At 62.8% G+C, this 111933-nt stretch carries 108 protein-coding genes, 2 tRNA genes and 5 pseudogenes (2 of these 115 only partly in view); 46 read left to right on the top strand and 69 right to left on the bottom strand.

The features are described 5' to 3' along the window. Positions 1-467, bottom strand: partial view of a GDYXXLXY domain-containing protein gene (locus tag NKJ13_RS06665; protein ID WP_352689953.1) — the 5' portion only. 118 nt of this gene lie to the left of the window's left edge; only the first 467 of its 585 coding nucleotides appear in the window; it begins with the start codon at positions 465-467; its stop codon lies beyond the left edge, outside the window. Continuing rightward, positions 464-1582, bottom strand: a complete 1119-nt coding sequence (locus tag NKJ13_RS06670) for a DUF2157 domain-containing protein (protein WP_352689952.1) — start codon at positions 1580-1582, stop codon at positions 464-466. Before NKJ13_RS06670 ends, NKJ13_RS06665 begins: the two co-directional genes overlap by 4 nt. A gap of 222 nt (positions 1583-1804) precedes the next feature. On the opposite strand from NKJ13_RS06670, the gene NKJ13_RS06675 reads away from it, so the two are divergent. From NKJ13_RS06675 to NKJ13_RS06695, 5 genes are all read left to right on the top strand, one after another. Beyond that, entirely contained in the window at positions 1805-1945 is a 141-nt protein-coding gene (locus NKJ13_RS06675) for a DUF1127 domain-containing protein (RefSeq protein ID WP_254818335.1), read from the top strand. Between the two features lie 48 nt (positions 1946-1993). After that, positions 1994-2134: a DUF1127 domain-containing protein gene (locus tag NKJ13_RS06680; protein ID WP_023678914.1), complete on the top strand. Its 141-nt coding sequence runs from the start codon at positions 1994-1996 to the stop codon at positions 2132-2134. Positions 2135-2496: 362 nt separating this feature from the next. Then, entirely contained in the window at positions 2497-3906 is a 1410-nt protein-coding gene (trmFO, locus tag NKJ13_RS06685; protein ID WP_352689951.1) for a methylenetetrahydrofolate--tRNA-(uracil(54)-C(5))-methyltransferase (FADH(2)-oxidizing) TrmFO, read from the top strand. A 71-nt stretch (positions 3907-3977) separates the two neighbouring features. Further along, on the top strand, positions 3978-4268 hold the full coding sequence (locus NKJ13_RS06690) for a type II toxin-antitoxin system ParD family antitoxin (RefSeq protein ID WP_352505857.1): 291 nt from the start codon (positions 3978-3980) through the stop codon (positions 4266-4268). Next, the gene (locus NKJ13_RS06695; protein WP_352505856.1) at positions 4252-4584 is read left to right on the top strand and encodes a type II toxin-antitoxin system RelE/ParE family toxin; all 333 of its coding nucleotides are present in this window, start codon (positions 4252-4254) and stop codon (positions 4582-4584) included. Before NKJ13_RS06690 ends, NKJ13_RS06695 begins: the two co-directional genes overlap by 17 nt. A gap of 63 nt (positions 4585-4647) precedes the next feature. Here NKJ13_RS06695 and NKJ13_RS06700 read toward each other — a convergent pair whose 3' ends face one another. The 5 genes from NKJ13_RS06700 to yajC all read right to left on the bottom strand — a co-directional run bounded on the left by NKJ13_RS06700 (position 4648) and on the right by yajC (position 10011). Next, positions 4648-5475 (bottom strand): phytoene/squalene synthase family protein, encoded by an 828-nt coding sequence (locus tag NKJ13_RS06700; protein WP_502896052.1) that lies wholly within the window; start codon positions 5473-5475, stop codon positions 4648-4650. Positions 5476-5500: 25 nt separating this feature from the next. Beyond that, positions 5501-5890 (bottom strand): Mth938-like domain-containing protein, encoded by a 390-nt coding sequence (locus NKJ13_RS06705; RefSeq protein ID WP_352505854.1) that lies wholly within the window; start codon positions 5888-5890, stop codon positions 5501-5503. Positions 5891-5905: 15 nt separating this feature from the next. Further along, complete coding sequence (secDF, locus tag NKJ13_RS06710) at positions 5906-8458, bottom strand: protein translocase subunit SecDF (protein WP_352505853.1); 2553 nt, start codon at positions 8456-8458, stop codon at positions 5906-5908. A gap of 88 nt (positions 8459-8546) precedes the next feature. Next, positions 8547-9593 (bottom strand): SecDF P1 head subdomain-containing protein, encoded by a 1047-nt coding sequence (locus tag NKJ13_RS06715; protein ID WP_352777449.1) that lies wholly within the window; start codon positions 9591-9593, stop codon positions 8547-8549. Between the two features lie 76 nt (positions 9594-9669). Continuing rightward, positions 9670-10011: a preprotein translocase subunit YajC gene (gene yajC, locus NKJ13_RS06720; RefSeq protein WP_254818328.1), complete on the bottom strand. Its 342-nt coding sequence runs from the start codon at positions 10009-10011 to the stop codon at positions 9670-9672. Between yajC and NKJ13_RS06725 the strand changes: the two genes are divergently transcribed. Together NKJ13_RS06725 and NKJ13_RS06730 are read left to right on the top strand one after the other, a co-directional pair. Further along, positions 9917-10153: a hypothetical protein gene (locus NKJ13_RS06725; RefSeq protein ID WP_254818400.1), complete on the top strand. Its 237-nt coding sequence runs from the start codon at positions 9917-9919 to the stop codon at positions 10151-10153. The genes yajC and NKJ13_RS06725 overlap by 95 nt on opposite strands. 147 nt (positions 10154-10300) lie before the next feature. Beyond that, positions 10301-11176 (top strand): ATP-binding protein, encoded by an 876-nt coding sequence (locus NKJ13_RS06730; RefSeq protein WP_254818327.1) that lies wholly within the window; start codon positions 10301-10303, stop codon positions 11174-11176. A gap of 97 nt (positions 11177-11273) precedes the next feature. Here NKJ13_RS06730 and NKJ13_RS06735 read toward each other — a convergent pair whose 3' ends face one another. The 13 genes from NKJ13_RS06735 to NKJ13_RS06795 form a co-directional block, all read right to left on the bottom strand. After that, a complete protein-coding gene (locus NKJ13_RS06735; RefSeq protein WP_352505852.1) occupies positions 11274-12806 on the bottom strand; it encodes a peptidoglycan DD-metalloendopeptidase family protein in 1533 nt (510 codons plus the stop codon). 263 nt (positions 12807-13069) lie between these two features. Then, complete coding sequence (locus tag NKJ13_RS06740) at positions 13070-13735, bottom strand: protein-L-isoaspartate(D-aspartate) O-methyltransferase (RefSeq protein WP_352479785.1); 666 nt, start codon at positions 13733-13735, stop codon at positions 13070-13072. Further along, positions 13732-14490 carry a 5'/3'-nucleotidase SurE gene (surE, locus tag NKJ13_RS06745; RefSeq protein WP_352505850.1) on the bottom strand — a complete coding sequence of 253 codons (759 nt, stop codon included), beginning with the start codon at positions 14488-14490 and terminating at the stop codon, positions 13732-13734. The genes NKJ13_RS06740 and surE overlap by 4 nt, the downstream gene beginning before the upstream one ends. Next, complete coding sequence (serS, locus tag NKJ13_RS06750; protein ID WP_352505849.1) at positions 14490-15794, bottom strand: serine--tRNA ligase; 1305 nt, start codon at positions 15792-15794, stop codon at positions 14490-14492. The genes surE and serS overlap by 1 nt, the downstream gene beginning before the upstream one ends. A gap of 414 nt (positions 15795-16208) precedes the next feature. Further along, positions 16209-17072 carry a twin-arginine translocase subunit TatC gene (gene tatC, locus NKJ13_RS06755; protein WP_254818322.1) on the bottom strand — a complete coding sequence of 288 codons (864 nt, stop codon included), beginning with the start codon at positions 17070-17072 and terminating at the stop codon, positions 16209-16211. Next, positions 17069-17755, bottom strand: coding sequence for a Sec-independent protein translocase protein TatB (tatB, locus tag NKJ13_RS06760; protein ID WP_352777451.1), 687 nt, complete (start codon positions 17753-17755; stop codon positions 17069-17071). Before tatB ends, tatC begins: the two co-directional genes overlap by 4 nt. Positions 17756-17783: 28 nt before the next feature. After that, positions 17784-18005 (bottom strand): twin-arginine translocase TatA/TatE family subunit, encoded by a 222-nt coding sequence (locus NKJ13_RS06765; RefSeq protein ID WP_292664900.1) that lies wholly within the window; start codon positions 18003-18005, stop codon positions 17784-17786. 178 nt (positions 18006-18183) lie between these two features. Next, complete coding sequence (gene scpB / locus NKJ13_RS06770) at positions 18184-18963, bottom strand: SMC-Scp complex subunit ScpB (RefSeq protein WP_352737146.1); 780 nt, start codon at positions 18961-18963, stop codon at positions 18184-18186. Then, a complete protein-coding gene (locus NKJ13_RS06775; protein ID WP_352689972.1) occupies positions 18960-19760 on the bottom strand; it encodes a segregation and condensation protein A in 801 nt (266 codons plus the stop codon). Before NKJ13_RS06775 ends, scpB begins: the two co-directional genes overlap by 4 nt. Positions 19761-19818: 58 nt before the next feature. Then, positions 19819-20838, bottom strand: coding sequence for a beta-N-acetylhexosaminidase (gene nagZ / locus NKJ13_RS06780; RefSeq protein WP_352737147.1), 1020 nt, complete (start codon positions 20836-20838; stop codon positions 19819-19821). A gap of 118 nt (positions 20839-20956) precedes the next feature. Then, positions 20957-24616, bottom strand: a complete 3660-nt coding sequence (locus tag NKJ13_RS06785) for an SPOR domain-containing protein (protein WP_352777453.1) — start codon at positions 24614-24616, stop codon at positions 20957-20959. Positions 24617-24719: 103 nt separating this feature from the next. After that, on the bottom strand, positions 24720-26477 hold the full coding sequence (gene argS / locus NKJ13_RS06790) for an arginine--tRNA ligase (protein ID WP_352737149.1): 1758 nt from the start codon (positions 26475-26477) through the stop codon (positions 24720-24722). A 61-nt stretch (positions 26478-26538) separates the two neighbouring features. Then, a complete protein-coding gene (locus NKJ13_RS06795) occupies positions 26539-27753 on the bottom strand; it encodes a deoxyguanosinetriphosphate triphosphohydrolase (RefSeq protein ID WP_352689945.1) in 1215 nt (404 codons plus the stop codon). 73 nt (positions 27754-27826) lie between these two features. On the opposite strand from NKJ13_RS06795, the gene erpA reads away from it, so the two are divergent. The 4 genes from erpA to NKJ13_RS06815 all read left to right on the top strand — a co-directional run bounded on the left by erpA (position 27827) and on the right by NKJ13_RS06815 (position 29786). Continuing rightward, positions 27827-28174 (top strand): iron-sulfur cluster insertion protein ErpA, encoded by a 348-nt coding sequence (gene erpA, locus NKJ13_RS06800; RefSeq protein WP_352737150.1) that lies wholly within the window; start codon positions 27827-27829, stop codon positions 28172-28174. Positions 28175-28176: 2 nt separating this feature from the next. Further along, the gene (locus NKJ13_RS06805) at positions 28177-28566 is read left to right on the top strand and encodes a VOC family protein (RefSeq protein WP_352479794.1); all 390 of its coding nucleotides are present in this window, start codon (positions 28177-28179) and stop codon (positions 28564-28566) included. Between the two features lie 30 nt (positions 28567-28596). Then, the gene (gene xth / locus NKJ13_RS06810) at positions 28597-29391 is read left to right on the top strand and encodes an exodeoxyribonuclease III (protein WP_352737151.1); all 795 of its coding nucleotides are present in this window, start codon (positions 28597-28599) and stop codon (positions 29389-29391) included. A 77-nt stretch (positions 29392-29468) separates the two neighbouring features. Further along, positions 29469-29786, top strand: coding sequence for a hypothetical protein (locus NKJ13_RS06815; protein ID WP_254818311.1), 318 nt, complete (start codon positions 29469-29471; stop codon positions 29784-29786). A gap of 24 nt (positions 29787-29810) precedes the next feature. On the opposite strand, the gene NKJ13_RS06820 is transcribed toward NKJ13_RS06815, so the two are convergent. The 8 genes from NKJ13_RS06820 to NKJ13_RS06855 form a co-directional block, all read right to left on the bottom strand. After that, positions 29811-30647 (bottom strand): tetratricopeptide repeat protein, encoded by an 837-nt coding sequence (locus tag NKJ13_RS06820; protein ID WP_352505838.1) that lies wholly within the window; start codon positions 30645-30647, stop codon positions 29811-29813. After that, on the bottom strand, positions 30634-32358 hold the full coding sequence (gene ilvD / locus NKJ13_RS06825) for a dihydroxy-acid dehydratase (RefSeq protein ID WP_352505837.1): 1725 nt from the start codon (positions 32356-32358) through the stop codon (positions 30634-30636). Before ilvD ends, NKJ13_RS06820 begins: the two co-directional genes overlap by 14 nt. A 276-nt stretch (positions 32359-32634) precedes the next feature. After that, positions 32635-33855, bottom strand: a complete 1221-nt coding sequence (locus NKJ13_RS06830; protein ID WP_352737152.1) for an OmpP1/FadL family transporter — start codon at positions 33853-33855, stop codon at positions 32635-32637. A 381-nt stretch (positions 33856-34236) separates the two neighbouring features. Next, entirely contained in the window at positions 34237-37020 is a 2784-nt protein-coding gene (locus NKJ13_RS06835) for a valine--tRNA ligase (RefSeq protein ID WP_352737153.1), read from the bottom strand. Positions 37021-37408: 388 nt separating this feature from the next. Beyond that, positions 37409-38269 carry a PopZ family protein gene (locus tag NKJ13_RS06840; protein ID WP_352777454.1) on the bottom strand — a complete coding sequence of 287 codons (861 nt, stop codon included), beginning with the start codon at positions 38267-38269 and terminating at the stop codon, positions 37409-37411. Positions 38270-38468: 199 nt separating this feature from the next. Beyond that, positions 38469-39860, bottom strand: coding sequence for a TolC family outer membrane protein (locus NKJ13_RS06845; RefSeq protein WP_352737155.1), 1392 nt, complete (start codon positions 39858-39860; stop codon positions 38469-38471). Positions 39861-40047: 187 nt separating this feature from the next. Then, positions 40048-40716 carry a protein-L-isoaspartate O-methyltransferase family protein gene (locus NKJ13_RS06850; protein WP_352689942.1) on the bottom strand — a complete coding sequence of 223 codons (669 nt, stop codon included), beginning with the start codon at positions 40714-40716 and terminating at the stop codon, positions 40048-40050. 89 nt (positions 40717-40805) lie between these two features. Beyond that, a tRNA-Cys gene (locus NKJ13_RS06855) sits at positions 40806-40879 on the bottom strand. Between the two features lie 216 nt (positions 40880-41095). On the opposite strand from NKJ13_RS06855, the gene NKJ13_RS06860 reads away from it, so the two are divergent. Next, on the top strand, positions 41096-41296 hold the full coding sequence (locus NKJ13_RS06860) for a hypothetical protein (protein WP_352505831.1): 201 nt from the start codon (positions 41096-41098) through the stop codon (positions 41294-41296). Positions 41297-41351: 55 nt separating this feature from the next. Here the strand turns inward: NKJ13_RS06860 and NKJ13_RS06865 are convergent, their stop codons facing one another. Beyond that, on the bottom strand, positions 41352-41612 hold the full coding sequence (locus NKJ13_RS06865) for a hypothetical protein (RefSeq protein ID WP_254818304.1): 261 nt from the start codon (positions 41610-41612) through the stop codon (positions 41352-41354). A 220-nt stretch (positions 41613-41832) separates the two neighbouring features. On the opposite strand from NKJ13_RS06865, the gene NKJ13_RS06870 reads away from it, so the two are divergent. After that, positions 41833-41907: transfer RNA gene (locus NKJ13_RS06870), tRNA-Asn, on the top strand. A gap of 92 nt (positions 41908-41999) precedes the next feature. Further along, positions 42000-43385: a tyrosine-type recombinase/integrase gene (locus NKJ13_RS06875; RefSeq protein ID WP_352777455.1), complete on the top strand. Its 1386-nt coding sequence runs from the start codon at positions 42000-42002 to the stop codon at positions 43383-43385. A gap of 151 nt (positions 43386-43536) precedes the next feature. On the opposite strand, the gene NKJ13_RS06880 is transcribed toward NKJ13_RS06875, so the two are convergent. The 3 genes and pseudogenes from NKJ13_RS06880 to NKJ13_RS06890 all read right to left on the bottom strand — a co-directional run. After that, positions 43537-45144 (bottom strand): AAA family ATPase, encoded by a 1608-nt coding sequence (locus tag NKJ13_RS06880; protein ID WP_352737157.1) that lies wholly within the window; start codon positions 45142-45144, stop codon positions 43537-43539. A 529-nt stretch (positions 45145-45673) separates the two neighbouring features. Then, positions 45674-45805, bottom strand: coding sequence for a hypothetical protein (locus NKJ13_RS06885; protein WP_352777691.1), 132 nt, complete (start codon positions 45803-45805; stop codon positions 45674-45676). 88 nt (positions 45806-45893) lie between these two features. Then, positions 45894-46211, bottom strand: a pseudogene (locus NKJ13_RS06890) (DUF2127 domain-containing protein); the annotation flags it as partial. On the opposite strand from NKJ13_RS06890, the gene NKJ13_RS06895 reads away from it, so the two are divergent. After that, the gene (locus NKJ13_RS06895; protein ID WP_352737159.1) at positions 46191-46733 is read left to right on the top strand and encodes a phosphatase PAP2 family protein; all 543 of its coding nucleotides are present in this window, start codon (positions 46191-46193) and stop codon (positions 46731-46733) included. The pseudogene NKJ13_RS06890 and the gene NKJ13_RS06895 overlap by 21 nt on opposite strands. 51 nt (positions 46734-46784) lie before the next feature. On the opposite strand, the pseudogene NKJ13_RS06900 reads toward NKJ13_RS06895, so the two are convergent. The 5 genes and pseudogenes from NKJ13_RS06900 to NKJ13_RS06920 all read right to left on the bottom strand — a co-directional run. Continuing rightward, positions 46785-46964, bottom strand: a pseudogene (locus tag NKJ13_RS06900) (DUF982 domain-containing protein); the annotation flags it as partial. Between the two features lie 189 nt (positions 46965-47153). After that, positions 47154-47699, bottom strand: a complete 546-nt coding sequence (locus tag NKJ13_RS06905) for a hypothetical protein (RefSeq protein ID WP_352737160.1) — start codon at positions 47697-47699, stop codon at positions 47154-47156. A gap of 144 nt (positions 47700-47843) precedes the next feature. Then, positions 47844-48137 carry a DUF982 domain-containing protein gene (locus tag NKJ13_RS06910; RefSeq protein ID WP_352704558.1) on the bottom strand — a complete coding sequence of 98 codons (294 nt, stop codon included), beginning with the start codon at positions 48135-48137 and terminating at the stop codon, positions 47844-47846. Between the two features lie 418 nt (positions 48138-48555). Further along, positions 48556-48660 (bottom strand): annotated as a pseudogene (locus tag NKJ13_RS06915) (AtaL-like protein); the annotation flags it as partial. Positions 48661-48695: 35 nt separating this feature from the next. Beyond that, positions 48696-49559 (bottom strand): SDR family oxidoreductase, encoded by an 864-nt coding sequence (locus NKJ13_RS06920; RefSeq protein ID WP_352737161.1) that lies wholly within the window; start codon positions 49557-49559, stop codon positions 48696-48698. Between the two features lie 104 nt (positions 49560-49663). Between NKJ13_RS06920 and NKJ13_RS06925 the strand changes: the two genes are divergently transcribed. The 4 genes from NKJ13_RS06925 to NKJ13_RS06940 all read left to right on the top strand — a co-directional run bounded on the left by NKJ13_RS06925 (position 49664) and on the right by NKJ13_RS06940 (position 54511). Beyond that, on the top strand, positions 49664-50551 hold the full coding sequence (locus NKJ13_RS06925; RefSeq protein WP_352646766.1) for a LysR family transcriptional regulator: 888 nt from the start codon (positions 49664-49666) through the stop codon (positions 50549-50551). Positions 50552-50820: 269 nt separating this feature from the next. Continuing rightward, positions 50821-51306, top strand: a complete 486-nt coding sequence (locus NKJ13_RS06930) for a (2Fe-2S)-binding protein (RefSeq protein WP_352737162.1) — start codon at positions 50821-50823, stop codon at positions 51304-51306. After that, a complete protein-coding gene (locus tag NKJ13_RS06935; protein ID WP_352737163.1) occupies positions 51303-52292 on the top strand; it encodes an FAD binding domain-containing protein in 990 nt (329 codons plus the stop codon). The genes NKJ13_RS06930 and NKJ13_RS06935 overlap by 4 nt, the downstream gene beginning before the upstream one ends. Continuing rightward, positions 52289-54511: a xanthine dehydrogenase family protein molybdopterin-binding subunit gene (locus NKJ13_RS06940; protein WP_352704567.1), complete on the top strand. Its 2223-nt coding sequence runs from the start codon at positions 52289-52291 to the stop codon at positions 54509-54511. The genes NKJ13_RS06935 and NKJ13_RS06940 overlap by 4 nt, the downstream gene beginning before the upstream one ends. Here NKJ13_RS06940 and NKJ13_RS06945 read toward each other — a convergent pair. Further along, on the bottom strand, positions 54489-55688 hold the full coding sequence (locus tag NKJ13_RS06945) for an amidohydrolase (RefSeq protein WP_352777457.1): 1200 nt from the start codon (positions 55686-55688) through the stop codon (positions 54489-54491). The genes NKJ13_RS06940 and NKJ13_RS06945 overlap by 23 nt on opposite strands. A gap of 91 nt (positions 55689-55779) precedes the next feature. On the opposite strand from NKJ13_RS06945, the gene NKJ13_RS06950 reads away from it, so the two are divergent. Together NKJ13_RS06950 and NKJ13_RS06955 are read left to right on the top strand one after the other, a co-directional pair. Beyond that, positions 55780-56610, top strand: coding sequence for a helix-turn-helix transcriptional regulator (locus NKJ13_RS06950; RefSeq protein WP_352688221.1), 831 nt, complete (start codon positions 55780-55782; stop codon positions 56608-56610). A 70-nt stretch (positions 56611-56680) separates the two neighbouring features. After that, on the top strand, positions 56681-57112 hold the full coding sequence (locus NKJ13_RS06955) for a cupin domain-containing protein (protein ID WP_352688219.1): 432 nt from the start codon (positions 56681-56683) through the stop codon (positions 57110-57112). Between the two features lie 55 nt (positions 57113-57167). Here NKJ13_RS06955 and NKJ13_RS06960 read toward each other — a convergent pair whose 3' ends face one another. From NKJ13_RS06960 to NKJ13_RS06970, 3 genes and pseudogenes are all read right to left on the bottom strand, one after another. After that, complete coding sequence (locus NKJ13_RS06960) at positions 57168-57614, bottom strand: nuclear transport factor 2 family protein (protein WP_352505818.1); 447 nt, start codon at positions 57612-57614, stop codon at positions 57168-57170. Positions 57615-57761: 147 nt separating this feature from the next. Beyond that, entirely contained in the window at positions 57762-58103 is a 342-nt protein-coding gene (locus NKJ13_RS06965) for a nuclear transport factor 2 family protein (protein WP_352688217.1), read from the bottom strand. Positions 58104-58241: 138 nt separating this feature from the next. Then, positions 58242-59149 (bottom strand): annotated as a pseudogene (locus tag NKJ13_RS06970) (LysR family transcriptional regulator). A 168-nt stretch (positions 59150-59317) separates the two neighbouring features. Between NKJ13_RS06970 and NKJ13_RS06975 the strand changes: the two are divergent. After that, positions 59318-60016 carry a type 1 glutamine amidotransferase domain-containing protein gene (locus tag NKJ13_RS06975; protein ID WP_254818257.1) on the top strand — a complete coding sequence of 233 codons (699 nt, stop codon included), beginning with the start codon at positions 59318-59320 and terminating at the stop codon, positions 60014-60016. Between the two features lie 237 nt (positions 60017-60253). On the opposite strand, the gene NKJ13_RS06980 is transcribed toward NKJ13_RS06975, so the two are convergent. The 3 genes from NKJ13_RS06980 to NKJ13_RS06990 are packed head-to-tail and all read right to left on the bottom strand — an operon-like array spanning position 60254 to position 62349. Continuing rightward, positions 60254-60808, bottom strand: a complete 555-nt coding sequence (locus tag NKJ13_RS06980; protein WP_352505815.1) for a nuclear transport factor 2 family protein — start codon at positions 60806-60808, stop codon at positions 60254-60256. Next, complete coding sequence (locus tag NKJ13_RS06985) at positions 60805-61788, bottom strand: alpha/beta hydrolase (RefSeq protein ID WP_352777459.1); 984 nt, start codon at positions 61786-61788, stop codon at positions 60805-60807. The genes NKJ13_RS06980 and NKJ13_RS06985 overlap by 4 nt, the downstream gene beginning before the upstream one ends. Before the next feature lie 57 nt (positions 61789-61845). After that, positions 61846-62349, bottom strand: coding sequence for a nuclear transport factor 2 family protein (locus tag NKJ13_RS06990; protein WP_352777461.1), 504 nt, complete (start codon positions 62347-62349; stop codon positions 61846-61848). A 128-nt stretch (positions 62350-62477) separates the two neighbouring features. Here NKJ13_RS06990 and NKJ13_RS06995 point away from each other — a divergent pair, with 128 nt between their 5' ends. Next, positions 62478-63380, top strand: a complete 903-nt coding sequence (locus NKJ13_RS06995) for a LysR family transcriptional regulator (RefSeq protein ID WP_352777463.1) — start codon at positions 62478-62480, stop codon at positions 63378-63380. A 27-nt stretch (positions 63381-63407) separates the two neighbouring features. On the opposite strand, the pseudogene NKJ13_RS07000 reads toward NKJ13_RS06995, so the two are convergent. Together NKJ13_RS07000 and NKJ13_RS07005 are read right to left on the bottom strand one after the other, a co-directional pair. Further along, a pseudogene (locus NKJ13_RS07000) lies at positions 63408-63799 on the bottom strand (carboxymuconolactone decarboxylase family protein). A gap of 72 nt (positions 63800-63871) precedes the next feature. Further along, positions 63872-64315 (bottom strand): SRPBCC family protein, encoded by a 444-nt coding sequence (locus NKJ13_RS07005; protein ID WP_352477683.1) that lies wholly within the window; start codon positions 64313-64315, stop codon positions 63872-63874. 224 nt (positions 64316-64539) lie between these two features. On the opposite strand from NKJ13_RS07005, the gene NKJ13_RS07010 reads away from it, so the two are divergent. Both NKJ13_RS07010 and NKJ13_RS07015 read left to right on the top strand, forming a co-directional pair. Then, the gene (locus tag NKJ13_RS07010; protein ID WP_352737168.1) at positions 64540-65304 is read left to right on the top strand and encodes a copper homeostasis protein CutC; all 765 of its coding nucleotides are present in this window, start codon (positions 64540-64542) and stop codon (positions 65302-65304) included. Between the two features lie 21 nt (positions 65305-65325). Continuing rightward, positions 65326-65823 carry a GNAT family N-acetyltransferase gene (locus NKJ13_RS07015; protein ID WP_352737169.1) on the top strand — a complete coding sequence of 166 codons (498 nt, stop codon included), beginning with the start codon at positions 65326-65328 and terminating at the stop codon, positions 65821-65823. A 20-nt stretch (positions 65824-65843) separates the two neighbouring features. On the opposite strand, the gene NKJ13_RS07020 is transcribed toward NKJ13_RS07015, so the two are convergent. Continuing rightward, positions 65844-66866, bottom strand: a complete 1023-nt coding sequence (locus NKJ13_RS07020; RefSeq protein ID WP_352737170.1) for an acyltransferase family protein — start codon at positions 66864-66866, stop codon at positions 65844-65846. Positions 66867-67178: 312 nt separating this feature from the next. On the opposite strand from NKJ13_RS07020, the gene NKJ13_RS07025 reads away from it, so the two are divergent. The 3 genes from NKJ13_RS07025 (at position 67179) to NKJ13_RS07035 (ending at position 70285) form a co-directional block, all read left to right on the top strand. Continuing rightward, positions 67179-68318, top strand: coding sequence for an FIST N-terminal domain-containing protein (locus NKJ13_RS07025; RefSeq protein ID WP_352477679.1), 1140 nt, complete (start codon positions 67179-67181; stop codon positions 68316-68318). A gap of 10 nt (positions 68319-68328) precedes the next feature. Then, entirely contained in the window at positions 68329-69669 is a 1341-nt protein-coding gene (locus NKJ13_RS07030) for an ATP-binding response regulator (RefSeq protein WP_254818247.1), read from the top strand. 70 nt (positions 69670-69739) lie between these two features. Next, the gene (locus NKJ13_RS07035) at positions 69740-70285 is read left to right on the top strand and encodes a hypothetical protein (protein WP_352737171.1); all 546 of its coding nucleotides are present in this window, start codon (positions 69740-69742) and stop codon (positions 70283-70285) included. 98 nt (positions 70286-70383) lie between these two features. Here NKJ13_RS07035 and NKJ13_RS07040 read toward each other — a convergent pair whose 3' ends face one another. After that, positions 70384-71067 (bottom strand): response regulator, encoded by a 684-nt coding sequence (locus NKJ13_RS07040; protein WP_254818245.1) that lies wholly within the window; start codon positions 71065-71067, stop codon positions 70384-70386. A 233-nt stretch (positions 71068-71300) separates the two neighbouring features. On the opposite strand from NKJ13_RS07040, the gene NKJ13_RS07045 reads away from it, so the two are divergent. The 4 genes from NKJ13_RS07045 to NKJ13_RS07060 all read left to right on the top strand — a co-directional run bounded on the left by NKJ13_RS07045 (position 71301) and on the right by NKJ13_RS07060 (position 74230). Beyond that, on the top strand, positions 71301-72011 hold the full coding sequence (locus NKJ13_RS07045) for a fumarylacetoacetate hydrolase family protein (protein ID WP_352704598.1): 711 nt from the start codon (positions 71301-71303) through the stop codon (positions 72009-72011). A 3-nt stretch (positions 72012-72014) separates the two neighbouring features. Further along, a complete protein-coding gene (gene maiA / locus NKJ13_RS07050) occupies positions 72015-72665 on the top strand; it encodes a maleylacetoacetate isomerase (RefSeq protein ID WP_352704600.1) in 651 nt (216 codons plus the stop codon). After that, positions 72655-73068, top strand: coding sequence for a DUF4262 domain-containing protein (locus tag NKJ13_RS07055; RefSeq protein WP_352737172.1), 414 nt, complete (start codon positions 72655-72657; stop codon positions 73066-73068). The genes maiA and NKJ13_RS07055 overlap by 11 nt, the downstream gene beginning before the upstream one ends. Positions 73069-73189: 121 nt before the next feature. After that, on the top strand, positions 73190-74230 hold the full coding sequence (locus tag NKJ13_RS07060) for a zinc-dependent alcohol dehydrogenase family protein (RefSeq protein ID WP_352737173.1): 1041 nt from the start codon (positions 73190-73192) through the stop codon (positions 74228-74230). 19 nt (positions 74231-74249) lie between these two features. Here NKJ13_RS07060 and NKJ13_RS07065 read toward each other — a convergent pair whose 3' ends face one another. Continuing rightward, positions 74250-75143 carry a LysR family transcriptional regulator gene (locus NKJ13_RS07065; protein ID WP_352737174.1) on the bottom strand — a complete coding sequence of 298 codons (894 nt, stop codon included), beginning with the start codon at positions 75141-75143 and terminating at the stop codon, positions 74250-74252. 139 nt (positions 75144-75282) lie between these two features. Between NKJ13_RS07065 and NKJ13_RS07070 the strand changes: the two genes are divergently transcribed. Further along, positions 75283-76713, top strand: coding sequence for an MFS transporter (locus NKJ13_RS07070; RefSeq protein ID WP_502901889.1), 1431 nt, complete (start codon positions 75283-75285; stop codon positions 76711-76713). Here the strand turns inward: NKJ13_RS07070 and NKJ13_RS07075 are convergent. Next, positions 76682-77539, bottom strand: coding sequence for an alpha/beta fold hydrolase (locus NKJ13_RS07075; protein ID WP_352777464.1), 858 nt, complete (start codon positions 77537-77539; stop codon positions 76682-76684). The genes NKJ13_RS07070 and NKJ13_RS07075 overlap by 32 nt on opposite strands. 181 nt (positions 77540-77720) lie before the next feature. Beyond that, positions 77721-78644, bottom strand: a complete 924-nt coding sequence (locus NKJ13_RS07080) for a DMT family transporter (RefSeq protein WP_352737176.1) — start codon at positions 78642-78644, stop codon at positions 77721-77723. Between the two features lie 104 nt (positions 78645-78748). Between NKJ13_RS07080 and NKJ13_RS07085 the strand changes: the two genes are divergently transcribed. Further along, positions 78749-80152 (top strand): aminotransferase-like domain-containing protein, encoded by a 1404-nt coding sequence (locus NKJ13_RS07085; protein WP_352737177.1) that lies wholly within the window; start codon positions 78749-78751, stop codon positions 80150-80152. 38 nt (positions 80153-80190) lie between these two features. Here NKJ13_RS07085 and NKJ13_RS07090 read toward each other — a convergent pair whose 3' ends face one another. The 3 genes from NKJ13_RS07090 to NKJ13_RS07100 all read right to left on the bottom strand — a co-directional run bounded on the left by NKJ13_RS07090 (position 80191) and on the right by NKJ13_RS07100 (position 82637). After that, on the bottom strand, positions 80191-80688 hold the full coding sequence (locus NKJ13_RS07090) for a MaoC family dehydratase (protein ID WP_254818237.1): 498 nt from the start codon (positions 80686-80688) through the stop codon (positions 80191-80193). Positions 80689-80826: 138 nt separating this feature from the next. Next, positions 80827-81255 (bottom strand): phasin family protein, encoded by a 429-nt coding sequence (locus NKJ13_RS07095; RefSeq protein WP_352737178.1) that lies wholly within the window; start codon positions 81253-81255, stop codon positions 80827-80829. Positions 81256-81338: 83 nt separating this feature from the next. Next, positions 81339-82637 (bottom strand): DUF445 domain-containing protein, encoded by a 1299-nt coding sequence (locus NKJ13_RS07100; protein ID WP_352477666.1) that lies wholly within the window; start codon positions 82635-82637, stop codon positions 81339-81341. A gap of 191 nt (positions 82638-82828) precedes the next feature. On the opposite strand from NKJ13_RS07100, the gene rirA reads away from it, so the two are divergent. Further along, positions 82829-83290, top strand: a complete 462-nt coding sequence (gene rirA / locus NKJ13_RS07105; protein ID WP_352477664.1) for an iron-responsive transcriptional regulator RirA — start codon at positions 82829-82831, stop codon at positions 83288-83290. A 13-nt stretch (positions 83291-83303) separates the two neighbouring features. On the opposite strand, the gene NKJ13_RS07110 is transcribed toward rirA, so the two are convergent. The 5 genes from NKJ13_RS07110 to hemP all read right to left on the bottom strand — a co-directional run bounded on the left by NKJ13_RS07110 (position 83304) and on the right by hemP (position 87548). Further along, the gene (locus NKJ13_RS07110; RefSeq protein WP_352505796.1) at positions 83304-84092 is read right to left on the bottom strand and encodes a heme ABC transporter ATP-binding protein; all 789 of its coding nucleotides are present in this window, start codon (positions 84090-84092) and stop codon (positions 83304-83306) included. A 157-nt stretch (positions 84093-84249) separates the two neighbouring features. Further along, complete coding sequence (locus NKJ13_RS07115; protein WP_352505795.1) at positions 84250-85347, bottom strand: FecCD family ABC transporter permease; 1098 nt, start codon at positions 85345-85347, stop codon at positions 84250-84252. Positions 85348-85352: 5 nt separating this feature from the next. After that, positions 85353-86261 carry a heme/hemin ABC transporter substrate-binding protein gene (locus tag NKJ13_RS07120; protein ID WP_352505794.1) on the bottom strand — a complete coding sequence of 303 codons (909 nt, stop codon included), beginning with the start codon at positions 86259-86261 and terminating at the stop codon, positions 85353-85355. A gap of 12 nt (positions 86262-86273) precedes the next feature. Next, the gene (locus tag NKJ13_RS07125; RefSeq protein WP_352688203.1) at positions 86274-87332 is read right to left on the bottom strand and encodes a hemin-degrading factor; all 1059 of its coding nucleotides are present in this window, start codon (positions 87330-87332) and stop codon (positions 86274-86276) included. Between the two features lie 9 nt (positions 87333-87341). After that, positions 87342-87548, bottom strand: coding sequence for a hemin uptake protein HemP (gene hemP / locus NKJ13_RS07130; protein ID WP_352477658.1), 207 nt, complete (start codon positions 87546-87548; stop codon positions 87342-87344). Positions 87549-87833: 285 nt separating this feature from the next. On the opposite strand from hemP, the gene NKJ13_RS07135 reads away from it, so the two are divergent. Genes NKJ13_RS07135 through NKJ13_RS07145 form a run of 3 tightly spaced genes read left to right on the top strand, consistent with a single transcriptional unit; the run spans position 87834 to position 91762 of the window. Then, on the top strand, positions 87834-89981 hold the full coding sequence (locus NKJ13_RS07135) for a TonB-dependent hemoglobin/transferrin/lactoferrin family receptor (protein ID WP_352737179.1): 2148 nt from the start codon (positions 87834-87836) through the stop codon (positions 89979-89981). Positions 89982-89986: 5 nt separating this feature from the next. Further along, positions 89987-90418: a hypothetical protein gene (locus NKJ13_RS07140; RefSeq protein WP_352505792.1), complete on the top strand. Its 432-nt coding sequence runs from the start codon at positions 89987-89989 to the stop codon at positions 90416-90418. Positions 90419-90454: 36 nt separating this feature from the next. Then, complete coding sequence (locus NKJ13_RS07145) at positions 90455-91762, top strand: energy transducer TonB family protein (protein WP_352777466.1); 1308 nt, start codon at positions 90455-90457, stop codon at positions 91760-91762. A 195-nt stretch (positions 91763-91957) separates the two neighbouring features. Here the strand turns inward: NKJ13_RS07145 and putA are convergent, their stop codons facing one another. Next, positions 91958-95569 carry a bifunctional proline dehydrogenase/L-glutamate gamma-semialdehyde dehydrogenase PutA gene (gene putA / locus NKJ13_RS07150; RefSeq protein WP_352505790.1) on the bottom strand — a complete coding sequence of 1204 codons (3612 nt, stop codon included), beginning with the start codon at positions 95567-95569 and terminating at the stop codon, positions 91958-91960. A 163-nt stretch (positions 95570-95732) separates the two neighbouring features. On the opposite strand from putA, the gene NKJ13_RS07155 reads away from it, so the two are divergent. After that, positions 95733-96185 (top strand): Lrp/AsnC family transcriptional regulator, encoded by a 453-nt coding sequence (locus NKJ13_RS07155; RefSeq protein WP_023676441.1) that lies wholly within the window; start codon positions 95733-95735, stop codon positions 96183-96185. Between the two features lie 76 nt (positions 96186-96261). On the opposite strand, the gene NKJ13_RS07160 is transcribed toward NKJ13_RS07155, so the two are convergent. Further along, positions 96262-97461, bottom strand: a complete 1200-nt coding sequence (locus tag NKJ13_RS07160; RefSeq protein WP_352505789.1) for a cytochrome-c peroxidase — start codon at positions 97459-97461, stop codon at positions 96262-96264. A 7-nt stretch (positions 97462-97468) separates the two neighbouring features. Then, positions 97469-97915 (bottom strand): FixH family protein, encoded by a 447-nt coding sequence (locus tag NKJ13_RS07165; RefSeq protein ID WP_352451991.1) that lies wholly within the window; start codon positions 97913-97915, stop codon positions 97469-97471. 157 nt (positions 97916-98072) lie between these two features. Here NKJ13_RS07165 and NKJ13_RS07170 point away from each other — a divergent pair, with 157 nt between their 5' ends. Beyond that, a complete protein-coding gene (locus NKJ13_RS07170) occupies positions 98073-99002 on the top strand; it encodes a sugar kinase (RefSeq protein WP_352737182.1) in 930 nt (309 codons plus the stop codon). Here the strand turns inward: NKJ13_RS07170 and NKJ13_RS07175 are convergent. The 3 genes from NKJ13_RS07175 to NKJ13_RS07185 form a co-directional block, all read right to left on the bottom strand. Then, positions 98995-99996 (bottom strand): NADP-dependent oxidoreductase, encoded by a 1002-nt coding sequence (locus tag NKJ13_RS07175; protein ID WP_352737183.1) that lies wholly within the window; start codon positions 99994-99996, stop codon positions 98995-98997. The two genes, NKJ13_RS07170 and NKJ13_RS07175, sit on opposite strands and share 8 nt — an antisense overlap. 5 nt (positions 99997-100001) lie before the next feature. Beyond that, positions 100002-100949: an alpha/beta fold hydrolase gene (locus NKJ13_RS07180; protein WP_352737184.1), complete on the bottom strand. Its 948-nt coding sequence runs from the start codon at positions 100947-100949 to the stop codon at positions 100002-100004. Between the two features lie 86 nt (positions 100950-101035). Beyond that, positions 101036-101851, bottom strand: coding sequence for an oxidoreductase (locus NKJ13_RS07185; protein ID WP_352470337.1), 816 nt, complete (start codon positions 101849-101851; stop codon positions 101036-101038). Positions 101852-101957: 106 nt separating this feature from the next. Between NKJ13_RS07185 and NKJ13_RS07190 the strand changes: the two genes are divergently transcribed. Next, a complete protein-coding gene (locus NKJ13_RS07190; protein ID WP_352737185.1) occupies positions 101958-102542 on the top strand; it encodes a TetR/AcrR family transcriptional regulator in 585 nt (194 codons plus the stop codon). Positions 102543-102554: 12 nt separating this feature from the next. On the opposite strand, the gene NKJ13_RS07195 is transcribed toward NKJ13_RS07190, so the two are convergent. After that, on the bottom strand, positions 102555-103604 hold the full coding sequence (locus NKJ13_RS07195; protein ID WP_352737186.1) for a LacI family DNA-binding transcriptional regulator: 1050 nt from the start codon (positions 103602-103604) through the stop codon (positions 102555-102557). A 147-nt stretch (positions 103605-103751) separates the two neighbouring features. On the opposite strand from NKJ13_RS07195, the gene NKJ13_RS07200 reads away from it, so the two are divergent. The 5 genes from NKJ13_RS07200 to NKJ13_RS07220 all read left to right on the top strand — a co-directional run bounded on the left by NKJ13_RS07200 (position 103752) and on the right by NKJ13_RS07220 (position 108560). Next, a complete protein-coding gene (locus NKJ13_RS07200; protein ID WP_352737187.1) occupies positions 103752-104792 on the top strand; it encodes an ABC transporter substrate-binding protein in 1041 nt (346 codons plus the stop codon). 127 nt (positions 104793-104919) lie between these two features. Then, the gene (locus NKJ13_RS07205; protein WP_352737217.1) at positions 104920-105957 is read left to right on the top strand and encodes an ABC transporter ATP-binding protein; all 1038 of its coding nucleotides are present in this window, start codon (positions 104920-104922) and stop codon (positions 105955-105957) included. Further along, complete coding sequence (locus tag NKJ13_RS07210) at positions 105954-106841, top strand: ABC transporter permease (RefSeq protein WP_254818216.1); 888 nt, start codon at positions 105954-105956, stop codon at positions 106839-106841. Before NKJ13_RS07205 ends, NKJ13_RS07210 begins: the two co-directional genes overlap by 4 nt. Next, positions 106834-107625 (top strand): ABC transporter permease, encoded by a 792-nt coding sequence (locus NKJ13_RS07215; RefSeq protein WP_352737188.1) that lies wholly within the window; start codon positions 106834-106836, stop codon positions 107623-107625. Before NKJ13_RS07210 ends, NKJ13_RS07215 begins: the two co-directional genes overlap by 8 nt. Before the next feature lie 14 nt (positions 107626-107639). Continuing rightward, positions 107640-108560, top strand: coding sequence for a phosphorylase family protein (locus tag NKJ13_RS07220; RefSeq protein WP_352737189.1), 921 nt, complete (start codon positions 107640-107642; stop codon positions 108558-108560). A 109-nt stretch (positions 108561-108669) separates the two neighbouring features. Here the strand turns inward: NKJ13_RS07220 and NKJ13_RS07225 are convergent, their stop codons facing one another. From NKJ13_RS07225 to NKJ13_RS07235, 3 genes are all read right to left on the bottom strand, one after another. After that, on the bottom strand, positions 108670-109695 hold the full coding sequence (locus tag NKJ13_RS07225) for an aldose epimerase family protein (RefSeq protein WP_352737190.1): 1026 nt from the start codon (positions 109693-109695) through the stop codon (positions 108670-108672). Positions 109696-109774: 79 nt separating this feature from the next. Beyond that, on the bottom strand, positions 109775-111232 hold the full coding sequence (locus tag NKJ13_RS07230) for an NAD-dependent succinate-semialdehyde dehydrogenase (RefSeq protein ID WP_352737191.1): 1458 nt from the start codon (positions 111230-111232) through the stop codon (positions 109775-109777). A 315-nt stretch (positions 111233-111547) separates the two neighbouring features. After that, positions 111548-111933 carry the end of an AEC family transporter gene (locus tag NKJ13_RS07235; RefSeq protein WP_352737192.1) on the bottom strand. The gene runs 565 nt beyond the window's last position, so the window shows 386 of its 951 coding nt (coding positions 566-951); its start codon lies off the right edge, out of view; it ends in the stop codon at positions 111548-111550.

Here is a 111933-nt window from a genome sequence, read left to right on the forward strand (position 1 = left end):
TGGATCGCTATCCCCTCGCCTTTCGGCAGATAGAAGCGCTCGATGCCGTACTCCGGCGCGATCGTCGTTGCTCCCTGGCTGATATCCCAGCCCTCGGAGACGTGTCCGACGATATCGGCTTCACCGGATGCTGCCGGCGCCGGCGCTTGCCCGAACCAAGCCGCGGTCGGCCCCCAATAGCCATCGGCGCCCTGCTTCAGCCTGACCACGATCGACGTTTCCTCGCTGGAAAGCTTGCCGGCCGGAATGTTGCCGATCAGTTTCACCGGTATGCGCGAAATATCGTAGCCGAGCAGAATGTAGTCACCGCGCAAGAGATCGCGCGGATCGATCGGCTCGACCCTGAGCAGGACCTGCTTGCCATCGCGCAGGATCGCCGCGCGTCCGGCGATGATCCAGCTCAGAAAGCCGATCTGGACGAGCGCCAGGACCAGCGCCGAGATGATCAGTCTTTTGCCGGTCATCATGCCGCCGCTCCTGTCATGTTCGAGGCGTTCATGCGCTTTTCTATGCGGATGATAATGAAAGCAAGAACGGCGAGAAGTACCGCCGCCGCAAGCAAGAAGCCTGCCGTGTCGAGCATTGATTGCAGCATCACCACATAAATGATGGCGAGTTCGAAGGCGAAGCCCGCATAAGCAACCCAGCGCAGTCCCCGGCTCTCGCGGCCGCCCAGCACGATCGCCGCGACGATGCCGGCCAGCGCAACAGCCGAGGCAATGGCGAAGCCGCCATTGTAGCTGCTTTCATCCGCCAGTTCGAATTGAATCATCGCCAGGCCGGTGAGAAAGCCGATCAGCGCGTGCAAGGGTAACCTGCCGCCGAGTTGCAAAACCCTCTCGACCGGCCCGGCAGCAAAGATCGCAGCGGTAAAAAGCAGCACCGACGCGGCAACGAGCGGGATGGCGACGTGCAGCGTGTCATATTCCATGGCCAACAGCACGAGGTAGAAAAGGACCGACAGGATGATCAGGTGGCGCGCCGCCTGGCTGCGCGTCCAGAACGAAACGGCGAACAGAATTAGCGCCATGACCACGAAGAGATGCGGAAATTCCGTGCGCCGGAAGTAGTCGAACCCTCTCAGGAACAGCCAGGCATCGGCGATGCCGACGGCAGCGACGGTCAGCGGGTTTGAACGCAGCGCCACCGCCGCCAGCGCCGTACCGGCGCCCCAGGTGATCAAGGCCGAGGCCTCGTCGCCCGACAAATGATACATCTGGCCGATCAGCGCGATCGATCCGCCGAACGCTGCTGCCGCGACGATCCACAGCGCCTCGCCGATCGCCGCATGGTCGCGCATCTTCAGCACCGCCCCGCCGACATAGCCGGCAAGGATAACGGCAAAAAGTGCCGCGACCCGCACCAACCGCGGGATGACTTCCCAGTTGGCGGCGATGAAGATGAGGATAGCGGCGCCGAACAGCAGCGCCGCCATCATCGCCAGGATCGAGCCGAAACTCAGCGATTTGCGTTCGTTTGCCTCGACGTCGCGCGTCAGCGCAACGGCTGTCGGCGCATCGATCAGGCCGGCCTGTTGCCATCGTGCGATATCCGACCTGACCCGTGACGAATAGCCCGCCATGCCCCTCCCCTCTGCTTGGTCCTTTTAGCTTGTCCGGCCAAGCGTTTGACCTAACGGCATTTTTCCGATCTGGGCGGAAAACCGGACGCGCGTTAATGTTGCATTGCACAAATTGCATTGCTGCCATGCACCAATAGCGCTTTTAAATCGATATGACCCCACCTATTTTCACGGTGCACACAAAGACGGAATGATCCGAAAGAAAGACGAAACGAGACTACCATGAACCTGATCCGCAACTATCGCAACTGGCGCCGCTATAGGGACACCGTGTCCGAGCTGAGCCGCCTGAGCACCCGTGAACTGACCGATCTCGGCATCAGCCGCAGCGACATTCACTACGTCGCCCGCAAGTCGGTCTAATCCTTCGGGCCGCAAATGGTCCGAACCAGTTTTGAAAAGAGAACGACAATGAACCTGATCCGCAACTATCGTAACTGGCGCGTCTACCGCGAGACGGTTACCGAGCTGGGTCGCCTGTCGAACCGCCAGCTCAACGATCTCGGCATCGTCCGCGACGAGATCAAGATGGTCGCCCGCAGGGCGATCTAACCACAAGAATTTCGCCAGGGTCGACCTCCTCCCCGACCCTGACGGATACGGTCAGCCTTCACCTCCTCCCGAGGGTTGACCACAAAAACGGCGCCCGCCGGACCTCCTCCCCCGGCGGGCGCTGTTTCCAGGTTGTTTCTAAAAGGGTTTCGCGCCCTTCAAATGGCGAAAAGAATTTCGTCAAAGCCGACCTCCTCCCCGGCAATGACGAATACGGTCGATCTTCACCTCCTCCCGAGGATCGACCAACAAAACGACACCCGCCGGACCTCCTCCCCCGGCGGGTGTTGTTGTTTTTGGGGCGGCTTCCCCCGTCAGCCATGCAATTGCAATCCTTGCGCCAAGCGACTATTTCGGCGCTCATGAGCAAAAATCCCATTCACGTCATCGGCGGCGGTCTCGCCGGCTCCGAAGCCGCCTGGCAGGCGGCCGAAGCCGGCGTTCCCGTTGTCCTGCATGAAATGCGTCCCGTCCGCGGTACCGACGCGCACAAGACCGACGGGCTGGCCGAGCTCGTCTGTTCCAATTCCTTCCGCTCCGACGATGCGCAAACCAATGCCGTCGGCCTGCTGCATGCCGAAATGCGGCTCGCCGGTTCGCTGATCATGAGCGCCGGCGACGCGCATCAGGTGCCGGCCGGCGGTGCGCTTGCCGTTGACCGCGACGGGTTTTCCGAAGCGGTGACCAGAACGCTCGAAGCCCACCCGCTCATCACCATCCAGCGTGAGGAAGTGCCCGGCCTGCCGCCGGCGGAGTGGGACCAGGCGATCGTTGCCACCGGTCCACTGACCGCGCCGTCGCTCGCCCAGTCGATCGCGGAAGCGACCGGCGCCGACGCGCTCGCCTTTTTCGACGCCATCGCGCCGATCGTCCATTTCGACACGATTGACATGGACATCTGCTGGTTCCAGTCGCGCTACGACAAGGTCGGCCCCGGCGGCACCGGCAAGGATTACATCAACTGCCCGATGGACAAGGAGCAGTACCTTGCCTTCGTGCAGGCGCTGGTCGACGGCCAGAAAACCGAATTCAAGCAGTGGGAAGGCACGCCCTATTTCGACGGCTGCCTGCCGATCGAGGTGATGGCCGAGCGCGGCGTCGAGACGTTGCGCTACGGGCCGATGAAGCCGATGGGACTGACCGATGCGCATAATCCGTCTGTAAAGGCGTATGCCGTCGTTCAGCTTCGCCAGGACAATGCGCTGGGCACGCTCTATAACATGGTCGGCTTCCAGACCAAGCTGAAGCACGCCGAGCAGGTGCGCATATTCCGCACCATTCCCGGGCTGGAACACGCCGAATTCGCCCGCCTCGGTGGCCTGCACCGCAACACCTACATCAATTCGCCGACGCTGCTCGACGCTTCGCTGCAGTTGAAGTCGCGGCCCGGCTTGCGTTTTGCCGGCCAGATCACCGGCTGTGAGGGCTATGTCGAGAGTGCCGCCATCGGCCTGCTCGCCGGGCGTTTCGCCGCCGCCGAAAGGCTTGGCCATGCGCCGTCCCTGCCGCCCTTGACCACCGCTTTCGGCGCGCTGCTCAACCACATCACTGGTGGCCATATTGTCTCTGACGACGAGCCGGGAAAGCGCTCTTTCCAGCCAATGAATGTCAATTTCGGCCTGTTCCCGCCCGTGGAGGCGCCAAAGATCGAAGGCAAGCGGCTGCGCGGCAAGGACAAGACGGTCGCCAAGCGGCACGCGGTGACATCGCGCGCGCTCGCCGACTGCCGCGAATGGCTGGGGCTGCCTGCAACAGCGCAAGCTGCGGAATAGATCTCGGTTTTTGCGGATTTCGCGGCGGAGAAGTAGGATAATATCCTACTTTGTATCGCGAGCCAAATCCCATGGAATCCGCTGAGAAACTGTCCGTCACCGTAACACCCGCCATGGCGCGAATGATCCGCGAAAAGGTCGAGGACGGCTCCTACGGATCGGCGAGCGAGGTCGTCCGCGCGGCTCTTCGCGCCTTCCAGCGCGAAGAGGAAGAACATGCCGAGCGCATGGCCTCGATCCGGGCGCGCGTGAAGGCCTCGATCGAGGACACAAGGCCAAACCTTTCAGGCGAAGAAGTTCGTGCCCGTCTTAGGGAATTCGTCGCGCAGTATTCGAGCCGCGCCGATGATTCGGCGCCTTGAGGTCGAATATCGCGAAGACGCCCAAAATAATTTGGCCGATATTTTCCGGCATATTGTTGAGACTGGTGGAAATCCTGACGTTGCATTGAAATCGTCCTGCGCATCGAAGATCGATGTCAAAACATCGGCAATGCACCGCGTGGCGGCCAGCCGCGCGGCGACATTGCGCCAGGATTGCGAACGGTGCCGTTCGAGCACTCGGCTATCACCCGCCTATGTTGTCGACGATGATGTCGTCCGCATCGTCAACATCTTCTATGGCGGTCGCGACTATGAAATGCTGATGCGCGATGGCGGATCAAGTGATCCATCATGATGGAAACTACTCAGCCGGGCCGATGCTCGCCGCAGGCCGGATTTCCTCATTAGCAATCAGCCTTCACACAGCCGGCCAGCCTTGCGTCGCACGCCGGAACAAGAGCCAATGCCGGCGCAAGGCCGAAAGCCGTACCGCGCCATCAAGCGGTGAATGGCGGGAGCCGTCCATCTGGTCGAGATAGGCGCGCGTCAGAGCCAGCGGCAGAAAGGCCGGGCGCAGTGAAACCGGCAGAGCGAACGCCCCCTGCTCGAAAGCGGAAAGATGCTCGCGTGCCAGCGCGATCATCGCGGCGACCGCGCGTTCCGCGCCCGGCCCGCCGTCACCTGTAACGAACTCTTGCGGCGACGATCCCGCCGCAGCCAAAATATCGGCCGGGACAAAGCACTGTCCCCGCTTGCGATGCAGCGGCAGCAGAAGCAGGAGACCGGTCATCGCCTGCGCACAACCTGCCCTGCCGGCAAGATCGGCAAAGCGCGGCGCTTGGACCGGATCGAGCACCATCGCCGCAAGCTGGATGAGTGCTGCGGCAGTCTCGCCGCAATAGCCTTCGAGGTCGGTGCGTGACGGCATCGGATCGTCATAGAGATCGAAGATGCGCGCTTCGAGCATATTGTCGAAAGCGGCCTTAGGCAGGCGGTGAGCGGAAATCGCCGTCCTCAGCGCGTCCGCCACGGGATGGCCGATCTGAGTCCGATCCTCTTCGGCGGCGATGACGTCGCGCCACCATTGCAGCCGCACCTCGCCCGGCAGCGCCTCGTGGATGCGATCGCGTACGCCAGCGATTTCGGCGTTGAAGGCATAGAGCGAAAACAGCGCGTCACGCTTGTTCTCGGGCGCATAGAGCACGCTGAGATAGCGGTCATGGTCGGCGGCACGCACCGTCTCCATGACGAGTTTGGTGTTTTCGGCCACGTCAGTCGACGGCGATGAGCGCTGCGGCCACGGCGCGATCTTCCGCCAGCAGCACATTATAGGTCCGCACCGCCGCCCCCGTCGACATCGGATCGGCGGAAATGCCCGCTTCTTTCAGTGCCGTACGCAGCGCGGCAGGCAATGGTCTCAGATCCTTGCCGCTGCCAACCAGCAGGATCTCAACCTTGGCGGCCTCGTTGAACAGCTTGGCGAAATCCGCTGCCGTCAGCGCCAACGGATCGGCCGGCTCCCAGCCATAGATGCCCGAAGGCAGGCACAGCAGCGAGCCGCGATGCGACATGTCGGCAAAGCGGAAACCGCCATTGCCGTAAGCCTCGATCGGTGCGCGGCCCGGGAAATGCGCCTCGCGGATGACGATGCCCTTGGCCACTTTTGAGGCAAGCCGTCAGGTAGCTATGGCTTTGCCGCCGCCCACCGGCTTTTCCTCATCGGACGCTGTGGCCTGCGGCCGCAGCTTGAACAGGATAAGCAGTGGCGCGGCGATAAAGATCGACGAATAGGTGCCGAACACGACGCCGAACAGCATCGCCATGGTGAACGAGCGGATCACCTCGCCGCCGAACAGCACCAGCGCCAGCAACGCCAGGATCGTCGTCACCGAGGTCAGCGTCGTCCTCGACAGCGTCTCGTTGATGGCGTTGTTCAGCAGTTGCGGCAGCGGCATTCGCTTGTATTTTCGCAGATCCTCGCGAACGCGGTCATAGACGACGATGGTGTCGTTGAGCGAATAACCGATGATGGTAAGGATCGCCGCCAGCGACGACTGGTTGAATTCCAGGCCGGTGATAACGAAGAAGCCGATCGTCATGACCACGTCGTGCACGGTCGCAACGATGGCGCCGACCGCGAACTGCCATTCGAAGCGGAACCAGACATAGATCAGGATGCCGAGCAGCGCGATAAGCATGGCGATGGTGCCTTGCTTGGCAAGCTCGCCCGAGACCGTCGGCCCCACCACTTCGACGCGGCGGAAATCATACTGATCCTGCAGCTCGCCGCGCACCTTGTCGATGACGGTCTGCTCAGCGTTCTCGCCGCCCGCCTGCGTGCCGACGCGGATCAGCACGTCGTTCGGTTCGCCGAACTGCTGAACCTGCACCTCGCCGATATTAAGTTCCGTCAGCCTGCCGCGGATGTCGGCCAGATCGGCATTGCCGACCTTGGACTGCACCTCGATCAGTGAGCCGCCCTTGAAATCGATGCCGTAATTTATGTCGATGGTCATGAAGCCGATGACCGACAGCACCGAAAGCACGCTGGACAGTGTGAACGTCCAGCGCCGGATACCCATGAACGGAATTTTCGTGCCTGGTGGAATGAACGTCACAGGCGCCCGCGGCAACTCCTTCGGACGGGCGCGGCGAAGCCAGATCGACACGAGCAGGCGTGTGAAGGTGAAGGCGGTGAAGACCGTGGTCAGGATGCCGATGGCATAGGTGACGGCAAAGCCCTTCACCGGCCCGGTTCCGAGCCAGAACAGCACCACGGTCGCGATCAGTGAGGTCACGTTGGAATCGACGATGGTCGCCAGCGCCTTGCTGAAACCGGTATCGATTGCCTGAATGACCGAGCGGCCGGCACGTCGCTCCTCGCGGATGCGTTCATAGATGAGAACGTTCGAATCGACCGCCATGCCGATGGTCAGCACGATACCGGCGATACCGGGTAGGGTCAGTGTCGCTCCAAGCAGCGACAGCAGCCCGACGATCATCGCCACATGCACCGCCAGCGCGATGTTGGCGAGGAAGCCGAGGAAACCGTAGGCGACGAACATGAATGCCACCACCAGGATCGACCCGATGATGCCGGCGACCTTGCCGGCATGGATGGAGTCCTGGCCAAGTCCCGGCCCCACCGTCCGCTCTTCGATTACCGTCAGCGTCGCTGGCAAGGCGCCGGCGCGCAGCAGCACGGCGAGATCGTTGGCGCTCTCGGCGGTGAAATTCCCCGATATCTGTCCGGTGCCGCCCGGGATCGGTTCACGGATCTGCGGCGCCGAAATCACCTGATTGTCGAGGATGATGGCAAACAGCTTGCCAACATTCTGTGCCGTCGCCTGGCCGAACCGCTGCGCCCCTTTCGAATCGAACCGGAACGAAACAACCGGCTCGTTGGTCTGGGAATTGAACGTCGCCTGGGCATCGACCAGGTTTTCGCCGGAAACGATGACGCGGTTCTCGATCAGGTACGGAACCGGCGGGTCGTCCTGCGAATACAGCACCGAGGATCCCGGCGGCGGGCGGCCGTTCAGCGCATCCTGCACCGGCATCGACTGGTCGACCATCTGGAAGGTCAGCTTGGCAGTCTGGCCAAGAATTTCCTTCAGCCGTTGCGGATCCTGCAGACCAGGCACCTGCACCAGGATACGGTCGTCGCCTTGGCGCTGCACGATCGGCTCGGTGGTGCCGAGTTCGTTGACACGACGCTCGACAACCTGGATCGCCTGCGTCAGCGCCGTCGAGGTGCGATATTTGATTCCCGCATCGGTGACGGAGAATTTGAGCAGGCCGGGCTCGGAATCATCCAGCGTCATCTCCTGGATGGAGCCGCCGCTGAACAGGCCTGCGGCCACCGGATTGGTCAATGGTTTCAAGGCTGTCTTGGCAGCGTCGATCTGTGCGGGATCGGTGATGCGGACCTGCACCGTGCGGCCCGTTCCGGAAAGGCCGGTATAGCCGATCTTGGCATCGCGCAGCAGCGTCCTGATTTCGTCGCGCGTCGTCTCCAGCCGATCCTTGATCAGATCGTTCGGATCCATCCTGAGCAGGATGTGCGAGCCGCCCTGCAAGTCGAGGCCGAGCGTCATCTGCCGCTTCGGCACCCAGTCGGGCAACTTGGCCAGCGTGCTGGCGGAAAAAAGGTTGGGCGCAGCGAGGACCACTGTGGCGGCCACGGCCAGCCAGATCAGGATCATCTTGAAGCGCGAAAAATAAAGCATCAGTTCTTATCCGTTCAGGCGTACAAGCGGCAGCATTCCGCCATCGGTCGGTTTGCGGGCATATTTCTAATTCTGACCACGGCCGGCCCTATCGTGCTTCCTCGGCGATTGTCAATCTTGCTGGCAAGGGGCCGGTGCGCAGCAGCAGGGCGAGGTCATTGGCGCTTTCAGCGGTGAAATTTCCCGATATCTGACCGGTGCCGCCTTCAATGGGCTCTCGGATAACAGGCGCCGAAATAACCTTATCGTCTAATATAACCGCAAACGGCTTGCCGATATATTGCGTCGTAGCCCATTTGAAACGCGCCGTACCCCGGGAATCAAGCCGGAATGAGACGACGCGTTCATCGGTCGCCAAATTGCGGGTTGCTTGCGCATCCAGCACATTTTTACCTGAAAGGATAACCCGATTTTCGATCAAGTAGGGAACCGGAGGATCGTCCATCGAATAAAAAACCGCCGAGCCGACGGGCGGGCGGCCGCTGATTGCCTCGTCGACTGGCATCGACAGATCAACGAGTTGGAAGCTCAGGTGACCGGGCCGGGTGAGAATTTGTCCTAGCCTTTGCGGATCGGCAACGCCCGACGCGCGGACCAATATGCCGTCTTCATTCGTTGACCGAACCACCGGGTGGGTGGCGCCCAGGTCGCGGATACGATCTTTGATGACTTCAACCGACTGTGCAAGCGCGGCCGAAGTTCGATACTTCAAACCTGCATCCGTTACGGTGAATTTGAGCAGGCCGGGCTCACTGTCGTCCAGGGTCATTTCCTGGACGCCGCTGTCCGCGACAGGATCGGTCACCGTTTTGATTGCCGCCTTGGCGAGGTCAAGCTGAGCCGGATCTGTTATGTGCACCTGAACGGTCCGAGCCGAACTGGCAAGGCCGGTATAGCCGATCCTTGCTTCGCGTAGCAGCGACCGGACCTCGTCGCGTGTCGCTTTCAGCCGGCCCTCGATCACGTCGGTCACATCCAACCTGAGCAGGATGTGTGGACCATCTTGCTGGCTTGCTTCAACTATTGACTGGCTTTCGGCAAGCCATTCGGGTCGCGTGGTATGCAAACCGGCGGCGAAGATATTAGTCGCGTGGAAGACAACCGTGCCGGCCAAGGCAAGCCACTTCAGGATCATCTTCAGGCGCCAAAGGTGGAACATATGCCGTCGTTCGTCAGAGCCCTGCCCGCGGATCGTTCCGCCGACAATTCGGTTATTTCTTGGCGTTCTGGTTCGCCACCGGCTCGCCCTTGACGCGCACGTCGGCGATCGTCGATCGCAGCGCCGTCACCTTGGTGCCACCGCCGAGATCGATCTCGAGCTCGTTGTCGTCGATGACCTTGGTCACCTTGCCGACAAAGCCGCCGCCGGTGACGACGGTGTCGCCACGGCGAACCGCCGCCAGCATCTCGCCGCGCTTCTTCAGCTGCGTGCGCTGCGGCCGGATGATCAGAAAATACATGATCACGAAAATCAGAGCAAACGGCACGATCTGGATAAACATTGCGGACGAGTCCCCGCCGATGCCTTGGGCGTATGCCGGTGTCACGAACATCGAGGTACTCCTGAATTTTAAAAACAGCCGCAAACCGTTCTGGGAATTTGACGGCCCCGCCAAATTTGGCCGGAATATAGTCGGTAACGTTGCCAATGCAACTGCGCGGCCGGGCAAATCGGCTGCTTTTCCGGCCTGGTGAGCCGTGTTAGAGGGTGATCCCGAAAAGCGACGCTCGGTTTTCGCAAAAGATGATGCCCGAACAAATGCTTGGGACGAGTTTCGAAACCGCTGAAATCAGGTAGGTTGGCCTGCCGCACCGTCCCGAATGCGAACAAAAAGACAAGAGATGACCGACAGCACCATCGATATCCTGAGCCAGAAGCTCGACCGTCTGATCGAGGCGATCGCCCGCCTCGCGCCGCCGCCGGTGCCGCAAACCGACCTCGGCGACGCCGATTGCTTCGTCTGGCAGGCCGATCCCGGCTATCTGGAGCCGGTGCTCAAGGTCAACCGCGTCGACATCGGCCTGATCCGCGGGGTCGACCGCGTCCGCGACATATTGGTCGACAACACCGAGCGCTTCGCCTCCGGCTATGCCGCCAACAACGTGCTGTTGTGGGGCGCGCGCGGCATGGGCAAATCGTCGCTGGTCAAGGCCGTGCACGCCGCGGTCAACGCTTCGACCAAGCTCGACCTGCCGCTCAAGCTCATCGAGATCCATCGCGAAGACATCGACACGCTTCCGAAGCTGATGAGCCTGCTGAAGGCAGCGCCCTTCCGCTTTATCCTGTTTTGCGACGACCTGTCATTCGACCATGACGACACGTCCTATAAATCGCTGAAGGCAGCGCTTGAAGGCGGCGTCGAGGGCCGCCCGGCCAACGTCATCTTCTACGCCACCTCGAACCGGCGGCATTTGTTGCCGCGCGACATGATCGACAATGAGCGCTCGACGGCGATCAATCCGTCCGAAGCGGTCGAGGAGAAGGTTTCGCTGTCGGACCGCTTCGGCCTGTGGCTTGGCTTCCACAAATGTTCGCAGGACGAATATCTCGACATGATCGACGGCTATGTCCGCCATCACGATCTCGCCATCGATCCCGAGACGCTGCGCGCCGAGGCGCTGGAATGGGCGACGACGCGCGGCAGCCGTTCGGGCCGCGTCGCCTGGCAGTTCACCCAGGACCTGGCTGGCAGGCTCGGCAAGCCGCTGAAGGATTAGCCGCTCAAGGGCTAACAGCAGAAGAAGCCCGCACCTTGCGAAGCGGACTTCCTCGGCGGGCTGAAGGTCAGGTGGCCCGCAAATCGCTTTTCGTCGTCTATTCGAGATAGGTCGAAGGATCGACCGGCGCCGAGTTCTTGCGCACTTCGAAATGCAGTTTCGGCGAGTCGGTGGTGCCGCTCATGCCGGACAGGGCGATTTCCTGGCCGCGCTTGACCTTCTGGCCGCGCTGCACCTCGATCGAGCTGGCGTGGCCGTAGACAGTGACCAGACCGTTTTCGTGCCGCACCAGCACCGTGTTGCCGAATTCCTTGAGGCCGTCACCGGCATAGATGACGACACCGTTTTCAGCCGCCTTGACCGGCGTCCCCTCGGGCACGGCAATGTCGACGCCGTCCTTGCCGCCGCCGAAGCTTGAGATCACGCGGCCGCGCACCGGCCAACGCATCTTGCCGATGCCGGTCGCGTCCGGCGCCACCGCATCGTCGTCCTCGGCCTGCTGGATGACTTTCGCATCCTTCTTCGGCGGCGTGTAGGAGGCGAGCGTCTGCGTCGGCGTGGCCTTGGCCGGCGGCTGGGTGGTAGCCGTCGTCACCGGATCGACCTTTGCCGGCTTCACGCCGGCGACGACAGCGGTTCCGCCTGCCGGCACTTTCAGGGTCTGGCCGATCTTGAGCAGTCCATCCTGCATGCCGTTCGCCTGCTTCAGCGCAACGACGCCGACGCCGGTCTTTCTGGCAATGGCGGACAGCGTATCGCCTTGCTGAACCGTGTAAGTGCCGCCGGTACCGGCCGGTTTGGCCGTCGCCGAAGCCACCTTCGCCGCAGTCTTTCCATCCTTCGGCTGGCTCGCGGCAGCCGAGGCGTCCACCTGCGCGGCAGACTTGCCTTCCCTGAGCTTCGGTTGCTGCGGCAGCACGGCCACCTTCGCCGGCGCCTCGGCCGGCTGGTCGTGCCTGGTGCCGTTCGCGGGCTTGGCGTCGGCGACTTTCGGCGCGGCGCCGTTGCTCGAATACGCATAGGCCGGGATGACGAGCTTCTGGCCGGTCTTCAGCCCCTTGGTCGCGCTCAGCCCGTTGACTTTCATGATGGCATCGGCCGGCACGCCGTAGCGCCGTGACAGGCCGGAAATGGTCTCGCCGTCCTTGACGACGATCTCGGTTGCATGCGGCGCGCCGGCGGCCGTCGCCATGCGCGGCGCGTCGGGCTCGGCGTTCTTGAACGGCCTTGCCGCCGGAGCGACGGTGCCGGTTGCCGTCCTGTCGACACGAGGAGCGGCAGGCGCCAGGGCCGGCGCGGCAGCGGTACGCACCGGCCGGGCGGCAGGTGCCAGGGCGGGAGCCGGCGGTGGCAATTGCTGCGCCGTGACCGGTTCGAGGCTTGAGCGGCTGACCGACTGGGTGTGGCTGCCGTCGATCGGCGCGGCCGCAACATCGCCCGGATAGGGCTGGGCAGCATCCTGCTTGTCGATGATGGCGCGCTGGTTGTTGGTCGAGGCGGTGAACACGTCGTCGACGCTGTTGAACCGCGCCACCTGGGAACTACACCCCGTCGCAGCGCCTGCGATCATGAGGACGGCGCAGCCACGCGCCAGATTGCGTCCGTTTGCCTTCAAAACACTGAATTGCATCGCACTAACCCGCACAGACCCGGTACAACTGAGTGTGATTAAAGCGCGTTAATGTTACCGGTCGGTTAAACCTGTAGAATCAGGCGCAAATTTTCTTAAAATATTCCAGGATCCGGGCGCCGGGTGTGCCGAGATTCAGGTCAGGCCGAGCCGAAAATGGTAGGTTCCGAGAACCGGAGCGGAGCGTACTTTTGGGTACATGAGCACCGGAAGCGGAGGAAACCGCCATTTGCAGGCCGACCTCACCTGAATATCGACACAGCCTAGATCACTGCGGCGACACCGTGCAGGATCGGCTGCAGGCGCACCAGGCCGATATCCTCGCGTTCGAAGCGGCTGCCGACCTTGGTAAGCTTGGCCAGCACCTGCTCGCCCTCGTCGGGTCCGATCGGCGCGATGACGATGCCGCCGCTCGACAATTGATCGAGGAGAAAGCGCGGCAGGCTGTCGAAGGCCGCCCAGGCAACGATGCGGTCGAACGGCGCTTCGTTGGCCAGTCCGTTGGAACCGTCCGCCTGACGCACGATGACATTGCCGATGGCGAGTGCCTCAAGGCGCTGCCGGGCCTGTTCGGCCAGCGTCTTGTAACGGTCGATGGTGACGATCCGCGCGGCAAGCCGCGACATCACCGCCGCCGTGTAGCCCGACCCGGTGCCGATCTCGAGCACGCGGTTGCCCGGCTCGATCGCAAGTGCCGCGATCACCGCCGCCTGCAGGTCGGCGCCTTCGATGGCCTCGCCGCATTCGATCGGCAGCATACGGTCCGACCAGGCTATGGAGTGAAAATGCGGAGACAGAAAGCCGCGCCGCGGCGTCGCCTCAAAGGCGGCGATCAGCGCCTTCGGCACCGTGCCCCTGCCGCGCAGGCGAAGCAGGAAGGCAGCGAAACCTTCGCGCTCGTCGACCGTTGCAGCGTGGTTTGAGTTCATGCGAGCGCCTTGGCCAGTTGATCGCGGATTTCATGCGCGGTGAGATCGAGCTGCAGCGGCGTCACCGACACCAGCCGATTGCGCAAGGCATGGAGGTCGGTGCCTTGCTTGCCCTCGACCGGCTCGCGGCCGAAGCGCAGCCAGTAGTAAGGCAAGCCGCGCCCGTCGCGCCGCTCGTCGACCCACAGGCTGTGGACCAGCTTGCCCTGCGAAGTAACCACAGTTCCGGCGATCTCTTCCGGCGTACAATTCGGAAAATTGACGTTGAGCAGCACGCCGTCCGGCAACGGCATGGCGACGAGCTTTTCGAGCAGCGCCGGCGCCAGCGCTTCGGCGGTCTCGTAGGGAACGACGCGGTCCTCGCCGACATAGGAATAGGCCTGGCTGATGGCGATCGAGCGCACGCCGAGCAGCGCGCCTTCCATGGCGCCGGCGACCGTGCCCGAATAGGTGACGTCGTCGGCGATGTTGGCCCCGGAATTGACGCCGGACAGGATCAGGTCAGGCGCTTCGGGCAGGATCTTCTTCACGCCCATGATGACGCAGTCGGTCGGCGTGCCGCGCACCGCAAAGTGCTTTTCGCCGATTTTCCTGAGCCGCAGCGGCTCCGAGATCGACAGCGAATGCGCATAGCCGGACTGATCCTGTTCCGGTGCCACCACCCAGACGTCGTCCGACAGCGTGTGCGCGATGCGTTCGAGTGATGCAAGGCCCTCGGCATGGATGCCGTCGTCGTTGGTCAGAAGGATGCGCATTATGTCGATTCGATCTTTTCCAGACCGCCCATGTAAGGCCGAAGCGCTTCAGGAATGGTTACGCTGCCGTCCTCGTTCTGGTAATTTTCGATGACGGCAATGAGAGCGCGGCCGACGGCGGTGCCCGAACCGTTCAGCGTGTGGACGAAGCGGTTGCCCTTGCCGTCCTTGTCCTTGTAGCGGGCGTCCATGCGCCGCGCCTGGAAATCGCCGCATACCGAGCACGACGATATCTCGCGATAGGCATTCTGGCCGGGCAGCCAGACCTCGATGTCGTAGGTCTTGCGCGCACCAAAGCCCATGTCGCCGGTGCACAGCGTCACGGTGCGGAACGGCAGGCCGAGCCGCTTCAGCACCTCCTCGGCGCATTCGGTCATGCGCTCATGCTCGGCAACCGAAGTCTCCTGGTCGGTGATCGACACCAGTTCGACCTTGTAGAACTGGTGCTGGCGCAGCATGCCGCGCGTGTCGCGCCCGGCCGAGCCCGCCTCGGAGCGGAAGCACGGCGTCAGCGCCGTATAGCGCAGCGGCAGTTTTTCGTGCGGCGTGATCTCGTCGCGAACGAGATTGGTGAGCGGCACTTCGGCGGTTGGGATCAGGCCAAGCCTGCCGTCCCCGTGCCGAACGAAGAATAAATCCTCCTCGAATTTCGGCAGTTGCCCGGTTCCGAAAAGCACCTCGTCGCGCACCATCAACGGCGGCTGGATCTCTACATAGCCGTGCTCGGTGGTGTGCAGATCCAGCATGAACTGGCCGAGCGCGCGTTCCATCCGCGCCAGGCCGCTTTTGAGTACGGTGAAGCGCGAGCCGGAAAGCCGTGCTGCCCGCTCGAAATCCATCATGCCGAGCGCTTCGCCGATCTCGAAATGCTCCTTCACCCAGTTCGGCCGCGTCGGCACCTCGCCGACGACGCGCTTGACGACGTTGTCGTGCTCGTCCTTGCCGACCGGCACGTCGTCGAACGGCACGTTTGGCAGCACAGCCAACACATCGTTCAGCGCCTTGTCGAGCTCGCGCTCGCGCGCCTCGCCATTCTGGATGAAGGCCTTGATCTCGCCGACCTCGGCCTTCAGCCTTTCGGCAAGAGCGGCGTCGCCCGAGCGCATGGCATTGCCGATCTCCTTCGAGGCGGCGTTGCGGCGTTCTTGTCTGGCCTGCAGCTCGGTCAGATGCTCGCGCCGCGCCTCATCCGCCGCGATCAAGTCGTCGACCGTGGACCGCGCATCCTCAGCCGACCACGAGCGCTTCTGGAGCGCTTCGACAAGGGCCTTCGGGTTGTCGCGAATCCATTTGATGTCAAGCATGGTCTGTTCGTCCTTGAGTAGGCCAGAGGGGGTAAACCGCATCGATGCAAGGCGTCAAGGCAGAGTTCCTTCGCGCCCCCCTCTGTCCTGCCGGACATCTCCCCCACGGGTGGGGAGATCGGCCGTCACTGCGGCTTTCGCCAATCTCCGGCGCTGAAAAAGCAAGCCATCGGCGAAGTTGCCAATCTCCCCCCAAGTGGGGGAGATGTCCGGCAGGACAGAGGGGGGCGCTGTCCCGCCGACCTCAGGCGGCAACACCGGAACTTCAAAAGGAAGAAACAAAAAACCCGCCCTGAGTGGGCGGGTTTTTGGAGCCAATTGGCACCATAGCCAAATTAGTAGCATAGCTGCCGGCACAAAGCAAGAACAAAGTTGCAGCGGCTGGAAGAAAGATGCTGTCCGCTTCAACCGAACCTACGTCGATGACGCGTCCGCCGGCTTGTCGGCCACCTCTTCGGTGGCGTCCTGTTTCTCGCGGGCCACACGGTCGCGCTCCTTGCTGCGCTCGATCAACCGGGCCGACCAGATCGAGACCTCGTAGAGCAGGATCGTCGGAATGGCGAGGCCGATCTGGCTCATCGGGTCGGGCGGCGTCAGCACCGCCGCCACGACGAAGGCGATGACGATCGCCCATTTACGCTTCTCGGCAAGGGCCGTGGACGACAGCATGCCGACCCGCGTCATCAGGCTTGTCACCACCGGCAACTGGAACACCAGGCCGAAGGAGAAGATCAGCGTCATGATCAGACTGAGATATTCGGACACTTTCGGCAGCAGCGAAATCTGCACCTGGTCATTGGTGCCGGTCTGCTGCATTGCGAGGAAGAACCACATTACCATCGGCGTGAAGAAGAAATAGACCAGCGACGCGCCCATCAGGAACAGGATCGGCGAGGCGATCAGGAACGGCAGGAAGGCATTGCGTTCGTTCTTGTAGAGGCCGGGCGCGATGAATTTGTAGATCTGCGTGGCGATCAGCGGAAACGCTATGACCATGCCGCCGAACATGGCGAGCTTGACCTGGGTAAAGAAGAATTCCTGTGGCGCCGTATAGATCAGCTCGACCTTGTGCGGGTCGAGCCCGGCCCATTGCGTGGCCCATTTGAACGGAATGACCAGAAGGTTGAACAGCCGCTTGGCGAAAAAGAAGCAGACCAGGAAGGCGACGAAAAAACCGCCGATCGACCAGATCAACCGCCGGCGCAGCTCGATCAGGTGCTCCATCAGCGGAGCCGACGATTTTTCGATCTCGTCCTTTTCCTTGTCCGAAACGCTCACTTGGCGGCTCCCGCCGTTTTCCTGGCGGCCGGCTTCTTCGCTGCTGCCGCCGGCTTCTTCGCTGCTGACGACTGCGGTTTCGGCTCAGCTTTTGCGGCGGCCTTTGGCGCAGCGGTCTTTGCCGGCTTGGCCGGCGCGGCGGCCGCGGCTTTCACGGGCGCCTGCTTCTTCTTTGCCGCAGATGCTTTTTGCGGCACTGCCGCTGCAGCCGTTTGCGCCTGCACGGCCGGCGCCACGACGGACTCGTCCGTCATCGCCGGAAAAATCGGCGTGGCCGGCGTCGGCTCCGGCGGGCTGACGCCCGGCATCGTCGTTGCGCCGTTGTTCAGCGGCTCGGCTGCCTGCTCCGTCGAAGCGGCGGCATCGACGGCCGGCTTGGGTTTCATCACGGCATCGACCCCGGAACGGACGTCGGCGGCGGCCTGTTCGAATGGATTGAGCTGCTTCCTGATCTCGGCTGCCGGATTGAGACTTCTCAGCGAATCGACCGACTTCTTGACGTCGTCGAGTTCGGCTTCCTTTAACGCGTCGTTGAACTGCCGCTGGAAATCGGAAGCCATGGCGCGCAGCTTCGCCGTCGTGCGACCGAAGGTGCGCAGCATGTTGGGCAAATCCTTGGGCCCGACGACCACGATCATGACGATCGCGATCACCAGCATCTCGGTCCAGCCGACTTCGAACATGGCTATACGTTCCGACTAAAGTTTGGGCTCAGCTTTTGCTGGCCTTTTCCTTCGGTACCGAAACGGTTTCGTCGGCACGGTGTTCGACGGTGCGCTTGTCGTCGGCAGTCTCGTCGTCCGCCATGCCCTTCTTGAAGCTCTTGATGCCCTTGGCCATGTCGCCCATCAGCTCGGGGATCTTGCCGCGGCCGAAGACCAGCAGCACGATCACCAGAACGATCATCCAGTGCCAAATCGAAAATGAACCCATAGCAAATCTCTCTCGAACGGTTTCCCAGACGCTGATCTATGCGCTTTCGGGTTCGGATTCAAACAGAACTGCGACAGAGTTCATGAATGAGTCGCCGAAGTCACGCACTTTCGGCACGGCGGCCCGCTACCAATCGGCGCAGTTCCATCCTGCCTGTGGCTTTAAGATGGCGCTCGGCTCAATCTTCCGTGACGCGCGGCGTCAAAAGACCGAGTTCCTCGAGGTCGATATCGGTCAGCGGATCCTCGTCGTCGGTGAGCGCATCGGGATCGGCCGGCGGCAGCGGCACCGAGAAATTCGACGGCATACGGCCGGACAGCAGCCCCGCACCCTTCAATTCCTCCATGCCGGGGAGATCGCGTATCTCCTCCAGCGCGAAATGGTCGAGGAAAATATCGGTCGTGCCATAGGTGACGGGACGGCCGGGCGTGCGGCGCCGGCCGCGCATCCTCACCCATTCGGTCTCCATCAGCGTGTCGAGCGTCCCCTTTGACGTCTCGACGCCGCGGATGTCCTCGATCTCGGCGCGCGTTACCGGCTGGTGGTAGGCGATGATCGCCAGCACTTCGAGGGCAGCGCGGGACAGTTTGCGCTGCTGCACCGTGTCACGGCTCATCAGGAAGGCGAGGTCGCCGGCGGTGCGAAACGCCCACGCATCGCCGACGCGCACCAGATTGACGCCGCGCCGCGCATAGATCTGCTGCAGTTCGGCCATTGCCGCGGCAATGTTGATGCCGTCGGGCAGTCGCGAAGTGAGCTGTTTTTCGCTGACCGGCTCGGCGCTGGCGAATACGATCGCCTCGGCCATCCGTACGGCCTCCGCCATATGCAGCCGCTCGCCAGGATTCCGCGACAAATTTTGCCCCTGATTTTGTGCCGGATTCTCGGCGACCGCGCCTTGCTCGGCGTCGTCCTCGACCTTGAACGGAATGATCGAAGCGTTGGCGCGTTCGCTCATGATGTCACCTCGACTATCTTGATGGCCTGGGCGCGGCCGCGCAGATAAAGCGGCGCGAACACCTGGTCCTGCCGCATTTCCATCTTGCCTTCGCGCACCAGTTCCAGTGTCGCGGCAAACGAGCTGGCAACCGCGGTGCGCCGGTCTTCCGGGCCGGCCAGATATTCGACCAGGAAACTGTCGAGCGCCGTCCAGTCGCGCAGCGACCCGATCAGCCTGGTCAGCACGTCGCGCGCATCCTTGAGCGACCACACGCCGCGCCTGGCAATCGTCACATTGGTGATCGCCTGCTTCTGGCGCTGCTGGGCATAGGCGGTCAACAGGTCATAGAGCGAGGCCGAATAGGCATTGCGCCTCTCGACGATCACCATCTCCGGCATGCCGCGTGCAAACACGTCGCGTCCGAGCCGGTTGCGGTTGACCAGCCGTGCCGCCGCGTCGCGCATCGCCTCCAGCCGCTTCAGCCGGAACTGCAGCACCGCCGCCAGTTCCTCGCCGCTTTCGCCTTCGTCGCCGGGCTGCTTGGGGATCAGGAGCTTCGACTTGAGAAACGCCAGCCACGCTGCCATCACCAGATAGTCGGCGGCAAGCTCCAGCCTGAGCGCCCTCACCTTCTCGACGAATGCCAGATACTGTTCGGCCAGCGCCAGGATCGAGATGCGCGACAGGTCGACCTTCTGATTGCGGGCAAGATGCAGCAGAAGATCGAGCGGACCTTCGAAACCGGCCACATCGACGACCAACGCCGGATCGCCGGTCAGCCGGGAATCGTCGTTCTCGGCCCACAAGCGGTCCATCGGTGCGGCCTTGCCGGCCTTCAGGTCCAATGCTTCCGCCACTTAGCTTCCTTTGATGCTAGGCTACCGCGTCGAAATAACTGGCAAATTCGGCCCGAATCTCGGTCTCGTCCGCAACGTCACGGTTCCTGATATAGGTCAGCGCCCGCTCCGCGCGCTCAAACGACTTGCCTTCAAGGCCGGTCGTTCGCGATGCAATGCCGGCCATCTCCTCGAACACGCCGTTGCAGTGAAGGACCAGATCGCAGCCCGCCGCAAGGATAGCGGCCGCCTTTGACGGGAAATCCCCAGAAAGTGCCTTCATCGAAGTGTCGTCGCTCATCAACAGACCGTCGAAGCCGATTTCGCCGCGGATGATCTTTTCGATGACCTTGCCGGATGTGGTGGCCGGGTTCTTCGGGTCGATCGCGCTATAGACGACATGCGCCGTCATCGCCATCGGTAAATGGTTGAGCTCCCTGAATGGCACAAAATCATGCCGCTGCAGGTCGCCGATCGAGGCATCGACGGTGGGCAGTTCGAAATGCGTATCGGCGAAGGCCCTTCCATGACCGGGAATATGCTTCATCACCGGCAGCACGCCGCCTGCCATCAGGCCTTCCGCCGCGGCGCGACCCAATTCGATGACGGCGCGCGGCTCCTTGCCATAGGCGCGCGCGCCGATGACGTCGCTGGCGCCCTCGATCGGCACATCGAGCACCGGCAGGCAATCCGCCGTGATGCCGTAGCGCAGCAGGTCGAAGGCATGCAGCCGCGCCATTAGCCATGCGGCACGGGTGCCGGCGTCATGGTCGTCGCGCCACAAGGCGCCGAGTGCACCGGCAGCCGGATAGTTTGGCGCCAGCGGCGGCCGCAGGCGCTGCACGCGGCCGCCCTCCTGGTCGATGAATACCGGCGCGTCCGCACGCCCGACGCAGTCGCGCATGGCGGCGACCAGATCGCGGATCTGCTCGGTCTCGCCGATATTGCGCGCAAACAGGATGAAGCCCCACGGGCATTCGTTGCGGTAGAATCGGATCTCGTCGCGGCTCAGTGATTTCCCGGCGCAGCCGAGGATCATGGATTTTGATTCGGTCATGCGGAACAGTTTAGAGCTTCGCGACGACAAAGGGAATCGCCCGCAATTGCCTCCAAAGGTTTCCGTTCACGCAAAAAAGCCGGCGCGGGCGCCGGCTTTTCGAGGGGCTTTGGTGCCGCTAGTGGGACACGAAGCAATTGCCGCCGGCGGCCTTGTAGCTGGTGCACAGTTTGATCGCCTCGTTGCGAGACTGCGCCGGAACGCGGACGCGGTAGAAGGTGCCCTTGCCGGCAATCTCGGCCTTGACGATGTTGGCGGTGCGGCCGGAAAGCACGCTGCCGTAGCGGCGCTGCAGATCCTGGTAAGTCGCCTGGGCGCTTTCGACTGTCGGCTGCGAAGCGATCTGTATCGACCAAGAACCAGCGCCGGCCGCGGCCGGATCGATGGAAGCAACCTGATCGGGCTTGACCTCGCCGACCACGTCGACCGGCTGGTCGGACGGGCGCTGCGGCGCCACCGGAACCGTGGCCGGGGTGGTGGCCGACTGCTTGCTGGCTGACGGCTGGGCTTCAGCCTTTGTCTCGGGCTTGGGCGCCGGCCGCAGCTTGGAGGTTTCGGCCTGATCGCCGCTCGCCTGATCGCCACTCGGCTGGTCGCCAATCTTCGGGTCGCCAATCTTCGGGTCGCTTGTCATTTGGTCGATCAGGGGCACGGTGCCGGTCTGCGCAGCGGCGTCGGCCTGGGCGGCCGGAGCCACGTGCTGCGGCGCCGGATCGGCCGGCTCGGCAGCAGCCATCTGCGGGGCGGCTGGCGCCGGATCTTCGCGCGCCACCAGCGAGCCGTCAGGTTTCACGACCATGGTCCGTACCTTGCGCGGCGCAACGGCGACGGTCTCGGCACCCTTCTCGGCCTCCTGCAGAACCTGCGCGATGCGATCCTCGGACTTGGGCGCCGGTGCGGCGGCTACGGTATCGCCAGCCGCGGTGCCAAGCGCATTGGTGTCAGGCGCGCTGGTGTCACGCGCGTTGGTGCCAGACGCATTGCTATCAGACGCCTCGGTGCCGAGCGCGTCGATATCGTCTGCGGCATCGGGGTCATTGGGCGAAAGATCGACGACGCGGCTCTCCGGTTCGTTGGCCTTCAGGTCGACAGGCTCTTCGGTGTTGGTGACCAGCTTCTGCTGAACCGGCTCGGCGGGCTTGGCGCCCTTGGCCACAGCGTCATAAACCTTGTTGTCCTGGTTCGGCACGACAGTGCCGCCTGGATTTTCCGGCTTGATCTTGATCGGCCTGTTGTCGGCTTTGACGATGACCGGCGCATCGCCGCCGCTCTTGCCGCCGAGGGTCAACGCAAAGGCGCCAAGGCCGCCGGCGATCGCAACGGCGCCGACCACCGCACCTATCAGCAGCCCGCGCCTGCGCGGCTGCCTTTCGGCCTCGCGTTCGGCGAGGCCGGGAACCGACATCTCCTCGTCCAGTTCGGGATCGTAGTCGAGCTCATCGAAGGTGAAATCGTCGGCTTGCGAAACCGGCTGGCCGCCGGGCAACGAGCCCAGATCGAAACCGTCCGCTGCATCCGCATAGGAAGCGGCTGCCGGGCTGACAGGGGCTTCCGCAGGCTTGGTGCCATAGGCGCGCGTCTCGCCGCGATCTTGCTTGTAGCCAGACGCGAAGCCGGCATCGTATTCATCGTCATAGCCAGCACTGCGCACCGGGGCCGGCGCTATATCCGTGGCATTCATTTCGGTGAGAAGGCTGGCAAAATCGGCATCGAGATCGTCGTAGGCGGGCGCCACCGGCTCGTCATCGTCGAAGTTGAGCTCCGGAATGTCGAGATCGTCCGCCAGCGCCACGACGCGCTCGGGCACGTCGACCGTCTCGACATCGGGCATCTCGTCATAGGCGGAAGGCTGTTGATGCGAGCTTGGCGCAGCTTCCATGTAGGCGGGCCGATCTTCATAGGATGACCTATCTTCACGGGATACCTGGCCTTCATAGGACGGCCTCTCTTCGACCGGTGCGGCCCGATAGGACGGCGTTGCAGCCGGCTGCGGCGGTGGTGCCGGACGCGCCGAAGCCACCGGCTGGCTTGCAAAAGCGGGTTGAGGCTGTGCGACCGGCGTCACGCGGCTCCACGAGCGGGCCGGCTCGGGCGGCGTGGCGCGTGTCGTCAGCCAGTTCAGCGCATCGAGCGGGTCTTCTTCGGCAGCAGCTGCCGCACTCTTGTCGGCCGAATTATGATCCAGGCCGATGTTCCTGGCGAAGTCGGCGTCGAGCGCATCGTTGTCTAAATCACCCGCAGGTCCGGTAGCGGCTTCAACACCGAAATCCTCGCCTTCAAGCTCATCGAGGAGGACACTGCCAAGATCGGCGTCATCGGCGGCACTGGACTGCTGCGGCTCAGCGGGCTCGTGCTCGTCGAGTTCCCAATCCAGCTCGTCGACAGCATGCACCGGGTCGTTGGCGGCATCTTTGACCGCCGCCATTGGCTGTTCGGCAGCCACTGCTGGCTTCTGAATTACCGGCGCGATGGGCTGCTGAACAGCCATCACGGGCTTCTGGGCAGGCTGCTGGCTTGTCTGAGGTTCGTTGACCGCTTGTGCCGGCCGTGTGCTCATCGCACCCAACAGCGCGTTCAGTTCGTCCTCCAGGCTGCGTTCCTCGGCCACTGGGGCCGTTGGGACGACGGCGGCGGCCTGGGCCGCTGGTTCGGCTGCAACGACCTGCGCTACGGGCTGTTCGGCGTGCTCGGCAGGCGCATCGTCGAAGCTCAGATCGAAATCGTCGTCGAGCGCCGCTTCAGCGGCCGTGCCGGAAAGCCGGGCGGCCTCTGGCTCTTCGATCGACAGCTCTTCGATAAACTCTGGTTCTTCGATTTCGGCAGGCTCGTTCGCACGAACGTCGAAGTCCATGTCGACATCATCATCGGCATGGCCGGCAAAATTCTCATCGGCCGCCTCAACCGGCGATACCGGGGCGGCGTTATCAGCCGGCTCCTGCTCGTCGAACATCAGCTCGTCTTCGAGCGAGCTTGCAACCGCGTCGTCGAACTCAGCATCGAACGCAGGCGCGGCCGCTTGCGCCGCCGTTTCAACGGCGACCGCCTGCTCCATCGGCTCATGCTCTTCGAGCATCAGCTCGTCTTCGAGTGAACTTGCCACGGCGTCGTCGAACTCATGGTCCAAGGCGGGGTCGAAGGCGGGCTGGTCGACCGGCTCGATCGCCTCGGCTGCGGTCCTCGGTTCATCGCCCGTCACCGCGTCCTCGCCCGTCACGTCGTCGTCGAGCCGAAATTCCTGGTCGAGCGAGGCGGCAGGGTCGTCGTCACTCGAAAGGTCGTCCTCGAACGGCGACACGTCTTCGAGCGAGCCGGCGACGGCATTATCGAACTCTTCGTCGAACTCCGGCTCGACAGCGGGAGCGAATGCCCTTTCGGGGCCGGAGGCAATTTCGTCGGGGGAAACAGGAGCGGCCGCAACAGCAGCACCATCATCCGCCGCACTGTCGCCGAACGCGAAATCCTGGTCGAACGAGGCGGCAAGCGCGTCCTCCATCTCATCCGTGGTAGCCGGTTCGGGTGCCGGCTCGCGAAGCTCGACAGAGAAAGCATTGTCCTTGGCGTCGGCGCCGAATTCGCCCATCAACTCCTTCTCGAGATCGATCTCGAAATCGCCCTCGCCCACCGACGGTTCGGCGGCAGCGGTTTTCGGCTGGGCCGGCGTTTGCGGTTTGACCGGCTGGCGCGGGTCGAACCCCATGATCCTGGTCAGTTCCGCGAACGGATCATCGTTGGCGATGTCGTTGTGGTCGGCTGCTCTCAGCTGGGTTCTGTCTGCCATTATTGTTCCCGAACTCGCACTCATTCGGACGCCATGGACGTCGCGTAGGGTTGGCCCTTACCAGCGCAATGTGGGCAAAAGGTGACAGGTTTTTTACTCAAACCTAACGCATTTCGGTGGGCGCATTGGCTCCGATCAGCGTCAGGCCGGACGTCAAAACGTCCGAAACAGCCTGCACCAGCCCTAGTCTGGCATGCGTCAATTGTCGGTCGTTAACCTTAACAAAACGTAAGTCGGGATTGTCGGTGCCGCGGTTCCAGTGTCCGTGGAAGCTGGAAGCGAGTTCGTAGAGGTAAAATGCCAGCCGGTGGGGCTCGAGCGCGAGGGCCGCGGCTTCGATCAGCCGAGGATATTCGGCGAGCTTCCTGATCAGGCCGATCTCACCCTCGTCGGTCAGCAAAGCCACTTCGGCGGCCAGCTGGTTGCGGTCGAACATGGCCTCGCCCAATTGCTCGCTCGCCTGCCGGAACACCGAATGGCAGCGCGCCGAGGCATACTGCACGTAGAATACGGGATTATCCTTCGACTGCTCGGTCACCTTGGCGAAGTCGAAGTCGAGCGGCGCGTCGTTCTTGCGATAGAGCATCATGAAGCGGATCGGGTCGCGGCCGACCTCCTCGACCACTTCGCGCAAGGTCACGAACTCGCCCGACCGCTTCGACATACGAACCGGCTCGCCAGCGCGAAACAGCCTCACCAGTTGGCAAAGCAGCACGGTAAGCTTGACCTCGTCGCCGGCAATCGCCCGGGCAAGCGCTTCCAGCCGTTTCACATAGCCGCCATGATCGGCGCCAAGCACATAGATCAGATCGACGAAACCGCGATCGACCTTGTCCTTGAGGTAAGCGACATCGGCGGCGAAATAGGTGAAGGTGCCGTCCGACTTGACCAGCGCCCGATCCATGTCGTCTCCGACTGCGGTCGAGCGAAACAGCGTCTGCTCGCGGTCCTCCCAGTCCTCCGGCTTCTCGCCCTTGGGCGGCGGCAGCTTGCCCTTATAGATGTGGCCCTTCAGCGTCAGGTCGCTGATCGCCGAGCGGATCTTCTTCGCATTGTTGGCATGCAGCGTCCGCTCGGAGAAGAAGACGTCGTGATGCACGTTGAGCAGCGCCAGATCCTCGCGGATCATCGTCATCATCGCATCGATCGTCCTGTCCTTGACGATGGCAAGCGCCTCTTCGTCCGGCATCTGCAGCAGGGAGCGGCCGAATTCGCTGGCCAGCGCCTGACCAACGGGAATCAGATAGTCGCCTGGATAAAGCCCGGCCGGAATCTCGCCGATCTCATCGCCGAGCGCTTCGCGGTAGCGCAGGATGACCGAGCGTCCGAGCACGTCGATCTGCGAACCGGCATCGTTGATGACGTATTCCTTGGTCACGTCGTAACCGGCGAAGGCCATCAGATTGGCCAGCGCGTCGCCGACCACGGCACCCCGGCAATGGCCGACATGCATCGGCCCGGTCGGGTTGGCCGAGACATATTCGACATTGGTTTTCTTGCCGCCGCCGATCGTCGAGCGGCCGTAATTGCGGCCTTCGCCGAGCAGCGCCGTCAGATGCGCCTGCCAGAAGCCGTCCTTGAGCCTGAGATTGACGAAGCCCGGGCCGGCGATCTCGGCGGCCGCGATATCCTCGTCGGCGCGCAGCCCCTCGGCCAGCCTTTCTGCCAGCGCGCGCGGATTCTGGCCGGTCGGCTTGGCCAACACCATGGCAGCGTTGGTCGCGAGGTCGCCATGGCTGGCATCGCGCGGCGGCTCGACAGCGATGCGCGACAGGTCCGGCGACGCGCCATCCTTGTCTTTCAAATCAAGCGCTTCGACGGCCTTTATGATTCGCGCGTTGAAATCGGCGAAGATGTTCATTGCTGTGGCTCTGACGGTTTTGCAGGGGTCCGGCTCGCTGGCCGGCAAAATCGAGCCCGCCCTAGCTCAAATCCGGCGTATGGTCAAACAAACGCCTGTGTTCCTTGAGCGCATAAGTGTCCGTCATGCCGGCCAGGAAATCGGCAACACTGCGCGCCTTGACGCGGTCCTCTGCCCGGTCGAGCCCTTCGCGCCAGCCATCCGGCATGGCGCGCGGATCGGCGAAATAGACGTCGAACAGGTCTCGGACGATCTGGTCGGCCTCGGCGCGCACCCGCATGACGTCCGCGTGCCGGTAGAGATGCTTGTAAAGAAAGGCCTTCAGCTCCTTTTCCGATACGGCCGTCTCGGCGGAGAAGCTCACCATCGTCTCGCCGGCCGCCCTTACCGCTTCGGCGCTGTCAGGCTTGATGCGCGCCAGATTGGCCGTCGTCGAGACGATCACGTCCTCGACCATGATGGTGATCTGCCGGCGCATCAGCTCGTGGCCGGTGCGTACGTCATCGAGCGCCGGATAGCGCTGACGCACGCCCTTGAGGATCGACCCCGGCAGCGAAACGCCCTCCAGCATATCGAGCGTCAACAGCCCTGCCCTCAGCCCGTCATCGATGTCGTGGGTGTTGTAGGCGATGTCGTCGGCAATCGCCGCGCACTGCGCCTCGATACCGGCGAAGCGGTCGAGCTCGAGGTCGTGCAGTTCGGAATAGTCGCGGATCGCCTGCGGCACCGGCCCCTTCAGCCCTTTGCCCTTGGCATCGGTCAGCGGGCCATTGTGCTTGACCAGCCCCTCCAGAGTTTCCCAGGTGAGGTTCAGCCCGTCGAACTCGGCATAGCGCCGCTCCAGCCGCGTCACCACGCGCAGCGACTGCGCATTATGGTCGAAGCCGCCCCAGGCGGCCATCTTGTCGTTCAGCGCGTCCTCGCCGGTATGGCCGAAGGGCGTGTGGCCGAAGTCGTGCACCAGAGCCACCGCCTCGGCCAGGTCCTCGTCGCCGCGCAGTGCCCGCGCCAGAGCGCGTGCGATTTGCGCGACCTCGATCGAATGCGTCAGCCTCGTGCGGTAATGGTCGCCTTCGTGTGCGACGAACACTTGCGTCTTGTGCTTCAGCCGGCGGAACGCCGTCGAATGGATGATGCGGTCGCGGTCGCGCTGGAACGGCGTGCGCGTCGGGCTTTCCACCTCGTCGAACAACCGCCCGCGCGACTTTGCCGGGTCGCTGGCATAGGCCGCGCGCGGCCGATAGCCGAATCCGATGTCGCCCAACTCGTTGGTCATAGCGTATGCCGCAGTTGACTTGCCCCGTCGCGCTTCATACCTATCATACGAAACCGAATGCAAGGTGACGCCCATGGGCGCTGATGCCAAGACTGCCATGAAAGTCGAGATGACCGACGCCGCCGCCAGGCGGATCGCCAAGATTGTGACGAGCGAAGCCGGTAAGACGGCGCTGCGCGTTTCGGTCGAGGGCGGCGGCTGTTCCGGCTTTTCCTACAAGTTCGATCTGGTCGACAGGCGCAATGACGACGACGTCGCCATCGAAAAGGACGGCGCCACCGTACTTATCGACGACCTGTCGCTGGTCTACATGGGCGGCTCGGTAATCGATTTCGTCGACGATCTGATGGGCCAGTCGTTCCAGATCAGAAACCCCAATGCGGTCGCCTCCTGCGGCTGCGGCACCAGCTTCTCCATCTAGAAATGCCTCACATCGGCGCGGTCCGTCAGGTCGCGCTTTCCGCCGGGCGCGACCTCGATGCGACGCTGGCGTTTTGGCGCGAAGTGCTCGGCATGAGCCTGCACGCGCGTTTCGACCCGCCGGGCATCGCCTTCATCCTGGCCGGTGACGTGCGCCTGCTTTTCACCGACGGCCTGCCGGCCGGCACCGTCTATCTCGATATATCGGGCCTCGACGAGTTCCACGCTTCGGCAAAGGCCGCCGGCATCCCCTTCACCGCGCCGCCAGCGCTCGTTCATCGCGACACCGAAGGCCTGTTCGGCCAAGCCGGGGAAAGCGAATGGATGGCCTTCCTAAAGGACCCGGCAGGCAATACGATCGGCCTTGTCGAACGTCATCCACCGGATCGCTAGTCTCCGGACCACCAGCCTATCGAGGCCGCCATGAAAATCGTCACCTGGAACATCAACGGCGTTCGCGCCCGCATCGGCAATTTGACCCACTGGCTGACGGAAAGCGCGCCCGACATCGCCTGCCTGCAGGAGATCAAGACGGTCGACGACCAGTTTCCTCGCGCCGAGATCGAGGCGCTCGGTTACAATGTCGAGACTTACGGCCAAAAAGGCTTCAACGGCGTCGCCATCCTGTCGAAGCTGCGTTTCGATGAGGTCAATCGCGGCTTGCCGGGCGACGATGCCGACGAACAGGCGCGTTTCATCGAGGGCGTGTTCTCGACCGACAAGGGCGCCTTGCGCGTTGCCTCGATCTATCTGCCGAACGGCAACCCGATCGACGACGAGAAGAAGTTCTCCTACAAGCTTTCCTGGATGTCGCGACTTGAGCGCTGGGCTGAGGAGCGGCTTGCTCTGGAAGAGCCGCTGGTCCTGGCCGGCGACTACAATGTCATCCCCGAGCCGATCGACGCGAAATATCCGGAAAACTGGCTAAGCGATGCACTGTTCCAGCCCGCGACGCGGCAGGCGTTCCGGCGGCTGAAGAATCTCGGCTTCACCGAAGCCGTGCGTGCCGTCACCGACTCCGCAGACGTCTTTACGTTCTGGGACTATCAGGCCGGCGCCTGGCAGAAGAACAACGGCATCCGCATCGACCATTTGCTTCTGTCGCCCGAAGCCGCCAACTGGTTTTCCTCGGCTTCGATCGAGAAGCAGGTGCGCGCCTGGGAAAAACCCTCCGACCACGTGCCGGTGGCGATCGATCTGGCGCTGCGGCCAGCCTGACCGGACCTGCTGTCCGGCGGCACATTGATAAGTTGACCTCTTATCGCCACAAATCGCGCGCTTGATGCGAAATCATCATGGTGGCTGGGGTTCCCATGACTACTCGATTTGCACTCTGCCCGATTGGCTGCGCGCTTGCGATGGCGGTGGCGACGCCGGCTTTTGCCGATGCAGAGTGCCTTGCCAACGGCAAATCATTCCAGATCGGCCGGGTCGCCTGTCTGACGCCTGCCGGCCAAAGTTACCTCGCCCGTTGCGAGATGGTGCTCAACAACACGTCCTGGACAAAGCAGCGGGATGGATGCCCGGAGGACACGCCGGCCCCGCATTTGCAAGGCACACCGATCTCAACGCCGGCGCCCAGCGGCATGCCGGCGGAACCGAACGAGAATTGATCTCAAAACGGAATTTCTGCCGGCCTACTGGTCGCCGCCACCCTTGGTGAGGATGTCGTCGGCCAGCGAGATCGCGGTGCGGCGGTCGGCTTCGCCGGCGGCGGCAAACGCTTCTTCCTGCATGCCACGGATCCATGGCTGGTCGGCAGGTGAGGCCCGTTCGAGCGCCGCGGTCATCATCGCCAGCCCTCGCACGATCTTGCCGCTTTGGAAGAGCAGATTGCCGAGCGTCGCCTGCGCGCCCGCATGGCCCTTTTCGGCCGCCAGCTGGAACCAGCGTCCTGCCTGCTTGACGCTGGCCTTGACGCCGCCCTCACCCTTGAGGAACATCTGGCCCATCTCGAACTGGGCATTCGGATTGCGGTAGTTGGCGGCGGCACGCATGTAATATTCCTGGGCCGCCACCTCGTTCTCCTCGACGGGGCTGCCGGGAATGCCCTTCCTCAGATAGTCGCCAAGCGCCACCAATGCGTCCGAAACATAGCTTTCCTCGGGCGAACCGGGCTCGACATCCTGGTCGACGATCTCTGAGAAGAACTTGAACGCCGCGTAGTCGTCTCGCGCCACGCCATCGCCTTCGGCATACATGCGCGCAAGCTTCCAGGTGGCGCCGATCTGGCCGTTCTCGGCGGCATATTTATAGGCTTCCGCGGCCTGCTCCTTATGGCCGTTCTTGTAGGCGGAAAAGCCGAACTGGAACACCGCCCACGGGCTCGACTGCGGCTTCACGCCGGTCTTGTCGTCGAACACCTTGTCGTCAAAGGCCATGGCCTGGCCGACGGCGCCCAAGGTCGCGCCAAACGTGGCGAGCGCAACCATTGCCGAAAGGACAGACGACCTCAACAACTCAGATGTCCGCATAGCAGTGTGTTTCTTTGGCACCGCCGGGATGGGTGACCGCGCCGTCGCGGGCAGATCCGACCGTCTGTGCGTATTTCCAGATCGCGCCCGATTGATAGTCGGTCGTGCGCGCCTTCCATGCCTTTGCCCTCGCCGCCAGTTCGGCTTTGGACAATGCAACCTCGATCGTGCCGTTCACCGCATCGATCGAGATCAAGTCGCCATCCCTAAGCAGCCCGATCGGGCCGCCCACTGCCGCTTCCGGCCCGACATGGCCGATGCAGAAACCGCGCGTTGCGCCCGAAAAACGCCCGTCGGTGATGAGCGCCACCTTGCCGCCCATGCCCTGGCCGTAGAGAGCCGCCGTCGTCGACAGCATTTCGCGCATGCCCGGGCCGCCGCGCGGACCCTCGTAGCGGATGACGAGAACCTCGCCTTCCCTATAGTTGCGATGCGTAACCGCTTCGAAACATTCCTCTTCCGAATCGAAGCAGCGCGCCGGACCCGAGAATTTCAGCTCCGTCATGCCGGCGACCTTCACGATCGCGCCTTCGGGGGCAAGGTTACCCTTCAAGCCCACGACCCCGCCGGTCTGGGTAATCGGCCTGTTGGCGGGACGGACCACATCCTGGCTGTCATTCCAGGAAACATGTTCCATATTTTCGGCCAAAGTGCGGCCAGTCACCGTCAGGCAATCGCCATGAAGGTAGCCATGGTCGAGCAGCGTCTTCATCAAGAGCGGAATGCCGCCGGCCTCGAACATGTCCTTGGCGACGTACTTGCCGCCCGGCTTGAGGTCGGCGATGTAGGGTGTCTTCTCAAATATCCTGGCCACGTCGAAAAGATCGAACTTTATCCCGGCCTCGTGCGCGATCGCCGGCAGATGCAGCGCCGCGTTGGTCGAGCCGCCGGTGGCCGAGACCACGGTCGCGGCATTTTCCAACGCTTCCATGGTAACGATGTCGCGCGGGCGGATGTTCCTTGCGATCAGCTCCATGATCTTTTCGCCGGAAGCGAAATTGAAGCGGTCACGCATCTCGTAGGGTGCAGGCGCGCCGCAGGAATAGGGCAGCGCCAGGCCGATGGCCTCAGCGACGGTGGCCATGGTGTTGGCGGTGAACTGGGCGCCGCAGGAGCCGGCCGAAGGACAGGCGGCTTGCTCGATCTCGAGCAGCTCGGCGTCGCTGATGGTGCCGACCGAGTGCTGGCCCACCGCCTCGAACACGTCCTGCACGGTGATCTGCCGGCCACGGTAGCTGCCGGGCAGGATCGAGCCGCCATAGATGAAGATCGACGGTACGTTGAGGCGCACCATGGCCATCATCATGCCGGGCAGCGACTTGTCGCAACCGGCCAATCCAACCAGCGCATCGTAGCAATGGCCGCGCATGGTGAGTTCGACCGAGTCGGCGATGACCTCGCGCGACACCAGCGACGACTTCATGCCCTGATGGCCCATGGCGATGCCGTCGGTGACGGTGATGGTGCAGAATTCGCGTGGCGTGCCGTTGGCCGCCGCCACGCCCTTTTTGACCACTTGCGCCTGGCGCATCAGCGAGATGTTGCAGGGTGCGGCTTCGTTCCAGCAGCTGGCGACACCGACCAGCGGCTGCGCGATCTCGGCCGCCGACAGCCCCATAGCATAGAGGTAGGAGCGATGCGGCGCCCGCTCGGGACCAACGGTCACGTGGCGGCTCGGCAGCTTGGCCTTGGAGATCGCTCTGGTGTCCATACTCGTCCTTGCCGCGGGCGGTGCGGCCTGCCTCTTCGCCTAGCCTTTTGGCGCGTGTCCCGAGACAAATTCGAGGTGCGCCGCGTTTATGGCGGGAAATGGGCAATGTTCCCGGGCGGCCGGGTGGCGCGAGGGTTGTTCAGAAACTGTTGCCAAAACGTCACAATTACAGGAGCGAACATCTTGGGGGCAATTGTTGCGCCGCCGAATGCCGGACGAGCGCCGAACGAACCGACCGGGCAGTGCCCGGCCGTTTTGTCGTTTAAGAATCCGTAGTTAGAACTTGATCTTAACGGAAGCCGAACCGGCCAGAAGCAGGTCGTTGTCGTAGCTATAGGTGACCGCATTTGCCTCGTCGCCGACACCGCTGAAAGTCGATGACCCGCTCGTCAGCACACCGATCGAGCCGCCGAGCCTGACCTCGACCTGATCGTTCGGCGAATAGGAGACGCCGCTGGCCACGGCCCAGGTATCCGACTGATAGCCAGAGGTCGTCGAGGTGCCGCGATCCCAGGTCAGCGAAACCACGCCCGACAATTGATCGGTGAACTTGTGACCGATACCACCGGTAACCGTCCAGCCGTCGCGATAAAGCAGATCGAATGAAACGGGCGAGGGAGCACCGGTCACCGGACTGCGCACGCCATTGATGGCAATAACGCCAAGCTTGCTCCACTCCTGCCAGCGGACGGAACCAAAGGCCAGCCAGCCAGGAGCTATGCCGCTCTGCAGCTTGAATTCCAGAGCTTGAGGTATCTCAGCCGACGCCGAGACTGGGTACACGCCGGTAGAGCCGGGAATCAGATCCGCTGGAAAGGCGCCCCTGAAGCCGGTCGTGTCGACGGTTCCCGACAGCCCGTCATATTTGTAGCTCGAAGAGTACATCAGGCTGGCGCGCAGAGCGATCTCGGGCATCTCATAGGCTGCGCCCGCACGCCAACCCCATGCCTCGTCGGATAGCTTGAAGACGCCGAGGCCGGTATTGCCGAAGGCGAGCAGTGTCTGACGGGAAAGAAACGCGTCTACCTGCTGGTAAGAGACACCGCCGATGAATCGTATGGCGCCCTTGCCGACGTTCACCTTATAGGAGCAGGTGAGACCGAAATCATCTGTGTCGACGGCGTATTTGACCGCTGTCGGCGAATAGGCGTTGTTCATGCCGAAATTTGCATCCGCACCATACGGTCTCGTATAGGTGGCAAGACAGTCTACGGGCTCAAAGATGTTGGCCTTGATGCCGACATGCGGCACCGCATAGTCGCCACCAACATCCACCGCCGATGTCGACAAACCCGAGCCATCGAGACGCTGCACATTCTTGAGTTTGCGCTGTGGCGAAACATAGGTGACGCCCGCATCGAACGAATATGGCGCCGCGTCGAACAGCTGGTCGATGTTGACGCCGCCCCGGTCAAAGCCCCCGGCTTGCACCGTCCCGGCAAAAGCCAGCGAAAAAGCCCCCGCGCCCAGCAGCACTTTCAGACGCGAACAACACATGAATCTCCTCCCCGAAATGTCCTTGCATCAAGCTAGAACCAATTCAGGTTAACGGCGCAACAACGAATTCGCCGTGCGTACACGTATACCTTGGCGGAACGCATTTCCGACAAGGTGTCGGCCTTCTTACCGAGGCGGGAAAATGGCCGCCTCAATACAAATCGACGAGAAAACTCGGGAAAACCGCCTAAATCACCAGGGAACAGGGAATTTTGCCTGCCCGGCCGGCCATTGTTACATTATGGCAACAATGGGGCAAAAACATTCAGTTTGCCTCAAGATTTACGCTGCGGAATGCCTGTTTTCGTGGCAGGCGGCCTAGCTGGAAAGCAGATTCGTGACCGGCGAATCTATTGCGGCCAGCCGGCCCAGTTTGTTTGATCAGCCCGCATCGCGCACCCGCGCCAATGCGACCGAAAGCTTCTCTTGCGCCTCGCGATATTCGGCGAGTTTTTCACGCTCGGCCTCCACCACCTCTTCCGGCGCGTTGGCGACGAATTTCTCGTTGGACAGCTTCTTGTAGAGCCGCGCTATTTCCTCGGTCACCTTCGCAAGCTCCTTGTGCAGGCGCGCTGCCTCGGCGGCAAGGTCGATCAGGCTGCCGAGCGGCAGGCAGATGGTCGCCTCGTTGACGACGATCTGGGCGGATCCCCTGGGTGGCGCCTCGGCGAGCGAGATGTCGCCGACCCGCGCCAGACGCTTGATAGCCGAGCCCTGACGCTCGAGCCTTTCGTGTGTCGCGTCGTTGGCGCCGATCACCACGAGCGGTGCGATAGCCGCCGGCGGCACGTTCATCTCCGAACGCACCGAGCGGATGCCGGAGACAAGGTCGATCAGCCAGTTGATATCGGCGGCGGCCGCCTCGTCCTCGAAGTCGGGCGACGGCCATGCCGCATGACAAAGCAGCGATTGCCGTTGCCTGCCCTCGCCGGCGGTTTCGGCCCACAGTTCCTCGGTCATGAACGGCATCATCGGATGCAGCAGCTTGTAGATCTCGTCGAGTACGAAGGCGACGCATGCCCTGCTCTCGGCCTTGGCCGCCTCGTCGGCGCCCATGAACACCGGCTTCAGCAGTTCCAGGTACCAGTCGCAGAACTGGTTCCAGACGAACCGGTAGGCGGCACCCGCCGCCTCGTTGAAGCGGTATGAGGTGATGCCGTCCGTTATGTCGCGCGCGGCTCGCGTCAGCTCCGTCAGGATCCAGCGGTTGACCGCCAGCTTGGCGTCCCGCAGCCAGAAATCGTCGTCGCGCGCCACTTCGTTCATCTCGGCGAAGCGCGTCGCGTTCCATAGCTTGGTGCCGAAATTGCGATAACCGGCAATGCGCGCCGGATCGAGCTTAACGTCGCGCCCTTGCGCTGCCATCACCGTCAAGGTGAAGCGCAGCGCATCGGCGCCGTATTCGTCGATGAGCTCGAGCGGATCGATGACGTTGCCTTTCGACTTCGACATCTTCTGCCCGTTCTTGTCGCGAACCAGCGCGTGGACATAGACCGTATGGAACGGCTCCTGGTCCATGAAATGCAAGCCCATCATCATCATGCGGGCGACCCAGAAGAAGATGATGTCGAAACCGGTCACCAGCACGTCGGTCGGGTAATAGGTCTTCAGCTCCGGCGTCTGGTCCGGCCAGCCAAGCGTCGAGAACGGCCACAGCGCCGACGAGAACCATGTGTCGAGCACGTCCTCGTCGCGGGTCAGGATCTCGCCAGGCTGGAAATTCTCGAGCTTGTCCTCGACCCAGGCCTTCCACGGCCCTTCCAGCGCCAGATAATATTCGACGGCGGCACCGAGTGCCTCTTCCTCAGTCTTTTCGACAAAGACATGCCCGTCCGGCCCGTACCAGGCAGGGATCTGGTGACCCCACCAGAGCTGGCGCGAAATGCACCAGGGCTGGATGTTTTCCATCCAGTCGAAATAGGTCTTTTCCCAGTTTTTGGGCACGAAATTGGTACGGCCCTCGCGCACCGAGGCGATCGCCGGCTTGGCCAGTTCCGCCGCATTGACATACCACTGGTCGGTCAGAAACGGCTCGATCGGCACGCCGCCGCGGTCGCCGTGCGGCACCGTGTGGCGATGCGGCTCGACCTTCTCGAGAAAGCCGCCCGCCTGCATCAGCTCGACGATCTTCCTGCGCGCATCGAAACGGTCGAGGCCGTCGAGGCTGTCCCAGACGGCCTGGCGCTCCGGCGTCACGTCCAGTCCGGCGAGAAAGTCCTCATTGTCCTTGAGGCTCACCGCCGCATTGACGGTGAGGATGTTGACCGCCGGCAGCCGGTGGCGCTTGCCGACCTCGAAATCATTGAAGTCATGCGCCGGCGTGATCTTGACCGCACCACTGCCTTTTTCGGGATCGGAATACTCGTCCGCCACCACCGGGATCCTGCGGCCGACGATCGGCAGGATGAGGTTCTTGCCGACAAGATGCCGGAAACGCTCGTCGTCGGGGTGGACTGCGACAGCCGTATCACCCAGCATCGTCTCCGGGCGGGTCGTCGCAACGGTGATGAAGGTCTTCGGATTTTCCGGATCGAAGGTCATGCCTTCGACCGGATAGCGGAAGTGCCAGAGGTTGCCGTTGACTTCCTGCTGCTCGACCTCGAGATCCGAGATGGCGGTCAACAGCTTCGGGTCCCAGTTCACAAGGCGCTTGTCCTTGTAGATCAGCCCTTCCTTGTAGAGCGTCACGAACACTTCGAGCACGGCCTTGGACAGGCCCTCGTCCATGGTGAAGCGCTCCCGGCTCCAGTCGGCCGAGGCCCCGAGCCGCTTCAGCTGGTTGAGGATGGCGCCGCCGGACTCGGCCTTCCACTCCCACACCTTGTCGATGAACTCATCTCGGGTCAGGTCGCGGCGGTGGATCTGCTTCTCCATCAGCTGGCGCTCGACCACCATCTGCGTGGCGATGCCGGCATGGTCCATTCCCGGCTGCCACAAGACGTTCTTGCCGCGCATGCGCTCGAAGCGCACCAGAATGTCCTGCAGCGTGTTATTGAGCGCGTGGCCCATATGCAGCGAGCCGGTGACGTTCGGCGGCGGGATGACGATGGTGAAGGCTTCAAGCCCCTCCTCGGCCCCGGCACCGGCCCGAAACGCGTCGGCCTCTTCCCAGATCCTGGCAATCTTCGGCTCGACGGCTTTGGCGTCGTAGGTCTTTTCGAGCATGGGAAAACGGTCCGCGCTGTCCGGAATTTGTGGTCCGGTGTAAATCGGAAGGTTGTTGCCAAGTCAACCGCAAGGGCGGCATGGCCAATAGATAGCGCCGGGATGGTTCGGTGCAACTCGCGGGACTGAATGTTGCAAGGCAATCGCTTCAGGTTTGCGCTGCCCCTCATTGCCCTGCCGGGCATTTCTTCCCGTATAGTGACGGGGAGAAAAACGCCTGACTGAAGTTTTCGCCAGTCACGAACGTTGCGGAAAAGGCGCCTAAATTGCGGTCAACCCCTTCTCCCCGTCACTATACGGGGAGAAGGTGCCGGCAGGCGGATGAGGGGCAGCGCCGACTTCGACAATTCGCCGGTCGAGCGCCGCCCATTGGCGGCTCTCCGAATTGCTACTGCGCGCCGCGCGCGACGCGCTCGATTTCCTCGCGCACCAGCCGCTCGACCAGCGTCGGAAGGTTGTTGTCCAGCCAGTCCTGCAGCATGGGCCGCAGCATCTCCTCGGCCATCTCGTCGAAAGTCTTCTTGCTGCGGCTGGCAAACGCGTCGGAAAGCTCGCCGAAGGCGGCGGCAACCTGCCGGCCCGTATGCTCCGAAAGGATTGCCGGACGTGCGGGCGGCGCCTCGCTGGCCGCCAGACGCGCCAATCCGATTTTCGAAGATTCCGGGCCGATTTTCGAAGGTTCCGGGCCGCTTTCCGAAGGCTTCGGCCCAATTTCCGAAGGCTCCGGCACAGGTCCAGCAGTCGCCTCGTTCTCGAAAACCTCGGCTTTCGGCTCGGCGTCGGGCGTCCGGAGTGGCTCGGCGCGCTCCGGCTTGGCCATCGCGTCGCCGACCGCGGCGATCTCGCGCCGCCAATCGGCGATGATGGTGTCGGTCGTCTCGGCAGCCTTGGCTGCCGCAGGCTGATCCGGCTTTGCGGGAGCGGTGTTCACCTCAGCCAGCGTCACCGCTGCCTTTACCGGGCCGGCGCGCAGCGGCGTTTCCTGGGGCTCAATGACCGGCGCGGCCGTTGGCTGCACCTCGGCGCGCGTGGCCGGCTTGGCGATCTCCAGCCCGCCGCGCAGTTCGGAGCGGAACGCATCCGCCTCTGCTGCCCGTCCGGCTGCCGGCGCCGGTTGCAGATCCTGGCGCAGCTCGTCGGCGTCGCCCGGCTGCTTGCGGCCGGTATCGCTGTCCTCGATGATCCTTCTGATGGAAGCTAGTATTTCTTCCATGGAAGGTTCGCGCTGTACGCTGCTTGCCGTCGCCATCGTCACATCCGCCGCCCTTGTGACTCGTTCTCAGATTTCCTGTCCGGCAATGCCGGATTCGAATCATGGCAACAGCGTAACCGACGGAACGGCTTGCGAGAATCCCCAATCTGGCGACATCTCGGATTTCAACAGATTAGGGTCGGGAGTTGAAAGCCCGCGCGTCGTTCGAGCGCGGGCTGAAAACACGGCCTGGCGATCAGCGGCCGTCCGGCGTGCGCAGACCGATCCACTTGTCCTTGACGGCGTTGTAATGCTCTTCGGGCCTGTACTTCGTCACGTTGAGCGCAAGGCGGTCTGCCGACAAATGGCCAACCGCCGAGAGGATGGCATAGCTCGCCACCACCACGTCGCGTTCGGCGCTGACAAGATTGATCTTGGCGGTGATGAGGGTCGCCTGCGCGTTGAGCACGTCGAGCGTGGTGCGCTGGCCGACATTGCGCTCTTCGATGACGCCGTTCAGGGCAAGCTGCGCGGCGGCGACCACCTGCCGGTTGGCCGTGACGCTTTGCTGCGCGGCGGTGTATTGCGACCATGCCGAGGTCACCGCCTGGCGCACGGTGTCGCGGCTGACATCGACCTCGATACGGGCCTGGCTAAGTGATTCCTTTGATTGGCGAACCAATGCCGAGGTCCGGCCGCCGGAATAGATCGGTATCGTCAATGTCGCACCGATGTTCGCCGAATTGGTTACGCCATCCTGTGTCGAGGAGAGCGAGCCGGGCGCGGTGCCGCGATAGGCGCTCGAAACACCCGCCGACGCCGAGAGTTGAGGCAGCAGCGCGCCTTCGGCAGACTTCACCGAAAACGCCGCCGCGTCGACCAGATGCGCGGTGGCGAGGATGGCCGGATGCTCGGCCGATGCGATCGCGATCGCCGCATCGAGGCTCGACGGCAACAGCTTCGACAGCGGCGAAGCCGGCCTGAGACGGCCGGGCTCATCGCCGACGATCTGGCGATAGGTCGCGGCGCTTGCCAGCGCCGTGGCGCGGGCGGCGCTCAACTGTGCCACCGCGGAGGCACGCTGGGCGTCGGCTTGCGCGACGTCGGTGCGGGTACCTTCGCCGACCTCGAAGCGCGAACGCGCCGCACGCGCCTGCTCGGTCAGGAATTGCAGGTTCTGTTCGGTCAGCACGGCGACCTGACGGTCGCGGATGACGTCCATATAGGCGCTTGCCGCGTTGAAAAGAGTGTTTTCTTCGGCGTTGCGCAGGCTTTCGAACGAAGCGCGGACCCGGGATTCGGCGGCCGCCACATTGTTCCTGGTCTGAAAACCGTCAAACAGCGTCTGGTCGATCTCGACGCCGAAGTTGCCGGTGGTCAACGAGATGTTTCGGTGCAACAGGTTGCTGTGGCTGGCGGTATAATCAATACTTCCGGAACCGGTGATGGTCGGGCGCCAGCCGGACTTGGCGATGGCAACGCCCTCGTCGGTGACGCGAACGCCGGCGCGTGAAGAATTGAGAGAGGAATTGTTCTGATAGGCCTTTGAAAGTGCCCCGAGAATGGTTTCGGCCGAGGCGGCCATTGGAGAAAGCGCGGTCGCCGAAACGAGGACAGCGGTAAAAAGCAACTTGCGTACAGACGGCACGTTATATTCCCTCATTCGTTTTGCACGGGAACTGCGCCACGCTGGCTTCTCCTTCTGATCAGCCGGCGCCGCGTTTTTTATCGTTCCCCCGCTGAAAGCCCCCAAGAAACACCCGGTTATGCAGATCAGCAACGATTGTTCAAACGCAAGCGATCATGACAGCGCCTTCGCTGCAAGGCAAAATCACTCAGAATTCGAAGGCGGGAATGCGTTCGAATCCCGGTAGTGGCTTAATTGCCGCATTAAATGCGCGTCTTCCCGTTACAACCCCTCCAGTCTTAAAAAAAAGCCGGGCTACGCCCGAATTGCCCTGCCCTTCAACGGCGACGAGTCGGCCGCCTTCGGCAAGCTGGTCGAACAGCGCCGCCGGCACCTCGCCGACGCTGCCACCGATCAAGATGACGTCGTAAGGCCCATTGGCGGCATGGCCTTGCGGCAACGGTCCCTGGACCACGGTGACATTGCCGGAACCCAGCGCAGCAAGCGTCGAAGTGGCGGTCTCGGCCAGCGCCGGATCGCTTTCCAGCGCGACGACGGACCTTGCCAGCCGCGACAGGATCGCCGCCGCATAGCCGGTGCCGCAGCCGACATCGAGTGCCGAATCGCTTGGGCCGATATCGGCCAGCTGCATCAGCTTGGCCAATGGCGACGGTTCCATCAGATAGCGCGGACCATCGGCCGTATCGGCAATGCGGATGTCCTCGTCGATATAGGCAAGGTCACGCTGGCCGGGGGCAACAAAGGCCTCGCGCGGCACGACAAGCATAGCCTCGAGCAGCGGTGCGCTGGTCACGTCGGTGGTGCGGATCTGGCCGTCGACCATCTTCACCCGGCGTTCGGCAAAATCAGCGCTCATGTTCCAACCATCCGCTTGCCGCGCAAAGGCCGCGGCTGTTTCGACCGGAACTGAAGCCCCCTGGCGCTGACGCGCGGGAGCTCGGGCATTGGAGGCCTCGCCCGGAATCGAACCGGGGTGCAAGGATTTGCAGTCCTCTGCGTAACCACTCCGCCACGAGGCCTCATTGCTCCCGGCGTTCCACCCGGCTCCAATAGGTTGCGGCGAAAATGCCGTCAAGCGGCCACCATGCATTCCCAACGGTTCTTCCGACATCGAGGCTCTGCTTATCAATGCAATGCCATGCTAGCAATAACATATTAGCTTATCGTTAAGGATGATCCTCGGCGACAGGAACCCGAAACCGGCGGCCACGTTGGGCAGAAAGGAGGGTTCCGCCATGGGTCGAGCAGCTACGAAAGACGGCACACCGCGCGGATTGTCGCAGTCTGCAGAGCTTGTGCGCTATGCCATCGACCGCCTCAGCATAGAAGGCGCAAACAGCCTGCCGCCGCGCGACCGGGCGCGGCTGGCATCGGCTACCGCCGTTCTCAAGGAGCTCTGCGAACGCCTGGAAAGCTGTTTCGACCAGCCTCGGTGATGACCACGCCGCTCTCAAACAATTGCCCTGTTTCCGGCCTGTCAGCAGGGCAACCTCAATCCGGCCGGCGGCGTCGCTCCCACCAGACGACGAAGCGGCGCCGGTGACGGCGCACCAACGCGAATTCGTAAGAGAGCACCAGCAATCCGATCGGCACCATCCAGAAACCCAGGATCGGCAGGAAGCCGAGAATGCCGCCGATGATCAGCACGACGCCGATCGCAATCCGGAGGCCGCGCGAACGCGGCATGGTGAACTGGCGGCCGAAGACCGAGATTTTCCGGGCCGGTGGCTGGTCGTCGCTCATTGCCGTCATGTGAAATGTCGATCCGTTTGCATCAGTAGCACCATCACCCGGAGAAAGCCGCAACGGCCTTTTCCGTTCCGTGACAGGCGAGAGACAGCTCATATGAGGGCGCTTGCCGGCCATTGCCAGAAAGCCCTGCGCCAAAAAGCACCGAAAAAATGCGAAATGCTTCTTTGCAAAGCCGAAACGGGTTTGCTATAGGCTGCCCCACTCACGCAAGAGCCTCTGTTCCCCGGTAGCTCAGTGGTAGAGCAACCGGCTGTTAACCGGTTGGTCGCTGGTTCGAATCCGGCCCGGGGAGCCACTATCACCAGAAAAGGCTTGAAACCCAAGGATTGCAAGGGTTTCCGCTTCCCCAGAGATACACCGCGCGATACACTGCGGGGTACCCTGAGCATGAAGATTGATGTGAAGCACATACAGAAACGTGGCAAGGCAGGCTGGCGCTACAGGCGCAAAATTCCTGAGGAACTTCGGGCCATTCTCGGCAAACGGGAACACCTCGTGCCGCTTGGCGCCACCGAACAAGAAGCCCTTAAGAAGTATCCGAAGGTTCACGCCGACGCCGAGAAACTCTTAGCCGATGCGGTCAAGCGCGCCAGAGGACCGGCCCCGACAGAGTGGGGTCATTTCCGCGACGGTATAGCTGCTGCCCGCAAGATGGGCTTCCGCCAAGACCGCGACTTCCCGTTTGCCGACGAGATCGAGCATGACACGGACTGGCAGGCCAGATTGAAGGCTGTCGAGAAGATTGCCGGCAAGTACGTTCCAGATTTCGACAGTGTCGAGTACGACGACGACGACCTCCCCCTCCCCGATTTCCTCCCGACCGAGGCAGACACCGCATTGGCGCGCGGGCTGATGCTGAACCCTTCGGGTACGCCAGCCCCGACCCTTGAGGATGCCAAGAGGCTCTATCTTAAGGAACGCGTTGGGGACGACGAGACGAAGCAGATGGAGCTTGAGCGGGTCTTCAAGCTCGTCGTGGAGGCACTTGGCAAGGACCGCAAGCTGGCAAGCGTCAAGCGCGAGGACGCCAAGGAAGTTCGCGATCACATGCTCGATGGGCGCAAAGCGTCTTCTGTAGACCGCTACTTGAACGTGGTCCGTGCGGTCATCAACCACGCCATAAGGGAATTTGACTTAGCCGGCGCCACCAACCCCTTTATGAACTTGGAGGCTGCGCCGAAGGACAGGGCAGAGCCCGACAAGGACAAGCGTCGGCCATTCACCCTGGACGAGGTTGCAGCCATAACCGCCCGCATTGCCTACCATGCCAAGACGGACCTTCGACACATTTGGACAATTCTAAATGGAACCGGGTGCCGCCTCGCTGAGGTCTCAGGCCTTCGTGTCGCGGACGTGTGCCTTGACCACGCCATTCCGCACATCACGGTCGAGTGGCATGACGACCGCCGGATCAAGAATAAAGTGTCACGTCGCAACGTCCCTCTGATAGGCGACGCTCTTGAGGCCGCAAAGGAAGCCGTCAAAGCCGCCGGCAAAGCCACAATGCTGTTCCCTGCCTATGGTCGACCCCGTGGTCCCGCGTCAGCCTCCGCTGCCCTCGGCAAGCATGTCCGCGCCTGCGTGTCTGACCCTAAGGCCACCACCCATTCCCTTCGCCACCTGATGAAAGACCGGCTGCGACTGGCCGGCGTCACCAAGTCAGACCAAGACATAGTCCTTGGGCACTCCTCGGGCAGCGTTGGGGAGGACTATGGGGGCGACGAGGCGCGGCTTGAGGTCGCCAGACGGGCGCTTGGGAAGGCAATGGCCTGACGTAGTAACGCCGGACGGGGCCAACTTGTTGCTCGAAGCAAAGAAGCGCTCCTGCCTGGCACTTTTTTGTGTCACCTGTTTGCCATCTCATCGTTTGGCAGGCGACTATCGGCTCGTCCTCAAAGATGAGACAGCTTCCCACGTCACCTATTCATCGAGCACGAATTTCTGGAAGAACTCGGCGTAGGGCTCGCGTGAGTTCGGGAACGAGGTTGTTGCGCAGAGCGCGTGTTAGCCACATTTCGAACTCACCCAATGGTGTGTTCTTGAGATGTCTCGCTACAAGGGCCATCAATCCCTTGTTGTCATAGTGCTTGGCCAGCTCGGCTAAGTCCTGATCTGCGGCAGCGGCGTTGATTCGGGCAGACGCCGCCGCTCCGATTGCAGCCACATCCAATGCAGATGTCTTAACAGCATATTCGGTGGCAATGTCCGCAACCGTGCTTGCGCCGCTGAGATCAATCTTCTTCAATGTGCGGTCAATTCGCCTGCGGCAGTACCGCGCGACAGCGCTTGCCGCCGATGCGGGGGTTACGTCGGCGATGACAGCTTGCCGAAATGTATCAAGCCGGTCGTTGAGGTCTGCCCCACGATAGCCCTCGTGCTGCGCGATTGCGCGTCCCACGTCAGGCAGCAGGAAGAGGTTCTCTATCTCCGAAACCGGCAATACGGCGACGCCGAGCTTACCCAAATTGGCAACCTCTTCCGCAGAATAGTCGTCGGCATCGACGATCCCCGAACAGGTCACCCGCGTAAGATGGGCATTGGCCCTCATTGTGACGACGGAATGAATTACTTCTTCGCAAGAACCGCGCGGAATGACAGTCCATTCCGGATAGCAACAGCGAAAAACAGCTGTGTCGAGACTGGTTTTGCTGCCTTCGACAAACAGAATTGCACGTCGGCTGCCGAGGATAAGCGTCGCAATCTCTTCATCAAAACCAGTATCCTCTGGAACCGGTTCGATTATCCAACCGGCCTTAGGGTCATAGTCGCGGATTAGGAATTTTCCGGCAATGCGGGACGCGGCAAACTCGAGGTCATGCGTGATGAAAATGAAAGCGCAATCCGGCCGTGCCGCCTCAAGCTCGTCCCATAGTTTGGCCATGATGGATCTATGAACATGAAGCTCCGGCTCGTCAAAGATCAGAAGTATGTCCGGGTCGGCGGCGAGAACTTGGCCAATCATGTAGAACACTGAGCGCTCGCCATCGCTCATATCCTTAGCGTTGTATTCGGTATCCGATCCCGCGACCTGAACCCGAATGTCATCACCGGAGATCACGAGCCTGCGGTTAGGAAGAAGCCGCTGCCAAATGTCGGCAAGAAGCTCGAACTTCGTCATCTCGGCCGGAGATGTGTCACCGGCTCTGGCCTTTTGGTGGGTCCGCAGCGTCTTATTCATCTGATCGGCAAAAAGGGCTTGAAGCAGGACGTCGAAGTCATTGAGGAGCCCAGTTGCCATGTCCCCATGCCAGCGACTTCCTACACGGTGATCAAAGCTCGCACCTATGCCAGTATGGCCGGTCCGAAGCCCCAGCAACGCTACCTCCTCGTTGATTTTGGCGACCGTGGGCTTCAGCGAGAGTGCCCTATGGGCGGAAATACGGTGCGCGCGCAGCCGAAGTTGGTTCTCTATTTCGACGGCGAGGCGCGTCTTGCCTCCGCCGTTTGATCCAACAAAGATCAGGGAAGTGCCGGGCAGTATGATGAAAGGGATCGGACCGCCAGGGCTTCGGGTCGTGAACTCAAAGGGCATAGACCATCAATCTTTTGATTGTTGCACCACTGGCAAGCGCGAGGGCTGCCAAATGTGTCGCCCTGAGCCGAACGTATTGGGGTCGAAGTGGGAAGTAAGGCGACTGTCATCAGTTAGCATGGGCCGGTTATCGCGTGCAATCGATGAGCCTTGATTGCCTCAGGTCAATAGCGTCTTTTTCAATCCTCATCCCTCCAAAGGACCCGCCGAACAACCTTTATCTGGGCAAGCCGCCTAATCCGAATGCCCTGCCGCTCGCGCCATTGGGTTGTATGTCTCGGCTGCATGAAGTCGTCTTGCCGCATCGTTCGCAGCTCATTTTGGTCCCGACCAACTCAGCCTCAATGTCCCCAAAGATTTCCTTTAGCCCACCCGGCCACCAACGCTTGACGTTAAAGAGCCCGCAGCGGACCAGCACAAATGATCGTTCGCAACGGGCGCCTTCAGGAACAAACTGACGCGCGCTCTGCTTGGGCCATTCTGTGTTGGTCTGCCGTGCAGTGGCTTGACCGGAGGCGCGGCTGACACGTCACGCGGGCCTGTGCTGTCGCACGATCCTCCACTCGTGCCAGATCAGCACCATGACGACCGCATCGAAGACGGTCAGTACGAGCAGGCCCGGAGAGTGGGTATAGGAATAGCGGTAGACTTGGTAGACCATGAATGCGCCCAGCGCGACGAGGGAGGCTCGGGTACGACCAGAGCTTGCCTCGCAAAAGGCCGACGACCAATAGCAGCTTTATCAGGCCGTGGCTGAGCAGGTAGAAGGCGTAGAACTCCTTGCTGGCGACGGAAAAATGGCCTGCCATCTGCGACAGATAGCCAGCTATGAAATCATTCGGATCTTCGATCAATTCCTCTTGGGTGAAGGCATTGACCCACGAGGCAATGGTGTCTGTGGTGACGAGATAAAGCAGGACACCGCCAAGGCATTCGATCAGGGCGTGCGCACCCTTGAGCCAGACGCTGACTTCAAAAATCTGATGGATGCGGCGTTCATCAAAAGCCTTCACAACCCACCTCGCGGTCAATAACGGAACCAAACAATGGATGCAGCTCTCACTCACTGGATCAACGCGGCAGCCGGGCTCAGCCCTTTCCTAGATAGAGCAATGATTGGCGTCTCACAGATCGGCGTTCCGCTGATGGTGCTGGCCGTGGCCCTACAATGGTGGGCGAAGGTCGACCGCTACCATGTCCGTCACGCGGCCTTGTCGGCCGGTCTGGCGTTCCTGCTCGGCCTTGCGATCAACCAGTTCATTCTTCTGTTCGTGCATCGGATGCGGCCCTACGATGCCGGTGTGACCCACTTGTTGATTGCGCCCAGCGCCGACTGGTCATTCCCGTCCGATCACGCGACAGCCGCCATTGCGATTGTTGCGGCCTTTGCGATGCAAGGCCTCCCGCGCCGGACGATTGCGCTCTTCATCATGGCATTTCTGATTTGCTGGTCGAGAATTTACATCGGCACTCACTACCTTACCGACGTTCTCGGCGGTGCCATCACTGGCGTCTTAGGTGCCGGTGTGGTGCGATTGACTTACCGCAAGAACTCCCGGCTGGACAATCTGGTGACCAAAATTCTTTAGATTGATGCGGCTCGAGACGCATCGATAGTGGCAAGGTGAGCGGTAACAGGGCTAGCCAGATTGCCGTAACACCCCTTCCTCCTTGGCAGCAGCCTCGAAGGCCTTACGGGCTTCCTCCGGGGTAGCCCGGTCCCCGACGGCCTCGATGCACACTTGCACAGCCTTCCGCCACTTAGGTCCCATCTTGGTCCACTTCATGAGTTCCTCGGCGGCACCCTCGACATTGTTGCAGCCGTAGGTGACCCCAGGTCGTTGGGTCTTGAGAAAGGCCGGCCGGTGTCAGCAATGGTCAGTTTCCTGCAATGCTAGATCGGTAAGTTCATGTCGGAAGTTGACGCTCTGCTCCCCGGACCTGGATGGCGAAGTAGAGCTGGTCGCCAGCGAACGCCAGTGCGCGATGGCGGCCAGGTGGTCTGAGCGTTATCTCTTCATGCACTGCCCGGAGCCGCCGGGATCGCAGACTTCTCCTACACCGCAATCGAAATCGCGTGTGCAGGCGGGCGGCGACAAGGGCGGGGCGAGGACGATATAAGGCGTATGGACCTTCTCGCCAGGCGGCACGAAAGCCGGCGCTCGCTCGCCTGGGTCACCGAGCGTGCGGATATAGAGATAGAGCGACTTCTTGTCCTCATCGCTCATAGCCCGTACATTATACCGCGGCATCGGTGGATAAGTCTCAAGGCCTCGAAGATATGAAACGAAGCCGTCGGCTGTGAGGTCGGCGGCCGTCAGCCGTAGGTTTGCCGCATAGCTGGTTCCCCACGGTCCCTGAAAGCCGAGTGCATTTCCCTTGAAAGCCTTGGCCGGATCGATCTTGCCGCCACTTTCGCTATATCCTTCGGTGTGGCAATCGTGGCAGCCGCCGATGATGGAGATGTAGAGTCCTCGCTCGACCGAAGGTTCCCCTGCCGCCGGCGCGGCATTGAGAGCAAGCGCGGCAATGCACATCAACCAATATGCACGCATCACATCCCCTTCCTTGGTGCCGAACGGCGGTGCCGAACGGCTTCTGGAAGGGACTTGTGTCCGGCTTTGTCGCGCTTTGTCATGTCGGCCGAGCTTCCCCGCCTGTCGCGCAACTCGGAGATGAGGGAATGGTTGCATTAGGGATCAGGAATGTTTGGGAACTGGGCTCGGGTAACTGGCACATTCGGCCCTATCAGACGAGCGTAGCACCAACCCCTCTTCCTTGGCAGCCGCCAAGAATGCCTTGCGGCACTCCTCAGGCTCCATCTCGTCGGCAATCACAGCGAGGCATACGTGCACCGCGAGGTTCCACTGAAGGCCATGGTTGGTCCACTTCAGGAGTTCCTCAGCGGCTGCTTCAGCGTTGCTAACCTTCCGCGTCGAACCGCTACCCTCGGTGCTGACAGGGACCGGCGGGGAGAACCAATGGAGCGCCATGCAGTCACTCTTTGTCGGCCCGATCACGTTCCTGCAGCAAATGCTTTTGCTCAGCCGGCAGCTCCCGTTCTACGGGCAGATTTAGCAGGTTGCGAAGGTAATTGCGGATTACCTCTGAAGTGATCCACCGCCGCACAACTTCGGCAATAACCTTCCGTTTGGCTGCGTCAATTTCGACCACGTTCGGTGCGGACCCGTAGGTCGGACCTATCCCCCATGTTTCCCACATCTTTGGTCACCATCCCCGGCGAAGATACGGACACCGCCCCGCTCACCTTAACGTTGACCGTATAGGTTCTTCTAGGCGTCTTCTCCAATTCTCGCTTCCTGTAGATCTGGAAACGAATCGACGGGGTTAAAGCTTTGACCTGCCGGCGTGGCGCGGTGTCTATGTCGACAGTCACCTCGCCTGCCACGTCCGGGCGTCGCGCGCCTTGAGTTCCAGGCCCTGCCATATCTGCGCACGGGTCAGCTTGGTCTCGCCTCGGGGATTCACCGGAACGGTAGCGGTCGAGTAAATCATGATATGTCTCCTGGACAGAACGTCGGTGATGGGGCTCAGCCGGCAATTGCGGCCGCATAGTCGCGATAAGAGCGCAACGGTCGGCCCAGCAGCGCGGTCAGCCGATCGACATCGCCGGCGTCGGGGACCATGCCGTCCGTGAGGAAGCGCTCCGCCATCAGGCGCATGTCGAGCGCCATCCAGCTCGGCATGAACTGCCGCAGGTTCTGTTCGAAGCCGGTGGTGTCGTCGCCGGGATACGCGACATGGCGTCCCAGGACATCCGCCCAGATGGCCGCGACATCCGCGCCGGTCAGCGTGTCGGGGCCGACCAGGTTGATGCGGTCGAACGGCAGCGGCGCCGCGGCCTGCTCGCGGCGGATGAGTTCGATCGCGGCGATCTCGCCGATGTCCCGCGCGTCGATCATGGCGATGCCCTTGGCTCCGATCGGCATCGGATAGATGCCGTAGCCGATCACCACGTCGTTGATCGTGATGTCGTTGTCCATGAAGTAGGCGGGCCGCAGGATGGTGGCGTTGAGCTCCATCTGCTCGATCATCCGCTCGACGCCGAACTTGCCCGCGAAATGCGGCACATTGACGTAGATGTCGCTGTGGATCACCGACAGGTAGACGATCCGCTCGATGCCGGCCTCACGGGCAACGGCCAGCGCTACCAGCGCCTGGGTGTATTCGTCGGCCACCACCGCGTTCAGCAGGAAAAGGGTGGAGACGCCGGAGAACGCCTTGCGCAGGGAATCGACATCGAGCAGGTCGCCCTGCACGACATCTACGCCAGTGGGGAAATTGGCCTTCGAGGGATCGCGAACCAAAGCGCGCACATCGGCGCCACGCTTCACGAGCTGTTCGACTACGTTGCGGCCGACATTGCCGGTCGCGCCGGTAACGAGAATGGTCATGGGATTACTCCTGAGTTGAGCCGGATGGCGTCCCAGAAAATTAGTGATCCACGTTTGTGTCGGTAGGCATTATATCTGAACACGCCGTCCCACAGGTGGAACACATGGATCTACTTGCCCTTGCTGATTTCAATCTGGTCGCCCGCCACGGGGGCTTCGGTAAGGCCGCCCGCGCTGCCGGGCGCCCGAAAGCCACCTTGTCCCGACGCGTGGCGGAGCTGGAGGCGAGTCTGGATCTACGGCTGTTCGAGCGTGGCGCGCGCGCGTTAAAGCTGACGGAAGAAGGACGCGCGCTTTTCGAGCGCGCGGGCCGGTTGCTTTCCGAGCTCGAAGAGACGACGGCGGCGATCGCCTCAGGCGGCGAAAGGCCGCGCGGCCGGTTGCGGATCAGCGCCCCATTGCTGTTCGCACAGACCGCCATGGGGAAGATCGCCGCCGGCTTCGCCCTGAAATACCCGGAGGTCAGGCTCGAGGTCACGACCGAAGACCGCGTCGTCGACATGATCGAAGAGGGATTTGACCTGGTGATCCGGGTCAATCCGGATCCGGATGAGAGCCTCGTTGGGCGAGCCTTTCTGCGTGATCGGCTGGTGGTCGTGGCAAGTCCTGACCTCGCCCTGCCGGCCGAAGGCCTGGCGACCCCGGCCGTCATGCGTTCGACAGATCGCGGGGCTTGGGAGGTGAAGACGCCCACTGGCCGGTTAACAATCGCGATCGAGCCCGTCCTTGCGTTGTCGTCGCTCATCATGGTCCGGGATGCAGTGCGAGCGGGCGTCGGCGCGGGACGCCTTCCCGTGTCGCTAGTGAGCCATGATCTGGCGGACGGAACGCTGGTACTTTGGGGGGATGTCGAGGGACCCGACATCGCCCTGTGGACACTCTATCCCTCTCGGCGGCTGCTGAGCGCGCGCGTCTCCGCATTCCTCGACCATCTGAAACGCGCCTTTCCCATGGGGACACCTGACGAGCTGGCCGCCTATATCGGCAAATGACTCCCACGAAAACTGGCTAACCAAGCTGATGCGTTACTCCATAAATCTTTCAGCGTTACTTCACACCCGAATTACGGTGACAGTGCACTTTTTGCGGCGGCCTTCAGGGCCTTTCCGCCGCAAATCTCGAATGCGCGTTTTTTAGCCTTCCCCTGACCGGCAGCGCCTTTTCCCCGGAATCGACCGCCCTATTTCGCCTCGACAGGTGGGTGGCTGCTTGCTGGACGAGTCCTTGCGGCGAGTACGGCATGTGCTTCGAGGTACCCCACATGAACTTCCACGATCGGCACCTATTGAAGTTGCGGGTGAACGGAGAGGATCACAGCCTTTCCGATCTCGATACCCGCGTCACGCTGCTCGACCTGCTGCGCGAGCGGCTTCATCTGACCGGAACGAAAAAGGGATGCAATTTCGGCGAGTGCGGCGCCTGCACCGTGCATCTCGACGGGCGGCGTGTGAATGCCTGCATGATACTTGCCGTGTCCTGCGAGGGACGCGAGGTTACCACGATCGAAGGGCTGGCAGACGGCGATGCGCTTCATCCCGTGCAGCAGGCGTTCATCGATCATGATGGTTTTCAGTGCGGATTCTGCACGCCCGGCCAGGTGATGTCAGCGGCGGCGCTGATCGAGGAGGGACATACCGGCTCCGATGCCGAGATCCGCGAATGGATGAGCGGGAATCTGTGCCGCTGCTCGGCCTATCCGCAAATCGTCGAGGCGGTGCGCGCAGCGGCCGGGAGGGCGAGCCAATGACCCCATTCGTCTATGCACGCGCCGACAGCCTGGGTGACACGATCGCAGCCGGTGCCGCGCCGGACAGCGCCTTTCTCGCCGGCGGCACCGAATTGCTCAACTGGCTGCGCCTTGGCATTGCCGAGCCGACCCGGATCATCGACATCTCCCGCCTCGACGGGCTGGATCAGGTCGAAACACTGCCCGGCGGCGGCTTGACGATCGGCGCGCTGACGCATCTCAACGATGTCGCGCAGCATGCGTTGGTCGTGCGCGACTATCCGGTGTTGAGCCAGGCGATCCTCAACGCCGCATCGCCGCAGCTGAGAAACCTGGCAACGATAGGCGGCAATCTTCTGCAGAAGACGCGCTGTGCCTATTTCCGTGCCGAAGAGCAGTTGCCATGCAACAAGCGTCAGCTCGGCTCCGGCTGCTCGGCATTGCATGGCATCAACGACAATCACGCGATATTCGGCTGGACCGAGGATTGCGTCGCCACCCAGCCATCCGACCCGGCCGTGGCGCTGGCAGCACTTGATGCGGTCATCGTCACCGCGCACCGCAGCGGCGGCCGGCGCATTCCGGCAGCGGAATTCCACCTGCTTCCCGACACGCGGCCCGAGGCAGACAATGTGTTGCAGCAAGGCGAACTGATCACGGCAATCGAGCTGCCGGCGCCGGCGCCGCGATCGGCTTACCTCAAGGTGCGCGAGCGCGAATCCTACGAATACGCCATCGTCTCTGCCGCCGCTGTGCTGGAGATGGACGGCCAAACTATCCGTCGGGCCGCCCTGGCGCTGGGGTCCGTGGCGCTGCGGCCGTGGCGGCTGAGCGCCGCCGAGGAGCAGCTCGCCGGTGCCGAAATCGGCGATCGCGAGGCGTTGAACACCGCTATCGAGCAATCCTTCGCCCAAGCGCGTCCCTTGTCGCAGAACGCCTACAAGATCGAACTGGCCAAGACCGCCGCTTTGCGGGCGATCGAAAGAGCAGCGAGGATGTCGTCATGATGATCAGCCAGCCTGTTGCCCGCCCTGACGGCGGCGTCAAGGTCACCGGCCGCGCCCGCTATGCGGCCGACTATTTCGCCCCCGACCTGCTCTATGCGGTACTCGTGACCGCGCCCGTTCCGGCCGGCCGCATGACGTCGATCATGGTCGACGACGCGCTCGCCGAGAAGGGCGTCGTGCGTGTGCTCACGCATGAGGACATGCCCAAATTCGGCCGGTTCGCATCGCCGAGGGCCGAGCCCGATACGCAGATGCAGCAGGCCGAAGGCCCACCGGCAGCGCAGAGCTTCATGCCCATGCAGGGCGACGAGATACGTCACGAGGGTCAGCCGCTTGCCATTGTGCTGGGCGAGACGCTGGAGGCGGCGGAGGCCGGTGCCCGCCACGTCGCATTGCGCTTCGAGTTCGCCGAGCCGGAATTGCCGGCACCGCCGAAGTGGACCGCCATCGACAAGGCTGCGGTCGTGCCGAGGGAGAGCGGCTTCCTGTTCCTGGAGCCGACATTTACCAAGGGCGACGTCGACCGCGGGCTTAGCGACGCAGCCGCCATGGTCGAAGCCGTCTACCTGCAGCCGTCGCGCCACCACAACGCCATGGAGCCCTCGGCGACGCTCGCTGAGTGGAACGACGGAGAGCTGACGCTGCACGACGCCACGCAGCACGTCTATGGTGTCCGCCAGGTGCTTGCCGCCCGTTTGAATGTCCCCGCCGGGAAGGTCCGCGTGATTTCCCGCCATACCGGCGGCGGCTTCGGCGGCAAGGGTTGGATCTGGCCGCATCAGGTGCTGGCCGCCGCCGCGGCGCGCATCATGCAGCGCCCGGTCAGGCTGGCGCTGAGCCGCGCCAATGCCTATTCCTGCCTCGGCTACCAGCCGCGCATGGCACAGAAGATCGTGCTGGCTGCGGACAGGTCGGGCAAGCTGACCGCCGTGCAACAGGACGTGGTCAACCTGACCACCGTGAGCGACGATTTCGTCGAGTTCGCCACCGAAGCCTCGAAGGGTCTCTACGCCACGCCGGCCATGCGTCTCAGCCAGCGTGTCGAGCGCGCGAACGTCGCCATGCCGACGGCGCTGCGCGCGCCGGTCGAGGGTCCGGGTACCTGGGCCCTCGAAAGCGCGATGGACGAGCTCGCCCACCGCCTCGGCATCGATCCGCTCGACCTGCGTCTGATCAACCATGCGGACACGGATCCGGCCACCGGCCAGCCCTGGTCATCGAAGAAGCTGCGCGAGGCTTATGAGGAAGGCGCCCGCCTGTTCGGCTGGCGCGAGCGCCCGCGCAAGCCGCAACGCGATGGCGATTGGCTGATCGGCTACGGCATGGCGACCTGTACCATGGGCTGTTTCCGCCACCCGACGCCTGCAGCCGAGGTCAGGCTGCACAGGGACGGCAGAGTGCTCATCCGCACCGGCACCCAGGACATAGGGACCGGAACACTCACCATCTTTCCGCAGATCGCGGCCGATGTGCTGGGCCTGCCGATGGAGAAGATCGAGTTGGAAATGGGCGATACAGAGCTGCCGGAGGCGGGACCGACCTATGGCTCGTCATCGACCATGGGGGTGGGCGCGGCGGTGCTTGCCGCCGCCGAAGATGCGCGTTCGCAGCTTGCCCGTCTTGCCAATCTGCTGCCGGACGAGGTGGAGATGCAGGACGGCAAGATTCGGCGCAAAGGCGCTGCCGGCGGTCAGACGATCGCCGACGTTATGAGGCATACCGACATCGGCGAGATCATCGGCTCCGGCTCGTTCGATCCGGCGCAGCATGGCAAAGGCCTCGCCATGCGCACTTTCGGCGCGATTTTCATGGAGGTCGGCGTCGATCCGGGGCTCGGCCTGCTCAGGCTTCGTCGCGCCGTCGGCAGCTACAGCGCCGGCCGCATCGTCAATCCCCGCACCGCCCGCAGCCAGATGACGGGCGGCATCATCTGGGGCTGGGGCATGGCGGCGATGGAGCAGAGCAGGCACGAACCAGTGCTTGGGCGGTTCCTGTCGAAGAACCTTTCCGGGGTCGCCATTCCGGTCAATGCCGACATTCCCGGCGACATCATAATCCACTTCGTCGACGAGGTGGATGAGCATGCCAGCCCGATCGGCGGCAAGGGCATCGGCGAGCTCGGCGCCACCGGCGTTGCCGCTGCGGTGGCCAATGCCGTCTTCGACGCCACAGGCAAGCGGATCCGGGAGTTGCCGATCACGCCGGAAAAACTGCTGTAGAAGGACCGGCCCGCGCAAGCGTCTGCTCGACGAGGTTGAGGTAATAGCGCATCACCGTCGGCACGATCTCGTCGTTGAAGACGTAGCGGTCGCCATGCAGGCCTTCGCCCGGGCCGACCTCGCCGGCACCGATCCACGCATAACAGCCGCCGGCGTCGCGGATCATGAAAGCGAAATCCTCGCAGCCGAGACTGGGGCTGAACTCGGTCAAGACATTCTCCCGGCCGACGACGGAGGCCGCCGCCTCGACGGCGCGGGTCGTCGCGTCCGCCGTGTTGATCAGCGGCGGATGGCCCTTCCTGTAGTCGAGCCTGGCGTTGAGCGAATACGCGGCGGCAATGCCTTGTGCGATCTCCCCGATCAGCATCTCGCAGTGATCGGAAAGGCCGGGCTCGAAGAAGCGGCAGGTGCCTTGCAGCCAGACCTTGCCCGGCACGATGTTGCCGACATTGCCGCCATGGATCTGCGTGAGGCTGACGACAAGCGCGCTTTGCGGGTCGACCGAGCGGCTGACGATGCGCTGGACGGCTTGCACAAAGGCGCCGGCGGCCAGGATCGGGTCATCGCCGAGCTGCGGCATCGCGGCATGCGCGCCAAGACCCTCGAAGATCAGTTCGAAATTATCCACGGCCGCCATTTGCGCACCAGCGCGGGCAGCGATCGTCCCCAGCCTGACGCCCGGCCAGTTGTGGACCGCATAGACCGCCTCGACCGGAAAGCGCTTGAACAGGCCGTCCTCGATCATGCGCATGCTGCCGCCCTCGTTTTCCTCGGCCGGCTGAAAGATGAAAGTGACGGTGCCGTCGAAGGTGCGCGATTGACTGAGCAGTTTGGCGGCGCCGAGCAGCATAGCGGTGTGGCCGTCATGGCCGCAGGCGTGCATTACTCCTTCTTTCCTGGAGGCATAGGCCAAGCCGGTTTTCTCCAGCACCGGAAGCGCGTCGAGCTCGGCGCGAAGGCCGATGGCGCGTGCGCCGCCACCGCTGCGCAGGACACCGACGACGCCGGTGCCGCCGATCCCTTCATGCACCTCGTCGACGCCGAAGGAGCGCAGCTTCTCTGCAACGAAACGCGCCGTTTCGTATTCATTGAATCCGAGCTCCGGATTGGCATGGATATGGTGCCGCCAGCCTATGACCTCTGGTGTCAGCGCGGCGATGGGGTCATTATGCAGCATGATGCCTCCTTTCACGCCGGCAAGGCGGCGCGGTTTGGTCCTGCCAGCCATATAGAAGGCCAGACGAAAAGCGTCTTGAACCGGATTGACCATGGCAAAGACAATCGAAGCGGCAGAGACCGGGAAATACTGGCGCCATCCGTGCTTCCCCGACCTGGGCCTGTTCAAGGCGCGCTTCACCCAGCACCGCTACGACCTGCACACGCACCCGACCTATGTGATCGCCCTGATCACCTCCGGCTGCGAGCGCATTCGCATCGGCCGTCAAAGCGTTCTCGCTCCGGCGGGCGCCATTGCCGTCGTCAATCCTGAAGAGTGGCATGACGGCGAACGCGGGGCGGATGAAGGCTGGGCCTACCGGACATTTTATCCTTCGGTGCCGATGATGACCGCGCTTACCCGCGAACTCGGCCGCGACGGCGCTCCGGCGTTTTCGCGCGCGACGATCGAAGACAGCAGTCTCGCCGCAGCATTGACGGCAGCGCACCAGGGCTCGACATCCCCGGACACAATGACGGCAGAGACGTCCCTGCTCGTGGCGCTGAGACAACTGATCGTTCGGCATGGCGACTCGAGCGGACCGGCCGAAGAGATTGAAAGCTGCGGATCGCAGCGAAGATTTTCGCTGTACCGCGATCTTGTCGAAAGCGAGCTTGGCTCGCAGCTCGACCTCAAGCGGCTTGCCGGCGCGGCTGGCGTGACCCGGTTCCAGGTCATCCGCGACTTCAACAAGGCAATTGGCCTGACGCCGGCGGCCTATATCCGCGACCGGCGATTGCGCCGGGCGAGCGCGCTGATCGAACAGGGATTTGGCCTCGCCGACGCCGCTATTACGGCGGGTTTCGCCGACCAGAGCCATTTTTCCCGTACATTCCGGGCCATGCATGGTATGACGCCGGGCATGTTCAGAAGAGCTGGATAAGGCGCTCCTGAACAGACAAGCTTGCGCCTCAAAGCTTGCTGCGCAATGCTGACGCAGTTCGGGGGGAATCATGCGAAAAATCTTGGCACCGACGCTGCTGCTCACGGCTGCACTGTTTGCAAACAGCGCCCAGGCGCTGGATGCCAGCGGGACGCCGGTTGTCGTGACCCCGCTTGCCTCTCGCACCGAGACCGCGTCCGGCCAGCCGATCACGCTGCCCCAGAAGAACGTCCAGGTCCTGGTCTCGGCCTATCAGATCGCGCCGGGCGCGACCTTGCCGGTCCACAAGCATCCGTTTCCGCGCTATGCCTATGTCGAGGCCGGCACGCTTCAGGTCACCAACGTCGAGACCGGCAAGAGCAACACCTATCAAACAGGTGATTTCATCATCGAGATGATCGGGCAATGGCATCAGGCGATCAATGTCGGCGCCGATCCGGTCAAGCTGCTGGTCATCGACCAGGTCGAAGAAGGCACCAAGAACACCGTGTTGCGCCAGTAGCTACCACGTCTGAAAACGGCGTCCGTGGCGAATCCAGCGCAGCGCGTAACAGACGTCAGAACGCGAACCCCTCCGGCAAATTGTGATTCCAATAGCCTTCCTCGACAAGTTCACTTATGCGCCAGCCCTCGGACGTGCGTACGACGCGGTCGCGATACCAGAGCCCCTGGAAGAAGACCTGCCTTTTGCCTTCGCCGAGGTCGACCACCATCGGGCATGAACAATGCACGCGCGCGCTGGCCTCATCCCCTCGGAGATCCAGAAGGATTGTCGAAATGGCGTGCTGCGAGATCAATATCTTCGAAAGGGCGCCTTTCATGTAAGCGACATGCTCATCCACACCGCTCCTGATTCCACCTGTTACAGTGTCGTCAAGCACGGCATCGAGTGTGAATATTTTGCGATAGGCGTCCCAGTCGCGATCGTCCACAGCATAGCAATAGCGAACAAGCAGCTGTTCGATCTCGAGCCGATCCGAAACCTCTTGCAATGAAAGGGTCATGTCCTGTCTCCGCGGTTGGCGGCACTAATGCCGCATGCGCCAAGCCTGCCCCGACATTTCGATCAATATTCACGTTGCCGATGCTCCGAGCAACCTCGCCGCGCGACTGGGCATGCGCAAACCCGAACACTCATTTGGCCTCCGCCTTTACCCGGTCGGCAGCGGCGGCCAGAACGGCGCGATCCCCCTCTTCGTACAAACGGCGGATGGAAATTGCCTTGACGCGCCAGCCTTCCGGCGTCCGCACCAGCTAGTGGAGATAGCTGCCACCGACCGTCCAGAACCGCCCGTGATCCAGTGGGCTGCGCAGACATGGCTGCGTGCAACCGCGTCATTGCCTGCGCCTTCGACAATGATGTTGCTGATAAGGTGCTGGGTGGCGTCGAAACCCGGAAGCAGACCCTGCCACTGCGCGATCAGCGCGTCGCGGCCGCTGGTCGCGGCTTCGCCGCCGAAGAGGCTGGTATAGTCGGTCGTGACGGACAGCACTTAGTTGGCGGCATGGTGCGACCCTAGCTGCCGCTTGCTGGTAGCTCGGGCAAGTCCGGATCTGGTGCTCGGCATACGGCACGATGAATGGCCCGGTTTGGCCTTTGCGGACATCAACGCGGATACAAGAAAGCCGTCTTAGGTCTCCGACGCCATTTCTTTTGCCAATTCGCCGATCATCGAACGCAACCACCTGTGGGCTGGGTCGTGGCGGTAGCGAATGTGCCAAGCCATCTGCACTGGAAAAGTGCCGAGGTCGACGGGCGGCGGTAGTATCTTCAGGCGCGGATCCCTCTCAAGGCTGCGGCAGATCAGTCTCGGCAGCGTTGCGCAGTAATCCGTAACGGCAAGCATCTCTGGCACGGCCAGGAAGTGCGTGACAGAAAGGGCAATCTCTCGCTTGAGGTTTTGTTGCTCCAATGCCTGGAAGAGGCCCGCCCGCAGCCGGCCCGGCGGGAGCACGTTCACGTGCTTGAGCCTTTCATACTGTTCTCGGGAAATATGGTCTCGAACGTCGGGATGATCCTTGCGCACCGCGCAGGCGAGCCCATCGTCCATAAGATGCTGGACGACAAGATTGCCCGGCGGATCGACGATCCGGCCAATCACCATGGCCGTGGTACCGGAAATGACGCCGGTCTCGGCGAGATCGTTGCCAAATGCTGTCATGCGGAGCTTGATACCAGGCGCCAGCTCACGCGTCCTCGCGACGAGGGCCGGCATCAACACAAGCTCCACGTAACTGTTGGGGGCAAGCGTGAACAGCCGTTCGGCCTTTGCTGGCTGAAATTCCTGCTGGTTCAAATGAGATCGTCCAGTTGCGCCAGCGCTGCTTCGATCGTCGGAGCGATCTCCTCAGCCAATTGCGTCGGCTTTATGCCATACCTTTCCCGGATGAATAGCGGATCCCGGAGGGTGTCGCGCAGGCGGTTCAACGAATTGGACAGCGCCGGCTGGGTGATGCCCAGTCGCGCTGCTGCCCGTGTCACGCTCCGCTCTTCCATCAGGGCGAGGAAAACCGGGAGCAGGTTCAGATCGTATCTCATCGAGATATAATCTGACATGAATATATAAAATAAATGAAATAAATTTCTGAAATACATGGGCAGGTGCCATTATCCGTGCATCGACAGGCCGACGCGGCCGATCGATCTCCAAATCAACCAACTACGACGCCTCATTGGCGCGGCATCACCTGAGAAAAGGATCCGACAATGAAAGTCCTGATGGTACTCACCTCCCACGACACTCTCGGTAACACCGGCAAGAAGACCGGCTTCTGGCTCGAGGAACTGGCAGCCCCCTACTACGTCTTCAAGGACGCTGGCGCCGAGATCACCCTCGCCTCGCCGAAGGGCGGCCAGCCGCCTCTCGATCCGAAAAGCGACGAGCCTATGTTCCAGACCGACCTTACACGGCGCTTCAGTGCTGACGATGTTGCCAAGGCGCAGCTCGCAGAAACCGTGCGCCTGGACAGTGTCGACCAGAAGGACTTCGACACGGTCTTCTACCCCGGCGGCCACGGCCCGTTGTGGGATTTGGCCGAAGATCCGAATTCGATCAAGCTGATCGGATCCTTCATCGCGGCCGGCAAGCCGATCGCCCTCGTTTGCCACGCACCGGGCGTTCTGCATCGCGTGACCAGTCCCGACGGCACGCCGTTTGTGCAGGGACGCTACGTCACCGGCTTCACCAATAGCGAGGAGGAGACCGTAGGTCTCACGAATGTCGTGCCGTTCTTGGTCGAGGACGAGCTGATCAGCCTCGGCGCGGTTTTCTCCAAGGTCAAGGACTGGGGCGTCCACACAGTCGTCGATGGCCAGCTTATCACGGGTCAGAACCCAGCATCATCGAGCGAGGCAGCTGAGGCGCTGCTAGGCGCTTTGAGCCAGAGGAAGAGCAAGACCGCCTGAGCGGTCTGGAACAACCGTGATCTGCCGACGGCTCGCGTCGGCGGATCAACTTCAGAACCCGCTACAGTCTCAAGCCGATCCGAAACGTCTTGCAGTGAAAGGGTCATGTCTCGTGTCCGCGGTGGCGCCACTAATGCCGCATGCGCCAAGCCTGCCCCGACATTTTCGATCAATATTCACGTTGCCGATGCTCCGAGCAACCTCGCCGCGTGGCTGGGCATGCGCAAACCCGAACACTCATTTGGCCTCCGCCTTTACCCGGTCGGCCGCAGCGGCCAGAACGGCGCGATCCCCCTCTTCGTACAAGCGGCGGATGGAGATTGCCTTGACGCGCCAGCCTTCCGGCCCCCGCACCAGCCGGTGGAGATAGCGGCCGCCGACCGTCCAGAAACGCCCGCCGATCCAGTGGGTTGCGCGGACATGGCTGCGCGCAACCGCGTCATTGCCTGCGCCTTCGACAATGATGTTGGTGATGAGGTGCTGGGTGGCGTCGAAGCCTGGAAGCAGTCCTTGCCACTGCGCGATCAGCGCGTCTCGGCCGCTGGTCGCGGCTGCGCCGCCGAAGAGGCTGGTATAGTCGGTCGTGACGCGGGCCGCGAAATAGGATTTGACCCGGTTCCAATCACGCAGATCGGCATACAGCCCGATCCCCGCCACTGCCTCGGCGATGGCCATCCTGTCTTCAACCATCAGCGCAGCTCCCGAGGCGCTCGAAACGGACGCCGAGACGGCGGAAATCATCGCGGCGGAAACCGCCGCGGCCAGGATATGCCGGCGGGTGACGACGCTCATTGTCCCGCCTCCCCCGCACTGCCCAGTGTCGCGCGGAAGTGCGCGGCGACGGCGTCGCTCGCCGCCTTCACCGGCGCGGCGCGATCGTAGAAATCGAATTGGGTGACGTTGTCGAGCCACAGCTCCTGCCTGGAACTGGTCAGCCGCGCGTAGAACTTGTGCGCACCCTGCGGAATGGCAGCCGCCTCGCTATGCACCATCAGAAAGGGCTGGTGCAGGCGCGGGGCAGCCTGGATGGCGTCGAACCTCAGCCAGCCGCGCCAGAAGGCCGGATCGGCCTCGTTACGCCAGGCCGGGATCATGCCGCGATCGGGTTCGGTGTAATAAGGCACCTTGAACATGATCGCGCGATCGTCGCTCAAGCTGGCGGCCGGCAGCAACGCCTGTCTGCCGGTGCGGCGATACGCGGCCTCTGCCGCATCGCTCGCGGCCTCAAGCCTGGCGACGCCTTCCTTGCCGCCATAGGTCTGCTCGACCACTTCGGCATCCTGCAACCAGGGCGCGACGAGAGCGACCGACTTGATCGCGGTATCTTCGGCGGCGGCAGTGACCATGTAGCCGGAGCTGGCGCAAATGCCGAGGCCGCCGATGCGGTCCTGATCGGTCTCGGGCCGGGTCGCGAGATAGGCGACCGCCGCTTCTATGTCGGCGATCTTGGCCTTAGGATCCTCGTACTGGCGGCGTATGCCGCCGCTTTCGCCCCAACCGCGAAAATCGAAGGTCAGGGCGACGAACCCGCGATCCGCCATCTCGCGAGCGTAGCGGGCCGGCATCTGTTCCTTCACCGTCATCCAGGCGCCGGTCACGACCAGCGCGGGCCGAGGTTTTGCCGCGTCCAGATCCTCCGGCAGATAGAGCTCGCCGACGATCTGCTCACCGTGCGAGGAGAATGTGACGCGCTCGACGCGCGGTGCGGCGGCGGCATTGGACGCGGCGAGCGTCACGGCGGTTGCTGCAGCAAGTGTCAGGGTTTTAAGCATTGCAAGTCTCCTTTGGCTTGGAGTGAGAACCGCGGCGTTGCGAAAAAGACCGCCGTCTCAGCGCTCGCCAGCAAGTCGGCCGGGCAGTGGCTTCAGCAGGTAATGCGCCCAGAAGAAGGCGTCCGACTGGTACATGTCGGTCAAAAAATTCTGTGCCTCGGCGATCTTGCCGTCCTTGATGCGGAACATCAGGGCGTAGAGCTGGTCGATCTCGGGACCCGAGCCGACATTCGACCAGCCACGATGGACATCGACGACAAGGTCGCCTTGCGCCTGGAAGAAAATCGGCTCGGCCTTGAATTTGCCGTCGGCCAGGCCGCGGAAGAAGGCGACCACCTCGTCCGGCCCGTGCTTGTCGCCGGCAAGCGGATGATGGCCGGGAATGCGCCACACGATGTCGGGCGCGAGGAAGGGCCGGACGGCCTCGGGATTCCCGGTCGCATAAGCTGCGTAGTAGTCCTTGACGAGTTGGATGTTGCTGTCTTCCAGCGGGCCGCCATTCGCCGGGGCGGCAGACACCGCCAGAAGAGCGGTGGCGGCGAGCGAAGCAAGCCTGGTCATCGGTCCTGTTTCCTTCCCTGTTCGAGCCGTTCCCAACACAGAGGCCCGTTCGTCGGACTCAACATGACGCCTTTTGTTCACCGGAAAAACCAGTAGAATTCGACAGGGCTATTTGGAAAATCCTTACAATGCGCCTCGACCAGCTCAGCGGCATCGTCGCCTTCGTAAAAGTTGCGGAGGCCAAAAGCTTCACCCGCGCCGCCGCCGAGCTCGGCGTCGCTCCGGCCTCGTTGAGCGAGGCGGTCAAGGGGCTCGAGGAGCGTCTGGGGGTGCGGCTGCTCAATCGGACGACTCGCAGCGTTGGCTTGACCGAAGCTGGCGCCCAATACCTCGACCACGTGCGCCCGGCAGCCGAAGATATCCGGGCGGCTGGTGCGGCACTGCGCGAAGCTCGCGACCGTCCCGCCGGCACGCTGCGCCTCAGCCTGCCCTGGATCGCCGCCCCGCTGCTGATCGAGCCACTGATGCGGCCGTTCATGGATGCTTATCCCGAAGTGCGGCTTAGTCTGATTTTCGACGACAGCTTCGTAGACATCGCCGCCGAGGGCTTCGACGCCGGTCTGCGCATCGGCGAGCTTCTCGACAAAGACATGATCGGCGCGCGTCTGGGCGGGCCTCTGCAGATGGTCGTGGTGGGCAGCCCGGACTATCTGGCGCGCAACGATACGCCGAAGCGGCCGGCCGACCTCGCCGCCCATCGCTGCATCGCATTCGCCCTCACCCGCGCGATTTCGCCATGGGAATTCATCGTGGAGGGACGCGAAGTCGCATTCACGCCGGACGCATGTCTGGTCGCGAACACGCTTCCGCTGTGCATTACCGCCGCCGCGCAAGGGCTTGGCCTCGCCTTCGCGGTCGAGGGCGTCGCCGCGCCGCTTCTTGCCTCAGGCGCGCTGGTCAAGGTGCTGGAGCCTTTCTGTCCCGCTTACGAGCCGCTCCACCTCTATTATCCCAGCCGCCGCCTCGTACCGCCGAAGCTGCGGGCCTTCATCGACTTCGTGCGCGCGAACGCTCACAAGCTGCGTATCTGATGTGACCTTTCGAGAACCCGGCCCCGTTTAGCCCCAGGCGCCGACCATCTGCCTGGTAGTTGCGTTGAGCCGGTTGAATGCGTTGATCAGGGCAATCTGGATGACCAGGGCGGCAAGGGCCTTTTCGGCACCGGATCCGGCCGGTCAGCCAACCGGGTTGCCGCCTCGGTCAGCGCCAGCGCGCCGCGCTCGGCGTCGGTGAAGTAAGGTGTTTCCCGCCAGGCGGACACGGTGAAGACGCGCTCGTCCTTTTCACCGGCCTTCTTCAATTCGCGCGCATGCATATCGATACAGACGCTGCATCCGTTGATCTGGCTGGCGCGCAAATGGACGAGCTTGCGCGTCACATAGGACAGATCGGCCGTTTCCGTCGACTTGTCCAGCGCGAACAGCGCCTGCAGGGCCCGGGGAATGAGCATCACATCCGGGGTCTCGACATCCTTGGCTCTGTCAGTTCGCCGGCCGCCGCGTTGCGGCGAGCGCAGGGATCTTCAGCTTTGCGAGGCAGTCACCTGCTCAAGCCGCTCGAGAATGCGCGGCCAGCCGCTTCCCATTCCGATGTACCCGCGCTCGTCCTCGGCCCGGAACCCGGAATGCTCCATGCGCACCCGGGTCGCCGTACCTTCGGGCGTCAACGACCATGTCACGACGGTCTTCAGACCGCTGTCGGATTCGGTGCCGTCGCCCCAGCTGTAGGCGAGTAGGCGCGGCGGCTCGATCTTCAGCACCTCGCAGTTCGTCACGCCCGACCAGCCCGGTACCGGCGTCGCGCGAAAGGTGAAGCGATGGCCTTGCACAGGCGCAAAGTCGTTCTTCATCAGCCATTCGGCAACCAGATGCGGCACGGTCAGTGCGCGCCATATCTTTTCAGCCGCGTGCGGTATGAGACGCTCGACGACAATGGATTTGGTTTCGACTGTAGTTGCTCCAGTCATAACTTCGGACCCGTTGTTTGCGGTTTGGCTGGTCTGTTCACCAACGCGCTCTCCACGAGAACCAATAACCCACCAGCTATCGTTTACGTATAACTCTGAGGTTATGAATGTGTCAAGCGGCGGAATGGCCGGCGCCATCGCAAGCACTTAGCCAACAGTTGCGGCTTTCATCGCACCATGCCCGATGCTACCGCTGGCCAGCTGAAATCATGAACGGATCCCCCATGCCCGAGACCGAACGCCCTCGCCTGCCGCTGATCGAGATCTGCGTCGAAGGCATAGACGGCCTGCTGGCCGCGCAAGCCGCCGGCGCCGACCGTGTCGAGCTCTGTGCCAGCCTGATCGAAGGCGGCGTCACGCCTAGCTTCGGCACGGTGCGCACGGCGCTCGAGCTGGCGACGATCCCGTTCCACGTCATCGTGCGGCCGCGCGGCGGTGATTTTCTCTATAGCGAAGCCGAATACCGTTCGATGCTCGCCGATGTCGGCGCGCTTGCCGACACCGGCGTCGCCGGTGTCGTTATCGGCTGCCTTAATGCCGACGGCACGATCGATGAACAGCGCATGAGCGAACTGGTGCAGGCGGCGGGGCGATTGAACGTCACCTGCCACCGCGCCTTCGACATGACGCGCGACCCGACAGAGGCGCTGGAGACACTGATCCGCTGCAAGGTCGGCCGCGTGCTGACCAGCGGCCAGCGCGACACGGCGCTCGAGGGCGCTGACCTGCTCGCCGATCTTGTCAGGCAGGCCGGCGACCGCATCATCATCCTCGGCTGCGGCGGGCTTGACCCAGAGAACATCGGCAAGGTGCGGAGGAAAACCGGGTTGAGCGAAATGCATTTCGCCGCGCTCAAGGACGTGCCGAGTGCCATGCGTTACCGCAACCCAAGGGTCGGCATGGGCGGCACCGATCTCGACCGCGAATACCGCAACACCGTGACCGACGGGGCGATGGTGGCGGCGACCATCGCCGCCGCCCGGCTATGATGCCGGATGACAGAAGAAAACATGATTGAAACGCATTTGCCGATCGAGCAGGTCTCGCCGCAGGATGAGCCCGCCGTCCTCGCGCTCAACAACGAGCATGCCGCGGAATTGTCGTGGCTCGAACCCGAGCACCTTTCCTTCCTGCTCGGCGAAGCGTTTTACGCGCGCCGTATCGGTTCGCTCGAAGCCTTCATCATGACCTTCGACCAGGACGCCAGCTACGATAGCCCGAACTTCCTGTGGTTTCGCGATCGTTACCCGCGGTTCGTCTATGTCGATCGCGTCGTGGTCGCCGCCGCAGCGCGCGGGCGCGGCCATGCCCGCCGGCTGTATGAGGATCTGTTCGAGCAGGCGTCACGCGCCAGCCAGGCGATCGTCACCTGCGAAGTCAATGCCGAGCCGCCCAATCCGGCTTCGGACGCCTTCCATGCCGCACTCGGCTTTGCGGAAGTGGGCGACGCGGTAATCCACGGTGGCAGGAAAGCCGTGCGGTATTATGCAAGGCGGATCGCCGGCTAAAATGGCGGGCGCCGTTCGCCCTACCAATTGCGGTTCAGCCAGGAGCGGGCCGGCTTTTCGATGATGTAGTAGCTGCACAGCGCGCAAGCGAACGCCGCCGCCAGCATCAACCACGGCGAACTGCCTTTTATGTCGACGAATTGATAAAAGGGCTGCTGCCAAAGATAGAGCGAATACGACCATAGGCCCAGCATCGTCATTGGCAGGGACGACAGAAACCCGGTCAGGTAGCGGCTGCTGAAGTCGAGCAAATTGACAGCGAGCGCCAGCAGCGGCACCGCGACCAGATAGTGAATGGGGGTTGGCACGGCAGCCATGAAAAGGAGCACAGCCACGACTGTGGCCGCCAGGGCAACATGCGGCCCCTTGAGCAGCGCCGGCAGCCTGTCGTCGGCCTTGAGCAGGCATAACACCGCCGACAGCAGGATCGAGGCGATGTGCACATCAGTGCGCCAATAGGTGCCCTCGTAGCCTATTGCGAGCACCCAGTAGGAGATGGCGCCGTTCGCCATGGCCAGCAGCGACAAAGCGCCGAGCAGCATGATGACGCGGGACCGTCCCCGGACGACGACGCTGATCAGAGCCAGAATGATATACGCATGCTCTTCGACGCAGAGCGACCAGATATGGTCGAGCGCGCCGGCGCGGGTAACGAGAACTCCGGCGTAATTGTAGGTGAACGTCAGCGCCGTCAGCGCCGCCTTCCACTTGAAGGCGATGAACGTGCCGGACAAGGCGATCATCGCGACGACGACGAAAACCAGCAGTGCCGGATAGATGCGGGAGAACCGGCGCTTGAAGAATTTCTTCAGCGGATAGTATTCGACGAACAGGATCTCGGCCATCAGCCGGCCGCTGAGCACGAAGAAGAATTCGACGCCCAGGACGCCGAGATTGATGCCGGGGACGGGGAAGAAATGGCCGATCAGCACCAGCGCGATCGACAGGCCGCGCCAGCCGTCGAGATAGGCAAGCCTCGCCCTTGACGATGTGTCGGCGACAGGCCTGGCCACGACAAGACGCGTCGCGGAGATGTCCGTCATGCCGGTCCCCTCTGCGAAAGGCGGGCTCAAGGCCGCATTCTCAGCTATATTGCAGTGCACTACAACTTTGTGCAAGTGCGAGATAACGACACGCCCGACGGGACGCACACCTTCCGTCCGTGAGCGGCTGCGCTGACGCCGTCAAACGGTAGAAACTTCAAATCCATCATGTTGGCTCATTGCCAAAGCGCCGCTTCAAGACAACAATGACCTCGACGCCGGCGCGCCAGACGCGCACAAAAAAAGCGTCGGAGGAAATGGAGGAGGAAGCCGCTGGCCAAGTCACGGACGCGCTATGCATGCGGCCTTTCGGTGCTCACCACCGACGAATCTGACGCGGATGCGTTCGCCCGGGCGGTGGCAGCGGAAGCAGCGGCCATTGACGCCGGGTTTGCCCTCCTGTTTTTCTCGCAGAGCCTCATAGAGGCCGTCGCCCTGTCGGAAGCGCTGAAGACCCACGCGCCGGCGCTCCACTATGCCGGCTGCTCGACGGCCGGTGAGATAACGCCCAAAGGGCTGGAGGAAGGCCAGATCCTGGCTATGCTGCTTCCCTCCGCATCGTTTTCGGCAGCCAGCACCATGGTCGAAAATCTGTCCTCATCGGGCATGGACGGGATTACCGGCGAAGTAGAGGCGCTGAGGCGTTCATTACGCGAGCGCCTCGGGCACGAGCGAGCCGACACCACGTTCGCGCTCTGCTTGATCGACGGCCTGTCTTATGCCGAAGAAGCGGTGACCTCCGCCATCCATTGGGGGCTCGACGATATTCCATTGATCGGCGGGTCGGCTGGCGATGATTTGAAATTCGAGACAACGCGGCTGATCTCGAACGGCAAAGTGACCTCCGACAGCGCCATCATCGTGCTGATCACCACGGAAATTCCTTTCCACGTGTTCAAGACCGACAATTTCGTTCCCACCGACGAGAAGCTGGTGGTGACGGCATCCGATCCCGACCACCGCATCGTGCGCGAATTCAACGCCACCATTGCCGCCGAGGAATATGCCGCTTCGGTCGGCGTCGTCGCGCAGATGCTGACGCCACTGAGTTTTGCCTCGCACCCGGTGGTGGTGAAAGTCGGCGGCGAATTTTACTGCCGTTCAATCCAGAAGATGCACGCGGACGGCTCGCTGTCGTTCTTCTGCGCCATCGACGATGGTGTCGTGCTTGCCGTCGCCCAGCCTAAGGACATGGTCGAGGCGACCCGCGCCGCTCTCAGCGACGTCAGTGAAAGGCTTGGCGGCATCGACCTGATCCTCGGTTTCGACTGCGTGCTGCGCCGGCTCGACGCGCGCAATCGGCAGGTCTATCGCGAGATTTCGGAACTCTACAAGGTCAACAACGTCCTCGGCTTCGGCACCTATGGCGAACAGTACCGTTCGATGCATCTGAACCAGACCTTCACCGGCATCGCCTTCGGTGAACGCAATGCGGCCGAAGCGGCGGAGTAGGAAATCCGGCATGCCGCTCAGGAACATCGACGACCTGGAAAGGCTGAAGAAGATCAACGCCGCGCTGATCAGCCGCGTCGAGCGCTCCATGGACCAGCAAGGCAATGCTTTTTCGCTGTTCCAGACCGCCATTTCGCTCGAGAGCCGGGTGCGCAGCCGCACCGAAGAGCTGCATTCGACCTTGCGCCGGCTGGAGCAGTCGAACATCGACTTGAATGCAGCCAAGGAAAACGCCGAGCTGGCGAACCTGTCCAAGACCAGGTTCCTTGCGGCCGCCAGCCATGACGTGCTGCAGCCGCTGAACGCCGCGCATCTGTCGGTCTCGGCACTTGCCGAAGTACAGACCAGCGAGGAAGGCAGAAACCTGGTCCGCCAGGTCGAGCGATCGCTGGAGACGATGGAGGACCTGCTCCGCACCTTGCTCGACATTTCCAAGCTCGATGCCGGCGTCGTGCAGCCCGACATCACCGATGTCAGCCTGGAGACGCTGTTTTCCTCTCTGCGCTCGGATTTTCAGCCGGTCGCGGAGATGAAGGGGCTGACGCTGAAGTTCCGGCCGGTCGATGCGCTCGTTCGTTCGGACCGAACCTTGCTGCGCCGCATCCTGCAGAACATCCTTTCCAATGCACTGCGCTATACCCGCTCGGGCGGCGTGTTGGTCGGCACCAGGCATCGCGGCGACACGATCCGCATCGACGTCGCCGATACCGGCTGCGGCATCCCCGACGACCAGCGCGAGGCGGTGTTCGAGGAATTCCATCGGGGCGTGATCCCGACGGATGCCGGGCTTGCCGCCGGCGGGCTGGGGTTGGGGCTGGCCATCGTGCGCCGCATCGCCGCGGCACTCGGCCATCCCGTCACGTTTTCGTCGAAGGTCGGACATGGCACGATTTTCCATATCGACGTTCCGGTCGGGATCGGCGACACGGCCGATCCAATCGCCGGCACCGTCGACATGGAGCGGCCGCGCGGCTACGGTCTGTTCGGCACAAGGGTGCTGCTGGTCGAGAACGACATCGAGGTGCTGCAGGCGATGACCTCCCTGCTCGAGCGCTGGCAATGCCTGGTGCGCCCCGCCACCTCGACCGGTGACGCGCTCGACATGCTTGGCGATACCGACTGGTTGCCAGACATTGTCATAGCCGACCAGCATCTCGACGGCGGCGACCTCGGCACCACCACAATCGCCGAGGTCCGTGATTATCTCGGCCGCGCCGTGCCGGCGCTGATCGTCACCGCCGACGGTTCGGAGACCGTCGCCAACGCCGCCCGCGCCGCCGGCATCGAGCTGATGCGCAAGCCGCTGAAGCCCGCGCAGCTACGGGCGCTGCTGGCGCATCTGCTGGCTTGAACTGGTCGTATCTTCCCAGCACACGGGTCACCGTATTCCAGCCATTACTTGTGCCTAGGCGGTAATTCATATGAAGCAGGTTCACTTCTTCGCGCTAAAGGATGATCTTCTCCCTGTGTTGGAAGCTGTAGAGCATGTAATTCCGATAAAATACATTCTCATGGGTCAGTTTCCCACGATGGAATTTGAAACTTTTAGCAATGGAAGGCAAATTCCCAGTCTTGCGCAATCAGCCACTGGATCGGCTTCCAGCGCTCAATCATTTCTTGTCACTCGCCGCGACATTCCGATTGAGGTGAGGCCGATAAAAACAGTCTCGGGTATCCGATATTTGTTAGATCAGCTTAGCAATCCGGACACAGTGACGCTGTCCCCCGGTGGGCGATGGGGTGAAGATGTTGTCATAAATGGCCGCGTGGCAACAGCCTCCGACGCGCCGCTTGCTCAGGAGCTGATGAAAATTTTTAACAGGGTATTCAAAAAGCAATTTAGTAAAATTAAAGCATTCTACGTGGGACCCGGGGCCGCCATTTTACTAGACGCGGGAAAGCGGCTAACTGCTGCAGAGCAATCGCCGCGTGAATTTGATCTGACTAGAGAGGCGCGGGTTGCTTAGCTGGTGTCAGGAACGTGAGAGCCGCCGTTAGTCTAGTCCGATTGCGGTGACACGAGTGCGGTGGACTACAGTGACAGTGCGCTTTTTAGCGAGCCCTCTCAAAACCCCGCCGGATCGCGAAACAGCTCGGCATTGTCCAGCTTCGAGACCTCGATCACCGCCTGGGTGCGGCTGTAGACGTTGAGCTTGCGCAGAATTTCCGAGACATGCGCCTTGACCGTGGTCTCGCCGACCTGCAGCTCGTAGGCGATCTGTTTGTTGAGCAGGCCCTGGCGCAGCATCTGCAGCACCTTGAGCTGCTGCGGCGTCAGCGTGGCCAGGCGCTGTACCATCTCGGCGCGGTCGGTGCTGTCGGCGTCGGGCGGTCGGCCCTCATAGGTCTGGGGAACATAGATCGCACCTTCCATCACCGAGCGGATAGCCGCGGCAAGATCGCTCTTGCGTGCCGATTTCGGGATGAAGCCGGCCGCGCCGTAGGACAGCGCCTCGGAAATGATCTTCGGCTCCTCATAGCCGGAGACGATGACGACCGGCAGGCGCGGATAACGCGTCCTGAGCTGCAGCAGCCCGTCAAAGCCATGCACGTCGGGCATACTGAGATCGAGCAGTGCGAGGTCGAACGGCTTGGCATCCGTCAGAAGCTCGAGCGCCTCGGCAATCGAGCGCGCTTCCACCGTGTCGACCTCCGGATAGGCCATCTGCACTGCGCTGTGCAGGGCCTCGCGAAACAGCGGATGGTCGTCGATGATGAGGAACCGGGCGCGATCGTTGACTGCGGTCATTAGCTTCACTTCGGTTCGGTCTGGTCTGGTCTGGTCTGGTCTAGAATAGTCCGGCAACCATGGCCAGCTTATTGCCAAATAGTACATTGCCATCTTGGCTGGCTAAAGCAGAATGGACCGACGATTTCCGCGGCACCGTGCGGCAGGCCTGCTCCTCCGCCATCCAATGCCTTGCCCGTTTGCCCAAATCGGCCGAATGTGCCGGCGACAGATCCACTGAACAGAGACAGTGCATGACCGGCTTCGTCCTTCCCCTGCCCGCAACCCCGTCGGTGGCCGTGGCCAGCTCGCCGGAGCGTTTTGCGGTGCGCCGGATCTTCTGCGTCGGCCGCAACTACGCCGCCCATGCCCGCGAGCTCGGCAATGACGAGCGCGACCCGCCCTTCTTCTTCACCAAACCGGGCGACGCAGTGGTCGACGCGGCAGTCGGTTCGGGCGCCACGATCCCCTACCCGCCGCTGACCCGAAACCTGCACCACGAAATCGAGCTGGTCGTCGCGATCGGCAAGGCCGGCTCTCGCATCCCGCGCCAGCGGGCGCTGAACCATGTCTGGGGTTACGGCGTCGGCGTCGACCTGACCCGCCGCGACCTTCAGGACGAGGCGAAAAAGGCGGCAAGGCCGTGGGACTGGTCGAAAGCCTTCGACCGTTCAGCGCCCTGCGGCCCGCTGGTCCCGGCGCAAAAATCCGGTCATCCCGAAAAAGGCCGCATCTGGCTCGCCGTCGACGGCGAGATCAGGCAGGACGGCGACCTTGCCGAACTGATCTGGCCGGTTCCCGACATCGTCTCGATTTGCAGCGAGGCGGTAGAACTCCGGCCCGGCGACCTGATCTTCACCGGCACGCCGGCCGGCGTCGGCGCCGTTGGGCCGGGCGAAAAGATCACCGGTGGCGTCGACGGCATCGGCGAAATCGAACTGACCATCGGCCAACCGGGCCCATGATCCATGAGCGACATCGTCCTCCATAACTACTACCGTTCCTCGACCTCTTACCGGGTGCGGATCGCGCTGGAGATGAAGGGCCTTGCCTACGAGTACGTGCCGCATCATTTGCGCCACGGCGAACATCGGGAGCCCGCCTACCTCGCGGTCAATCCGCAAGGGCTGGTGCCGGCGGTGGTCCTCAGCGATGGCACGCTGCTGACGCAATCGCTGGCGATAATCGAATATCTCGACGAGACCACGCCCGAGCCGCCGCTGCTGCCCAAGGATGCGCCTGGCCGCGCCCGCGTCAGAATGCTGGCGCAGATGATCGCCTGCGACATCCATCCGGTGAACAATCTGCGCGTGCTGACCTCGTTGCGCACGCTGTTCGGTGCCGGCGACCAGGATGTCGTCAACTGGTTCCGGCACTGGGTCAACGAAGGCTTCCAGCCGCTTGAAAAGATTCTGGCTTCCTCGGCCGAGACCAAGACATTCTGCCATGGCGACACGCCGGGGCTGGCCGACATCTGCCTGGTCGCACAGGTCACCAGCAATTCCCGCTTCGGCGTCGACATGACGCCCTACCCGACGATCGCGCGCATCAATGCCGCCTGCATGGCGCTGCCGGCATTCCGGAAGGCCGCGCCGGAGAACCAGATCGATGCCGAATAGAGAAGCCAAAGATCCAGATGAAGCGAAAACGCTCGCCGACATCGAAGAATATGGCTGCCACATTCTGTATGTGCTGGAAGAAGGCGAGCATCCGCCTTTCAGCTACTCGGTGGGGATAGAGCACAATTTCAATGCTCCTGAACTGGTCGTTGTCGGGCTGAAGCCAGAGCTTTCCCAGTCTGTCATCAACCAATACTGCAGACGGGTGTGCAACGGCGAGATTTTCCGCATCGGGCAGCGATCGTCTGGTTTCATAGGCGGCTTCGACTGTCAGTTCGGCTCGGTCCATGTTGAGCACTACACTGAACATTTCGGTTGGGACATCTGGTTCTACGACGGCCTGGGCTTCCGGGTTGCAGCTTATCTATCCTACGACCGAAGGCATCTGGCCGTGGGATACTGAAGCGAGCGAGTGGTTTCGAAAGCGGCAACCGCTTCTCGACACGCCGCCGGCATCAAGCTAACTCCGAACAACCGCCTGACGAATGCGCCCTTAGTGAATTGAAACTTATGAAAGCCTTGTCATGAAAGCCGTCGTTTTCGAAAAGTTCGGCGAAACGCCAACGATCCAGACGGTGCCGGATCCGACGCCTTCGCCGGAAGGCGTCGTCATCAAGGTGGAGGCGACTGGCCTCTGCCGCAGCGACTGGCATGGCTGGATGGGCCACGACGACGGCATCCGGCTGCCGCATGTGCCGGGCCACGAACTGGCCGGCGTCGTGGTCTCCGCAGGCAACCAGGTGACCCGCTGGAAGGGCGGCGAGCGCGTCACCGTGCCGTTTGCCGTCGGCTGCGGCCGCTGCTTCGAATGCACGTCGGGCAACCATCAGGTCTGCGAGCACCAGTTCCAGCCCGGCTTCACCGCCTGGGGGTCGTTCGCCGAATATGTCGCCATCGACCATGCCGATACCAATCTCGTGCGCTTGCCCGACGAGATGGAATTCGCCACCGCCGCCAGCCTCGGCTGCCGCTTCGTCACCTCGTTCCGCGCCATCGTCGATCAGGGCCGCGTGACGCCCGGCGAATGGGTGGCCGTACATGGCTGCGGCGGCGTCGGCCTGTCGGCGATCATGATCGCCAGCGCCATGGGCGCCAATGTCGTCGCCATCGACCTCACCGACGAGAAGCTGGACTTTGCCAAAAAGATCGGCGCGGTGGCGACGATCAACGCGGCGAACACGCCGAACGTGGTCAAGGCGGTCAAGCAGATCACCAATGGCGGCGCGCATATGTCGATGGACGCGCTCGGCCACCCGACAACCTCGTTCAATTCGATCGCGAACCTGCGCCGCCGCGGGCGCCACGTGCAGGTCGGCCTGATGCTCGGCGACCATGCCAGGCCGCAGATTCCGATGGACAAGGTGATCGCATTCGAGCTCGAAATCCGCGGCAGCCACGGCATGCAGGCGTTTCGCTACCAGGCGATGATGGAGATGATCCGCACTGGCAAGCTCAAACCCGAACTGCTGGTCGGCAAGAAGATCAGCCTCGAGGAAGCGCCGGCCGCTTTGATGGCGATGGGCGGCTTCGAAGGCATCGGCATCGGCGTGGTGACCAGATTCTAGATCACGCCCCGAGTCTGGATCAACGAAACGACGCGCAGACCTCCCGCACGCAGGCTCGCAGCCAGCGCTGCGCCGGATCGACATCGAGCCGCGGATGCCAGAGCATCGAAATGGTGACCTCCTCGATATCGACCGGCAATGGGAAGCTGTGCATGCCGGCGCGTGCGCCTTGCGTGTGCCGTTCGGGGACGCTGGCGATCAGATCAGAGGCGCGCGCCATGGCGAGCGTGGCCGAGAAGCTGGAAACCATGCACGCAACCGTCCGCTGGAGACCCAGCAGTTTCAAGGCCTCGTCGATCGGGCCCTTTTCGCGGCCACGCCGCGACACGCTGATGTGGCGACCGGCCGCATAACGTTCCGGGCTCACCGGGCCCTCGCTCAGTTTATGTCCCGTTCGCACCACACCGATGAAGCGGTCGCGAAACAGCGCCTGAATGCGCATTTCAGGGCTCGTTTCACTGGCAACCCCGATTTCGAGATCAATCGCCGCGTGGCGCAACGACATGTCGCTCTTGTCGGATTTCGGCGCAAAACGCAGCCGCACACCAGGCGCATCCGCTTCGACACGGGTCACAAGAGGCGGTGCAAACTCTTCGACGAAGCTTTCGTTGGCGCGCAGCGTGAACACCTTGTCGAGAGCGGAGAGGTCGAGGGGCCTGGCCGGGCGCAGCAGCGCTTCCGCATCCTGCACGACGCGGCCCACTTGTTGCTGCAATTCGAGCGCGCGCGGTGTCGCAACCAGGCCGCGGCCAGCCCGAACCAGCAATGGGTCGCCTGTCGCCTGGCGCAACCGCGCCAACGTCCGGCTCATCGCCGAGGGACTGAGGCGCAGCCGCCCGGCGGCGCGCGCGACGCTGCCTTCGCTCAGCAGCACATCAAGGGCGACAAGCAGATTGAGATCGGGCGATGACATGGAAGGACCGTAGCACAGCTCAGCCGTAATGTGGCGTTTCATGCACGAATAAGATGCAAATACTGCGCCTTCCGCCACATCATGTGAGGGAATAGCCTCCGACAGCTCCGATTTGGGGCTGACGGCAAAGGAGTTCACCTTGGCATCGACCGCTGAAAAGACCTGGGACGAAGTTGCCCCGGTGAGCGCCCGCTCGACCCGATGGGCATTGGCAAGCCTGTCGCTTTCAACGCTGCTGTCGTCGCTCGCCACCAGCATCGCCAGCGTCGGGCTGCCATCGCTGATGCAGGCGTTCGGCGCATCGTTCCAGCTCGTGCAATGGGTCGTCCTTGCCTATCTGCTCGCCATCACCACCTTGGTCGTCAGCGCCGGGCGGCTCGCCGATATATTCGGCCGCCGTCCGCTATTGCTCGGCGGCATTGCCCTGTTCACCTTCGCATCCGTGCTTTGCGGGCTTGCCCCGACGCTCTGGCTGCTGATCGCCGCACGGGCGGCACAGGGGCTCGGCGCGGCTGTCATGATGGCTCTTACGCTGGCCTTTGTCGCGGACACGGTTCCCCGGGGAAAAACCGGCAGCGCCATGGGCCTGCTCGGCGCCATGTCGGCGATCGGCACCACGCTTGGCCCTTCGCTTGGCGGATTGCTGATCGCCGGTCTCGGCTGGCGCGCGATCTTCCTCATCAATCTGCCGTTGGGGGCGCTGGCTTTCGCGCTTGCCTGGCGCGTCCTGCCGGCCGGAAAAAAGATGCCAGATCGGCGCGCTTTCGACGGCATAGGCACGGCTTTGCTCGCGCTGACGCTGGCCGCCTATGCGCTCGCCATGACTCTTGGGCGCGGCAGTTTTGGTTCTCTCAATATCGGCTTGCTGATTGCCGCCGCCGTGGCTGGCCTGCTGTTCGTGATTGCGCAGACAAGGGCCGAGAACCCTTTGATCCAACCTGCGAGGCTCCGCGATCAGGCGTTGAACGCAAGCCTCGCCATGAGCCTGATCGTCGCCACCGTGATGATGGCGACGCTGGTGGTCGCGCCGTTCTATCTGTCGCGCACGCTTGGGCTGGACGCAGCCATGGTCGGGCTGGTTCTGTCGACCGGCCCTCTGGTTACCGCATTGGCGGCGCTGCCGGCCGGACGCCTGGTCGATCGTTTCGGGGCGCACCGGATCACGATCGTCGGCCTGTTCGATCTCGCTATTGGTACTTTTGCTCTGTCGCGGGCGGAATTCGGTATTGCCGGCTATATCGTGCCGATCATCATCGTCTGCACCGGCTACAGCCTGTTTCAGACCTCCAACAATTCAGCCGTGATGACCGGCGTGGCATCCGACCAGCGCGGCGTCGTCTCCGGCCTGCTCAATCTCTCGCGCAATCTAGGCCTGATCACCGGTGCGTCGGTGATGGGCGCGGTGTTTGCCTTCGCATCGGCTGGCGGAAGCGAAGGTAGCGGTCAGCAGATATTAGCACCTGCGGCAGCCGCACGAGGGATGCAGGTCACTTTCCAGGTGGCGACGGCCCTGGTAGTGGCGGCGCTGATCCTTGCGACTATTTCTGGTCGCCGCGGCCAGCGCGCTTAGCTGAGCCGCCGGCGACGAACTCCAGCATCAGTTCAGCAGCCTTGAGCGCATGCGTCTCCAGGAGGAAATGTCCTGTGTCGAAGACGTGAGCCTCCATCCGGGGAAGATCCACAAGCCACGATTGAACCTCTGCAATGTCGAAGAAGGCATCGTGGCGACCCCAAAGAAGCATCGCTCGGGGCTGATGCTTCGCCAGATAATCAGCCACCTCCCCGAACCGGTCGACATATCGGCCGTAGTCGGCAATGAGCGCCTTCTGCAGATCAAGTCGTCCCGGCAGGCACATGACCCGCCAGTCTTCAATCCAACCACCTGGATCGATCTGCGCCGCCATCTCGCCGGGCAGGCCGGCGACATACTGGTCGCGGGTTCCCTCGAGGGTCAGATGGGCGGTGGCGGCCTGCTCATTCGCCGCATTCGGCGCAGCCCAGAAGTCCAATGTGTCTGCCCATTGCGGACCAAAACCGGAGCGGTGGGCATTGGCATTCTGGATAACGAGGCCTTCGACGAGTTCCGGCGCGCGCATGGCGAGATGAAGCGCTACCGGGGTTCCGAAATCATGCAGATAAAGAAACCTGCGGCCAACGTTGAGACGCGAGAGCAGCTCTTCAATCGCGCTGGCCAGCATGTCGAACGATGGCTCGGGCGGCAGATCGGACGCGCCGAAGCCCGGCAGGTCAGGCGCCACGACATAGGCGCTGCCGGAGAGCGGCGCGATCACGTCGCGAAACGTCCGCGAAGAGCTAGGAAAGCCGTGCAGCAGCACGAGCGCGGGCTTGGAAGCGTCACCAGCCGTCCGGACGGCCACCTCGCCGCCGGAGGACAAGACTATCTTCTGGACCCCAGGCACCAAAATCGTCCCTTTTTCCTCCACGCCGAGGTGAGGCCACCTCGCGCCTTTGTGCCACTCTGGCCGACTCGGCACCTCGAGACGTCGTTCCGCCAGGTCGGCAGCTCTTGGTATCAATCGGACGCGATTGTATCGAGTCAAGAGTGCGCTGGCGCACCTATTTCGCATATCTCTTGGCACCGACGACGCAAAGCACGATGGCGGCGGTGACGGCGATCATGGCGGGACTGACCTGCTCACGCAGCAGCGCTGCCGCCAGCCCGAGGCCGAAGAAGGGCTGCAGCAGCTGCAACTGCCCGACCGCGGCGATGCCGCCTTGCGCCAGGCCGCGATACCAGAACACGAAACCGATCAGCATGCTGAACAGCGAAACATAGGCCAAGCCAATCCAGGCGCCCCTGCCGGCACTCTCGAGCGACGGCGGCATAGTGATGAACGTCAGCGCCAGCATGAGGGGCAGCGACAGCACCAGTGCCCACGAAATCACCTGCCAACCGCCGAGTTTGCGCGACAGCGCCGCTCCCTCCGCATAGCCCAATCCGCACACGATGATGGCGGCCAGCATCAGGATGTCGCCGAGCGGCGAGACCGACAGGCCTTGCGTGACTGCAAAACCGGCAACGAGGGCGCTGCCGAGGCAGGAGAACAGCCAGAACGCCGGCTTCGGGCGATCGCCGCCTCGAACCACGCCGAAGATCGCGGTCGCCAACGGCAACAGGCCGACGAAAATGATGGAGTGAGCCGACGTGATGTGCTTGAGCGCCAGCGCCGTCAGCAGGGGAAAGCCGACCACGACGCCAAGCGCCACGATCGCCAGCGGGAACAGATCTCGCCGCTCCGGGCGCTTCTGGCGAAAGAGAAGCAGCAGCGCCAGGCCGAGGATGCCCGCCGAAGCCGCACGGGCGACCGTTACGAACACCGGATCGAAATCCATCACCGCCACGCGCGTCGCCGGGAGCGAACCGCTGAAGATCAGCACGCCGATGAACCCGTTGACCCAGCCACTTGCCGCCCAGCTACTCGCCGCCCAACTGCTCGCCGCCCAGCTACTCGCCGCCCAGCTACTCGCCGCCTTGTCCATAGATGCCCCGCTGATTTCGCCCTCTATCGGGCCGAGCGTATGGCTCCGCCAGAGACAATCAGGTACAGTTTGACAAAACTGTCATGGTGGGGCGAGCAGTACGGATGGACGAGCAGACGACAACAGATGAAGGCAGCCGAACGCTTGTCGAAAGCGTCATGGCGACGATCAGGCACAGGATCGCCTCGCGCAGCCTGACACCGGGAATGCGGCTGCCTTCGATCCGGGCTTTCGCCAAGGCCATGCAGGTTTCCAAATCCACCGTGGTCGAAGCCTATGAACGTCTTGCGGCGGAAGGCATGATCCGCTCGCGGCCAGGCTCGGGCTTCTATGCCGCCGGACCGCTGGCTCCGCTGTCGCTGGCCGAGATCGGCCCCAGGCTCGACCGTGCTGTCGACCCGCTCTGGGTCTCGCGCCAATCGCTGGAAGCCGGCGACGGCGTCCTGAAACCGGGTTGCGGCTGGTTGCCGGCGTCATGGATGCCCGAGACCGGATTGCGTCGCGCGCTGCGGACGATGGCCCGCGCCGACGACGCAGCGCTGACCGATTACGGCACGCCGCTCGGGTTGCCGGCGTTGCGACATCTGCTGGCGCGGCGCATGGCCGAGCACGGCATCGAAGCGTCCCCGGAACAGATCATGCTGACGGAATCGGGCACTCAGGCGATCGACCTGCTGTGCCGGTTCCTGCTCGAACCGGGTGACACGGTGTTGGTCGACGATCCGTGCTATTTCAACTTCCATGCCCTGTTGCGCGCCCATCGGGCCAAGGTGATCAGCGTCCCCTACACGCGCTCGGGGCCGGACACCGAACTGTTCGCGCAGGCGCTGAACGAGCACCGGCCGCGCCTCTACATCACCAATTCGGCGCTCCATAATCCGACCGGCGCGATATTGTCCCCGGTCGTTGCCCATCGGGTGCTGAAGCTCGCCGATCAGTCGGGGCTGACGATCGTCGAGGACGATATCTTCGCCGATTTCGAACACACGCCCGCCCCCAGGCTGGCGGCCTTCGACGGCCTCAGCCGGGTCATCCATATCGGAAGCTTTTCCAAGACGCTGTCGGCATCGGTGCGCTGCGGCTTCATCGCCGCTCCTCGCGACTGGATGGAAGGTTTGACCGATCTCAAGATTGCCACATCCTTTGGCAGCGGGCGACTTGCATCCGAACTGGTGCTGATGCTGCTGAAGGAAGGCCTCTATCGCAAGCACGTCGATCTGCTGCGCGCGCGGCTCTCGCGCGCCATGGAAGAAACCGGCACTCGGCTCAGGGCAATCGGCATCGTGCCGTGGATAGATCAGCCGGCCGGCATGTTTTTATGGTGCAGGCTGCCGGAGGGAATAGATGCCGCGGACGTCGCCCGTCACGCTTTGTCGGCCAACGTCGTGCTTGCGCCCGGCAATGCGTTCAGCCTGTCCCGTTCGGCCAGCCGTTACATGCGCTTCAACGTCGCCCAATCGGGAGACGACCGGATTTTCAGGGCGCTTGAAGAGGCGATGTCGCGTTGATTGCGCTGCCGGAAGCCTGCTGGCCTGAGGCTGTGCCCTCAGGCCCCTGCCCGCTTGCGGCGTGCATAAAGCATGACGAGCGTCTCGGCGGTCAGCGCCGGCTTTTGCTCGCCTTCGATCTCGACTGTATTGGCGGCCTTCATCAAATACTGCCCCGGACCTTTGTCTTCCATCGACAACAGCGTGGTGCGCAGCCTGATTCGCGAGCCGACCCTGACTGGCGCTACGAAACGCACTTTGTCGAAACCGTAGTTGAACGCGGCCTGCGTGTTTTCGGGCACGATCCCCATCTCGAGCGCCAGCGCGCCGATGATCGACAGGGTCAGATAGCCATGCGCGATCGTGGTGCGGAACGGGCTTTGCCGCTTCGCCCGTTCGGGATCGACATGGATCCATTGATGATCGCCAGTGCATTCGGCAAACTGGTCGATGCGGTGCTGATCGACCAACGTCCAGTCCGAAACGCCCAACTCCTGCCCGGCCATCGCCCTGAGTTGCTCGAAGGTCGGCGGCGTCCTCGGCCGTATCTGCGTCATTCCTGCTTTCCCGATCGCTTGCCTGTTCCGGACCACGACCGGCCGCCCCTGTCAATTCGCCAGTGCGATTCCAGCCCATAATCTTCGGCCGCGAACCGCCGGTCTTAGCTGCCGGCAAGCGTGCTGCCGGGGAACAGCTTACCCCTTATGATGGCCGGCGCGGATCTCCTCCATCGCCTCGTTGATGCGGCTGCGCAGGATTTCGATCGATTCGGTACCGGACGCCCTCGCCAGTTCGGCCATCTCGCCGGCATTCTTCAGCGCGGTCTCGAAGGATTTCCTGGCGAACGCCGCCTGCTTCTGCATCATTTCCTGCGGATTGCCGGGCGCTCGGTAGTTTTGTGCCATGTCGGTGATTTCGCGCAGCGTGTCCTGCAGCATCTCGCGTTGCCTTGACAACAGCGCCGACGCTCCGGCGGCACTCGCCCGGGCCGACTTCTCCAGCGCTTCCAGGTTCCTGGCGTGGTGGGCAAGGATCGCCTCGACGTCGACATTCGGCAGCTTCAGGTCGCGGCCGAACTTGCCGAACATGTCGATGAAGGACTCAGGCTCCGGTCGTTTTGCCATGCTGGTTCTCTCCCCCTGTTGCCGTGAACGCCGCCACTGCGCCGATGATAGTGCAGCGAAGCTCAGCGGTCCATTCGGACGAGTCAGCCGACGAGAAACAGCCGTTCGGCGATGTAGAGCACGAGCCCGGCGAGGCCACCGATGATCATGCCGTTGAAGCGGATATATTGCAGGTCCTTGCCGATGTTCATTTCTATAAGCCTTGTCAGTTGCGCGAGGTCCCAGCGCTTGACCTGGTCGGCGATGAACTTCGACACGCCGCTTTTCTGGCTTTCGACGAAGGAGGCCAGCGCCACGATGAAGCCCTGGTTCATGTCGGCCCTGATCTGCGCGTCGTCGGCAAGATGGCGGCCGACCTCGACGAACATGGTGGCGAGATGGTCGCGGATCATCGAATTCGGCGCCTTGGCGTCCTGTTCGATGAACAGCCGCAGGCTGTCCCACATATCGCCGGCCAACGCGCTGAGCTCCGGCCGGGCAAGGAAATCGCGCTTCAGCTTTTCGGCGCGCCTGGCATATTGTTTGGATGTCCTCAACCGCTCGACGAAGGTTTCGACGAAAAGGTCGAATTCGGCTCGCATCGGGTGGTGCGGATCGGCCCGCACCTCATCGAGCAGCGAGCCGGCCGACGCAACGATCTTCTTCAACAGATAGGCGTCGGCGCGAAACAGGTTGAACAGCGACGGCAGTTCCTCGCGGATCTTCTCGCGCATCGTCGCCAGCGCCTGCTCGTCGCTCAGGAAGCGGCCGACCACCTTGGTGAACTCGTCGAATAATTTCTGGTGGCGGCGATCGTCGGTCAGCGCCGACAGCAGCTCGGCGGCAAGCGGCGCCAGCGGTACCTTCTCGATCTGCTCCAGCATGCGGCTGGTGACGAATCCGCGCAGCCCGGATTGCTCGACCGCTGCCAGCGTCTGCGGCACCAGCCGGCCAACGAAACGCGACAAATCGGCGGCGCGGTTCGGGTCGGCCAGCCAGTCCGCGACCAGCGCCGAAAAGTCCACCTCGGCGAGCTTTTCGCGCACCGGTTCCGGCGCCAGGAAATTGACCTCGATGAAGCGGCCGAGATTGTCGGCGATGCGGTTCTGGTTTTCCGGGATGATGGCCGTATGCGGGATTGGCAGGCCAAGCGGCCGCCGAAACAGCGCCACCACCGCATACCAGTCGGCCAGCCCGCCGATCGTCGCCGCCTCGGCGAAAGCGGCGACGAAGCCCAGCCACGCATGCCGGCTCTCGAGCGATTTCGCCACCGCAAAGACCAGCACGCAAAACGCAAGTGCTGCGGCGGCAACGAACTTGGTGCGCCTGAGCGCCGAAAGCTTGGCATCGGCATCGAACCGGGCGGACGCGACAGATGCAAATGCCGGGGCTGGTCGAGACATGATGGGCCGCTCCTGATCGTGTATGCGAACTTATCTAGTGCCGCCTGCCCCGGAAAGCGCGCCGCTGGTTTCAGCGCGCGCAATCGTGCACGCAAACTTGAGGCCGAAATTCATCTATTATGCAGCGCCAGTCTGGAATTGTTCCAAACTATAGGCCATATTGACGCCAACCACTGCTATGTGAGGACACGATGCGGCTTACCCGTCAGACAAACTACGCCATGCGCATTCTGATGTATTGCGCCGCCAACACCGAACGGTTGAGCCGCATCCCCGAGATCGCCGCCGCCTATTCGGTATCGGAACTTTTCCTGTTCAAGATCCTGCAGCCGCTGGTCGAGCACGGGCTGATCGAAACGGTGCGCGGCAGGAATGGCGGCGTCAGGCTCGGCCGTGCGGCCGAATCAATCAGCCTGTTCGATGTCGTGCGGGTGACTGAGGAAAGCTTTGCCATGGCCGAGTGCTTCGAGAACGATGCCGCCGAATGCCCGCTGGTCGACAGCTGCGCCTTGAATTCGGCATTGCGCGAAGCGCTCAACGCCTTCTTCGCGGTACTGTCGCGCTACACGATCGCCGATCTGGTGGCGGCGCGCCCGAATGTGCGGCACCTGCTCGGCATCGACATGCTGGTGCAAAGGGCGCCGGCCGCTTGAGTTCTCTGATTGCCTAAGCCGCCGATTGCGGCAGTACGAACGGCATGTTTGCCGCCGGCAACACGCCGACCTTCAGCCGGCAATCGAAGACCTTTTCGATCAGCTCGTCGCTGAGCACCTGTTGCGGCGAACCTTTAGCGGCAAGCCTGCCGTGATGCATGACCAAAATCCGGTCGGCATACATCGCCGTCAAATTGAGGTCGTGCAGGATGGCGACCACGCCGCCGCCGCGTCTGGCGAAATCGCGAGCGATGTCCATGATGATTAGCTGGTGCTTGATGTCGAGGCTGGACACCGGCTCGTCGAGGAACAGATAGCGCGGCTTGCCGTCGAGCACCGGCGCCCAGACCTGGCACAGAACGCGGGCAAGCTGCACGCGCTGCTGTTCGCCGCCGGATAGCTCCTGGTAGAAGCGGCCGGCAAAACCCTCGAGGTCGACGCGAGCCAGCGCCCGTTCGGGCAGGCGCTGGTCCTCGCCGGGCAAGGCGCCGGAGCGCCCGCCGACCAGGCCTAGCCTGACGATCTCGCGCACGGTGAACGGGAAGGACAGCGTCGTCGCCTGCGGCAGCACTGCACGGACCGTCGCCGCCTCGACCGGCTTCATCGCCGATAGATTGCGGCCGTTGACGGTGACCTCTCCCGAATAGCCAAGATCGCCGGACATTGCTCTGAGGAAGGTCGTCTTGCCCGAACCGTTGGGGCCGACAATGGCCGCGATTTCGCCCGGCCGCGCCTCGAAATCGACATTGGCGACAATGCGCTTGCCGCCGATCGCCACCGAGACATCGCGCGCTTCGATCATAAAAACCCTCTTAGAGACTGTTTCGAAATTCGCTCTGGCGAGTCATATGGTGGTGGTTTCGAGAACCGGAGCGGAGCGGACATTTGGGTCCGTGAGCACCGGAAGCGCAGAAAAACGCCATCAGATGGCCGCCAGAGTAGAGTTTCCAAACAGTCTCTCACAGGTCGATGACGCCGCGCTTACGCAGCAGTATCCACAGGAAGAACGGTGCGCCGGCGACCGCGGTGACGATGCCGATCGGCAATTCGGCCGGGGCGACGATGGTGCGGGCGACGGCGTCGGCCAAAAGCAGCAGCGCCGCACCAAGCAGTGCCGATGCAGGCAGCAGATAGCGGTTGTCCGGGCCAATCAGCAAACGCAGCAAATGCGGTACGACGATACCGACGAAGCCGATGCCGCCGCTGACCGCGACGGAGGCGCCGACCGCTGCCGAGACGCCGATGATGGCGGTGTATTTCAGCCGCTGCACCGGGATGCCGAGATGGCCGGCGGTGGCCTCGCCAAGCGCCAGCGCGTTGAGGCCGCGCGCCAGGAACGGCATTGCCGCCAGCGCCAGCACGATGACCGGCCCGACCGAGCCGATCTTCTGCCAGGTTGCGCCGCCCAGCGAACCGAGCTGCCAGAAGGTCAGGTCGCGCAATTGCCGGTCGTCGGCCATGAAGATCAGGATGCCGGTCAGCGCCATGGCAAGCGCCGCCAGCGCGATGCCGGCGAGCAGCATGGTGGCGACCGAGGTCCGGCCTTGTCGTGTCGCGACCCGATAGAGCAGCAATGTCGTCGCCAGCCCGCCGCAGAACGCAGCCAGCGGCAGAGCCAGCGTGCCGAGCGCCGAAGTTAGCGGCGCCAGCATGGTCGAACCAAGCACGATGACGGCGACCGCACCGAGGCTCGATCCAGCCGAAACGCCGATCAGGCCGGGGTCGGCCAGCGGATTGCGGAACAACCCCTGCATGACGGCACCGGAGACGGCAAGCGATGCACCGATCAGCACGCCCAGAATGATGCGCGGCAGACGGATGTCATGGATGATCAGGCGGTCGCGGGCGCTCAACGCCGCGTCGCCGGGCAACGCGCCGAACAGCCAGTTGTGCATGACACCGATGGCCGAGGCATCGGACGCGCCGGAGGTCAGCGACAACAGCACGGCGATAACCAGCCCGACGCAGAGTAGCACGATGACGAGGCAGGCACGCCGCGAACGGTCACCTGCCGTCGCCATGATGCCCGTCGCACCGGCGATCGAATGATCGGCCATCGCGCTCAATCCGCGACCTGGCTGCCATAGAGCGAGACGGCGAGATCATGGATGGCGTCGGCCGTGCGCGGGCCGAAGCCGAGCAGATAGCCGCCGTCCATGCGGATCAGCTTGCGGGCGGCACCCGCCGGCGTCGAAGCCACGGCAGGGTTCGAAAACAATTCGTCATCCGCGGTGGCCGGCCCGGCATTGTTCATCATCAGGATCACGTCGGGCCTGGCGGTGATGACTGCCTCGTCCGACAATTGCTTGTAGCCGGCAAAGCCATCGATGGCGTTGATGCCGCCCGACAGCTTGATGATGCCGTCGGCGGCGGTGTCGCTGCCGGCGGCAAGCAGCCTGCCGCCCTGGATCGACAGCACGAACAGGATGCGCTTGCGCTCCTTGATCGAGGCGGTCTGCTTTTCAGCTGCCTTCAGCTTGGCGTCTGTCTGGGCCGCCAGCGCATCGGCCTTGGCCTCGGTGCCGAGCGCCTTGCCGACGATGTGGATCTTTTCGAGAATGCCTTGATTATCATAGCGCTCGGGCACCTCGATGAACGGTATGCTTGATTTCTTCAAGACGTCGACGGCTTCCTTCGGTCCGCTGCCGTGCAGGGCCAATATGCCCGACGGATTGACCGACAGCACACCCTCCGGCGAAAGCTGGCGCATGTAGCCGACATCAGGCAGCTTGAGCGCCGCCTCGGGGTAACGGCTGGTCGAATCGCGGGCAACCAGCCGATCCTGCTCGCCGAGCGCGTAGACGATCTCGGTGATCGAGCCACCAATAGCCACGATCCTCGAGCGACCGGCGAAAGTCGCGATGCCCTCGGCGGCTTGAGCCGTCATCAGCGTGGCGAATGCCAAGAAAACGGCGGCCGCAGGACCAAGCGCCGGCCTGGAGACCGATGCCAGCCTGGAGACAAGAACCATCGTCGTTTTTCCTCAGGCTGCGGTCGGGCTTGGGATACGCGGCAGGTTTTCGGCCAGAAAGCGCCAGTCTTCGCGCTCGCTTTCGCCTTCGTGCCGCTTCCCGAAGAACTGGATGATCATCTTGCCGTCGGCGCCATAGACTTCCAGCGACGTGACATGGCCGTCCTTGGTCGGCTTGCGCACGGCCCAGACCTCATCGATGTGGTCGGTCCGCAGGTGCAGATGGAAGGTCTCGTCGAGCACGTTGAGCCATGGTCCCATCGGCTTGATCGAGGCGACGGGGCCGGAATGGATCTGGATGCAGCCGCGATTGCCGACAAAGCACATGATCGGAATGGCGCCGGCAGCGGCGTGGTTGAACATGGCGTTCACTACATCCTTGTCCACCAGCCAGGCGTAGTCCTGGCCGACCATGCGCACCGCCTGTCGGCGGTTGATCTTCAGTGTCTTCAGCATGCCGAAGAACTGGTGCACGTCGGTCAACTGGCTCCAGCGGTTGCGCAGATCGTCGACGCTCGCCGAATTGTCCGCAGTCTCGGTCTCGTCAGCCGTGCCCGCTGAAATCGCCACCGTCGGCTCCTGGTTCGGCGATTCCAGCCCGGCCACCAGTTTCTGATAGGCGTAGAGGTTGGAGGCTGGCCTGAGATGCACCTTGTGTACCGCCTCGCCTGCGGTGTCGAAGAACTGCAGGCTGCGGCGGATGTCGGCGCCATCGCGCTTTTCCACGGCAAAGCCGTGCGCCCAGACTTTCGGGAAGATGCGCAGGTCGATGTTTTCGCCGAGCACCATGGCATTGTGATTGCCGGTGACGACCTTGTCGTAGACGCCAATCTTCTCGTGCACCGCGCTTTCGTTGCGGGTCAGCGCCATCACCTCACCGACAGCTTCGAGGCCAGTCAAGAGGTCGTTGACACGCGGCTCGACGCGCACGACCCCGTCGCCGCAATGCGCGGCGACCAGTTCGGCCTCCGAAATCCTCAGCTGGGCGGCGAGCTCACGCTCGCGCATCTTCGGATTGTCTGCCCGTGCCCGCCGGATCTCGTGCGGGGCGGGTTTTACGCGCTGGTCCATTTCTACCACCTACTTGTTGAGGATGAGCTTGCCCTGCCGGGTGATCTTCAGCCGATACAGCGCACCATGATGCTCGATGCCGATCTCGTGCTCACCCTGGAACAGCGTGTTGCTGGACAGCGTTCTCACGGCCGATTGGACCCGGTCGAAACGGATGGAATTTTCGTCGGAACGGCGGACGCGATAGCGAAAGTCGCTGGGATTGTGCGTGTTCATTGGTTCGATCCCTTTCCTGTGCCGGGCATCTGGCTCGGCGCCTGCGTGAATGCCGATTCAATTCTTGACTTGAATGGTCATGTTATCTAGCAGTGCAATACCGGAGTAAATTAGTCAACATAAGGCGCCGGACGCGATGAAAAATGCCAGCGAGCCCCAAGCCAGCCAGCATCGAACATGGATTCTTGGAGTTGCAGCATGGGGTTGGCGAATTGGGGACGGCCGGCGGGCAGCGGCCTGGCACACTGGTCGACGGCAAGAAAAATGGGTTCTATGGCAAGCAAAATGGCCGCGTTGCTGGCCGGCGCGGCGGCGATCCCGCTGCTCGCCACACCGGCCGGCGCCCAGCAGGCCGCCCAACCGGCAACCGGCCAGCAACGGACTGACCCGTCACAACAGCCCGAACAGGCAAAGCCGGCTCCGACGGGTACCACGCTGCTCGACAAGATCCTGATCCTCAGCCGCACCGGCGAGACGGCGATCGAATCGCTTGCGTCAGCCAGCCATGTCGACGAGGAACAGCTCGAGCGCCGCATGGCGACGACGCCCAACGAAATGCTGTTCGGTGTGCCGGGTGTCGCCGTCCAGGCCGACGCAAGGCGTGTCAGCTCCAGCATCAACATCCGCGGCCTGCAGGATTTCGGCCGCGTCTCCGTCATCGTCGACGGCGCCCGTCAGAATTTCCAGCGCTCGGATCATGGCACGCAATCGACCTTCTACATCGATCCCGAATTAATCAAATCCGTTGACGTGATCCGCGGCCCGGTCGCCAACACCTATGGCTCCGGGGCGATCGGCGGCGTCGTTTTTTTTGACACCAAGGATGCGCAGGATTTCCTCAGGTCGGACGAGACCTGGGCAGCAGCAGCGACCGGGCGCTACGAAACCAACGGCGAAGGCTGGACCACCAGCGCCAGCGGTGCCTATCGGATCAACGAGAATTGGGACGTGCTCGGCAACATCGTCTACCGCGATTATGACGACTACAGGCATGGCGGCGGCGACACTGTAGCGGGCACCGGCTTCGATGTCTTGAGCGGGCTGCTCAAGACGACCATCCGCCCCAGCGACAACAGCGAGCTGAAGCTCGGCTGGATCGGCTCGAACGACGGATGGACCGAAACCAGCGGCAGTGCGCCGGTGAACGACGCCGACCTGAAGGCGAATACCTTCACGGCCCGCTACAACATCACCGACGAAGACAAGAGCTGGCTCGATCTCCACATCAACGCGTCTTACAACAAGACCAAGCTCGATCTGACGACCCTTGTCGCGCAAAACCGGTTTGATCCGGTCACCGGTCTTCCGATCATCCTGCCAGCGGGTTCGATGTCGACATTCGATATCGGAACTTCCGGCATCGACATCTGGAACACGTCGAGATTCGAGACCGTTGGAATCGCGCATGAGCTGTCCTATGGCGGCGACTGGGTCGGCGACGATGTCGAGACAGGCGGCGCGGCGGGCGGCGACAGTTTCTACACGCCTTCGGGCGATAGAAACGTCTCCGGCGCTTACGTTCAGGACAAGCTCACCTGGCACTGGCTCGAGGTCATCGCCGGGCTGCGTTACGACAGCTACAAGCTCGACAGCGATGTCGGCGAAACCTCTGGCAACCGGCTGTCGCCACGCATCACAGTGGGCGTTTCGCCCTTCGAAACCGCCGGCCTTTCCGGGCTGCAATTCTACGGCACCTATGCGGAAGGCTACCGTTCTCCGTCGCTGTCGGAGACGCTGATCAGCGGCAATCATCCGTCAGGCGTCAGCTTCCCGTTTCTCCCCAATCCGAATTTGAAGCCTGAAATCGGCAAGACGGTGGAGTTTGGCGTCAATTACAGCACCAATGGCGTCATCGAGGCTGATGACGCGCTGCGGCTGAAGGCGGCCTATTTCAACAACAACGTCGATGACTACATCGACGGCGTGACGTTGTCGCCGTTCGACCCGACCAGCGGCTGCCCATTCGGTCCGGACATCCCGATCTGCTTCCAGTACCAGAATTTCGCCAAGGCCAGGATTCACGGCTTCGAGATGGAGGGCGTCTATGACGCAGCCTGGGGTTTTGCCGGGCTGTCGGCGTCGGTCACCGACGGCCACACCATCTCCTATGAAGGCGAACGGGCGGACCTTGTCACGGTCCCCTCCTCCCAGGTCACCGGGCAACTCGGGTTTCGCTTCCTCGAGGACAGGCTGACCATCGGCGGCGAGGTGCAATACAACGGCAAGCCGCAGGGCAACGCGGTGGCCAAGGACTATACGCTGGTCAATGCCTTCGCCAGCTACCAGGCGACCGACAATTTCAAGGTCGATTTTCGCGCCGACAATCTGTTCGACGTCAAATACGTCAACCCGCTGAACGCATCGACGACGAGCGTCGTCTACGAGCCCGGCGTCACCCTGAAGCTGGCGGCGACCATGAGGTTTGGAGGCTGACGACAATGACAGGCATGACGGCATCCCTTCGTCTGTTCGCCGCGGTGCTGGCAATATCGCTTGCGGCGGCTCCGGCATGGACACAGCAGCCAGCGCCGGCGCTGAACCTAGAACTGAACGGCGCGCAACCATCCGACAAGGGCTGCCGCCTGACCTTCGTGGTCACCAACAATCTCGGTGCCGATCTGTCCAAGGCGGCATTCGAGATCGCGCTGTTTAACGAAGTCGGTGTCGTCGATCGGCTGACCGTGCTCGATTTCAAGGAGCTGCCGGCAGGCAAGACCAAGGTGACGCGTTTCGACCTTGCCGGCACCGATTGCGGCAAGCTCAGCCGCGTGTTGATCAACAGCGCCACGGAATGCGCCGGCGCCGAGCCGAATGCCTGCATGCGCGGGCTGAACACGCAGACCAGGACCGGCATCGCCTTCGGGGTCTGAATTTTGGGACTGGAACCCGCCTTCGCACGAAACGCCGTGGCGTGGCCGCTAGCCGGTTTCCTGGCGCCGGAGCCGGACGATCCGGATTTCGCCATCCCGCGCGAGGCGCTGCGTGTTTCGCTGCGCGACAGACCGGAAGACAGTTATATCGTCGATGCCGACGGCAACTTGCCTACGGTGCCTGTGGAGCCAATGCGGCAGGCACGACAGAAGCAGCGGCGCCGCAACTGGACAGTGGCGATCGCCTGCTCTTGCGCACTCCACGCAGCCGTGGCGCTGGCTTTTCTCACGCTGCCGGACGACCGGCCAAGGATCGAAGGTGCCGACCAGCAAGGCGAAATGCTGCTCGGCGCCGACCCGCAGCAGGCAGCCGGCGATGCCGCAGACGACCCGGAAGTGGCCAACGTAACGATGGTGACCATGCTCGACGCCAAGCCCGTCGAAACGGTCGAGGCACAGGCGACCGCGGCGGAGGAGACGCTCCAGCCGGTCACTGACGCGGCCGAAGCTTCCGGAACAGAAGTGGTCGAGCCGGTCAGCGAGGCCGCCACGGAAGCTGCTGCGCCTGCCGATCGCACCGATCCCGCACCTGCCCAACCCGTCCACCCTGCCCGCCAGGACCCATCGCCCGACATTCTTACGACCCACAGGCTGGTGCCTGCCGACGACAATGCCGTGCCGCCGCCAGTCAGCGCAGCCGAAACGGCCGAGCCGGCCGAGACAAACGCGCCGGCACCAGCCGACCCGGCGCCAGCCGAAACAGTTCAGACGACCGAGACTGTCGGCGCGGCGGAAGAACCGAAGCCGGACAGGCCGAAGCCCAGGCAGGCCGAGCCGAAGAAGAAGGCAACCGCGCAGAAAAAGCCGGCCGGGAAAGCCGAACCAGATGAGCCTGAAAAGCCGATCGCGCGCGACAAGGCGAGCAAGGCACTTGCCAAGGCCGACACCAAGAAGGGAAAGACCGGTTCCGGCGGCCGCGACGAAACGGATGTCGCGCGCGGCGCGGCCGACGGCAAGAAGGACGGCAAGATCCTGACCGCCAGCAGGGGCGGCAAATCAGGCGTCGGCAATGCGACCGTCACCAACTATCCCGGCAAGATCAGGTCTAAGCTGGTGCGGGCGTTCAATTCGACACGCACGCGCGCCACCGGCACGGCTACCGTCGCCTTTACCGTCGCATCGAATGGCAGCGTCCGGTCGGCCAGGCTGACGGGCAGTTCGGGTGTTGCCGCGCTGGACAAAGCCGCACTCGACGCAGTCCGCCGGGCTTCTCCGTTTCCTCCCATTCCGGAAGGAGCCGGTCGCTCGGCTTGGCAGTTCGAGGTGCCGCTCGGTATCAGGTAACTATCGCTCTCAGCCACCAAAGCCGGCGCCGCCCCTCAACCCGCTGCCGGGACCTTCTCCCGTAAAGAACGGGAAGAAGGGGCGTGGACGCAACGCTGGGCGACCCCTCTCCCCGTTCTTCAGGGGAGAGAGTAAGGGTGAGGGGAAACCTGAAGCGATTTACACGGCCCGCGATACGCGAACCCTGGCGAAACCCTACGCAGCGGCCAGCAGGCTGGCATTGCCGCCCGCTGCCGTGGTGTCGACGCAGACGGCGCGCTCGTGCGCATAGGCGGCCGGATAATAGACTTCGCTGACCAGCGGCACGATCGGGCCGGCGCGCTCGGCGATGACCTTGCGCACGATGCGCGCGGCCTCGGGCGTGCCGGAAAAGGCCACGACATCGACCCGCAGCGAGCGCGCTTCGACCGGGTCCGGCCGGCCGTCGATCGCCGCCAGCGGCAGGCCCTTGCCGGTCAGCGCTGATAGCGCCGCCGGCGCGCCGGGCGCGACGGCGAGCACCGCGTTGCCGGCGGCCAGCGCCTGGATCGTCTGAGCAAGCAGCGTATCCGCGTCGGGACCGAGGCACAGCACGCGCCCGCGCGGCGACAGCGACAGCGTGTTGGCCTCGCCGGTCGGCCCGGGCAGGTCGACCTGGCCGAAATCGATGGCGGCGGCAGCGCCGATGGCCGCGGCACCCTTACCGCGTAGATGTTTCCTCAGGATGGCAACGCGATCCGGACGCGTCGACCAGCCGCCAAACGCCGGGTCCGGCAGATTGTCGGCGAGCTCGGTCGCCGTCACCTTGCGGCCTTCGGCAAGATGGGTGCCGGCCTCCGGCCCCTTGCGGAAGCGCCGGAGATAATGCGGGCCGCCAGCCTTCGGCCCGGTGCCGGAAAGCCCCTCGCCGCCAAACGGCTGCGCGCCGACGACGGCGCCGATCTGGTTGCGGTTGACGTAGATGTTGCCGGCATTGATGCCGTCGACGAAATGCTGGGCGCGGCCTTCGATGCGGGTGTGCAGGCCGAAGGTCAGGCCATAGCCCTTGCGGTTGATCGCCGCGATCACCGCATCGATCTCGTCGGCATCGAAGGTGGCGACATGCAGCACCGGCCCGAACACCTCGCGCTCCAGCTCCTCGATGCCCTTGACCCGAAAGACGTGCGGCGCAACGAAGCGGCCATCCTTCGGTGCTTCGAGTTTGGCGATCAGCCGGCCCTGCAGGCCCATTTTGGTGCAGTAGTCGCGGATCGACGCTTGCGCCTCGTCGTCGATGACCGGGCCGACATCGGTCGATACCCGCCAGGGGTCGCCGAGGCTGAGCGCTTCCATCGCGCCTTTCAGCATCTCCAGCATCTTCTTCTCGACGTCCTTCTGCACGTAGAGAATGCGCAATGCCGAGCAGCGCTGGCCGGCACTCTGGAAGGCGGAGGCCAGGATGTCGCGCACCGCCTGTTCGGGCAGCGCAGTGGAATCGACGATCATGGCGTTCAGGCCGCCGGTCTCGGCGATCAGCATGGCATCGGGCGCAGCGGTCTCGGCGAGTTGCTTTTCGATCAGCTTGGCGACCTCCGTCGAGCCGGTGAAGCAGACGCCGGCAATGCGCGGGTCAGCGGTCAGCGGGCCGCCGACCGAGGGGCCGTCGCCGGGCAGAAGCTGGATGACGCCTTCCGGCACGCCGGCCTCGCGCAGCAGCTGGACGGCGCGAAAAGCGATCAGCGGCGTCTGTTCGGCAGGCTTGGCGATAACGGAATTACCGGTGACGAGTGCTGCCGCAATCTGTCCGGTGAAGATGGCGAGCGGAAAATTCCACGGCGAGATGCAGGCGATGGCGCCGCGCGCCTCGGTTCCCGCCTCGGCATTTCCGGCCTCGGCCGCATAATAGCGCAGGAAATCGACCGCCTCGCGCACCTCGGCAACGCCGTCGGCGAGCGACTTGCCGGCCTCGCGGGCGGCGAGTGCAAAGAACTCGACGGCGTTCGCTTCGTAGAGATCGGCCGCCCGGTTGAGGATGGCGGCGCGCTCGGCAACCGGGCGTCTTGCCCACGCCGGTTGTGCCTCGACGGCGATGCGCACGGCGGTCTCGACCTGCTTGGCGCCGGCCTCGCTGACCGTGCCGACCACTTCCGAAGGTTTTGCCGGATTGACGACCGGACGCTGCTTGCCGTAGCCGGCAGCGCGGCTGACCGGCTTGGCGTGCCAGCGCTCCGGCCCGGCGAACTCGGCCCTCGCCTTGTCGATCGCAGCCAGCGTCAGCGTGTCGGTGATATCGAAACCCTTGGAGTTGCGCCGGCCGGGACCGAAGATCGCCGACGGCGGCACGATCGCCGGATTGGCGGCGGGGCCTTGTTTCTCCACCGTCTCGAGTGGGTCGCGGGCAATGTCCTCGGGCTCGACCTCCTCGTCGGTGAGCTGGTGGACAAAGGAGGAATTGGCGCCGTTCTCCAGCAGCCGGCGGACCAGATAGGCAAGCAGGTCGGAATGGGCGCCGACCGGCGCATAGATGCGGCAGCGCGTGCCTTCGGCTTTGCGCACCGTCTCGTGCAGAGCTTCGCCCATGCCGTGCAGCCGCTGGAATTCGAATGTATCGCGGTCCGTCGTCATCGACAGGATGGCGGCGACGGTGTGGGCGTTGTGGGTGGCGAATTGCGGATAGATGCGATCGGTCATCGCCAACAGCTTCTTCGCGCAAGCCAGGTAGGAGACGTCGGTGTTAGCCTTGCGGGTAAAGACCGGATAGCCGTCGAGCCCGAGCGTCTGCGCCCGCTTTATTTCGGTGTCCCAATAGGCGCCCTTGACCAGCCGCACCATGATGCTGCGGTCATATTTCCTCGCCAGTTCGTAGAGCCAGTCGATAACGAACGCGGCGCGTGGGCCATAGGCCTGCACGACGACGCCAAAACCGTTCCAGCCGGCAAGCTCCGGCTCGGCCAGCACCCGCTCGATGACGTCCAGCGACAAATCGAGGCGGTCGGCTTCCTCGGCGTCGATGTTGAGGCCCATGCGCGAGTGGCGCGCCGCCAGCGCCAGCGAGAACAGCCGCTCGGCCATGACGGGCAGCATCTTTTCCTTCTGCGTGACTTCATAGCGCGGATGCAGCGCCGACAGTTTGACCGAGATGCCGTGGTTCTGGCGGATGTCGGGGCCGTTGGCGCCGGCATCGAGCGACGAGATGGCGTCGGCATAGGCCTTGAGATAGCGCAAGGCATCGGCCTCGGTGCGGGCCGCCTCGCCCAGCATGTCGAACGAATAGAGATAGCCCTTCTGCGTCATCGGCCGGCCGCGCCTGACCGCCTCGGCAATGGTGCGGCCGAGCACGAACTGCTCGCCCATCTCGCGCATCGCCGCCGCCACCGCCTTGCGGATGACCGGCTCGCCCAACCGGCGCACCATGGCGCGCAGCGTGCCTTCGATGCCGCCCTCGCCTTCGTCGAGCACGCGGCCGGTCAGCATCAGCGCCCAGGTAGACGCGTTGATGAAGATCGAGCTCGAGCCGCCCGCATGCGCCGACCAGTCGTGCGGCGCGATCTTGTCGGCGATGAGATCGTCCATCGTCTCGGTGTCGGGCACCCGCAGCAGCGCCTCGGCCAGGCACATCAGCGCCACGCCCTCCTTGGTCGAGAGGCCGTAGGCGGACAGGAAGACTTCCATCAGCCGCGGATCGGACGAGCCGCGCACTGCCCGCACCAGATCGGCGGCGCGGGCCGAGATCGCCTTTCGGTCTTTCCCCGAAAGCCCCGTCGCCTCGGCCAGCCGCTTCACAGCCTCGTCTTCGTCAGGCAGGTAATTGGCACGGATCTGCTGGCGGATGGCATCGAGCGCTGGCATGACGGTCCTGTAGAGCAAGCATCAGGGAGCGGGCCGGCGGTCGCCGGACCGAATGGCGCAAAGCTAGCACAAAGCCCGATCGCAGTCGGTCCAAAGAAATCGACAGCGCAGGTCGATTGATCTATCATGGCGGCTGATGCCCGCCATTTTGACCAGAATTTCAATGACAGAAGACCAATTGGACCGCATTGACAGGAACATCCTGTCGGCGCTGGGCAGCAACGGCCGGCTTTCCATGTCGGAACTCGCGGCAAAAGTCGGCCTGTCGAAGACGCCGGTGCAGGCGCGGGTCAAGCGGCTGGAAAAGGATGGCTTTATCAGGGGCTACCAGGCGATCATCGATCGCGAGCGCATGGGCGAAGGTCATGTCGCCTTCGTGCAGGTGAAACTTTCCGACACCCGCTCGGCCGCGCTCGACGCCTTCAACCGCGCCGTGCAGGCGGTGCCGGAAATCGAGCAGTGCCACATGATGGCGTCGAGCTTCGACTATCTGCTGAAGGTCCGCACCACCGACATCGCCGCCTACCGCCGCGTGCTCGGCGAGCGCATCTCCGCCCTGCCGCACGTTGCCCAGACCTCGACGTTTGTCGCGATGGAGACAGTGAAGGATCGGTAGGAGAGCGCTGTTGCGGTAATGTTGGCGGAGTGAAGGACTTAGAAAGCCGATCGCTACAGAGCGGGCTGAGCCACCCTCACTCCGCCAGTGTCTTCAAAAACGCCACCAGCGCCGCGCGCTCGCGGTCCGAAAGCTGCAGCGGGTGGACCTCTGACACACCCTCGACACTTGCCGGCGCCTTCGAATAATGCGCCACCACCTCGTCCAGCGAGGAAAACTGCCCGGCATGCATGTAGGGCGGACGGGTGGCGGCACCGCGCAGCGACGGCGTCTTGTAGGCGCGGACGAGTTCCGGCCCGGTCTTGACCATGAAGCGCAGTTCGCGGCAGGCGCTGGCATCGCCGTCGCGAAAGGCGCCGAAACAGTTGAACGGATCGGCCTCGACCTGCGCCACCGCGTCGACGCGCCCGCGATCCGGCGGCAGGCCCGCGACCGGCGGCACGCCGGTGTTGTGGAAGCTGCCGTCGGTAAAACGCGGGCCATTGTGGCAGGTCACGCAATTGGCCTTGCCGATGAACAGCTTTAGGCCGAGGATTTCCTCCGGCGAAAAGGCGGCGTCGCCTTTCGGCTCGGCGCCCGCAGCCAGGTCGATGGCAAAGCGGTCGAAGCGTGTCTGCGGCGGCGCGATCGAGCTCTCGAAGGCGGCGATCGCCTTGCCGATGTTGGCAAAGACGCGGTTGACCTCCTCGGCTTGGCTGGCGGGCATGGCGTTCCAGGCCGCCTTCTCGGCATCGGTGCCGAGCGGGCCGGCATTGGCCGGCACGCCCGAAAGGTCCGGCAGCGGCCCGAAGATGCGCTCGTAGCGCTCGCCGAAGCGGGCCTTGATGTAATGCGCGAAGGCGGCGCGGCTGCCGGCCTGCTCCAGCGGATTTTCGAGCGGTGTCAGCGCTTGCGCCCACAGGCTGTCGCGCCGCCCGTCCCAGAAGAACCAGGGATCATGCACGACGCCGGCCAGCGGCATGGTACGACGGTTGGTGCGGCCGACGCCGACCGCTTGCGGCAGGTCGTCCTGGAACTGCCGGTCGATCTTGTGGCAGGTCGAGCACGATACCGTGCCGTCGCCGCTCATCCCGGTGTCGAAAAACAGCGTCGAGCCGAGTGCCGCGGCGGCCGGCACATCGGCGAAGCGATTGGTGGTATCGGGCTTCAGCGGCGGCAGCTTGGATAGCGCCAGCGAGGCGATGGTCTGCTTTTCGGCATCGGAAAACTCCGGTCTGCCGCAGCCGGCAAGTACGGCCACCACCGCCAACGCGAGAAGACTGGGAAACCGGCTCATCAGTGGCTCACAGCACCACATTGAAGACGACAGTGTCCGAACCGGCCGCAGCGGAAATGGCAAAATGCAATTGCCACCACCCGCTCATCGTGAATTTCACGCCGTCGATGCGATAGCGCCCCGCGCCGAGGTAATCGGTCGCCTGCGGGCTGGTCGGCAGACCGTGCTTGTGCTGCGGCATGCCGCCGGAAATCGTTATCGCAGCACCTTCCACCGGCGCACCCTCGACGGTTTTGAGCGTCAGCAGCCAGGATTCCAGTTCGCCCTGCCGGATGACGCCTTTCTCGGGCTCGAAAGTCGCCGCGAACAGCTTGTTCGCCGTCGTCTTGGAACGGCCGACATCCGAGCTTGGTTGCGGCGCATGCGGCGCCGTCAGATAGACGATTGCCAGCACGCCGGCGAGCAAGGCAGCCAGGCCGAGGCCCCCAAGAAGATAACGCCATAACGATGCCAAACCCATTCCTGTTCTGCGGATAACGTTTCGCTGGGCAGATCGCGTCCCACGCCCCTGTGGGAAATCGCGCCCAGTGTAAGAATCCGCCGTCGCCAAGCATGGCGCTGCCGGCCGCAAAAAGCTACAGCACCGCAATTGCAGGATGGAGGAGTGCTTCATGGCAGGAAACGGCATCGCCTCGATTGGCGAGTGCATGCTCGAGCTTTCGGGCCAGGCCGGGCCGAACTGGCGCATGGGCTTTGCCGGCGACACGTTCAACACTTTATGGGCGCTGCATGCCTTGAGCGGCGAGCGGCCGGCGACCTACGTGTCGGCCTTCGGCGACGACCCGTTCTCGCGCGACCAGATCAAGTTCCTGGCCGAAAACGGCATCGGCATCGGCGCCAGCCCGGTGATAGCGGGCGCCCGCCCCGGCCTCTATGCGATCACCCTGACCGGCGCCGAACGTTCTTTCACCTATTGGCGGGCCGATGCGGCCGCAAGGCAGTTGGCTTCGAACCCAGCCGCATTGCAGAAAAGCCTTGAAAACCAGGCGCTTGTCTATTTTTCCGGAATCACTTTGGCAATTCTCGACGAGGCTCCACGCAAGGTACTGCTGACGGCCGTGGCCACAGCGCGCGCGGCCGGCTCGCTGATCGCCTTTGATCCCAATTACCGGCCGAGGCTGTGGCGCCAAAGCGAGGAAGCGCAGGCCGCCATCCTCGAGGCGCTCGCCGTCGCCGACATCGCGCTACCGACCTTTCCCGACGAGCAGATGCTGTTTGGTGATACAACACCGCAGAAAACAGCTGAACGGCTGCGAAAGCTGGTCGGCGAAGTCGTCGTCAAGAACGGCGAGGAACCGGCGCTGATCGCGCAAAACGGAACCTCGCAATCGGTGCCGGCGGTACACGTCGCCACCCCGGTCGACACCACCGGCGCCGGCGACTCCTTCAACGGCGCCTACCTCGCCGCTCGCCTTGCCAGCCATGCCCCGGCAGAGGCGGTGCTGCGCGCCCATCGCGTCGCCGCCGCCGTCGTGCAGGTGCGCGGCGCCCTGGCGCCGTTCGAGACGCTCAAGGCTGCGTTCGAGGCAACTGCTATCTGACCTTGATGACGACCTTGCCCTTGGCGCGTCCTGTTTCGACATAGGCCAGGGCGTCATTGGTCGCTTCGAATGGAAAGACCCGATCCACAACCGGGCGGATCGCGCCGGCTTCGATGAGAGCGGTGATTTTGCTCAGCTGATCGCCCTGCGCCCACATGAACAGGAACGAAAACTGCACGCCGCGGCGCTTGGCTTTGGCCCGAATTCCGCGACTCAGGAAGCGCAGCACCAGCCTCAGCATCAAGTTCAGTCCCTTTTCCCTGGCAAATTCGGCATCCGGTGGACCGGAGATGGAGATGAGCTTGCCACCCGGTTTCAGCACCCTCAGGGATTTTTCCAGTGTCTTGGCGTCCTGGCTGTTCAAGACGACATCGTAGCCCGACAGAACTTTCTCGAAGTCGCCTTTCCTGTAGTCGACAACGACATCGGCGCCGAGACTTTTGACCAGATCGGCACTTGCCGCGCTCGCGGTTGTCGCAACGGTCGCGCCGAGGTGCTTGGCCAACTGAATAGCAAATGTCCCGACGCCGCCGGAACCAGCCTGAATGAAGACCTTCTGTCCCTTCTTCAGGTTTGCCCGTTCGATGAGCGTCTGCCAGGCGGTGAGACCGACCAGGGGAATCGACGCCGCCTCTTCCATACTGAGATTCTCGGGCTTCAACGCTACGTCGGCCTCATTCACGGCAATGAATTCGGCGAATGTCCCAATCCGGCCGTCGCGCGGCCGCGCATAGACCTCGTCGCCGGCCTGGAACTTGCTGACTTGCGATCCTACGCGGATAACCTTCCCAGCCACGTCGTGGCCCAGGATGAAGGGCCGGCGGTAGGGCAGGATGAGCTTGAATTCTCCGGTTTTGACCTTGGAATCGAGCAGGTTCACCCCTGCGGCATGGACCTCGACCAAGACATCGCTGTCCTGGAGCTCCGGCTCCGGCATTTCGGCCAGCCGCAGGGCGCCCTTTTCATTATACTTATCGACAACGAATGCCTTCATGGCAGTTACTTTCCAAGAATGTCTGTTGCTGTTCGGGACGAAACAAGCCGAACGTTTTCAGCTGCATGGCCGCCCTGCGGCAAGGCCTCAGCCTCGAGGAAGGACAGCGCCTTCGGGACAAAAGCGGCGTGGTTCTGAAATACCCCGCCATGCCCGGCATCCGGATAGATGACCAGATGCGCCCCCGGGATACGCCCGGCGAGATCGTAGGTATTGCTGCTCGGCACCATGCTGTCCTGGTCGCCATTCGCAACCAAAGTGGGAATGCGGATGGTGCTCAGGTCTTGTGGCGCCTGGAGTCCGTAGGCCTTGATCGCCTTGAGTTGCGCGCCGAACGCGCTCAGCGATATCGCCTTGTCCCGGTTGTTCCGGCGCTCCTTCAGCCGTTCCAGAAATGCGTTTGCGGCGCGGCGCCCATTCGGCGTTCTTGTGAAGAAGAGATAGTACTTCGGATCCCGAAAAGTCAGCGCGCCCTTGATCATGTCCACGATCGTCAGCGGCGTCACCTTGTCGACGCCTTGCCCACCGGCCGGCCCCGTGCCAGCCAGGATGAGTTTGCGCACAAGCTTGGGCTCGGTCAGCACAATCTCTTGCGCCACGAAGCCGCCGAGTGAAAAGCCGAAGAGATCGACTTCTTCGAACCCCAGCGCCCGGACAAAGGCGATTGCATCCCGCGCCATGCCGGAAATGGTCGACGGAGTTTTGCCACCCGAAGCACCGATGCCGCGATTGTCGAAGGCAATTACCCGCCGGGTCGCAGCGAGGCCATCGACGATGCGCGGATCAAAATTGTCCAGCTGAGCAGCCAGATGGTTGAGCAGGATCACTGGCACGCCCGTCCTGGGCCCGAGTTCCCTGTACGCAAAAGCTATGCCCCCGACATCGATCGAGAGCGTTGGCGCGTCCTGGAACAATGCCGGTGAACGCGGCGACCGATTGGATCTATGTGTCATGCTTGGCGTCTCCGTTTCGTAGGGCCTGGCCAAATGTGTTGTGGTTGCTAGTCGCATGTGCGTGAAATCCTCTGCCTCGCCGTTGTTCAGACCGGCAAGCGGAACTGCTTGCGCAGGCTCTTGTCGAAAATCCCCGCGGGGGCAAAGCGGCGCAGCAGGCTGACCTGGCGCGCTGCGTTGCCAGCGGTATAGCGCCGTCGCGGGCGGGCATCGGTCGCTGCCTTGACAACCACATCCGCCACCACTTCCGGCCGATCGGCTTTGGGCATCACATCGCCCAGCAGCGCCTTGAGCCCGGCTCGAGCCCGATCGTATTCCTTCAACAGCGAATCCGGCTCGATGCCGTTCTGGTCGAAGACGGTGCGAACGAATGCCGGCTCGATGACGGAAACGCGGACGTTGAAGGCGCGCACCTCGTGGTCGAGCGATTCCGAATAGCCTTCGAGCGCGTGCTTGACCGCCGAGTAATGAGCTGAGTATGGCGCGGGTACCAGTCCCAGAATCGAGCCGATATTGATGATGCGCCCTTCGCCGCGCCGCCGCATCGACGGCAACACCGCATTGGTCATCCGCATGACGCCGAACAGATTGACGTCGAACAGGGCTTGTACCTGTGCGACCGAGGATTCCTCGGCGCCTCCTAGCAGACCGACACCGGCATTGTTGACCAGGAGGTCGATCCGGCCGGTCTGCGCGAGCACGTTGGCAACGAGCGCATTGACGGCCGCATCATCGGTCACGTCGCATGCCAGCATGGTCACTCCGCCCGGACCATTACTGGTCTTGCGGCGACTTGTCCCGAAGACAGTGAAACCCGCCCGCGCCAAGGCCTCGGCGCTGGCGCGGCCGATGCCCGAGGAGGCCCCGGTCACGATTGCGGTCTTTTCAGAATTCCCATTCATTTTGATGTTCCAGGTTCGAGAGGTCTAGCTTATTTCCACGAATTGAATTATGGTCGTAATATCAGATTATGAGCATAATGCAATAGCAGGACAGGAAAGAAAGACCATGCGCTACGAAAAGGGCCGAAAAGACGCGTCACGCAGCCGGATCATGGAGGTCGCCGCCGAACGTTTTCGATCTGACGGCATCGCGGCGTCCGGGCTGGCGACCATCATGAGCGACGCCGGGCTGACGAACGGCGCCTTCTATCCGCACTTCCAGTCCAAGGCGGAGCTCGTCCGTGAAAGCGTGGCGGCGGCCTTGGACGCGCAGTCGCATGAAGTGCAGGAAGCATTGGCCGCCGGCGGCCCGGAAATGGCCATAGAGGCATATCTGTCGGCCGAGCACCGGGACAATCCCGGAAAGGGCTGCGCTTCGGCGGCGCTGTTGCCGGAAATAGCGCGGCAGCCGCCTGAAACGCGAGCCCTCTACGCCGAGCGCGTTCAATCCCTGGTGCGCCAGATAGCCGAAGCTCTGCCGCCGACCGAGGATCGCGAGGGCACCGCGTTGGGCATGTTTGCAACGCTCATCGGCGCGCTTCAACTGGCTCGCGCCGTGGAAGGGACGGAATTGTCGGATCGGGTCCTTGCAGCGGGAGCAGATGCCGCAAAGGCGCTGATCCGGCCGGTTCAAAACGAGGTGGCCTCCTGAGGGCCGCCCGGACTATTCGGCCGGCTCGAATCTGCCTTGCACCAAGACTGTCTCCACCGGCCCAAGCGGATTGATGATCCGGCTCTCCAGGACTTCGATAAGTTTGCGTCCAACACCCGCCATATCGACGGAATGAACTCCGATCTTTGCGGGCAGGAAGCGTGCCAGCCGCGTGCTGTCACGGGTGACGATGTGGACGTCGCGGCCTGCTGTAAGACCCCGCTTGCCGAGAGCGTGCAACGCTCCCAGAAGGCCCAGTTCGTTGGCGCACGCCAAGCCCGTTGGCGGATCCGACGACGCCAGCAAGCGATCGAACCAGCCGGCGCTCGATTCCATGGTGAACATGCCATGACCGATCAGCGATTGGTCGATCGGAATACCAGCCTCGGCCATTGCCCTTCCATACCCGGAAAGACGCATGGCACTCGCCTGGTCCTCCGGAACGAGAAGTTGCAGCGCAATGCGTCGACAGCCCTTATCCATGAGCCGCCGGGTCGCCTCGTAGGCAATCTGTTCATTGTCGACGTCGACATAGGGATAGGCGATATCCAGGTCGGTTCTTCCAAACGCGACGAATGGCATGCGTTGATCCAGCAGCAGCCTGACGCGCGGATCAGCCGACACCAGGCGTGTGATGATCAGGCCGTCTGCACTGCGCGCCTGAAGCTGCCGCTGCACACTCTCAACGGGATCGTCGTCGGGAGTGGTGGAATAGATGGACAGACTATAACCGGCTTGCCGCGCCGCCAGCGTCATGCCTTCGATCAAAGGAAGCTTCAACAGATCGGACAGATGGTCTCGTGTCTCCATCGGGAGCACCGCCGTCAGCGTCTGCGTTCGACCGGTTTTGAGCGCGCGACCATAGTGATTTGGTAAATAGCCGACCCGCTTAGCCGCCTCCTTGACGCGGGCTATGGTCGAGGGCTGCACTTCCGGCCCATCCTTCAGAGCGCGGGACACCGTGGTCACCGAGAGGGAAAGTTCCGCGGCGATCTGCTTTAGATTGGCCATTGTTCGCCCGACTTCATTTGCGAAAGCGCCGGCTGATTTGCTGACCGCCACAGCGTTACCGAATTCGACATCCCGGTCAATCCGAACTCCCATAGGAAGCAGCTTGACTCTAGCGTATCCAGATGCAATCGTAACGTTACGATTACAAAATAATGGCTCTTTCAAGCGATATTCCATAAAAGTTGGGGAGGAGAACCTATGTCCTGGCTACGCATTTCCTTAACAGCATTCGCAATCTCGGCTGCCCTGCCCGTGCATGCGCAGACGGTCACCATCACGACCGCGGGCGGCGACTATGGCAACGCCATCAAGGAGGCCATGTGGGGCCCGGCTGCAAAAGAGCTTGGCTATGATGTCCGCGAGGAGACGCAGAGCGACGGCCTGGCCGCCCTGAAGATGCAGGTTACCTCGGGTGCAGTCACGACCGATATCGTCCACCTGGGTTCGCCGGAAGGGGCGCAGGCGGCCGCGCAATCGCTGCTGGAGCCGCTCGACTACAAGATCATCGATCCGAAATCCGTGCCGGAGGGTGCAAAGTCCGACTACTGCTATCCGTTCGATTCCTATGGCACCGTCATGTCGTGGAACACCAAGACCTATGGCGAGAACCCGCCGAAGACGTGGGCGGAGTTCTGGGATGTTGCCAAATTTTCTGGCCGTCGCGCGTTGCGCGCCAATGCGCAAGACTCGATCGAGATCGCGCTTCTCTCCGATGGCGTGCCACCGGCGGACGTCTATTCCGTGCTCAGCACGCCGGAAGGGCTAGAGCGCGCCATCAAGCGGCTTGAAGCGATTAAACCAAATGTCGCCGTGTGGTGGACCTCGGGCGCCCAGTCCGCGCAGTTGCTGAAAGACGGTGAGGCGGATTTGGTCATTACCTGGAACGGACGCGCCCAAACCGTGAAAGCAGATGGCGGCGCGGCTGACTACACGTTCAAGGGTTCGGTCATCGGCACGGACTGTCTTGGGGTGCCGAAGGGAGCGCCGAACAAGGAAGCCGCGATGAAGCTCATTGCAGCGATGACGCAGCCCGCGCGGGTTGCCAAGCTGACCGATTTCATTGCCTATGGCCCAGTCAATCCTGCGGCATATGAGGGTGGACTTATTCCCGCGGACCGTCTGAAGACACTTGCGACCGCGCCTGAAAATGCTGGCACTTCGGTGTTTTCCAATTCAGAATGGTGGGTCAAGAATGGCGAGGCTGCCCAAAGAGCCTTCGATGAAATGATGGCTCGCTGACTCTCAGCTCTGACGCATGTTGCGCAAAAATGTGCAGCGCGCGACAACGACATGCATGAAAACAAGAACCTGAAGCGCGTCGCGTGAAGCCGGTCGAACGCGACGCGCTTCAAGGCTGGAGCACATGATGAAGTCGCTCGCGATCACCATCGAAAGCGTGCACAAGGCTTACGGGGCCTACGTCGCACTGGATGATGTTTCGCTCGACATTCAGGCTGGCGAATTCCTCACCCTGCTAGGGCCATCCGGATCGGGCAAGACGACTTTACTCATGGCTCTGGCCGGTTTTGTCCGGCCGGATTCCGGTAAACTTTTCCTGGGCGATCGAGACATCACCCGCCTGCCGCCCAACAAACGAGACATCGGCATAGTATTCCAGAATTACGCCTTGTTTCCCCACATGAACGTCCTGGCGAACGTCGCGTATCCGCTGGTGCTGCGCAAGGTACCGAGAGCGGAGGCGCGTCAGCGGGCGCTTGATACCTTGGCCCGCGTGAAGCTGGATGGCCTGGCGGAACGCAATGTTGCCGCACTATCCGGCGGCCAACGTCAACGGGTGGCATTGGCGCGGGCTATCGTCTTCGAACCGCGCGTGATGTTGATGGACGAGCCGCTGTCGGCGCTCGACAAGAATCTGCGCGAGACCATGCAGTATGAGATCCGGCGTCTGCATGATCATCTACGGATCACCACAATCTATGTGACCCACGACCAGCGCGAAGCGCTGATTATGTCTGACCGGATTGCGGTGATGAATTCTGGCCGCATCCAGCAGATAGATACGCCGCAGCGGATTTATGATCGTCCATCGACCCGCTTCGTCGCGGAGTTCATGGGCGAGGCCAACATTGTGGCCCCGGGCTCGGCGCGCAGAATCGACGGCGCCGAAGCACCACACGAAACGCTGATGATCCGCGCCGAAAGCTTCCATCTTGATGCGAAGCTCGTCGGAGGAGACGGAGTGGCCCTCGAAGGAATACTGCGCACCAAAGCGTTCCGCGGCGAGAACTGGCTTTTGACGCTGGCGCTTGACGGTGGGCAAGAGGTTCTTGTCTGCATTCCGGCAGCGCTGGCCGGCGGCTGCGCCGAACTTGCCGCCGGTCAGCGGATGACCGCATATGCACCAGCCGCGAAGGTTCACGCGATACCGGGGGCGATGGCGTGACCGTCGTCCGGGATCCGGCGCTCGCAGCGGATGCACGGCGCGAGCGGCGGTTTTTTCTTTCGCTTTCGCTCCCGGCGCTGTTCATCGTTGGACTGGCGGCGATACTGCCCATCCTTTGGATCATCCGGCAATCCTTCCTGACCACCGGAGGTGAGTACACCGTCGGCAATTACCAGAAGGTCCTTTCGAGCGGACTGACATGGTCGGCGCTCGTCACGACCCTCGAACTGTCTTTGGGTACGCTAGCGGCCTGCATTCTCCTCGGCACCCCTCTGGCGCTCGCTCTGGCCAGTGTCAGACCAAGGTTGGCCAACGTGCTCATGGCGTTCGTCATGCTGCCGCTGTGGACCTCCATTCTGGTGCGTACCTATGGTTGGCTCGTGCTCTTGCGGCGCGACGGCCTGATCAACGCGGCGTTGACCGGTTCAGGCCTGACGGCGGAGCCATTGCCGCTGGTCTACAACTTCACGGGAACGCTCATCGGCATGGTGCACTACATGCTGCCACTCTTTCTGCTGCCTGTTTATGCTGCGATGCGCGATATCGACCCAAATCTCATTCGCGCGGCAGCGAGCATGGGAGCCACTCTCAGGCAGGTCATCCGCACCGTCATTATGCCGCTTTCGGCGGGCGGCATCTTCTCGGGTTCGATCATCGTCCTCATCTACGCCATAGGTTTTTTCATCACGCCGGCGGTGCTTGGCGGCGGCAAGGTAAATCCGCTCTCTACCCGGATCGAGCGTACATTATCGACCTTTCAGGACTGGGGATCGGCGAGCGTCCTGGGCATTCTGCTCCTCGTTCTCATGGCGCTGATCGGTGTGATGTTGCTGGCGGCACGCCGGCTGGTGGCCCAGAACACCGTGGAAGCCTCCCATGCTTGAAGCCTATCCGCAAAACAGGCTCGCCCGCATTTTGCTCTGGAGCTTTGCCGCTCTTGTCATGGCATTTCTGATGCTGCCGACGCTCGTGGTGGTGCCGCTTTCCTTTTCGGCATCTAATCTCCTCGAGTTTCCGCCGCACGCCTACTCGTTGCGCTGGTACGAGAACTTCTTCGGCTCGGCAACGTGGATGGCCGCGCTGAGGACGAGTTTGATCCTTGGGACGTTGACGGCGTTGATCGCGGTGCCTTTCGCGCTGCTCGCCTGCATTTCAATGAACCGGCTGGGCGGAAAGACCGCTGCGGCCATCCAGAGCGTCCTGCTGACCCCCTCGATCACCCCAGGTATCCTGCTTGCGATCGGTCTCTTCTTTGTGTTGGCCGCACAACATCTGATCGGAACGCTATTGGGTGTGCTGGTCGGACATGTGGTGCTGGCCGTTCCGGTCGCCTGCATTGTGTTGCTACCCGCTCTCGCCCGCTTTGACTGGAACCAGGTTCAGGCGGCGCGCAGCCTCGGCGCAAACTGGGCCAGAGCCATTGGCGGAATAATCGTTCCGCAACTTCGGATCAGCTTGCTGTCGGGGACATTGATGGCGTTCCTGACTTCGCTCGACGAGTCTGTGATTTCGATCTTCATCGCAAGCGGTCGCAACAGCACGATGCCGAAGCTTATGTTCCTGTCGCTGCGCGATCAGATCGATCCGACCATTGCGGCGATCTCGACATTGTGGACCGTCATCGTCGTGGCCGTGGTCCTGATTGTGACCCTTCGCCAAAAATCCTGACCGAGACTGGAAACATGCCCGCCAATCACCATGCAGCCGACGATCTGACGGATCATTCGACGGACATCCCTCAGGTAGGGTTGGCCATCATCACCGGGTCGGCAAACTGGGGGCTTGCCTTCCCGGAAGATGTCGAATTCGATGGTGTGCGCACCTTGCGGCGCGACATGAGTTTTGAAACACCTTTCGGTCGCACCGACAACTGGAAGCTGCTCGAGTTCGATGCGTCGATCACAGCGGAAGGGAGAGCAAAACGCGCGCTGTGCATGTATTCGCACGGCAATCCCCGCGACCATATCGACCATTCCTGCCACCGCCGCGCGTTCTGGGTATTGATGCGGGCGGGTGTACGGCAAGTTCTCGCCTGCTCGACGGTTGGCGCCGTCAACAAGGCGATCCAGCCTGGCGATATGGTGGTGACTGCCGATATCATCGAACTGACGCAGACCCCCTTTTCACTGCTTCCTGACCGCCAGAGCTTTGACTGTTCGGGCAAGCAAATCGTGTGCCCAAGATGCGCGGCGGTTCTGGTTGAAACGGCCCGCCGTCATTGGCCAGCCGAATGCCGCGTTTATGGCATCGAACAGCAGTTGGTGGCTGCCCACTGTTATGGGCCCCGGCTGACAACGCCAGCCGAAGCCTTGGCGTATCGGGGCATGGGGGCGGATGTACTCAACCATTCCATCGCCCCTGAGGCGACCCTGTCGCGCGAAATCGGCGCGTGTTTCGTGCCTTGCGCGTTCGTGACGGCGGGCTTCAACGACTATATGGATCGCAATCGCCAGAAATTGCTGCAGGAGGACGTGCTGCCCAATCTTTCCATGACAGCCTCGCGGGTCGCGCTGGAGACCGCCGCGCGACTTCCCGCTGATCCGGAATGCTCCTGTCAGGGTTTGAAGTCGCCGCAGCCGAAAGAACGCTCCAGCCGGTTCTGAGATACCCGCCAGATGGCTGAAGCTCTGCCGCAGACTAGGGATCTCGAGGCGCCGCGCTGGGCATGTTCGCGACGATCGAGTCGTACGCTTCGGCAGCGGCAGTCCAACCCTAAGGCAGCCTGAACCGGTATTCCGTCACGTGATGGTAGATCTGCCCGGGCCACAGCGTGGCTTGCGGGAAATACGGCCGGTTCGGCGCATCCGGCCAGATTTGCGGCTCCAGGCAGAAGCCCGAAAAGGCCTTGTATTGACGCCCCCCCAATCCAGGCGAAGACGGCGCCAAGTACTGGCCGGTATAGAGCTGGACGCCCGGCTCCGTGGTCCAGAGCTCCATCTCGACGCCGGAATTCGCGCCTTGCGCCCATGATGCCTGCTTCAGCGGCCCGCGGGTCGAGGCGAAGCAGAAATTCTGGTCGTAGGGGAGCTGTTCGCCCTCGGTCTCCATGCGCAGCGGCCGCGCCTGGCGAAAGTCGAAAGGTGTGCCGTCGACCGGCTTGACCGTGCCTGTCGGGATCAGATCGGCGTCGACAGGAAGATAAGCGCCGGCATTCAGCATCAGCCGGTGGTCGAGAATGTCGCCGGCGCCGCCGTCATCCAGGTTGAAATAGGAATGCTGGGTGAGGTTGCAGAGCGTCGGCTCCTCGCAGGTGGCGGTCAGTTCGACGCTGAGCGTGCCGGGGATCTTCAGCCGGTAGGTGCAGGTCACGTCGAGCGCGCCGGGAAAGCCCATCGTGCCGTCGGGGTCGTGCAGGGTCAGCGTGACAAAATCCCTGCCATGCAGCGAAACCGCCCAGGCCCGGCGCGAAAAACCTTGCGAACCGCCATGCAGCGTGTGCTTTTCGAGGAAATTGCGCTCGGTCTGATAGCGTTTGCCGGCAAGCGTGAAGCGGCCGTCGCGGATACGGTTGGCGTAGCGCCCGACGACGGTGCCGAAGAAGGCGGTATCGGTCTCATAATGCTCGAATCGGTCATAGCCGAGCACCAGCGGCGCGTCGTGCCCGGCCAGACGCAGATCCTGGATGATCGCACCCAGCCCGATGATGTTGGCGGTAAGGCCGCCGCCACGGATGGTGAAGCGGCGGACGGCCTCGCCCGCCTGCGTCGTGCCGAAAACCTCGCCGTCCTTCATTGCCATGCTCGCAAGTTTGCTGCTCGATGCCAGCCTGGCCTTTCGAAGCGGCCCAGGGTCGTTTCGGTATTACCGCATCAGGCTTCTAGAGACCAAGTCCGCCGATGCAGACATATTTGGTGTCCAGATAATCCTCGATGCCCTGATGGCCGCCTTCCTTGCCGAGGCCCGATTCCTTGACGCCGCCGAACGGCGCTTCAGGGGTGGTGATGAGCCCCTCATTGACGCCGACCATGCCGTATTTCAGGCCTTCCATGACCCGGAAGGCGCGGCCGAGATCGCCGGTGTAGAAATAGCAGGCCAGGCCGAACTCGGTGTCGTTCGCGAGTGCCACCGCCTCTTCCTCGGTCTCGAACTTGAATACCGGCGCTACCGGGCCGAAGATTTCTTCCTTCATGAAGCGCATTTTCGGCGTGGCATTGGCGATCACCGTCGGCTGGAAGAACGAGCCGCCGAGCGCGTGGCGCTTGCCGCCGGCGACGACCTTGCCGCCTTTGGCGGTAGCGTCGGCAATCAGTTCCTCGACCTTCTCCACCGCCTTCTCGTCGATCAGCGGCCCCTGCTGGACGCCGTCTTCGAGGCCGGAACCGACCTTCAGGCCGTTGCTCGCAGCAGCCAGCTTTTCGACGAACTGGTCGTAGATGCCGGCCTGCACCAGGAAGCGGTTGGTGCAGACGCAGGTCTGGCCGGAATTGCGGTACTTGGCGGTGATGGCGCCGGCGACGGCCCGCTCGATGTCGGCGTCGTCGAAGACGATGAACGGCGCATTGCCGCCGAGCTCCATCGACACTTTCTTGACGGTCACCGACGACTTCTGGATCAGGATCTTGCCGACCTCCGTCGAGCCGGTGAAGGTGATCTTCTTGACCAGCGGGTTGGCACAGATCTCGTCGCCGATCTCACCGGCGGCCCCGGTCAGGATATTGATTACGCCTTTGGGGAAGCCGACCTCCTCGGCAAGCGCGCCCCAGGCAAGGCCGGAATAAGGCGTCTGCGACGCGGGCTTGACCACGGCGGTACAGCCGGCGGCAAGCGCCGGGCCAAGCTTGCGGGCCAGCATCGAGGATGGGAAATTCCACGGCGTAATGGCGGCGATGACGCCGACCGGTTCCTTGGTCACCAGGATACGGCGGTCCGCCCAGGGCGACGGCACGACGTCGCCATAGGTGCGGCGGCCTTCTTCGGCGAACCACAATATGTAGGACGCGGCCGAGCCGATCTCGCCCTTCGATTCGAACAGCGACTTGCCCTGCTCGATGGTCAGCAGTTCGGCCAGCACGTCCTGATTGTCCATCATCGCGTCGTGCAGCTTGCGCAACAGCTTCGAGCGTTCGAGCGCGGTGGTCTTGCGCCATGTCTGGAAAGCAGCGTCGGCGGCTTCGATGGCGCGGCGGGTCTCGGCCTTGCCCGACTTCGGCACAGTGCCGATCTTGAGGCCGGTGGCAGGATTGTTGACGTCGATCGTCTGGCCTGAATCGGCCTGCACCCATTCGCCATTGATGAGATTGGCCTGCCGCATGAAATGGCTGGTTTTCTGAAGCATGATCTCGCCTCCGTTCGGCACCTGGCGGGCCGGTCGCTGATTTCGTGAATGGACGTGCGCGATAGCATCGCTAGAGCCACTGCTCTTAGCCCAGGGCAAGCCCCGCAAGCAATCACAAGATGGCATATAGGGTTTGGGCCAGCCAAAGCGAGAGCGATGCAGCCAAGGCTCCAGGGTATGTTGAGATTCAGGTCAGGCCGAGTCGAGAAGGGTGGGTTCCGAGAACCGGAACGGAGCGGACATTCGGGTCCGTGAGTACCGGAAGCGCAGGAAACCGCCATTCGCAGGCCGGCATCACCCGACTATCGACATACCCTACCCAAAAACATGGACGACCACGGCCAGCCAAAACGCAGTGGTCACGACAGCACAGGCGGTGGCGATGGTCATCTGGTTCGATGCCAGTGCCTGGCCGGTGTTGAACTGCACCGCGATGAGATAGGAATTGATGCCGGACGGCAGCGCCGCAACCATCACCGCCACCTTGGCCGTCAATGGCGGCAAGCCGATCAGCCACACCAGGCCGAGAACCAGCGCCGGCATCAGGAACAGTTTCAGCGCCGACAGCGCCAGCGCCGGCCTTACATTGCCGGAGATGCCAAAGCGGCGCAGGCTGAGCCCCATGGCAAACAGCGCAACCGGGGCGGCCGTGCCGGCCAGCGCGTCGCTCAGCCGCGTCGCAAGCACCGGCAGTGGCGCAC

This window comes from Mesorhizobium sp. M0174 (genome assembly GCF_040322275.1).
GTDB lineage: Bacteria > Pseudomonadota > Alphaproteobacteria > Rhizobiales > Rhizobiaceae > Mesorhizobium.

Coding starts and splice junctions, on each gene's coding strand:
- argS (WP_352737149.1), bottom strand. CDS start 26,477: ATGAACATCTTCGCCGATTTCAACGCGCGAATCATAAAGGCCGTCGAA.
- NKJ13_RS06795 (WP_352689945.1), bottom strand. CDS start 27,753: ATGACCAACGAGTTGGGCGACATCGGATTCGGCTATCGGCCGCGCGCG.
- NKJ13_RS06935 (WP_352737163.1), top strand. CDS start 51,303: ATGACCCCATTCGTCTATGCACGCGCCGACAGCCTGGGTGACACGATC.
- NKJ13_RS07010 (WP_352737168.1), top strand. CDS start 64,540: ATGCCCGAGACCGAACGCCCTCGCCTGCCGCTGATCGAGATCTGCGTC.
- NKJ13_RS06840 (WP_352777454.1), bottom strand. CDS start 38,269: ATGGCGACGGCAAGCAGCGTACAGCGCGAACCTTCCATGGAAGAAATA.
- NKJ13_RS06775 (WP_352689972.1), bottom strand. CDS start 19,760: ATGGACCGCTTGTGGGCCGAGAACGACGATTCCCGGCTGACCGGCGAT.
- NKJ13_RS06945 (WP_352777457.1), bottom strand. CDS start 55,688: ATGCTGCATAATGACCCCATCGCCGCGCTGACACCAGAGGTCATAGGC.
- NKJ13_RS07020 (WP_352737170.1), bottom strand. CDS start 66,866: ATGACGGACATCTCCGCGACGCGTCTTGTCGTGGCCAGGCCTGTCGCC.
- NKJ13_RS07090 (WP_254818237.1), bottom strand. CDS start 80,688: ATGACGCAGATACGGCCGAGGACGCCGCCGACCTTCGAGCAACTCAGG.
- NKJ13_RS06675 (WP_254818335.1), top strand. CDS start 1,805: ATGAACCTGATCCGCAACTATCGCAACTGGCGCCGCTATAGGGACACC.
- NKJ13_RS07095 (WP_352737178.1), bottom strand. CDS start 81,255: ATGGCAAAACGACCGGAGCCTGAGTCCTTCATCGACATGTTCGGCAAG.
- NKJ13_RS06985 (WP_352777459.1), bottom strand. CDS start 61,788: ATGCTTAAAACCCTGACACTTGCTGCAGCAACCGCCGTGACGCTCGCC.
- NKJ13_RS06880 (WP_352737157.1), bottom strand. CDS start 45,144: ATGCCCTTTGAGTTCACGACCCGAAGCCCTGGCGGTCCGATCCCTTTC.
- NKJ13_RS06740 (WP_352479785.1), bottom strand. CDS start 13,735: ATGAACTCAAACCACGCTGCAACGGTCGACGAGCGCGAAGGTTTCGCT.
- maiA (WP_352704600.1), top strand. CDS start 72,015: ATGAGCGACATCGTCCTCCATAACTACTACCGTTCCTCGACCTCTTAC.
- trmFO (WP_352689951.1), top strand. CDS start 2,497: ATGAGCAAAAATCCCATTCACGTCATCGGCGGCGGTCTCGCCGGCTCC.
- NKJ13_RS07060 (WP_352737173.1), top strand. CDS start 73,190: ATGAAAGCCGTCGTTTTCGAAAAGTTCGGCGAAACGCCAACGATCCAG.
- NKJ13_RS06980 (WP_352505815.1), bottom strand. CDS start 60,808: ATGAGCGTCGTCACCCGCCGGCATATCCTGGCCGCGGCGGTTTCCGCC.
- NKJ13_RS06830 (WP_352737152.1), bottom strand. CDS start 33,855: ATGTGTTGTTCGCGTCTGAAAGTGCTGCTGGGCGCGGGGGCTTTTTCG.
- NKJ13_RS07200 (WP_352737187.1), top strand. CDS start 103,752: ATGTCCTGGCTACGCATTTCCTTAACAGCATTCGCAATCTCGGCTGCC.
- NKJ13_RS07030 (WP_254818247.1), top strand. CDS start 68,329: ATGCCGCTCAGGAACATCGACGACCTGGAAAGGCTGAAGAAGATCAAC.
- NKJ13_RS06725 (WP_254818400.1), top strand. CDS start 9,917: ATGATCACGAAAATCAGAGCAAACGGCACGATCTGGATAAACATTGCG.
- putA (WP_352505790.1), bottom strand. CDS start 95,569: ATGCCAGCGCTCGATGCCATCCGCCAGCAGATCCGTGCCAATTACCTG.
- NKJ13_RS06835 (WP_352737153.1), bottom strand. CDS start 37,020: ATGCTCGAAAAGACCTACGACGCCAAAGCCGTCGAGCCGAAGATTGCC.
- hemP (WP_352477658.1), bottom strand. CDS start 87,548: ATGAACACGCACAATCCCAGCGACTTTCGCTATCGCGTCCGCCGTTCC.
- NKJ13_RS06920 (WP_352737161.1), bottom strand. CDS start 49,559: ATGACCATTCTCGTTACCGGCGCGACCGGCAATGTCGGCCGCAACGTA.
- NKJ13_RS06865 (WP_254818304.1), bottom strand. CDS start 41,612: ATGACGGCAATGAGCGACGACCAGCCACCGGCCCGGAAAATCTCGGTC.
- nagZ (WP_352737147.1), bottom strand. CDS start 20,838: ATGACCGAATCAAAATCCATGATCCTCGGCTGCGCCGGGAAATCACTG.
- NKJ13_RS06860 (WP_352505831.1), top strand. CDS start 41,096: ATGGGTCGAGCAGCTACGAAAGACGGCACACCGCGCGGATTGTCGCAG.
- NKJ13_RS06690 (WP_352505857.1), top strand. CDS start 3,978: ATGGAATCCGCTGAGAAACTGTCCGTCACCGTAACACCCGCCATGGCG.
- NKJ13_RS06930 (WP_352737162.1), top strand. CDS start 50,821: ATGAACTTCCACGATCGGCACCTATTGAAGTTGCGGGTGAACGGAGAG.
- NKJ13_RS07185 (WP_352470337.1), bottom strand. CDS start 101,851: ATGAATGGGAATTCTGAAAAGACCGCAATCGTGACCGGGGCCTCCTCG.
- NKJ13_RS07080 (WP_352737176.1), bottom strand. CDS start 78,644: ATGGACAAGGCGGCGAGTAGCTGGGCGGCGAGTAGCTGGGCGGCGAGC.
- ilvD (WP_352505837.1), bottom strand. CDS start 32,358: ATGGACACCAGAGCGATCTCCAAGGCCAAGCTGCCGAGCCGCCACGTG.
- NKJ13_RS06990 (WP_352777461.1), bottom strand. CDS start 62,349: ATGACCAGGCTTGCTTCGCTCGCCGCCACCGCTCTTCTGGCGGTGTCT.
- NKJ13_RS07155 (WP_023676441.1), top strand. CDS start 95,733: ATGACAGAAGACCAATTGGACCGCATTGACAGGAACATCCTGTCGGCG.
- NKJ13_RS07085 (WP_352737177.1), top strand. CDS start 78,749: ATGGACGAGCAGACGACAACAGATGAAGGCAGCCGAACGCTTGTCGAA.
- scpB (WP_352737146.1), bottom strand. CDS start 18,963: ATGAGCGAACGCGCCAACGCTTCGATCATTCCGTTCAAGGTCGAGGAC.
- NKJ13_RS06670 (WP_352689952.1), bottom strand. CDS start 1,582: ATGGCGGGCTATTCGTCACGGGTCAGGTCGGATATCGCACGATGGCAA.
- NKJ13_RS07040 (WP_254818245.1), bottom strand. CDS start 71,067: ATGACCGCAGTCAACGATCGCGCCCGGTTCCTCATCATCGACGACCAT.
- NKJ13_RS06700 (WP_502896052.1), bottom strand. CDS start 5,475: ATGGAGACGGTGCGTGCCGCCGACCATGACCGCTATCTCAGCGTGCTC.
- NKJ13_RS06955 (WP_352688219.1), top strand. CDS start 56,681: ATGCGAAAAATCTTGGCACCGACGCTGCTGCTCACGGCTGCACTGTTT.
- NKJ13_RS06995 (WP_352777463.1), top strand. CDS start 62,478: ATGCGCCTCGACCAGCTCAGCGGCATCGTCGCCTTCGTAAAAGTTGCG.
- NKJ13_RS07045 (WP_352704598.1), top strand. CDS start 71,301: ATGACCGGCTTCGTCCTTCCCCTGCCCGCAACCCCGTCGGTGGCCGTG.
- NKJ13_RS07005 (WP_352477683.1), bottom strand. CDS start 64,315: ATGACTGGAGCAACTACAGTCGAAACCAAATCCATTGTCGTCGAGCGT.
- NKJ13_RS07180 (WP_352737184.1), bottom strand. CDS start 100,949: ATGACACATAGATCCAATCGGTCGCCGCGTTCACCGGCATTGTTCCAG.
- NKJ13_RS07115 (WP_352505795.1), bottom strand. CDS start 85,347: ATGGCCGATCATTCGATCGCCGGTGCGACGGGCATCATGGCGACGGCA.
- NKJ13_RS06730 (WP_254818327.1), top strand. CDS start 10,301: ATGACCGACAGCACCATCGATATCCTGAGCCAGAAGCTCGACCGTCTG.
- xth (WP_352737151.1), top strand. CDS start 28,597: ATGAAAATCGTCACCTGGAACATCAACGGCGTTCGCGCCCGCATCGGC.
- NKJ13_RS06905 (WP_352737160.1), bottom strand. CDS start 47,699: ATGCGTGCATATTGGTTGATGTGCATTGCCGCGCTTGCTCTCAATGCC.
- NKJ13_RS06960 (WP_352505818.1), bottom strand. CDS start 57,614: ATGACCCTTTCATTGCAAGAGGTTTCGGATCGGCTCGAGATCGAACAG.
- NKJ13_RS06785 (WP_352777453.1), bottom strand. CDS start 24,616: ATGGCAGACAGAACCCAGCTGAGAGCAGCCGACCACAACGACATCGCC.
- NKJ13_RS06695 (WP_352505856.1), top strand. CDS start 4,252: ATGATTCGGCGCCTTGAGGTCGAATATCGCGAAGACGCCCAAAATAAT.
- NKJ13_RS06940 (WP_352704567.1), top strand. CDS start 52,289: ATGATGATCAGCCAGCCTGTTGCCCGCCCTGACGGCGGCGTCAAGGTC.
- serS (WP_352505849.1), bottom strand. CDS start 15,794: ATGCTTGACATCAAATGGATTCGCGACAACCCGAAGGCCCTTGTCGAA.
- NKJ13_RS06950 (WP_352688221.1), top strand. CDS start 55,780: ATGGCAAAGACAATCGAAGCGGCAGAGACCGGGAAATACTGGCGCCAT.
- NKJ13_RS07140 (WP_352505792.1), top strand. CDS start 89,987: ATGACAGGCATGACGGCATCCCTTCGTCTGTTCGCCGCGGTGCTGGCA.
- NKJ13_RS07110 (WP_352505796.1), bottom strand. CDS start 84,092: ATGATCGAAGCGCGCGATGTCTCGGTGGCGATCGGCGGCAAGCGCATT.
- NKJ13_RS06885 (WP_352777691.1), bottom strand. CDS start 45,805: ATGGTCTACCAAGTCTACCGCTATTCCTATACCCACTCTCCGGGCCTG.
- NKJ13_RS06910 (WP_352704558.1), bottom strand. CDS start 48,137: ATGGCGCTCCATTGGTTCTCCCCGCCGGTCCCTGTCAGCACCGAGGGT.
- tatB (WP_352777451.1), bottom strand. CDS start 17,755: ATGTTCGAAGTCGGCTGGACCGAGATGCTGGTGATCGCGATCGTCATG.
- NKJ13_RS07230 (WP_352737191.1), bottom strand. CDS start 111,232: ATGCTTCAGAAAACCAGCCATTTCATGCGGCAGGCCAATCTCATCAAT.
- surE (WP_352505850.1), bottom strand. CDS start 14,490: ATGCGCATCCTTCTGACCAACGACGACGGCATCCATGCCGAGGGCCTT.
- NKJ13_RS06735 (WP_352505852.1), bottom strand. CDS start 12,806: ATGCAATTCAGTGTTTTGAAGGCAAACGGACGCAATCTGGCGCGTGGC.
- NKJ13_RS07170 (WP_352737182.1), top strand. CDS start 98,073: ATGGCAGGAAACGGCATCGCCTCGATTGGCGAGTGCATGCTCGAGCTT.
- NKJ13_RS07175 (WP_352737183.1), bottom strand. CDS start 99,996: ATGAAGGCATTCGTTGTCGATAAGTATAATGAAAAGGGCGCCCTGCGG.
- NKJ13_RS06850 (WP_352689942.1), bottom strand. CDS start 40,716: ATGAGCGCTGATTTTGCCGAACGCCGGGTGAAGATGGTCGACGGCCAG.
- NKJ13_RS07205 (WP_352737217.1), top strand. CDS start 104,920: ATGAAGTCGCTCGCGATCACCATCGAAAGCGTGCACAAGGCTTACGGG.
- NKJ13_RS06820 (WP_352505838.1), bottom strand. CDS start 30,647: ATGCGGACATCTGAGTTGTTGAGGTCGTCTGTCCTTTCGGCAATGGTT.
- NKJ13_RS07015 (WP_352737169.1), top strand. CDS start 65,326: ATGATTGAAACGCATTTGCCGATCGAGCAGGTCTCGCCGCAGGATGAG.
- NKJ13_RS07160 (WP_352505789.1), bottom strand. CDS start 97,461: ATGAGCCGGTTTCCCAGTCTTCTCGCGTTGGCGGTGGTGGCCGTACTT.
- yajC (WP_254818328.1), bottom strand. CDS start 10,011: ATGTTCGTGACACCGGCATACGCCCAAGGCATCGGCGGGGACTCGTCC.
- secDF (WP_352505853.1), bottom strand. CDS start 8,458: ATGCTTTATTTTTCGCGCTTCAAGATGATCCTGATCTGGCTGGCCGTG.
- NKJ13_RS06805 (WP_352479794.1), top strand. CDS start 28,177: ATGCCTCACATCGGCGCGGTCCGTCAGGTCGCGCTTTCCGCCGGGCGC.
- NKJ13_RS06715 (WP_352777449.1), bottom strand. CDS start 9,593: ATGATCCTGAAGTGGCTTGCCTTGGCCGGCACGGTTGTCTTCCACGCG.
- NKJ13_RS07055 (WP_352737172.1), top strand. CDS start 72,655: ATGCCGAATAGAGAAGCCAAAGATCCAGATGAAGCGAAAACGCTCGCC.
- NKJ13_RS06765 (WP_292664900.1), bottom strand. CDS start 18,005: ATGGGTTCATTTTCGATTTGGCACTGGATGATCGTTCTGGTGATCGTG.
- NKJ13_RS06925 (WP_352646766.1), top strand. CDS start 49,664: ATGGATCTACTTGCCCTTGCTGATTTCAATCTGGTCGCCCGCCACGGG.
- NKJ13_RS06875 (WP_352777455.1), top strand. CDS start 42,000: ATGAAGATTGATGTGAAGCACATACAGAAACGTGGCAAGGCAGGCTGG.
- NKJ13_RS07065 (WP_352737174.1), bottom strand. CDS start 75,143: ATGTCATCGCCCGATCTCAATCTGCTTGTCGCCCTTGATGTGCTGCTG.
- NKJ13_RS06895 (WP_352737159.1), top strand. CDS start 46,191: ATGGATGCAGCTCTCACTCACTGGATCAACGCGGCAGCCGGGCTCAGC.
- NKJ13_RS06680 (WP_023678914.1), top strand. CDS start 1,994: ATGAACCTGATCCGCAACTATCGTAACTGGCGCGTCTACCGCGAGACG.
- NKJ13_RS06815 (WP_254818311.1), top strand. CDS start 29,469: ATGGTGGCTGGGGTTCCCATGACTACTCGATTTGCACTCTGCCCGATT.
- NKJ13_RS07125 (WP_352688203.1), bottom strand. CDS start 87,332: ATGGACCAGCGCGTAAAACCCGCCCCGCACGAGATCCGGCGGGCACGG.
- NKJ13_RS07120 (WP_352505794.1), bottom strand. CDS start 86,261: ATGGTTCTTGTCTCCAGGCTGGCATCGGTCTCCAGGCCGGCGCTTGGT.
- rirA (WP_352477664.1), top strand. CDS start 82,829: ATGCGGCTTACCCGTCAGACAAACTACGCCATGCGCATTCTGATGTAT.
- NKJ13_RS07100 (WP_352477666.1), bottom strand. CDS start 82,637: ATGTCTCGACCAGCCCCGGCATTTGCATCTGTCGCGTCCGCCCGGTTC.
- NKJ13_RS07215 (WP_352737188.1), top strand. CDS start 106,834: ATGCTTGAAGCCTATCCGCAAAACAGGCTCGCCCGCATTTTGCTCTGG.
- NKJ13_RS07190 (WP_352737185.1), top strand. CDS start 101,958: ATGCGCTACGAAAAGGGCCGAAAAGACGCGTCACGCAGCCGGATCATG.
- erpA (WP_352737150.1), top strand. CDS start 27,827: ATGGGCGCTGATGCCAAGACTGCCATGAAAGTCGAGATGACCGACGCC.
- NKJ13_RS07220 (WP_352737189.1), top strand. CDS start 107,640: ATGCCCGCCAATCACCATGCAGCCGACGATCTGACGGATCATTCGACG.
- NKJ13_RS07225 (WP_352737190.1), bottom strand. CDS start 109,695: ATGGCAATGAAGGACGGCGAGGTTTTCGGCACGACGCAGGCGGGCGAG.
- NKJ13_RS06975 (WP_254818257.1), top strand. CDS start 59,318: ATGAAAGTCCTGATGGTACTCACCTCCCACGACACTCTCGGTAACACC.
- NKJ13_RS07035 (WP_352737171.1), top strand. CDS start 69,740: ATGAAGCAGGTTCACTTCTTCGCGCTAAAGGATGATCTTCTCCCTGTG.
- NKJ13_RS07135 (WP_352737179.1), top strand. CDS start 87,834: ATGGCCGCGTTGCTGGCCGGCGCGGCGGCGATCCCGCTGCTCGCCACA.